The sequence below is a fragment of the Acinetobacter rongchengensis genome (assembly GCF_003611475.1).
Lineage (GTDB): Bacteria > Pseudomonadota > Gammaproteobacteria > Pseudomonadales > Moraxellaceae > Acinetobacter > Acinetobacter rongchengensis.
Window position 1 is genome coordinate 1 of sequence record NZ_RAXT01000003.1, and the last position, 115,343, is coordinate 115,343.

Consider the following 115,343-nt stretch of genomic DNA (forward strand, 5'->3'; position numbering starts at 1 on the left):
AACAACACCTGTAAGTTGATGGATTTGCTCATCATAGTGAAGGATTTGGGTACGCATAGCTGCCGTTATTTGTGGCTGATGATCTTCACTATACAATCCACCAAAGTGCAAACGTTGTAAATCAGGGAATGCTGCTTCAACGGCATTAATTAAAGGTAATGCGCCATAACTCCAGCCGCAGATAGGATCTAGAACCCAATGTAACATTGGAGTAGCCATAACTTTTTCTCATGTAATATCAGGATCGAAATATGTGCAAAATCACATTTTTCTTTGGATCATATCTATACTAAATGACAAGCTTACTTTTTGTAAGTACTTACCGAATAGTAAGTATGAAATTCAAATACAATCAAATTAAAAAACATTCAAAAGTAATCGAGGCATGTCTTTTATTTACTATAAATTTTAATATGTTATACATTTATCATTTTAAAAATTAACACGTGATCACAAATTAAATATTTTATTATTTTTATACATATTCTTGTTTATTCATACGCGGGATAGCCTACATACGACTCCCCTACGCACTCAAAGCCCATTTGAAGGTAAAGTGCGACCGCAGCTTGGTTATCAATATCTACAATTAAGTGAGCGATACGCCCAGTGGAAACGATTCGTTCAACGGCAAACGCAACGACGCTCTCAGCAAAACCTTGCCGACGATACGCTGGAAATGTGTAAACTCCACCAATGCTGACCAGTCGATCTGTTTCTATTCCCATCCGAACAATAGACACAATCTGACCTTCTACTTCATATACAGCAACTTTTTGTTGTGCGATGAGTACGCCCCAGTCTGATGCCTCCTCGACTGAACGCTCTTCATTATATTGATGCTGATACTCTACAAGACGGGTGATATCTGACAAATTTGCCATACGCCCATTCGCTTGAGGAAAACGACGGGTACAGAGCATAATCCATTGATCGTACTCTCGTAGCATGTGTACCCGAGGCACTACAACGCTACGCAATACATCACGACCAACGGACGTGGTTACAATCCGACGTGGTTGGAAATTCATTATTGTTGAGCAAAGTAATTCAGCAAAACAAGAGGTTTCTGGTAGCCAAAAGCACGTGCCTTTTGCAAGTACCACAGCAACACCTAACAGTTCATCTGACCTGTTTGGATCATACAACCGCAAAAGACGCCATTCGGCATCTACGGCTTTGGTCTGTTCAAGAAAAGCCGTGATACCTATGCAATGATAAAACCGTGAATCAAGCCATTGCGAAATAAGCTGATACTCATTATGTGTCACTAAAACTTGCATAATGACCACCTTAATCTTTTCCTGTCTTATTACAGAACTGCTTAAACGACGGCCTTTTTAGAGAACAATTTAAAATAAATGAAATCAATTATTTCAACAATTTATACAAATACACTTAGCTTGACTGCGCCATTAAAGTTTCTATATCTTCAATCGATTTCACAACATTTTTGGTCAAAACCAATGGACCATTTTTTGTTGCAACCACATCATCTTCAATACGAATACCAATACCACGCCACTTCACATCAACAGATTCATCGTCAGGTGCGATATATAAGCCCGGCTCTACGGTAACCACCATGCCGGCTTCATAGACACGCCATTCACCATTTTCATCTTTATATGAACCGACATCATGTACATCCATACCTAACCAATGCCCTGTGCCATGCATATAAAACTGGCGATAACCTTCGGACTCTATGATTTGTTCAATATCACCTTGTAAAATGCCTAAATCCAATAAACCTTGAACTAAAATACGAACCGCAACGTTATGTGGTTCTTTATAGGAATGACCAAGTTGAATCGCATCAATTGCTGCAATTTGTGCATCCAGCACAACTTGATATAAGGCTTTCTGCTCAGGACTAAATTTTCCATTTACAGGAAATGTACGGGTAATGTCTGAGGCATAATATTCGTACTCGCATGCCGCATCGATTAGAACCAGATCACCCTCTTTTAACGATTTATTATTTTCTACATAATGCAAAATACAGGCATTTTTGCCGCCACCGACAATACTGTTATATGCAGGAACACAACCATTCTGACCAAAGATATAATTTAATTCAGCTTCTAAAGCATATTCCATCATTTCAGGGCGAACTTTCTGCATTGCACGGCTATGCGCTTCTGCACTGATGTTGGAAGCGATTTGCATCAATTCAATTTCTTTCGAAGATTTGAATACACGCATTTCATCTAAGATTTGATCAAGCTGTATCAACTTAGCGGGAACACCAAAGCCACGTCCAGTTTGATCTGCCTTTCTGATCCAAGTACTTACTTTTGCATCAAAATCGGCACGTTGTCCGATGCGATAAAATAATTTTTCTTTATTTAAAATTTTGGTAGTGATTTCTTCATCAAGCAAATCGATTGCATAAGCCTCATCTGCTTCATACTCATCTATTGCGCCATCAATACCTGCACGATAACCATTCCAAATTTCCATCTCACGATTACGTTCACGACAAAATAAACTATAGGTATAGTCTTGCCCTGTTTGATCTGTTTCAATCACTGCGACGGCTTCAGGTTCAGCAAATCCTGTTAAATAGAAGAAACTGCTGTCTGTACGAAATTTATAATCTGCATCACGATTCCGCATCACTTCAGGGCTGGTTGCAATAATAGCGATACTATTTGGACCCATTTGCTCAGCGAGGCGGTCACGGCGTTCCTGAAAATCTGCTTGGCTTAATTTCATTGTATATTCAGCTTATATTTCAAATCATTGAATCGGATTCATTATGCTCCTAACTTACAATTACAAAAGGACGAATGCAAATATCCTTTACAGAATATTTGCATCATTTTTGAAAAATTTTGGAAAGAAATTTGAAAATAATTTAACGCATTAACTTGGACGATGCGGAGTAAACATTTCAACCAAATGACTTGTATCAGAGCCATCCGTTGCTTGTTTGATCTTGCTATGCAAATTTTGCAGCAAAGAACTTTCAGCAACAGCAACTTTTTTGCGTCCCATAGACAATGAAACGGGAATTAAACGTACAAACTCGTACAGTTCGAGATAGCTTGCTTCACCCTCTTCATCGTCATCAGACTCATCAAATTCAACTGAAGCTACATCTTGTAAGCTTTCAATCAGCTCTTGCTCATCTGAACGAATATGCCCAGATGCTAAGCCAAAGCCCAAAACGACACCTTCGCACCAATCAGCTAAAGCTTGAACACGCTCAGACAATGTATGTTCATCATCTGGAAGCATCGGTAAATAATCTAAATCGTCTTCAGATAATGCATGTGCAATATCTTCAGCCTCTTCTGTGAGGATGGCAATTGCAGCATCGTCTAATTTTGGTACATCTAGCGTTGATAAAATTTGTAACCATTCATCACGAGATGGTGCTTCAGTAACACAAACTATACCTGTAAGTAAGCCATGTAACTCACTCGGGCTTGAAATTTCTTCAATCTCATCAAAATTTTGGTTCCAATCTGACCAACCTGAAATATCGTCTTGCATTCGCTTATCCAATCTCTATACTTCTGTATATATTACCTTTGATTGCAAATCTGTGCGACCTCGATATGTTAGAACAATTACAGCGTCTACAGACGCATATTGGTGTTTTAAAAACACGAATTGAAAATGCTGAGAAAGAAAATGCATCGCTGTTAAAAGAAAAAGATAACAGCGAAGAACAGGCTCATTCTCAAATTAGCCATAAAAACAGTATCATCACTCAAAAACAGGATGAAATTGAATCACTTACCGACCAATTAAGCCAATTACAAGGTCAGTTCAAACAACTGGATAGCGACTCAACAGCTTTGGCTGAACGTTATAGTCGTTTAGAAAAAAGTTGTACGGATCTAAAAAATCGCTTTCAAGAAATTTTAGCAGAGCGAAATGAATTACGTATTGCAAAAGAGAAAATGGCCAACGAGCAACGTCATCATTTACAAGATATTAAAAATCTTAAAGATGAGCGAGAGCGTTTAATTCAAAAAAATGAACAAGCCAAAGCCAAAGTTGAAGCGATTATTCAACGTCTTTCAATTTTAGGTACTGAACAAGATCATCATGCGCAAGAAATTCAGCAACTTGCTCATCCATCTGAGGCGAATGAGGAAGTTTAAATATGTCTGAACATGTAACGGTCGAGTTACGCCTAATTGAACAAGTTTTTCGCTTGGCGACAACCTCGGATAAAAAAGCAGATTTAGAAAAAGCAGGTCAGCTTTTGAATGATAAATTTCAAGAGTTTCGCCGCAAAGCACCGAATGTTGAGCATAATAAATTGGTGATCATGGTTGCTTTAGAGCTGATGCAAGAAGTATTAACCATGAATAAATCGTTACAAGAATATGCTCAATGTGAACGACTATTAGGTGACATTTTGGAAGATTTTGAAAAAGCGGGATAATCCGCTTTTTTTTCATGCGATCGAAGGCTTTTCTCTGAGTTTTTTACTGAATTTTGATCAAGGGCGATTTGCCTGAGCCATCTAATTATGTATACTAAATACAACTCTAGGGTGTTCGCCAGTAAGTCTATTCCCCTGCCGATACTTAAACTTATGGATGTGTTCTGTATATTTTGAGTGTATGCCCACCTTGAGTGGGAAACCCATTAAGTGTACGTCGCGTCCACCTTGAACTCATCGGGTTCAGGGTAACGACGATGCAGCGGCATCTCTGGAGTGTTTTATTTTTAATAAGAATAATGATTCAACACAATTTAAAACCTAGAATACTTTCATGTAAATTTCCCGTTAAATGTTTAATTCTTGGTTATTCAAAAAATCCTTATCGCTAAAAATATTCTACTGTAATACGATTCAGAGTTCATTTTTAATCTGAGAATGATGATTCATCTGACAATCTGAAAAGTGAAGTATTTTATTCGCAAAAAAGCCTTTCAACGAACCACACTATGTGAAGCAATCATTTCCAAAGTAATACGTTTGACTTCATCACGACTTTTTGAAATATGCTGTTCAATTTCTTTACATGCTGTTTCGCTATCTTTCCGAAAAATACACGCTAAAATTTGTTGATGCTCTGCATAGGTTGCCTCAATTCTGAAATCTTTCGAAAAGTCTAAACGACGAATAATTCTAATTTTTTCACTAATATCTTGGTGAATCTTAGCCATTTCAAGATTACCGAGTGCTTTGACCAAGTTACAGTGGAAAGCCTCATCCAATTGCGCCAATTGCTTTAAATCATACAAATACTGCTCAGGTTCAATACACCATTGTTGCTTCAATGAGGTCATAATTGAGGATTGTGCTAAATCTAAATGACATAATTGTTGAATGGCGTATTTTTCTAATAAAATTCGTACATCATAAAGCTCTTCATAGGCTTTAAAGTCCAGTGGGCGGACTTGCCACCCACTGCGAAAATGCACTTCAACATAACCATCTTGCTGTAAACGATATAAAGCCTGACGAATAGGTGTGCGACTCACTTGATAAGCTTGCGCAATTTCTGACTCTGTAAAACGCTCTCCCGGCATTAATTTAAAGTCAAAAATATCATTTTTAATATTTTGGAAAACCAGCTCAGATAAACTATCTGAGCCTTTTTTTGAGCTTGATGTAATTTTCGTCATTCATTATTCCATATAAACCAATGGTTCACCACGATAAACCGTCTGACCTGCACGACAAAGAATAGCTTTCACAATACCATCATCATCGGCATATACAGGCAGCTCCATTTTCATTGCTTCAATAATGGCAATTGTTTCGCCTTTTTTAACAATTTGACCTGTTTCAACAAAGATCTTCCAAATATTGCCTGTCATTGACGCATTTAATGGTGAATAGGCACTATAATCAGTATCGTCTGTAAGAACTTCAATTTCAACAGGTGCATCAAACTCATCTTTCCAACGTTCCACTTCTGTCGTAAAGGCTTGTTGCTGTTGCGCTTTAAATGTAGCAATACTGTCTTTTTCATTTTCCAAGAATTGTGAATAGGCAGCAAAATCAAACTCCGTTTCTTCGATTTTAATTTCAGCAATACCATTGGCAAAATCTGCTCGGAATTGATCTAATTCAGCCTCAGATACTGGATAATATTTGATTTGATCAAAGAATCTCAAGAACCATTGTTGGTCACCAAACTGTTTATTTTTCTTAAACTTATTCCAAATTGGTACAGTTCGACCAATAAGCTGATAACCACCAGGAGAGTCCATTCCATAAATGCACATATACATTCCGCCGATACCCACCGTACCCTCCGCAGTATATGTCCGTGCAGGATTGTATTTTGAACTGAGTAAACGATGACGAGGGTCAATCGGGACGGCACAAGGTGCAGTTAAATATACATCACCAAGCCCTAAAATAAGATAATGCGCATTGAAAATAATGTCTTTGACCTGTTCACGGTTTTCTAAACCATTAATTCTTTGAATAAAATCTACATTATTTGGTAACCATGGAGCTTTTGCACAAACACTTTCTTGGTAGCGCTCCACAGCACCTAATGTTGCAGAGTCTTCAAATGCCATAGGTAAATGGATAATACGTGAAGCGACTTTGATTTGACTTAAATCTCCCATGCGCGCTTCAAGTCCTAACAAGAATGTCAGCAAATCTTGTTGTGGAAATTTTAAACCATCATATTTAATTTGCAGCGAACGAACTCCAGGAGATAATTCTAAAATCGCTTCATTTTTGGCTTCTTCAATCATTTGTATCAAACGATGCACACGCAGGCGTAATGCAAGGTCTAAAATATTATCGCCATATTCAAGTAAAATATAACTATCTCCTGCCTGACGATAAATTGCTTTTGGTGAAAGTATGGTTGCTTCACGAACAGCCAAAATACTCTCATATTGGGTTTCTAGCATTTCAGGTATTGGCAAATTTGGTGCTGTAGCAAAATTTTCAATGCGATCAATTTGTTGTCTTTCTAAAAGATTTGCCTGCTCGACATCTAGTGGGTAGAAGCTAATGGTATCGTCCGCTTTTAATTGTCCGACTTTCCATAACTCGGCTTTGGCAATGGTCACTGGGCAAACAAAGCCACCTAAACTCGGGCCATCTTTGCCTAAAATCACGGGGAAATCCCCAGTAAAATTGATTGCGCCGATAGCATATTCACAATCATGCACATTAGAAGGATGTAAACCTGCTTCACCACCATTTTCACGTGCCCAACTCGGTGTTGGACCACTCAAACGCACACCTAAACGATTCGAATTAAAATGTACTGTCCATGTTGAAGCAAAGAATTCTTCAATATATTCAGGCTTAAAGAAATCTGGAGCACCATGTGGCCCGTATAGAACACCAACTTTCCAATGCTTGGTATATGTTGGTCTTAGCGCTTCAGCCAAAGCTCTTGGTTCTGCGGTTGCTAAAGGGAGATCATCTGTTGCTAGATCTACATTTACCATTTTAATCATGTCACCAGCACGTAAAATTCGTCCCGCATGCCCACCGAAATTACCCAATGCAAAAGTAGAGCGACTACCTAAATATTCAGGGACATTTAAGCCATTTCGAACTGCTAGGTAAGTCCGACAACCTGATTCAACTTGTCCTAATTTTAAAGTTTGTCCAGCTTGAATATAAATCGGTTTCCAAAAATCAACTGGTATTTCATCTACACTTGCCTGACAAGGTGCACCCGTCAGTGCCACAATTGTTTCTTTATGGAATTTTAATACAGGGCCTTGTAACGTAAATTCAAACCCTGCCGCAGCGTGATCATTCCCCACAATTTTATTGGCCAATTGAAAAGCATAATCATCCATTGGCCCTGATGGAGGTACGCCAATACTCCAGTAACCAACCCGCCCTGGATAGTCCTGAATTGAACTCTGTGTTCCTGCCTGAATGACTTCAATCACATTGGGGATATAATAAAAATCATCCAGCATATGTGTCCAAATCTGCATATTTGCAAAGCGTTCATCTGCAACAACACTCAAGGCATAGTCTAAATTGGTACTGATTCCACTTAAGCGTGTTTCTACAAGTGCCTGTTTTAATTTGACAATAGCAGCTTCACGGTTTTCAGCATGCACAATAATTTTTGCAATCATCGGGTCAAAATATTGTGAAACTTCAGTACCCGTAGAAACCCATGTATCAACCCGAATATCTTCAGGAAAGTAAACATCGGTCAATATGCCCGGACTGGGTTGGAAGTTTTTCGCAGGATCTTCTGCATAAATCCGAACCTCAATAGCTGCACCTTGTGGTTGAATATTGTTTAATTTTTCCCAGTCTAGCGCATCACCGGCAGCTACTTTGAGCATGCATTCAATAAGATCTAGACCTGTCACCATTTCAGTGACAGGATGCTCGACTTGTAAGCGTGTATTGACTTCTAAAAAATAAAATTCATCACGTGCCGCATCGTAGATAAACTCCACTGTTCCTGCACTGCGATATTTTACCGATTGCCCAAGTTCAACAGCAGCCTGATGCAATCTTTGTCGTGTTGAATCGGGTAAATGAGCAGCTGGAGTTTCTTCTACAACCTTTTGGTTACGGCGTTGTAATGAACAATCACGTTCGCCGAATGCAACCACTTGACCTTTGCCATCACCAAAAATTTGTACTTCGACATGCCGTGCTTTATCAACGAATCGCTCTAGAAATACGCCTGCATCTTTGAAGAATTGCTCACCTAAACGTTTTACACTTTCATAGGCTTCTTTTAAGGCTTCGGCATCATCACAACGAGTTAAACCAATACCACCACCACCCGCGGTACTTTTTAACATAATGGGATAACCAATATGATCGGCTGCTTGCAAAGCTTCGTCTAAACTATTGAGTAATCCAGTCCCCGGTGTCATGGGTACATTGGCGATTGCTGCCAATTCACGTGCACGATGTTTTAAACCAAACTCTAAAATTTGCTCCGCTGTAGGCCCCATAAATGCAATTTGATTCTGTTCACATGCACGTGAAAAGTCGGCACTTTCTGAAAGGAAGCCATAGCCCGGAAAAATAGCTTCTGCACCCGAATCTTTGGCCGCTTGAATTAACTTTTCAATACTTAAATAAGTTTCAGCAGGTTTCACACCATCTAAAGCGATTGCGATATCTGCATCTTGCACATGTTGTGCATAACGGTCACTTTCGGAATAAACAGCAACACTGGTGATTCCCAATTTTTTTAAAGTACGAATAGCACGAACAGCAATTTCACCACGATTGGCAATTAACACAGTTTTAAACATGGGTTTTCCCCTAAATTTATCATTCTTGGTTTATGAGGTAGCTAAAAATTAAGTATTCTTTTCAGTTGCCGTGTTATTCAGCGATTGGATATAGGCGCGCCAACCACCAAAGCTGCTGATATCTTGGGCATCATTTAAGCCATAAGGTTCGCAAATAAAACCTTTGACCCAACGACCATCTTCTAATTCAACATTGCCCATTCCTAAAGGAGTTGGGATTTCAGCGACAAATTCACCAAAGCGAGCTTTGGGAACATCCCACAATTCCACAATGATTTTTTGTCCAGAAGCATCATCTTTACGTGCCAACCCGGGTTTAGGCGGAACTGTCCCATTCAGTGCATACAATGCATATTTTTCTGCGGTTAGCGTCGTTTCAATATGCACAGCATTACGTGTGGTCAATTGAAAGTTGAGTGGCATAGCGGTGAGATGTGCCCCAACGACAGCGACACGAATATGCTGCGCCGACACGCTTTGAGCTGAATTTTTTACTTGCATAACCTGTTGCAATGCACCCAAAGGCAGCTCAAGTTGTTGTTGCCATGTTTTACCAAAATGCGCCAAAGCAGCATCATGCCAAGCAGGGGCAATTAAGGTGATACCAAAAGGTAAGCCATCTGCTCTAAAGCCTGCAGGAACAGCTAAAGCACTTAAATCAGCTAGGTTAGTAAAGTTGGTATATGTTCCAAAGTGTGAATTATTTTCAATCGGCGCTTCTGCCATTTCCGCCAATGTATGAATCGTTGGCAAAGATGGAACAATTAAGGCATCAAATGTAGATAATTGTTTTTGAATCTGCCGTGCCAAATCTTGCTTTAAATACTCAGCTTGATAAGCATCTACAGCCGAATATTCAAAACCTTTTTGAATGATTGTAGAAACCGTGGGATCAAAAGCATCAGGATGTGTGGCTAATAAATTTCCAACAGCAGACGTTCGCTCTGCAACCCATGCCCCTTGATAGAGCTGTTCAGCTAGCACATAAAAAGCGGAGAAATCAATTTGGGTAATTTTGGCATTCATTAATTCAAGCTGAGTTAATGCTTGCTTAAATGCGGCTTCAGACTGCTGATCACCAAAGAACTCAAGCTGAGCTGGAATCGCAAAATAAAGCTGTTTTGAAAATTGAGCCGGTGCAGTACATGGATTTTCACGTGAATAACTGTCGTGTTCATCGTACTGTTCAAGAATATTCGCAGTAAATTCAGCATCATTTACAGTCAGTGCAAATATTGAAATACAGTCCAAACTTTTACAGGCGGGTAGTAAACCTGTATTGGAAAAACGTCCTTTGGTTGGTTTTAATCCGACAATATTATTAAATGCAGCAGGCACACGCCCAGAACCAGCGGTGTCTGTGCCTAATGAAATTGGCACTAAGCCACGTGCAACCACACTTGCAGAACCTGAACTAGAACCACCACTCACATAATCAGGATTAAAGGTATTCGGTACTGCACCATAGGGAGAACGTGTGCCCACTAGACCTGTCGCAAATTGATCTAAATTGGTTTTACCAACAATAATTGCACCCGCAGCTTTCAACAATTGAATGACAAATGCATCCTGTTGCTTCACTTCGGTGAGTATTTTACATGCCGCTGTCGTTGCAAAACCTGCAACATCAATATTGTCTTTAACCGCAACAGGTACACCAAACAAAGGCAGATCAATTCCCTGCTCATACTTTTGTTGTAAAGATTGAATCTGTTGATCGAGTATTTCATCCGTTGCAATTGATATCCATGCAGGATCAGTTGCATCAAAACTTTGAACGAGTGTGTAAAGGTTTTCTAACGTTATTTTTTGGTTTTGGTATGCATTTTTCCAATCTAAAATGCACCATCCAGATGTGTTAATTTTTTGCATTACTGTATCCAATCTTGTATCCAAGTTTAGATTTAATAATGCAGAAGTTATGCCAACCTCTCTAAACCACTCTAAATAAAGGAGTTACACAGAGGTCATAACGTTTATTTGGCTCACCTCGAACAGATAAATGAACCATTTTGAATCATGCTATTTAAATGCATGCAACAAAATGATCTCAAATCAATGCCGCTTTTTCATGCTGTAAGCACGTTTGCATATACTCAGAATATACCGACAGTTTTTCAACTATATGTTCTGAATAAAACATATCTTCAATTAAATGTTGAGCTTGATCAAAACGATACTGATCACAATGTTGTAAAAGTTGCGCATTGATGTGTGAGAATTGATGACATAGATCGCTATAAAACTCATGTTTATTTTTAAATAACAATTGGTTCATATTGATCAATGCACTATCTGGGATATTTTGTTCTGCATAGCTGCGAATTTGAATAATTCTCACATTAAAAAAGGATTCAATGTCCAAAACTTTGTTCAGATCTAAGTTTAAATCTGTAATCAGAAAAATAGTTGAGACATCTGCACGACACAATGCCTTGATCAAATTTGAATAAATAAAATCTGCATCACTCATCTCTAACTTTTGAATATCCAAGAAAATATTTAACGCATCTAAGACTTTACTCGGGTTTGATGCTTTCTTGTGTTCTGATGAATGCTTCTGATCAGCTTGATAATATTGATTTAGGATATTGAGTACAGTTGGTGATGAAGGTGTTGTATAAACAACTGTTTTATTTAAATTTGACAAAATAAAAGGCGCAAATAAATAAGCCAAACTCGCCTGTTGCGGTAATATTTTATTTTGAATAATCGAGTATGATTTTATTGTAGAAAACTCTCTCAAAACCTTGGCTCTTAGTAAGGTCGCTTCTAAATTTAAATAATACAATTGCAGAGCATTCTGTGCCTTTTCGGATAATGCATTGCCCTCAACAAACGCTGTAACTGGCTTCAATTGCGCGGTAACAAACATTATTTTCACCCTGACGAATAGAAATTTACATAGAACAAAGACATTGATGATTGTCGAATTTTCTTCAATAAAAAATGCATTAGGCTCAAGTTATGGGTCTTATTTTGACGTGTTGGAGAATGAAGATATAGCAACAAAAAGACAAAAAATATATATAACAGATTTATTGCAACACTACGGATCTGTTATATTTTCATTGTGAATCTTCAAGCTTTTGTTGAATGAATAAAACTTGATTTAGATTTGTACTGCAATTTTATTTAAGCATCTGTACTGAATTTTAATTTAAGTTTTCGGGTAACTTTTTATGTATAAATCTGAACAACTTGCACAACATTTAAAACAACTGATTGAAAATAAAACCTGGAAGGCACATGAAAAACTACCTTCTTTAAGGCAGCAAGTCGAACGATCTGGTTTTAGTTTGATCACAGTGATGAATGCGTATCAGGAACTTGAAGCGCAAGGCTTAATTTATTCAAAAGAAAAATCAGGTTATTTTGTTGCAGAAAATCAACATGATTCAGCGGAAAAGCATGTCGCTATCAACCATAAAATTGAAATAAACTCGATTGTATTCAAATATCTAAAATCAATTCAATCTGAACAAATTATCCCTTTGGGTTCTGCTTTCCCGAATAGCCAATTGCTCTATTCTGCCAAACTGATTCAAACACTTGGGCAACTTGCAAAACAAAGACGCAGTTATGAGCAAACGCCCAGTTTGCCACCTGGCAACTATGAGTTAAGAAAAATCATTGCGCAACGCTATGCCATGCAAGGCATTCCGACTGATCCTTCAGATATTGTGATTACCTCGGGCGGCTTAGATGCACTCAATTTGTCACTTCAAGCCATGACGCAATCGGGGGATTATATTTTATTGCAACAAACGTTATTTTACGGCGCTTGGCAAGCCGCAGAACGCTTGGGTTTAAAGGTGATTACCATCCCAGAACATCCTGTTGATGGAATTGATTTAGAAGCTTTTGAGCAAGCGATTTTGAACTATCCAATCAAAGTCTGTTTGATGATGTTAAACAGTCAAAATCCGATTGGATTCACCGTAAGTGACGAGATTAAATTAAGATTGGCGAAAATTTTACATCGACATCAGATTCACCTCATTGAAGATGATGTTTATGAAGAACTTTATTATGGAAATAAAAAACCCTTATCGATGAAGTACTTTGATCAACAAAATCTGATCTTACATTGTTCTTCATTTTCTAAAACCTTAGGCGCTGGTTTTCGGGTGGGTTGGGTCTATGCAGGAAAATATTCAGAAAATATTCAACATATTCAGCTGATGAGTACACTCTCAGTCAATTCATTTATTCAAAATGCTTTGGTTGAATATTTATCGCATCGTCATTATGAAAAACACCTGAAAACACTTCGTTCAACCTTACAAAGACTGAAAAAACAATATTTTAATTATTTGAATACCCACTTACCTACACAGTGTACAGTTGACTATTATCCTTCAGGTTATTTTTTATGGATTGAACTTCCTGAGTACTTAGACAGCACCTTGATTTATCAACGGTTACTTGAAAAAAAGATCAGTGTTGCACCCAATATTTTATTCAATGCAACCATGCAAAATAAAAATCATATTCGTATCAATTGTTCGTTTGAAATCAATACTCGAATTCAAACTGCACTAGAACACCTTATTGAGGATTTACAGCAACAAATTGACTTACATCTTGAGCAGCACGAATAATCCATCTCACTGAAAAGTCAATAAAATAGCGGTAGATCAATAGCCAGTTAAGTTTCAAAAACTGCTATTGATTAACTTTAAAATAGAAACATTTTTTTATAACAGATAAAGTTTTTCCCAACTCATCTGTTATATTTTTTTTCTTTAGTTTTGTATCTACCGAACAATCACGCTAGGTTACATAATTTGTTCAAGATAAGCATTCAGAGAATGATGTAATGAATAACGATCAAGACCCGAAAAAACCGCAAAAATATGCCGATAGCTCAATCTCAGACAAAGATTTTAAACGCATGATTATTTGGTTTTCTATCTTCTGCGGTTTATTTATGATTGGCGTGATTGTATCAATTGGCGCAGATTCCGCAAAAATTATTGGTTCATAACAGATTTACAGCAAGTAAGCATCATGCTTACTTGCTGAATCAATTTTATTTTCAAGAATTAACCTACCTCAGTTTGACAGGCCTTAATTAATCCACGAATTTCAGGTAAACATGAACCACAGTTACCGCCTGCTTTTAGACAAGCAGTCACTTGTTTTTCATCAGAAATATTCTTTTCTTTAATGGTTTGAATAATTCTGTTTTTACCGACCTTAAAGCAACTACACACCAAAGGCCCTTCACTGTTCCCCATCGACATCGCTTGACCCGCCAATAAAGCCTTACGATGCATTGCACTTAAACGCTCACGCTTAAAGAGACTTGCAACCCAATCACGATCTGGCAATAACGCTTTTGGTGCAATGTATAAACTGGCAATCAAATGTCCATCTTGTAACACCACGCTATGACTCATATGTGCAGTCTGATCTTCAAGATTGAGCCATTCAAAACTTTCATCTTCAAAAGGCAATAACGCTTTTAAGTTTTGCATGGTTTCAGTAAAACGACGACGATCTGCTAACTCATAACGCACTGCTTTCGCTGTTTGGATTTTTGTCCACCATACGGTGTTTTCAATGGTGCTTTTGACAATATTTTCAAAACCTTTGCGCACATAAAACACACCCTGCCATTGTGTATAAAAGGGTTGAATCATCACAGGTGTATGTTTAAATTCGGGTTCTCCAGAAATGGCATCTACAACAGGATTCACCACTTTGCCTATACGTGCATCTGAAGCAAATTGATCATTCCAGTGAATCGGAGCAAATATTTGTCCACGGCGAATATTATCACTCAACACTGCACGCAATATACAGTTTCCCCAAGCCGATTTAATCTCGACCAACTCACCTTCTTTCAAGCCATATTTCAATGCATCATTCGGATGAATTTCGCAAAAAGGTTCAGCTTTATGCGTACTTAAATTGGCTGACAATCCAGTCCGCGTCATGGTATGCCATTGATCACGAATCCGCCCAGTATTTAGAATTAAAGGATATTCACGATCAATTTGGTTTACAGGGTCAATGGCTTTGGTTGCTATAAACTTTGCCTTTCGATCTGCGTAACTAAATTGCCCGTTTGAAAACAACTGTGCAACTTCACCCTCTTTTTGATTGGGATTTAAAATTGGCCATTGTGTAGGTTCGAGTTGATTATATTCATTTATGGATAAATCGGTTAAACCTTGTAAATTAAAATAACGGAAAACGGCTGTTTCTGAAGATTGAGAAATTTCTGCATTTCGGTAAGCAGAAAGTTGAGCATGTTCTTTGAAAATATCATGGCTATTTTCAAAGTCAAAACCACTAAAACCTAATTTCTTAGCCACTTGTGATACAGACCACCAGTCTGCTTTGGCTTGCTCTGGACTGTCTAAAAAGGCACGTTGTCTTGAAATACGGCGCTCAGAGTTCGTAACCGTACCGTCTTTTTCACCCCAGCCTAGTGCAGGTAGTAATACATCAGCATATTGCGTGGTATCCGTGTCTTTACAGATATCAGAAACAACCACAAACTCACATTTGTCCAAAGCACGCTTAACTTGATCTGCATTGGGTAAACTCACCACAGGATTGGTTGCCATAATCCATATGGCTTTAATTTTGCCACTTTCAACCGCTTCAAAAAGGTCTACTGCTTTTAAACCGACTTGATTTGCAATGGTTGGACTTTGCCAAAATTGTTGAACCAACTGTTGATGTTGTTGATTGCCTAGATCCATATGTGCTGCAAGCATATTGGCAAGTCCACCCACTTCTCGTCCCCCCATGGCATTGGGTTGACCTGTCATTGAGAATGGTGCGGCACCTAAATGACCAATTTTTCCAGTCAAAAGATGACAATTGATAATGCTATTGGCTTTATCTACACCACGAGAAGATTGATTGACACCCATTGAAAACAGTGTCATCACTTTTTTAGTTTGTGCAAATTTCTCAAAAAATAACTGTAATTTTTCCAGCGAGATGCCAGTTTGAGCTGCAACCTCAGCAATATCCGCTTCCGATTGAGCAGCGTCGAGAGCAATCTTTAAATCTTGAGTATGCGCCTCTACAAACGCAGCATCGACATAATCATTTTGATGTAAATACTGCAATAGGCCATTGAATAACCGAACATCTTGACCAATCAAAATCGGGAGATGTAAATCAGCAGCTTCACAAGTTGCAGTAAAACGTGGATCAATCACCACCACGAATAAATCCCGCTTTTCTTTTGCTTGCATAATGCGTTGGTACAACACAGGATGGCACCAAGCTGTATTTGAGCCCACTAAAACCACCATTTCAGTATGTTCAAAGTCTTGGTAACTTGCAGGAACTAAATCCTCACCAAAAGCACGTTTATGTGCCGCCACTGCTGACGACATGCATAGCCTTGAATTGGTATCAATATTGGCTGTACCTAGGTAGCCTTTTACGAATTTATTGACGACATAATAATCTTCAGTGAGTAGTTGCCCTGATACGTAGAATGCAATACTGTCTCGACCATATTGATCTATAAAATGCTGAAATTTATTGGCAATTAAATCAGTCGCTGTATCCCAATCAGTTTGTGTCCTATGCGTGGTTAAGGCCTTTGTTTCTGAATGCGCTTTACGCCCTAACATAGGGTGCAAAACACGTGTTTCCAAACCAATTGTATCGGCTAAATTACTACCTTTAATGCAAAGCTTTCCATAATTTGATGGATGATTAACATCTCCAACCACAGATACTTTTTGCCCTGAAGCAGTTTCCTGAACTGTAGCAGTGACACCACACCCCACACCACAGTATGGGCATGTGGTTTGTGTCGTTTTAATCATTTGTTCGGTGGAGCTATGCAGTTCCATTACAGGGATACTATTCATTTCTGCTTCGCTCCTTATTCAACGCTTAATGGAAGTTCCCTCTTCTTTTAAAAGGAGAAGGTTAGGGAGAGGATTATTTTGCAAATTTATCCTCATCCTAACCGTTTCCCTGAACCATATATGGCGCAAGAGAAGGGACTTTCGATATAAATTTTATGACCAATGACTATTTTGACTTTTACAAAATTTCTAGTTAATCCTTCCTCATCCCTTCTTTTAAGAGCTTAAAGAATGATAAGTCTGTAAAAACCCCCTCCTTTCTGGAGGAGGTAGGGGAGGTTTTATATTAAAAATCCCCCTCATCCTAACCTTCTCCCTAAGGGAGAAGGGACTTCAATACCTAGATTGTTTAGGGTTAGAACATTCCACTCTTTTAAAAAGGAATTAGGGAGACAACTTCACCCAGCTTTCTTTAATGCAAAATCTTTACCAAATAACAACTTATTGCGAATCGAAGAAATCGACATTTGATCTGAAATGAGTTCTGCATACCATGCCCCATCCTCAGTATCACCAAACAACACTGCACCAACCACTTTATCTTTTTGAATAATAATGCGTTTATAAATCTGACGTTTTTCATCATTTAAAATAATGTCTTCAAAATCTTCTTTAGCTTCACTATTTTCCAAATCAATACGGCCTGCTGAGAACACATCACAACCACTGACTTTTAACTGTGTCGGAACAGTCGGTGCTTTAAAAGTTAAACTACCATGCTCAGCCAAATGCGATGCGCAAATGAATGCTTGCCCCCATAATGGCTCAACTAGACCAAAAGTCTGATTACGATGTTCAATGCATTCACCAACTGCATAAATACTTGGGTCATAAGTTTGCATGGTGTCATTCACCAATACACCGCGGTTACAACGTAAGCCTGCACTTTGCGCTAAAGCCATATTTGGACGAATACCCACAGCAAAAACCACTAAGTCTGCATCTAAAATGGTGCCATCTTTGAGTCTCACTTGAGTCACATGACCATTCACTCCAATCAGTTCCTCTGTATTGGCATCAGTGATAATGGAAATCCCTTTTTGCTCAATACTATGACGTAACATTTGACTGGCTTTACCATCCAACTGGCGTTCCATAATACGATCCATCAGATGTAAAACGGTCACATTCATGCCACGTTGCTTTAAACCATAGGCGGCTTCTAAACCCAATAATCCACCACCAATCACCACTGCATTTTTTTTGGATTTCGAATAATCCAGCATGGTGTTGACATCATAAATATCACGGAAACTGAGTACACCTTCTAAATCTGAACCTTTGACAGGGGGAATAAACGGTTTCGAACCTGTTGCTAAAATCAGGCGGTCATAATCAACCATTAAACCGTTTTCGGTATAAACTTGCTTACGCGGACGGTCGATACGCACCGCGGGATCGCCTGCGATAAAGCGAATATTTTTATCGCTATACCATGCATGTGGATGCAACATAATGTCATCAATGGTTTTATCTCCCGATAATACAGGTGACAACATGATACGGTTATAGTTACCCCATGGTTCTTCACCAATCACGGTAATTTCATAACGCTCAGGTGCCATATCTAACAAATCTTCCAAACAACGCATGCCTGCTAGACCATTTCCAATCAGAACTAACTTCATTTTTTCTTGAGAAGTTCCATTATTGGTAATGTAGGTTTTTTGCGGTGTTGGGCTAATGAGCACGCGCCCATTTTCAATTTTACTCGGAAAAACAAGCAGTTTTTGGTCTTTATCTTCCAAACAACGGCCTGTTGCCAAACTGAAATGCTGTTTATAAATTGGAGAAGCGACAACACGTTCACCTTGTAAATCTCCAATAATGCCACGTGACATCACAAAGGCTTTGCTGAATGGGTCTTGGTTGCTTAAAGCATAAACACGCTTTTCGCTGCCTACCCTAAAAATTGCAATTTGTTGACCATCTAACAATGCACCGACACCCGTATTCGGCGTAATATCATCCAATGCACAAATATCTAACCAATCTAGTTCATTCATATCTTTTAAAATTGTCATCATTTCTATCCTTCTGGCTTTTTTCATCTTTTTCCCTTATTTGTATTTCCCTCAGCGGAAAAAGAGTGGGTAGATGAAAAACATACCTGAGTGTATTAAGCTTCAACCACAGGAATACGGCTACGATCTCGTTCTGCTTCCGTTTTCGGGCGAATCTGACCACGAACTTCAGCAAATTGAATATGCGGATCTTGTTGTTGTTCTGCTTTCGCATTGATAAAAGTCACAAAGCGTTTACGCACTTCTGGATCTTCAACTGCTGTACGCCATTCATCTTGATAGGTACCCACCACATGACTCATACGACGTTCAAGTTCTGCTGCCACGCCAAGCGAATCATGGACTACAACATCTTTAAGGTAGTCCAACCCACCTTCCATATTGTCACGCCATACCGAGGTACGTTGTAAACGATCTGCTGTTTGGATATAGAACATAAAGAAACGATCGATGTACTTAATTAAAGTTTGCGTATCTAAGTCGGAAGCCAATAATTCTGCATGACGTGGTTTCATCCCGCCATTACCACAGACATATAAATTCCAACCCTTTTCAGTCGCAATCACACCGACATCCTTACTTTGCGCTTCGGCACATTCACGCGTACAACCTGAAACCGCCATTTTTAATTTGTGCGGTGAACGTAAGCCTTTGTAGCGATTTTCAAGAAAAATAGCCAAACCAACAGAATCGTCTACACCATAACGACACCATGTACTGCCTACACAAGATTTCACAGTACGCAATGATTTACCGTAAGCGTGACCAGACTCGAAACCAGCAGCGATGAGTTTTTCCCAAATTTCAGGGAGTTGATGAATTTGTGCGCCAAACATGTCGACACGTTGTCCACCTGTTAATTTGGTATACAAACCATACTCTTTGGCAATTTGCCCCACAGCGATTAAGCCATCGGGAGTGACTTCACCACCTGCCATACGTGGTACGACAGAATAAGACCCATCTTTTTGAATGTTGCCAAGGTAGTAATCATTGCTATCTTGAAGCCCTGCATGACTTGGTTTTAAAACAAAATCGTTCCAGCAAGAAGCAAGAATATTCGCTGCAGTAGGCTTACAAATATCACAACCCAAACCATGACCATGTTGTTGAATCAGGTCATCAAACGTTTTGATTTCATTGATACGTACCAAGTGATACAACTCTTGGCGTGAGTAAGCGAAATGCTCACAGATATGGTTATTAACCGTGACACCTTGGCGTTGTAATTCAGATTTTAAAACTTGAGTCACTAACGGTGCGCATCCACCACACGCTGTCGCTGCTTTGGTACATTTTTTCAAAGCACCGAGTGAGGTTGAACCATCAGCAATTGCACTACAAATATCGGCTTTAGAGACGTTGTTACATGAACAAATGGTTGCGCTATCGGGTAGTAAATCTACCCCGCTTCCACCTGATTTACTTGATGATTGTGCATAACCTGGCATGATTAGACTTTCAGGATTTTCTGGAATCTCCAATCCATTCAGCATCATTTGTAATAAATCGTTATATTCTTTAGCACAACCGACCAGTACCGCACCTAATAACTTATTTTTTTCAGCATTGACGACAATCTTTTTATAGATCATTGCATCTTCATCTGCATAAAAATAGCTCAGTGAATTTGCTGTCATCGCATGCGCATCACCCACAGATGCAACATCGACACCCATCAGTTTCAATTTGGTGCTCATATCTGCACCAGCAAACTCATTACAGCTTTGCTCCATCACGTGTTTTGCTGCAATACGTGCCATATCATAGCCCGGTGCAACTAAACCGTAGATTTTGTTATTCCATAATGCACATTCACCAATCGCATATATATCTGCATCAGAGGTTTGGCAATAATCATTGATGACAATCCCGCCACGTTCACCAATGGCTAATCCGCTTTGACGTGCCAATTCATCACGTGGACGAATCCCCGCTGAGAACAAAACAATATCTGTTTCAAGTTCAGAACCATCACCAAACTTCATCACATGCGTAGCATTTACACCCTCTTCAATGGATGATGTTGCCTTTTGCGTATGAACTTTTACTCCGAGATTCTCAATTTTTGAACGTAAAACTTTACCGCCTAAATCATCAATTTGAACCGCCATTAAACGTGGTGCAAACTCGACCACATGGGTTTCTAAGTCCAAATCACGTAATGCTTTGGCTGCTTCTAAACCCAATAGCCCGCCACCTATCACCACACCTGTTTTTGCTGTAAGACTGGCTGCACGAATTGCATCCAAATCTTCAATGGTACGGTAAACAAAACAGTTTTGACGATCATTACCCGGAATTGGAGGAACAAAAGCATATGAACCTGTAGCAAGAACCAGTTTGTCATAACTGATCACCTCGCCATGATTGGTGGTGATGAGTTTATTGGCAGTATCAATCGTTGTTGCTTGAGTACCTAAACGAAGATCTATTCCATAAGCATCTGCAAAATCTGCGCGGCAAAGAGTCAAATCTTTTGCTGATTTACCTGTAAAATACTCTGTTAAATGTACGCGGTCATACGCTAAACGAGGTTCTTCCGCCAAGATGGTGATTTCAACTTCATCACCTGCATTTTCTAACACAGATTCAATGAATTTGTGTCCAACCATGCCATGACCAATCATCACTAATTTCATATCAATTCTCCTCAATTCTTCTGGTTATTGTTTGGCTTAAACGCTTTGTTTAATACTTGCTGAAGCATTTTGTTCCATGCCATCACGTTCAAGTAACGCCGCTTCAAATAACTTTTGTTCTTTCTCTTTATGTTCAACTGAGAAGCGAATCATCAACACACAGCTTGCTGCAATCACCACCAAACCACCTAAAACCATCAATGTGGTTTGAATATCCAACATACCTTTAAGTAAAAAGCCTGCTGCCACAGCCCCCACATTACCGCCTGCACCAATAATGCCTGCAACACCGCCTAGAGCATCACGGTCAATGAATGGAACCAATGCGTAAGTCGCACCACACGCCATGTGTGTAAATAAGGCAAATATGGTCATCGCGAGGATGGCAAGCACTGCGGTATTCATTTGTGAGAATACGATCAGGAATAAACCTTCCATCAAAATCATCGCGAATAAAACTTTAGTACGACCGTCTAAACCTTTTTTCGTTGCCACTTTGTCTGAAACGATGCCACCCAGTGCACGAGCAAATAACGCCAGTAAACCGAAGATTCCCGCAGCCATACCCGCTTCTTTTAAACCAAATTTAAAATGATCTACGTAGTACATTGCGACAATGTTATGAATGAAGATTTCAATGCCAAAACATGCTGCGTAAGCACCAAATAAAATCCAAACACGGTAGTTTTTCGCAGCATGCATCAAGATTGCAACACCACCTTTTTTATCACTACCGACACTTACACCTTGTGCACGTAATGCTTTAAAGTCACCTTGTGGACAGTCTTGAGTAAATTTCCAATACATTGCACCTACGATGAGCATAAGTAGTCCAGGAACGATGAGTGCAATTCTCCACCCCATCGCTTGTTCAACACCGAACATAACCAAGGCACCGAGCATCAATGGCATGAGTACTTGTGTTGCCCCACCACCCGCATTGCCCCAACCTGCGGTTGCTGCATTTGCAGTGCCCACAACGTTTGGCGCAAACATAATACTGGTATGGTATTGCGTAATGACAAAGCTTGCTCCGATCGCCCCAATCAATAAACGGAAGAACAGGAAGGACTCATAGCTGTTGGCAGACGCCACACCAAATACGGGAATACTGCCGAGGATTAAAAGTGCGGTATAGGTTTTACGTGGTCCGTATTTATCACACAATGGTCCAACAATGAGACGCACCAGAATCGTAATTGCAACTGCTGCTATATTAATATTGGCGATCTGATCTTTAGTGAGATGAAACTCACCAGCGATCACTGGCATGAGTGGTGCGCAGGCAAACCATGCAAAGAAGCAGACAAAAAAGGCGAGCCAACTCATGTGGAAGGCTCTCATCGCTGCGCTGCTGAAACTGAAAAGACTTATTTTTGTTGCTTTTTTAGCATCTAAATTTGAAGACATAACCATCTCCTTCCTGAACTGAGCGTATTGTGTTTTCTGCTATGCGGATAGCTGCACACCAGAGTCGATCAGAACGGACATCGTTGGCCGCCTTACAAATTTTATTAGAGTCGTCTTTGACTCATGAGGAGTAAAGCAATGTATATGCCAACTTTTAAAATTATGATTCAAAGAATTGTTTTTATTAATAAAAAATACTCTATATTTAATTTTCATATTTTATTAATTGATCTTTTATTTTCAAATTTTATTGAGCGTCAAATTAACCAATGCGATCAATGAGCGCATTTTGCTACATTTCAGTGCGTTTTAAATTTATACCTACCCCAAACTCTGCTCTATAGTCCAATCTATTGCTATATAAGGCTTGGCATCTTTTTTGCTTTACGATAATGCATAACTATAGGTAGGCTTTTTCTGAAGCATCATGTCAAAACTAAAAATAGCTTTAATCGATGATGATTTTGATCGTGCAGAATTCGTTAAACTCACACTTATCGAACATCAATTTGAGGTCGTCGCTTGTTTGATGACTCACCAACTCGATTTACTTTATCTACAACACATTCAAGCTGATGTGATTTTATTAGACATGGATCATCCACAACGTGACATTATTGAAAGTTGCGTGAGTCAATTCGACTTGCCTACGGTATTATTTACTAAAAATAGTCATAAAGACACCATTAAAAGTGCCATTGAAGCAGGGATCACTGCCTATATTGTCGATGGTATACAACCTTCAAAATTAGACAGTATTTTAGAAATAGCCATTGAACAATATAAAAAACACAAGAAATTATTGAACGACCTACAAGACACTAAAAGTAAATTAGCGGATCGTAAAGACATTGAAAAAGCGAAGGTTTTACTCATGCAATTGCATCATATTGATGAAGAACATGCGTTTGCCCTACTCCGTAAAAATGCTATGAGTCATCGTATGACCATCGGAGAAATGGCTCGTCGTTTGTTAGATGCACAACTTCTTTTACAATCCCAAATTAAGGAGTAATAAAATGTCGAATTTAGAAAAAACTGAGATTCGATTAGGTTACGTTCCTTTACTGGATTGTATCGCCATCCTTTGGGCAAAACATCAAGGCTATTTTGCAGAAGTGGGTTTAAATGTAACACTCATCAAAGAAGCATCTTGGGCAAGTTTGCGTGATCGTTTGGCTTTTGGTTTTTTAGATGCAGCGCACTGTTTGTCTGCAATGCTCCCTGCTGCGACTTTGGGTGCAGATCAATTGGGTATTCCATTTCAAACGCCTTTAGTTTTAAGCAACGATCAGACTTCTATTAGTCTAAGTCAAAAATTATGCTTTGAACTGAATATTACAGCGCATGATGCACCTGAAAGCTCGGCGAAGAAAATTGCCACAATGCTTCACCAACAACAAAATATTCGTTTAGCCCATGTTTTTCAGCATTCCATTCACCATTATTGTTTAAAAGAATGGCTTGCATTGGCCGATGCACAAGCTGCCCACACATTGAAACTTCTCACACTTCCACCACCGTATATGGTGGAAGCAATTTCAAAACAATTGATTGATGGTTTTTGTGTGGGTGAACCATGGAATATTCAAGCTGAACTTGAGGGCTTAAGTACCACGATCTGCGCTAGTCAGCAATTTGCACCACAAATTGCCAATAAAGTTTTTGCTGTTACCCAAGAGTGGGCAATTCAACATCCAAATACATTAAATGCACTTTGCCAAGCGATCATAAAAGCACAAAATGATTTGAAAATGATTGAAGCAATTGATGATGTTTGGAAAATTTTAATTGATTACAATATTATTCGATTTAATTGTTCCCAATTTATTCATGTGCAATCTTTCCACAAAATCCAGAACATCATTCAAAACTTAGTTCCAGAAGATGTTTCACCTAAAGCTTCAGATTTCGAATGGATAATTCATCAAATGCAGAAATGGGACAAACTAGAGGTGAGTGATGAGAAAATTAAACAGATTGCCAAGCAATGTATTGTTACTCTTTAAAAAAGTCTAATTGGTAATCGACTGATCATCAAATCCAAAGCAATCAGCGTCCTCATTGCAGTGATTGCTTTAGCCTTTAAATCGTTGAACTCTATACGTCTTATCAAATAGCACTGTCTCATTAAGAAATAATTTTTATAATCAGATATTTAATAGAACACCCTATCCATTTAACATATAGTTTAACATATAGTTTAACGTATAGAAACACAATAAACTTAGGCCTAAATTCAACAAAATTTTCTTAGAAATCAGTGCAAAAACAACACATAAAATAGCGGTAAGAAAATAAGCATCCAGAGGTAAAGTACGTAACTGTTCGCCCTGAAAGAATACAATTGGAGCACAGATTGCAGTGAGTAAACAGGGTGCAGAATACTGCAACATATTTCCAATAAATACAGGCAACTTAAATGCAATTTTGGGTTCTAGAAAAAAATAGCGATTTATAAAAACAATCAAAGCTAAGCTGAGCAATAAAATCCAAGTCATTTTCTTTTCTCCATGATTGTTTGCGTGTTTTTTTGTATGCTTTTTTGCGTGGTTTTCCTCGTAGCTTTCTTCATCGTTTTAGCCATAGACATGGCGCCCAACATTCCAAGTAAACCTGACAAAACCAGCCCCCCTTCAAATTGGAAATATTTAAAAACACAAGCTGAAATTAAAGTGACGACTACCCCCACTAATGTTGCAATATTTTTAATCATTGGGACAATAATCAAAATAAATACGGCAACAATTGAGAAATCTAAATGCAGACTTTCTAAATTTGGAATAGATTGAGCAAGTAAAATCCCCAATAAACTAAACAAACACCACGCCAAATAAAAGCACAAACCAGCTCCAAATAAATAAGCAAATGTGCGCTGTTTATTTTCTCCAATTCCTACAGCAAAAAGTTCATCTGTGAGTAAAAACCCTATCAGCAGCCGTTGATGGAGTGGAAATTGCGAGACTTCTTTACGAAAATTTAAGGCATAAATTAAATGCTGACTGGTTAAAAAGAAAATCGTGATCATAATCGTGAATACAGAAGCATGCGACATGACCAAACCTAAACTGACGAGCTGAGCTGCCCCTGCAAAGACAATTGCTGACATAGAAAATGCTTGAGCAAAACTTAAACCTGCATTGATTGCCATCGACCCCGCCAGAATTCCCCATGGCAAAACAGCAATCGATAAAGGCAAAATATCCATAACACCCTGAAAAAAAGCTTTTTTATTTAAAGCCTTTGGTGCGATTACCTGATTTGGAATAGGTTCAAATTGATGACTCATCGGCATCATCCATAACAAAGAACAAAAAAGAATAGCATCAGTATCTTTGAATAGCGCAATAAAAGATTGGATAAAATTGCTATTTTAATACGACAAAGTACTCAGATATTGCGATGGTGTTACACCCATGGCTTTTTTAAAATGTCGATTAAAATGGCTTTGATCTGAAAAACCACTATTCTGTGCTGTAGTCGCAATACTGAAACCTTGTTTAAGCAGCTGACGTGCCTTTTGTAAACGAACTTGAACCAGCCAACTGTGTGGTGGCAGACCTGTATACTTTTTAAACTCACGTAAAAAATGCCAAGGACTAATACCGACCGAACTAGCAAGATCAGTAAGAGAATAATCATGCTCAGGAAAACTACTGAGCAGCTCTTTAACTATTTCTATTTTTCGTTGAGCTTCGGGCAATTCCGCAGGGGTTAATTTCGCACGTCCATATCGACTCATTAAACGTGCAAGTGTGGATAAATACATACTTTCTTTTAACAGCGCATTGTCTTTTTGTTCTAACAAATCAAATAGTAAGGAAAGTTGTTGTGCCAATCCAATATCATGTACCACAGCATTTGGAAACCAAGGCACACTGTTCTTTACTGTGAAAAAATCTTCACTGATCTCTAAAAGCATTTCAGGCGTTGGGTAAATTGCACGGTATTTCCATCCTGACTCTACAGCAGATGAACCTGTATGAATTTCATCTGCATTGACCAAAATAATATCGCCTTTGGGTGCTGTATGTAGTTGTCCTGTCCGAAAAAAACTTTGTGCGCCCTCTTCAATTACACCTATGCAATAACCTTCATGCACATGCTTTGAAAATTGTTTATGGTGATATTGTGCTTTTAACAACTCTAATCCACCCAATTCCTTAAGGTGAAAATAGCTTGCCCACTCCTGCATCTTTCTATTCAGACTTTATTGATTGGTTTAAAAATAACATGATTCAACAAAACGTATAGTACAAAATTGCTGTACTACACACTTTTGAGGCTTGATCTGTTTGACTTGATGATTGGTAGGATTATTGGTAAGTCTTACCCTCATGTTTTAGCCAACCATTTTCATGGCGATGCTGAGGATCACGATGTGTCCAGTGAATTACACCACCTTGCGCGCTATATTCATATTCACCAAAAAATTCTACATTATCGCCTTTCTGCAAATTGGCGACACGTGGCGCTAGATCAATATTATGTGCCACTAAAACCGTTAAACCATTCTCTAGTGTAAGAATAAACTTTTGATGGCGTGAACCCTCATTATCATCACGTAAAATTGCTTTAACTCTTCCAACGGATTGCACTTGCACATTACTTAATTTACGTTGATAGGATTTGGCAATAACTTCAAGACCGTGCTGGTTTTGGCTATTTGCATATTGGTTATTTTGGTCGTTACTCGTAACGGAAGAGTTCGGATTTTGAGTTGTATGATTGCTTTGTTGATTTGAATATTCAGTTTTAGATTGTTGAACTGATTCATTTTTTTGTTGATTTAGATCAATTCCAAAATAGGCAGCGACGAGCACTGCTATTGCAGCACCAATACCAAGTTGAGTTTTATTGGCCATATATTTAACAATTATGATAATAAGATATTGGTGAATTATAGAAGAATCAGAGAAATTTTATGTACTTAATCTTTTAAAATCAGCAATTTTATTAATTGAATTTTAAATATCTGTTTTAAATAAAAAACCCCTCAAAAATTTGAGAGGTTTTTTGTATTTTTACTGAATCAGTAAAAATTATTGAGCAGCGGCAGCAGCCTGAGCAGCAGCAACTTCATCAGCAAAGCTCATTTCAGCTTTCTTCTCAATACCTTCACCTACTTCGAAGCGAACGAATTGAGTAACAGTAGTGCCAGTCGCTTTTAATACATCAGCAACTTTCTTGTCGTTGTCGATGACGTACATTTGACGCTCAAGAACAACTTCGTTCAAGTATTTTTCAACTGAACCAGTCACCATTTTTTCTACGATATTCGCTGGTTTACCAGATTCAATCGCTTTAGCTTCTGCAATTTCTTTCTCTTTCGCGATAAGATCAGCAGAAACGTCTTCAGCTGTAACAGCAACTGGGTTGAATGCAGCAACGTGCATTGCAATACCTTTACCAGTTTCAGCAGAACCTGTGTAAGAAACAACAACACCGATTTTTAAACCGTGTTTGTAAACTGCAAGGTTTTCACCTTCAACAATTGCAGCACGACGTACTTGGATGTTTTCACCGATTTTTTGAACAAGTGCAATACGCGCTTCTTCAACAGTTGTACCATCTTCAAGTTTAAGTTCAGCAATTTGAGCAGCGTCAGTTACACCAGCAGCAAGAGCAGCAGCAGCAACTTTAGCAGAGAAACCAGCAAAGTTTTCGTCTTTCGCAACGAAGTCAGTTTGACAGTTAACTTCTAAAAGAATTGCTTTGTTACCTTCTTGGGCAATTGTGATTGCGCCATCAGCAGCGATGTTACCAGCTTTTTTAGCTGCTTTTGCTTGACCTGATTTACGAAGGTTATCAATCGCTAATTCGATGTCACCGTTTGCTTCTGTTAATGCTTTTTTGCATTCCATCATCGCAAGACCAGTACGGTCACGTAATTCTTTTACCATGCTCGCAGTAACTGCAGTCATGTTGTTCTCCTAAATACGGTAGAATATGAATCTGTTCAACAAAAACGGCCCAAAGTGTACTCTGGGCCGTTTTGCTTTATCGACGCTTATTTTGTCATCATTATAAATTGCAAAAATGACAAGCTTGCGTCAAAACGCATTAAGCCTCAGGAGCTTCTTTCGCAGCTTCTTCGCCTTTAGCTTGAGCATTCGCTTGAGTTTGAGCGTATTCTTTACCAGCAATAATCGCATCAGCCATAGCAGAAGCATAAAGTGTTACAGCACGGATCGCATCATCATTACCCGGAATAACGAAATCTACGTTATCTGGGTTAGAGTTTGTATCAACGATACCGATAACTGGAATACCAAGGTTCTTCGCTTCTTTAATAGCGATCGCTTCGTGATCAACGTCGATGATGAACAATGCGTCAGGTAAACCACCCATGTTCTTAACACCGCCTAAAGAGCGTTCAAGTTTTTCCATTTCACGCGTACGTTCTAAAGCTTCACGTTTAGTTAGTTTAGCAAAAGTACCGTCTTGTGATTGAGTTTGAAGATCTTTCAAACGGTTGATTGACTGACGAAGAGTTTTCCAGTTAGTCAACATACCACCCAACCAACGGTGATCTACATAAGGTTGACCAGCGCGTTGAGCTTGTTCACGGATGATGTTTGAAGCAGCACGTTTTGTACCAACAAACAATACTTTGTTCTTTTTGCTTGCAAGATTGTTAACAAAATTCAAAGCATCATTTAACGCAGGAACAGTGTGTTCAAGGTTGATGATGTGAATACGGTTACGCGCACCAAAAATGTATTGACGCATTTTTGGGTTCCAGAAGCGAGTTTGGTGACCAAAGTGCGCGCCAGCTTGAAGAAGGTCGCGCATGCTTACGTTGTAATCTGCCATTTTCTTTACCTTAAAAGTTTGGGTTAGGCCTCCATATGTCCGCATTCTCCACCTCAGGATTAAAAAACCTTCAGGCACCCAGAGTAATGTGACGACATATGTGCGGATTTTTAAATGCCCTTTATCAAAATTCTCGTTAACAGCTCATAAAGAAAGTAACGAAAAGCATTTGATAATTTGGGCGGCTATTTATACCATAGTCACATACAAATTTCCAAAAGTTTTTAAAGATCATGAACAGTACTTATGAAGCTCCCCGTCGATTAATCAAAACCGCAGATGATATTGAGAAAATGCGTGTAGCGGGTCGACTGGCTGCAGAAGTTTTGGATATGATCAAACCACATATCAAACCAGGTGTTTCGACACTTGAACTTGATACGATTTGTCATGATTATATCGTGAATAAACAAGATGCTATCCCAGCATGCTTAGGTTATGGCGCTGCACCAGGCCGTGCCGCATTCCAACATGTGATCTGTACTTCAGTGAATCATGTGGTTTGTCATGGTGTTCCTTCTGCAAGTAAAATTTTAAAGAAAGGCGATATTCTCAATATTGATGTCACTGTGATTAAAGATGGTTTCCACGGCGATACCAACATGATGTATATCGTTGGTGGCGAGACGTCTATTCTTGCAGATCGTTTATGTAAAGTTGCTCAAGAAGCGATGTACCGTGGTATCGCCACTGTAAAAGCAGGTTCTACCATTGGTGATATTGGTTATGCCATTCAACGTTATGTAGAATCAGAGCGTTTCAGTGTAGTCCGTGAATATTGCGGTCATGGTATTGGTACTGTTTTCCATGATGAACCACAGGTTCTACATTATGGCCAACCAAACACAGGTATGGTTTTAGAAGAAGGCATGACCTTTACCATTGAACCGATGGTCAATGCGGGTGTTTGGCAAACGCGTTTGATGGGCGATAAATGGACGGTTGTGACGAAAGATCATAGTCTATCTGCACAATATGAACATACCCTGCTCGTCACTAAAAATGGTGTAGAAGTATTAACAGCTCGCCCTGAAGAAGACTTGTCTCGTTTTACAAAATAAAAAGTCATTGACTTAATGACCCTTGTTTTAATTTTAAAAGGTCACCTATAGGTGGCCTTTTTTTATGATTCATTCAACAACCCAGTAACAAGTTATTGTTTTAAAAATAAATATAGATAAATTTTAGCCTTAAAAAAAATGTAATGACAAAGTAACAAGTTTACATGATCTAAGCACTTTTTAAACTTGATAATAAAACTTCAAGCGAAATAATACATTTGGGAAAAGAATATCCCTTCAAAAACAACAATATTTTTTTATCCAACTTATCAATAATGGGCACTTATAAAAATTAGTATCAATTTTCGGACATGGAGTCCTATTATGAATAAGTCATTACTTTGCCTTATCGCCTCGTGCTCATTTACACCGATCCTCAGTCATGCAAGTTCCCCTTACTTTAGCTTTAAAGATGGCGATGGCTTTAAACGTTTTTCAGTGTCTGTAGGCGCACTTTATGTCAAACCTACAGGGCAAGCTCAACCTTTTCAAATCAACACCGCTGTAGATGAAGGTCAAAAAGCAGCAGTAGGTGACGTCAAAGTTGACTCTGTACTCAATGCAATTGATGAAAGCCAAAGTGGCGCAACAGCCAAGAAGAATTTTTTGAAAACAGCCGTAGATTTAGATGTGATTGGTTTATTGTCTTATCAAGATGAAACTGGTACCAAATATTTAAAATCGAACGTTGCAGGTGAAGCGACCATCAATGGTCTTTCTCAATGGGAATCAGAAGGTACAGGACTTGAAGCAGATGATGTTACAACACTGGGAATTATGTCTAACTACTTCTTTACCGACAATATTTCTCTTGAAGTCAAAGCGGGAGTCCCACCCAAAGTCGATATTATGGGTAAAGGAAAAATTTATGCACCGCTCTCAGGAATTGCGACTCCAAGCGGTATAGGCTCTCTAGTAGGTGATTTACCTTTAAAGAAAGATATTTTTATTACAGACCTAGAGGCACATGAAAAAGCAGCTTCAGCACGCGCTTGGACGCCTGCTTTTGAGTTTCAGTATCACTTTGGAAAAACAGGTGTAAATAAATTCAGACCTTATATTGGTGTAGGAATGATGTACGCCTATTTCAATGAGTTGGAAATCAATAAAAATATTGAACAAGATTTAATTAATGCGGGCCACATGATTGTCAACCTAAAACAAAATCAAGCAGGTGCTGCTTTGGATGGCAAAAAAAGTAGTGGTAATCCTAAAGTGAAATTAGATGCTGAGGATGTTTTTGCACCAATAGCAACAGCAGGATTCACTTATGATTTTAATGATCGTTGGTTTGCTGTCGGTTCTATTTCCTACGCACAATTGAAAGGAACCACAAAAATTACGGTTGCAGATGATCAATATGGCGACTTGATCAATGCTGAAACAGATATCGAAATCAATCCAATTCTAGGTTATGCAGGTATTGGTTATCGTTTTTAAGTAAACGCTTGTTCACACTTGAAAATGAACGATCTTCGGGTCGTTCTTATTGAATTAAATTAATTTATATTTCATATGATTAAAACACAATCAAGCCTATAAAAAATATTTATCGATTGTTCAAACTTTATTTTATCGTCATTCAACATTCAATCATCTACAATGACTATTCAAAGGTTTTAGTACAATGAATTGGATGACTTATGTCTCAGATTACGGATGATACCCGCTTTTCAAAACCGCTGATTTTTATGCTAATTGGGAGTGCGTTTATTCTAGCGCTCTCCTTAGGTGTACGACATGGTTTTGGGCTTTATCTAGTACCCATGAGCAATGAGTTTCATTGGAGTCATCAGGTTTTCAGCCTTGCGATTGCAATACAAAACTTACTTTGGGGGGCAATGCAACCTTTTACAGGTGCATTAGCAGACAAATACGGCAGTAAAAAAGTCGTGATTGCAGGCGGTGTACTATATAGCCTCGGCCTGCTGCTGATGTCTATCAGCTCAAATGCGTTATTGCTTGATTTTAGTGTCGGCGTGATTATTGGCTTAGCATTATCCGCAACTTCATTTTCAATTCTTCTTTCAGCTGTAGGTCGAGCTGCGCATCCAAGTAAGCGTAGTATGGCAATGGGGATTGCCAGCGCCGCTGGCTCTTTTGGGCAATTTATTATGTTGCCAACCACGTTATTGCTGATAAAGAGTTTTGGCTGGTCATCAGCATTGGTCATTACAGCAATCTTGGTTGCGCTGATTATCCCGCTTGCATGGATGCTGAAAGCGCCAATGTATGTTGCACCCAATGCAATCACTCAAGTTGCAAAGCCAAGTTTATCATTCAAACAAATTTTGAAGATCGCATTTAATCACAAACCCTTTTTATGGTTGGCTTTTGGTTTTTTAGTCTGCGGCTTCCAAGTGGTGTTTTTAGGCATTCATTTGCCTGGCTATTTAATCGATCATGGTTTTGATGCTTCTACAGGAACCGTGTTTTTAGCATTGGTTGGATTATTTAATATTGTTGGCACTTATACAGCAGGATATTTAGGTGATAAATTTTCAAAACCACACTTGCTGATGGGACTTTATGGATTACGTGGTGTTGCCATTATTGCCTTTTTAACACTTCCTCTTAGCATTTGGACAATTTATGCTTTTGGTATCATCATGGGACTATTATGGTTATCTACCGTTCCATTAACCAATGGTATTGTCGCCAATATGTTTGGTGTTAAATACCTCACTACACTCACAGGTATCGTGTTTTTCACCCACCAAGTTGGATCATTTTTTGGGGGATGGCTTGGCGGTTTAAACCATGATCTCACAGGAAATTACAATGCAATTTGGATCTGTTCAATTGTATTGAGTGGTTTAGGCGTGATGGTGCATTTCTTTGTCAATGAGGAGGCAATTGTTCATGACTGATTCATTATCAACATTTTCATGGTTAAAAGCAGTACTGTGGATTGGTTTAATCATCATTTTCAGTTTTGCTATTTTCCTTTGGCTGAGTACCCCTGATTTATTTGAATATTTTAATATGGCGTTTTGTGCACATTAAGTTTTAAAAATAGAATGTCTTATTCGTGATAGGACATTCTCACCTCACTCAGCACCTCTTGTTTAAAACATAGTATCAAAGCATTTCGATATTTTAATACGCTTATTTTGGTGAATAAAAAATTTACATCAAACAACTGTTCTGCTATTTCTAATCATCTACTGTCTCGCTTAATCATTCAACGATGCATCTAACTTTATATCATTTAATACAATCACGATCGCAGCGAATTCTATGGCTACTGGAAGAATTAGGCTTAGACTATGATTTAAAAACCTATAATAAGCATCTTGATGAGAATCAACACGATGAATTAAAACAGTTCAATCCATTTGCACAATTTCCAACTTTACTGATTGCGGATCATGAGCAAGCTTCTCCAGTTGTCTTAACTGAAACTGCCGCGATTACTGATTATTTCAGTCATAAAACTCAACAACTGGGTATCCAAGCATTACAAGCTCAAGAAGTGATTGATTTTTATTTTTGGAAGAATTTTGCTGAAACTAATTTCATGCCGAACTTAGCACTTAAGCAGATATTTAGTAGAATTGTGCAACGAACACCTTTTCCATTGCATTACTTGGCTCGGCTTTTTAAACATGCTTTTGATCGTGGATTTTTGAATAAGACATTACATCAACAAATGCAACTGATTGATCAACAATTACAACTACATACATGGATAGCAGGTGAAACGTTTACTATTGCAGACATTCAACTTTGGTTCCCATTACAAGCGTGCTTTGAACTTGATTTAGACTTTCAACAATATTCAGCGATTCAACGCTATCTATTACAAATACAAAGCAGACCAGCCTTTCAAATTGCATTAATAAAAGGACAATGGTCTGCACAAGTATTTCAAAAATATTGGTCAAATGCTTATTGATGATTTAAAACCATCATTAATATCAATCATATTAAGCCGATTTACGAGAATTCACACGACCTTGAAGCACGGCTTTCACATTATTTTTTGCATAATTTAAAAACACTTTCAACGGTGAAAGTTTTGGATTTGGTTGTTTGCCTTGAGCAATGGTTTTAAATTGAGCAGCATACCAAAGCACTTCCATAATCGCCATTTTATCGATAAACGGAATACCTGTTTTAATTGCATCAATGGCATAACGCACATCACGCCCTGCGATCAAGCTATTGCTGACATCAGGTTCTACTGCCAAAGGACGTGCAATACCAATAAATTCACATGCACCACTATCCAGTGCAGCATTCATTCCTTTTACTGTACGGAATCCACCTGTCACCATAAGATGACATTTTACTTCTTTACGAATATTTTCAGCAAAATCGAGGAAATACGCTTCGCGTGCAATGGTACTTTGTTTGCGTTTATCTGCTTTTACCCCTGCCATTGCTGGCGCTTCATAAGTACCACCTGAGATTTCAATTAAATCGATACCTGCCGTATCTATCGCTTTAAAGACTGTTACCACTTCTTCTTCAGTAATCCCGCCACGTTGGAAATCTGCCGAATTCAGTTTTACCGATACAATAAAGTTTTCAGAAGTTTTTTCTCGTACCGCCTTATAAATTTCCAATAAAAAACGCATACGGTTTTCAATAGAACCGCCCCATTGGTCTTGGCGTTTATTGGTCAATGGTGAAAGGAACTGGCTAATCAAATAACCATGAGCACCATGTAATTGCACACCTTCAAAACCTGCTTTTTCACAAATACGTGCAGCTTCTGCAAAACGTTGAATAATATCCAAAATTTCATCTTCACGTAGCGCACGTGGTGTCCCGAAGGTTGTCGCTAACATTGGGCTAAATGGAACTGCTGATGGTGCAACAGTTTCACGATTTAGACCTTTAGGACATTGACGACCTGGATGCGACAATTGGATCAATTGCACCATGCCATATTGCTTACCGACATTTGCCCACTCTTTTAATTTTTCTAAATCGTGTTCAGTTTCGATGGCTACAACACCAGGTTCATTTTTTGCCTCGATATTGACCATGACATTGCCTGTAATCGCACAGCCAAGACCACCTTTTGCCCAAGCTTCATACAAACCTAGGTGTAAATTATTAGGTTGACCTTCACGATTCGCCAAAGCTTCACTCATTGCTCCTTTGATCAGGCGGTTCTTAAATATTGTATTTTTAATTTGAATCGGTTGTGCAAGATGGCTCATGATTAAGTCTCTTATAGGCTAGAGTATTTACTCTAAATAAAATGTACGATAGGTCAAGTGTAAATTTGACAATGGGTTTTGTCAAATTTATAAATGTCGCAAATTAATACTGACTGGCTGCTATTAATTTTTTGGTGTAATCATGCTGAGGCTTATCAAATAAGGCTTGCGTGTCTTGAAACTCTATCACTTTTGCATCTTTCAGAACCATGACCTGTTGGCAAAGTGCTTTGACGACTTGCAAGTCATGACTAATAAAGAGGTAACTCATTTGATAGTCAATTTGTAACTGGCGCAATAATTTTATAATCGCATGTTGAGTAGTACGATCCAAAGCTGATGTGGGTTCATCTAAAATCAATAATTTAGGACGTAAGACAATCGCACGTGCCAACGCTACTCTTTGTCGTTGTCCACCCGATAATTCATGTGGATAGCGTCGTCGACATTGAAATGGTAATTCGACACTTTGAAGTGCTTCATTGATACGAATATCAATTTCTACAGCCTTCAATTTTAGCATCGCTAGACCCTCACCAATGATTTGCTCCACAGTCATACGCGAGTTGAGACTACTCATTGGATCTTGAAAAACCATTTGAAAGTTTGTTCTAAATGGACGTAATTGGTGCTCATTCAGACGATTTAAATCTTTATTTAATAAAAAGATACTTCCTGAGCTGTCGATCAATCTTGAAATCGCCAAAGCCAAAGATGTTTTCCCTGAACCACTCTCGCCTACAATTCCAATCGATGCTGATCGGTTTAATCTTAAATCTAAGGGTGCAACCGCAACAAAATAATCTTTAACACGATTGAATAATCCCTTTTTTATTGGAAATTTTACTGCAACCCGATGTAAGGACAAGATCGAACTGCTTTGTTGCGGCAATGGATTGGCCTCACCGAAATCATTTTCTAACAAAAACTTGGTGTAATCAGCTTGAGGATGATTAAAAATTTGCTGAACCGTTCCCTGTTCTTCAACCACACCTTGATTCATCACAATCACTTGATTGGAATATTTTTTCACCAAATTTAAATCATGACTAATCAAAATCATGGCCATTTTATGATTCAGTATCAGCAGTTGTAAAAGGTTTAAAACTTGAGACTGTAAGGTGACATCTAATGCCGTCGTCGGTTCATCCGCAATAATAATTTCAGGTTCGAGTGCCAAAACAGCTGCGATTAAAACACGCTGCCTTTGCCCGCCTGACAGCTCATGCGGATAACGATTTAATAGATCCTCTGGTTCGGAAACACCGACATCGCTCAATAGATCATAGACCCGTTTACGTACTTTTTCTTTGGGGATTCCTTGGATCAATAAAGGTTCGCCAACAATTTTAACGACCGTATGTAAGGGATTCAGTGCCGAAGTAGGTTCCTGAAAAATCATCGCAATCTTTCGACCACGAATCGATTGCAGCTCAAGCTCCTGCATGGCCAATACATCTTGAGCATGATAATAAGCATGACCTGAAGCAGTTAAGTTTTCAGCTAATAAGCCCATCAGTGCCAAGCCACTTAGTGATTTACCTGAACCACTTTCGCCGACAATCGCCACGGTTTCACCGACATGCAAGTCAAAACTAAGCTTTTGAACCAATGGCTGTTGCGTATTTTTAATCTGCAAATTTTCTACAGAAAGTAATAGTTCTGGGCTATTTTTGGCGTCTTGGATCGAATGCATCTCGTGTCGCCTCCCCAATATAAATCAATAAAGACAAAACCAAAGCCAAGCTCAAAAAACCTGATAGCGCTAGCCACGGCGCATTTAAGTTGTTTTTCCCTTGCAATAACAATTCACCAAGTGAGGCTGTATCGGGTGGTAAACCATACCCTAGAAAATCTAAGGCGGTTAAAGCGGTAATATTGGCCGTTAATATAAAAGGAAATTGCGATAAACTTGAACTGATTACATTGGGTAAAATATGTCGGAACATGATTTTCCAATCATTTACCCCAAGCCCTCTTGCAGCTTTGACATAATCTAAATGACGTGCTCTGAGGAATTCTGCACGAACGATTCCCACCAAAGATATCCACCCAAATAACAACATGATAAGAAATAACCAATACACATTGGGTTTAAACATACTGACAAAAATCATGACGATAAATAACGTCGGTAAACCGCCCCACACTTCTATGATGCGTTGCCCGATCAGATCTACCCATCCACCATAATAACCTTGAATTGCACCGACTATAATGCCAATTAATGATGAAAATACAGTCAAAGCCAAACCAAAAACTAAAGAAATGCGTAAGCCATACAAAAGACGAGTCAGTACATCACGTCCTTGATCATCTGTCCCTAACCAATTTTCAGCAGTCGGTGGCGATGGTACTGGAACCGCTAAATCTAAATTGGGAGTTTGCGGGGAATAACGCAAAATTGGCCAAACAGCCCAACCCTTTTCATCAATCAAATGTTGAACGACAGGATCTCGATAATCTGCCTCTGTCTCAAATACCCCACCAAACGTCGTTTCTGGGTAAGTTTTGAACACAGGTAAATAATAGTGTTGCTCATATTTCACCAATAAAGGTCTTTCATTGGCAATCAGTTCAGCAGCTAAAGAAAAAATGAATAAAATAATAAATAAGATAAAACAAAAATAACCTAAACGATTCTGCTTAAACTTTTCAATTCGAGCCTGTGAGATTGGTGACATTACTCGACACCTCTCGAATCAAAATTAATCCGTGGATCAATGATCTGATAAAATAAATCACCGATCAATCGCAAGATCAGTCCAAATAAAGTTAGTAAAAATAATGTTCCAAAAATGACAGGATAATCACGCTGTTGTATCGCTTCAAAACCGAGTAATGCAATACCGTCTAAATTAAAAATAATTTCGATAAAAAGATTCCCGATAAAGAACGTGCTCACCAGCGCTTCGGGCAAACCTGCAACAATCACTAAAATTGCATTACGAAAGATATGCTTATACAAAACTCGATTTTCAGTAAAACCTTTGGCACGAGCAGCCAAAACATATTGTTTCCCTAACTCTTCCATAAAAGAAAATTTAGTCAGATAAGTTAAACGTGCAAAACCACCCAAAACGATCGCAGTGAGAGGCAAAGTCATGTGCCATAAATAATCTTTAATTTGTTCAAATAAACTTAAACTTTGAAAATGATCGGAAACTAAACCTTGTAAAGGAAACCATTGAAAATACGTACCACCAGCAAAAAAAACAACCAATACGATCGCGAATACAAAAGCAGGCACTGCATAGCCTACAGCCAATAATAACGATGTTGATTTATCGAAAAACATCCCATGTTGTTTGGCTTTTTTTATTCCCAGTGGAATTGAAATCAGATAAATAAGCAACATGCTCCACATGCCCAATGAAAGGGTAACGGGCATCTTTTCCCATAACAGTTCAGTGACAGGCTTATCTTTAAAAAAGCTATTTCCAAAATCAAAAGCCATGTAATTTTTAACCATCAAGCAAAAACGCTCATAAATGGGCAAATCAAAACCATATTGTGCTTTGATTTTATTGACCATTTCCTCACTTAGACCACGTGCACCTTGGTACTGACTCTCATTAATTGACGTTGATAATCCCGCAGTTCCACGATTCACACCTTGAAAGTTCTCTGCTTGTTGAATGGCTTGCTCAACAGGGCCACCCGGTGCAATTTGAATCACCACAAAGTTAATCAGGAGAATCAAAAACAATGTTGGAATTATCAGCAACAGTCTTTTGAGAATATATATGCCCATTGAAAATGAGGTTCCTTATGACCACATGCAGTATTAAAATATTAAATAATAATGATTAAACGATGTATAACGAAAAACAGCAATTCAGTAATCATTGAATGATCAGATTATCTATTTTTAAGATAATGCGCTACTTTGCTTTGCTGAATTGGATCAGACCACCAATATTCTAAACCTAAAGACAATTTAGGTTTAACCGCAGGTTGTCGATACATATTCCAATAAGCATACCAATTTTTATCATTACCGTAGGTTAGAATTTGATAATAACCTGCCCGCAATACCCGGTCCAAAGCTTGACTACGAAACACCAATTGCTGACGATTTGGTGCTTGAATCACTTGTTGAATCAACTGATCAACCACAGGATTTTGAATCCCTGAATAATTGTAGTTGCCTACTTCATTCGCCGCTTTACTGCCCCACATTTGTAACTGTTCTACACTTGGGGTCAAAGACTGTGGCATTTCCATAGGTGTCATTTGGAAGTCTGAACGGCGCATGCGTTCGGTATATTGCGGATAGTCAACTTGGCGAATATTGGCCTCTATTCCAAGCTTTTTTAGATTGCGAATATAAGCCAACACAGTTTTTAAATCACTCTCTTGATGAATTAAAAATTCAATGCGAATCACATTCCCTTGTCGATCAACCAGTTTTGCATTTCTAAACCGATAGCCTGCTTTTAACAAAATTGTTCGCGCTGTTAATAAGTTTTGTCGGTTAAAACCACTTGCATCTGAAACTGGATATTTCCAATCCGCCAAAACACCTTGCCGTTGCAAAGCATTAAGCTGAGTCAAATACGGTTTTAAAATTTGAAGTTCTTGCGAATTTGGTTTACCTGTTGCTGCCAATTCACTGTTTTGAAAATGACTTTGTAGGCGAATATTTTGCCCATACAATAATGCTTTATTGATCCATTCAAAATCATAAGCATAGCTTAATGCCTGACGAAAATAGATATCATTGAATGGCGCTTTTCGAGTATTAAAAACAAGACTTTGCGTGAGTGCAGGTGTTTGTACTTTGGAAATATATTGCTTAACCATAGCTGCTTTCACCGCAGGAAAATGATAAGCCGTGACCCAATTACGTGCTTTCTTTTCTTGGTGAAAGGTGTATTGTCCAGATTTAAAACCTTCAAAAGCAATATCAGGGTTTCGATAATAGACGTATTTTATTTGATTAAAATTATAACGCCCACGATTGATAGCGAGGTCTTTTCCCCAATAATTTGGATTACGTTTATAAGTAATACTCCGCCCTGCATCGATATGCTCAATTAAGTAAGGACCTGAACCTAAAATAGGTTGTAAGGTCACTTTACTATAGTCTTTATTTTTCCAGTCTGCTTTTGAATAGATTGCGATTTTTGCCAAAATCAGTGGCATATCTGCATTATGATTGGATTTGAAAGACATTTTAACGGCATGTTTCGACAAAACTTCTGTCTTCGCCAAATCAGACAAATACATTTGAAAGCCAAGATTTGCTTTACTTTGAATTGTATCAAAAGAAAATTTGACATCTTCTGCGGTAACAGGCGTGCCATTACTAAAACGTGCTTTGGGATTTAAATGAAAAATAACGAATTTGGTTCTTTGCGGATCATAACTGACTCTTTCAGCCAACAGCGGATACAACACACCGGGTTCATCAAGCGAGCTATCCATCAAGGTATCAAATAAATAATTGACCCCATCGGTTGCACTTCCCTTCCCATTCATACTGTTAAGATTATCAAAAGTCCCATTACTTGCCATGCTGATATAACCACCTTTCGGTGCATGGATGTTGGCATAAGGCATTGCCTGAGCATTGGCATATTGGGCGCTATTGTGTAAGGCAATGTAGGCTGTCGTCTGTACAGCGGCTTGTACATTAAAACCCATCACACACACACCCAATGCAGGTAGGATAAAACCTACAGCAATGCTCAAACGCATGAGCTGATTTCCTTTAATCTAAATGAATCTCAAAATTTTAAATTAAAGATTTGGGACTTTAATTATCGTACCAATACGTAAAGAAGCATTTGATTTCATATCATTCATTTCAGCAAGCTCATCGGTATCAATACCAAACTTACTTGCCAAACGGATGAGCGAATCACCACTTTTGACTTTGTATTCAGTTACTGTCTTAGGCACACGTAACGTTTGTCCACGTTGCAAACCTGCACGAGCACTCAAATCATTTAACTCAGCCAACTCTTGAACTGAAATACCAACACGACTTGCAATCGCATTCAGTGATTCACCAGACTTCACTGTATAACTTTCAGTATTCTTCGTAGATACTTTTGATGATGATTTCGCAGAAGCTTTTAACTCGTCCTTGTCTTTTTCTTTAGATAGCGAGGATTTACTGGGTAATTCCCCATCAACTTTTAGGCGTTGCCCGACTTGTAAAGCCTCATTACGGCTCAAACCGTTCAATTCACTTAAAAATGACAACTGCAATTTGTACTTTCTTGCAATACTTGCCATGGTTTCACCAGACTTAACAATATGAATATCTTTGCCTGATAGCTCTGATTTTTCATCATTTTTTGTGTTAGATCTTTCTTTCACTGTTGGTTCTGGCGTACCTGTTAATTTAAGTTTCTGACCGACCAATAACCCTGAGTTGCTTTGTAAATTATTCAAGTCTGCAATTTGACTCACTTGCAAATTGTATTTATTGGCTACAGCAATCAAGCTATCGCCAGATTGAACTGTATAAGTATCTGGTGTTGAACTACCCGCAGGAATCTTAATCACTTGCCCTGCCATCAAACCTTTAGCTTTGGATAAATTATTTAATTCAACTAACTCAGATAAAGTGATTTTTGACTGACTCGCAATACTAGATAAGGTATCACCACTTTGGACTTTGTAATTTTCAGTCTTATACGCAACATCCGCTTTTACATTCTTAAACTTACTTTGGTCAATCACTTTTGATTCAAGCTTCGAGTCTTGCTTAGCGTCTTCCTCTTTCATTTCATGTAAAGGCACATTAATTTTTTGCCCCACATATAAGCTACTTGCAATATCCAAACCTGGTGTTAAATCTGCCAACTCAGCTACAGACAAAGCATAACGATCTGCAATAACTTTGAGATATTCGCCACGTTTCACCACATAATTTTTGGTTTTAATTTTTGCGACAGGTTTAGATGTATCAGCACGAACAACCGTCTTGCTAATTTCAGACAATTTATTGTCTGCAACATCTTTTAATTTTAACTTCTGCCCAACAAATAAATTACTGCTGGTATTTAAATTGTTATAGCTTGCCAACTGTGAGATAGATAAATCAAACTGATCTGCCACACTGGTCAGGCTATCATTTGGCTTAACCACATAAGTCGTTGGTGAGTTATCTACTGTTTTCTTAGGACTAACAGGTGCATCAATCTGCGGTTTTGCGTCATACAGATATAATGTTGCGCCAACAAATAAAGTACCATTCGGATCAACTTGGTTCCATTTGGCAATGTCACGCCAATTAACACCGTTCTTCAATGCGATTGTCGCCAAAGTATCACCTGAAAGCACAGTATAAGTACTGCGTTTACCTTTTGGAGGTTCTACAACAACTTCACTATCTGTCTTTTTAAAGCTTTTACCTTGATTAAGTTTAGCTTCTTCAGAATTTGCAGGCGTAGTATCAGCAAGACCTTTTGGATAAGCAAAACCAACAATATTTTCTTTCCCTTGCACTTCCGCAACAGATTGACTGGTTTGAATTGCGGTGAGTTTAATCTTGCCATCATAAGGATCGACAATTTCAGTCCCTTGTGGAGCAATCGCCTTAATTTCTTGAACGACTTGTTCTTTTTCTGCCTGAGAAGCTTGTGGTTCTAAAACTTGCTTAACTGTTTCTTTTTCACCTTCTGCTTGAATTGCAGCGAGAATTCGAGCTTTTTCTTGCGCAGAAATTGGCGGTTCAACGGCAACGGGCTTCACATTGGCTGCTGTAGTGACAGCGACTGGAATACGAGGTGCACTCGGTATATCGGCATTGGCAGCAAATCTAGCCAAAGCCTCTGAACCTTGAGGCGTATTTTTTAAAGTACTTAATGGGCTAACAGCACTTGAGGACGTGGTACTTGCTGTTCTGTTATTACTTGCTGTTCTGTTATTACTTGCTGTTAAAGCTGGTGGTGCAGTTCTTGCTGGATTAATAGTTTGCGTAACTGTTGTCGTTACAGGTGTAGGTGTCAATGGGGTGGTTGCTGTGGTTGGCCCGTTATTACTTGCCCACAATCCACCATCATAACTTGGCTTTAAAGCTCTTAATTTAGCATCGACGGTTGGGCTAACATCTGCTGGGATCAAAATACGCAATGTACTTGATGCATCAATCGTTTCACCACGATGCCCTGGGTTAAGAGCATATAATTCTGCACGGCTGAGTCCAGTCATTGAAGCTATTTGATTGAGTTGAACCCCTGCAGGAACATTTACTTCTCTAAAATGGGCACGGTTTGCAATTGGCGGTAACGATACCCCATATTTTGATGGGTTTTTGATGATTTGCGCTACAGCTAAGAAACGCGGTACATAGTTCATGGTTTCTTGAGGCAATCTCAAAGACCAATAATCTGTAGGCAAGCCTGCTGCTTGGTTACGGTTAATCGCTTGTTGAATACGCCCCGGGCCAGCATTATAAGCCGCTAAAGCCAATTCCCACGATCCAAACTGATTATATAAACTACCTAAGAACTCATATGCTGCACGTGTCGACTCCACCACATCACGGCGGCCATCATACATACTGGTTTGTCTTAAACCGTAGATTTTTCCTGTACTTGGAATAAATTGCCACATACCTGCAGCTGCTGCACTACTGGTTGCAGCAGGGTCGTATGAACTTTCAATAATAGGCAATAAAGCCAATTCAGTGGGTAAACCACGGCGTTCAGCTTCTTTAACGGTATGATAAAGATAACGTGACGCACGTGCGCTCAAACGATCAATATAAGGCTGACGAGACACAAACCAGCTTCGTTGCGCATCGATACGAGGATCCCAATGATCTTCATTCATTTTAAAACCAACAGTCATACGTTTCCAAACGTCACCGTGCTTTAAAATTAGTAAGCGATCGCCCTCTACAGCACGCATATCTGTTGCGGACAATAGATCTTCGAGCGAATCTAAACTGCTCGCATCCAACATGCCTGTTTGTTTTGAGGTTTGAACCTTAGAATTGGATGGCGTTGAGGAACAACCTGTAGTCAAACCCACTGCGGCAAGTGCAGATGTTAATAACGATAATTTAAAGAAAACAGACGCAGTAGGTTGCCACACCATTGTGGTAGCTTTAGACATAAGGGTTCCGAACAACATTTAGTAAATTATTTTATCTCTGCCATTTTAGTAGAGCTATAGGCTCATACAAGGCAAAATTTGAATGCGAATTGCATACAAATGTTACAAGAAATTAAAAAAATCTCAGTTCATGCGCAGAAAACGCTGATTTGCGTATACAATAAATTCTTAAAACGCTATGTTCAACTCTTTCTTTACTTTCATTGGTTATTACTATGTCACAAACAATCACTCTTTATGTCGATGGGGCTTGTAAAGGCAATCCAGGTCCGGGTGGCTGGGGTGCATATATCATAACCCAAGCTGAAGAACATAAACTGTGTGGTGGTGAATTAGATACAACCAATAACCGCATGGAGTTAACCGCAGCGATTGAAGGGATTGCGTTCTGCCCTATGGATGCCAAATTGATTATTTGGACAGATTCCAACTATGTCAAACGTGGGATTACAGAGTGGATCTCTGGTTGGAAAAAGAAAAATTGGAAAGATGTGAAAAATCCTGATCTTTGGCAAAAGTTAGATCAAACCTGCCAAGGTCGTGAAATTGAATGGAACTGGATCAAAGGCCATGCAGGTCATGCAGGCAATGAAATGGCCGATCAATTGGCCAATTTAGGAACAGAGCAAACCTTAAAAGCAAAATCACCTAGTCGTTCTGTAACCACATCGCCGATTACGACTATACAAAATATTTCTGAAACCGATCATAAAGATCAAGATAAAAAAAAAGTAGAAAGTGATTGGTTATTCGATGATCCGTTTGGTTTTGACTTGATAGAAGATGAAGAAGTCATTGAAGAAATCATCGTTACCGAGTCAGTGCCGCTTGAACCTCAACACACCGATACCCAAAACCCAATTGAAGCAAATAAAGCAATGACTGAAGAAATAGCAAAACCTGATGATTTAAGTCCTGAGATGCCTAACTCAGAAGATGCTATTGATCAAATTGAAAATAATGAAGAGATTCAACATTCAAATCATCTAAAGACTGTTTCAAATGTGCATCCACATATTGTGATTACCCCTGCAACGCTTCATTTACAAGGGCCTAGACAATTTATCCTTGATACAGAAACCACAGGTTTTTATTATCAAGACAGTGACCGAATTATTGAAGTCGGTGCGATTGAAATGATCAATCGTAAACTGACTGGAAGTTCGATTCATATTTATATCAATCCTGAAAAACCTGTTGGTGACTCAGAAGCAATTCACGGTATTACAGACGAATTTTTAAAAGATAAACCTAAATACGCTGAAATTGCACAGGTGTTATTTGACTATTTAAAAGACAGTGAAATTATTGCCCATAATGCAAGCTTCGATATGAACTTCTTAGATATGGAGTTTAAACGTACGGGCTTACCTGCGTTATCGGAAGTCTGTCAAGTCACAGATACTTTGGCAATGGCCAAAAATAAGCATCCGGGACAAAAAAACTCATTGGATGCTTTAGTCCGTCGTTATGAAATTCCACAACGAGATCGTACCTTCCACGGTGCATTGCTCGATGCTGAGATTTTAGCTGACGTTTACTTAGCCATGACAGGCGGACAAGTATCTTTTGACATGGATGCGATTTCTGCACATACTGAGCATGGTCAAGGGAACGTTGCGCGACAAAGACTCGAACTTGATCTTCCAGTCATTGCTCCTTCTGATGAAGAATTAGATGCGCATGAGAACTGGGTCAAACAATACCAAGAGAAATACGGGGAAGCCTGCATTTTTGCAAAATAAAATTGGCATTAAATCGCTATTTTTTTCTGTAAAGATTTCATTCTTCAGCTATATTAAAACTTAGAAAAATTAGCCTTATTATGAGGCTAAAAATAGAACATTTAGATACCCTGGATAGGTGCAGATCAATGTCTTACCAAACCTCTATACATTTTGATCCGACGGCATTACTTATTATTAAAAAAGAAGTCGATAATTCAATTCTACAAGTAGAAGCAGCTGTGAGCAGCTTAGTTGAAGATCAAACTTTACCTTTCGGTATTGATGATGCTTTAAGTCAATTGGAACAATGTGCTCATGTACTCATGCTGATTGACATGCCTCAAGTTGCTAGAATTACGGAATTAGCTGCACAGCTAATGCGTAAAATCATGCAAAACCCACGTGATATCAATACACAAGAAGTGATTGCTTTGAGCGAAGGGACGACCATGCTCAAACGCTATATTGAGTTTAGTTGCTTGCGTGAAGTTAAAGTTCCACAGTTTTTACATGACACTTTAAATCATTTAGAACAAGTATTAGGACTTGAATTGACCCCTGAAGGTCAAGCGATTGTTCCGCTACTCGATTGTGTTACCCCAAACTTTAAACTTCCACAATCACCTGAATTAGAAAAATCAGTTTATGTGCATAAGTTGTATAAGCTATGTTTACATAAATTATTGAAACAACAAGAAACTGAGCTTGATCTACAAGGCTTGAAATTGGTCGGTGCTTATTTAGAAAACTTTTCTAAAGAGCAAGCAAGTGCACAATATTGGGCGTTGGTTGCAGTTGCTTTAAATCAAATTGACAATATTCTTTTGAATGATGCACGTCTAAGAACCCTAATCGGTATTGAAACCAATATTTCGCTGTTCCTCAAAGACCAACAAGGTTTTAAAGCCTCTATTTTAGACACTGCAAATATCTTGAGCATTTGTATTAGCCAAGAAGATGATGTTTCGCAACATATTCGTGAGCAAATCAATGTCGGTGAGGATATTTTAACAGATACCCAACTACAAATTTTTAGCCGTCATTTGTATGGTCCTGACTTAGATACGATTCATACTGTGAGCCAATTGATTACCGATGAAATGTCACAAATCCGTAATGATATTGAGTTTAACTATCAAAATATGAGTAGTGAAAAAGCGCAAGAACTCAAAGTGAAGCTGAATGATCTCGCTCATGTTTTTAAAGTTTTGAACTTAAATGAAGCCTATATAGAACTGAAACAACAGGCCGACCTTTTAGCTCAAGACAATATGCTCAAAGATGAAAGTTATGTTCAACAATTGATGAATAGTATTTTATCTGCAATGAATTCAATTGGTATTTTAGAGCGTAATTACACTTCGAATCGTCTACAGTTAAAAGTGAATAATCTACAGATTTCTTTGGATCGTCTAGATGAAGCACACGCTGCTTTACTGACTGAAACCAAAACAACTGCGGATTTAACGGCGAACACACTGATTCAATATCTACAAGATAATCAATTGAGTAACTTAGCAACAATCCCATCGCAACTGAGGGAAATTGCTGGAGCTATGTTATTTCTTTCTGCGAAAGATGGACAAAAAGCTTTATTAGCAGCAGCAGATTTTGTACAAGCCCAACTGACCAAAGAACAAGGCTTAGATGCTCAACAAATTAATCATTTGCTGGATGTCTTGGCGAGTGCAGATATGATGATTGAAAATCTGCAAAATAAACAACCTGTTTTACAGGCAATGTTTAATGTTGCATTAACCAGTAGTCAAAAATTGAAATCGGTTGCCTAATGTCTGAATTATCACTTGCTTATATTTTTCATCATCACCAACTTTTAGTGGATAAAAATCTTCAACTTCCCAAAGTTGAAAAACTAGCAAGTGATATTGGTTTTAGCTCGGGTGATCAAGTCATCGCCCGAGATCTTTTAGCAGATGATGCTATTCCTGAGGGATATCAACTCATCCCCATCCGTCAGCTTATTTCTCAGTGGACTAAACCACAATTTGAACAAGCCAGCCGTGCAGTACAACTCTTAGAATGGCGTAGAAACCATAAGTTTTGTAGTCATTGTGGGCATAAAACAGAAGTGCATCCTGTTGAATATGCAATGGTTTGTCCAGCTTGTCGTTATCATCAATACCCTCGTGTGCAACCCTGTGTGATTACCGTAATTACACGTGGTCAAGATGAAATTCTGTTGGCAAAAAATGCAAAAAATACCAGCAATATGTATGGCTTAATTGCTGGTTTTGTCGAAGTTGGCGAAACTTTGGAAGAAGCCGTGAAAAGAGAAACTTTGGAAGAAGTCGGTTTACATGTAAAAAATGTCACTTATTTATCCAGTCAGCCATGGCCATTTCCAAGTAACCTCATGTTGGCATTTAAAGCTGAATATGAATCGGGTGATATCGTGTTGCAAGAAGAAGAAATTAGCGATGCTCAATTCTTCAAATTTGATCAACTTCCAGAAACACCATTCTCAGGCAGTATCGCCCACGCCATGATTGAGCACGTGATTCACAATACCCCCATGCAGCTAGATTAAGCCTTGTAACATTCAGTATTCAACAAATAAAAAAATACCTAGCAATAGCTAGGTATTTTTATTTTTAGCTGTTTTTAAATATATTATCCAAAATATGAATGATTTCAGAACGTGTTTTAAAGAATCGACTAAATAAACTCGACACACTTCCCATAATTGTAATATGACCAGTTTTTGGAATCACACGTATTTCGCAATGATTCCCCTTTTGTTCAAGTTGCAATTTAAAGTCTAAAGAATTTGAATCTTCCACGATTTGATCATTTTCAGCTAAAAACAAATAATGCTTTACTGCATTGGTTTCTACAAAATAATAAGGCATTACTTGTTGAAACGGTACCGTTTGGTCAAATGCATCCTTAGCCAAAGGATCACCTTTATAATCAAAATGATAAGGCCCAGCAATACCAATCATTGCTTTGATGTTTTGCTTAATCTGTAAATCATAATGCTGTGGGTGATACAACAACGAGGCAATGTTAAATGCACCTGCAGAATGGCCCATGAGTGCAATATTGGCTGTTGAAATACCCAATTTAGTTTGTTGCTGTTGTAAATAATTCAAAGCAACAGCTAAATCTGTCATATAGCTTGGAAACTTATGTTCAGGAGCAAGATGATAATTCATCACCGCAACATCATAGCCAAAACGACTGAATGCTTCGCCTACAAATTTATAAGCACTTTTATCGCCATGACTCCACGCTCCACCATGCACAAAAATAATCAGTGGTTTGTGTTTATTTTGATCCGAAATATAAAGATCCAAACGTTGTCGAGCTTTCAAACCATAAGCGATATTCGGCTTAATGGAATAGCCCTTTTTCGGGGTCAATCCATTGAGGGTAATACTACCTAAATCATATAAGCGGAAATCTTTATACTGCGATTTAAGACTTTCCAATTGTTTAACGATTTGATCTTTTAAAGGACGCAACTTATTGTTGAATAACATTCTTGCTTGGCTCGGCAGCATCAGGATCAATCGCAACTGGCGTCTGAACATCAGGTTGCGTATTATTCATGACAGGTGCTGTAAATGATGATGATTGGATTGAATGATTCCCTTGCTCGATATTATCAATCAAGGTCACAATTTTAGTTACATTTCCAACCTTTTGTAAAACATCATTTAAGTCTGCAATTTCAGCATTATTTAAACGACCTAAAACATATAACACACCATCTTCGGTATGTATAAGCACTTTATTGTCTGAAACAACAGGTGCTTTCATAATCAAACCACGTGTGTTGGCCGTAACACTCGCATCTTGCATAATCGTGCTATAACCAATTTGATTGCCCACAGTAATATAATTATGTACTGCTTTTACATCACTCATTGCACGTAAATTGTCTTCAGCCAATTGCTTTAAATGCGCATCAGGCACCTGCCCTGTCAGCAATACGTTGCTATGAAAACTGCTGATATTGACACGAGATTGCTTAAAACGAGCATCGAGTTTATATAAATTTATTTTCGCAGTACGTTCAATAGAAGAGTCAATGAACACTTGACCTAAAGATCTAACACCACTTTCTGTTCCTACAGGTGCAGAACCTGTGCCACCTGAGATAAAACTTGCGCAACCAGACAAACTTGCTACACACATCATGGTTATGACAATACGCTTTAACACTCAGCAAAACTCCTGTTGAATTTAGCGCTAAAACCATCCAAATGGAAAGCCTACACACTAAAATATTCTATATTTTTTAAGTAACTATGAAATAACGATACTTGAATTTTCAATCACAGATTAATCAAGTCCGCATCTAAAGTAAATGCATTTTCAATCCATGCTTGATCATAAGAGATTTGAGTAAAGTCTTGCTGTACGTTTTTTGCAATTTTATGATGTAAATCAAAACTGATGACATCAAAACGACAATAATATTGTTCATAATCAGGATGATCTTGTAAAAACATTAAGGCAGTTTTTAATAATTTTTTTTGCTTAGATAAACTGACCACTTCAAATGCTTTGCCTAGCTGTGTCGGTGTTCTGGCTTTAACCTCAACAAAAACAAGATTTTTTTGATATTCAGCAATAATATCAATCTCCCCAAATCGGGAAAAATAATTTAATTTTAAAATTTGATAATGATGGCTGAGCAAGATATTGACCGCCTCCTGCTCCGCCCATTGACCTAAACAATTTTTTGCCATGATAAAGAATACTGTAATTTTGATCATCAATCAGAATCTATAATGCCACTAAATTATTCTTAGAGCGTTCAAAACATTGCGGAATACGTTCAACACGGTTACCTTCGATTTTAATTTTTCCAGTACGCCCTTTAAATGTTAAGTTTTTAACTTTTGGGTTCAGTACAAAATGCTCAGCAATATGCCATGCATCGCCACCAAATGCGTATAATCGCTGATACGGTAATGATGTCGGTTTATCTTTATAAGCTTGAATGACATCTCCCCATTCAGCGATATACAATGCAGGAACATCACAAAACTTCATTCCCTTCGGTAAAGCTGTTTTTTCATTGACTGCAATCGCTTGAGTATAAATATTTTTTTTCTGTAACTTCTTTAAACTAGACAACCATTCATTTGAACCCAACAATAAAATACCTTCACTTTTCCCTTTAACACTTGGCATCTCATCAACTGGGTCAACCTCGCCTCGATAATTCAAAAATAATGCATTGAGAAAGTTAATCGATTCCGCTTCAGCTCCTTTTTCCCTCACCACATATAATTTTGAAACCCGATCATGGTGAATATAATCCAGTAACGCTAAAGCATCATCATTTTTTGAAAGGCTATATTGCCAAACATTTTTATGGGTGGGATAAACCTCATTCAATGCCAAAACAGGTACTTTAGGTTTAAGCTTAATTAAAGCCTCCACATCAGGGCGAGCCAATGGCCCAATAATCATTTGGGTCTTTCTATTGACATTCTGCTTTAAAATTAATTTGAGCGATTTCTGTTCTGAATTGACAAATTTTAGTGGAATATTGTTATTACCAACTTGATATGCACTTAATATCCCCTGTTTGATACTTAAACCTGCTCGCGACATCGGGCCAGTTTCAGGTAAAATAACCAAAACCTCTGCATGAATTTGGATTGTAAATCCAATTATTCCGAGCAACGCCATTCTTTTTATACAATTCAAGACTATTTTATTCTTCATGGAGAACCTTATGAGTGCTCAATTATTTGTCGTAGCGACCCCAATTGGGCACTTTGATGATATGACTTTTCGTTCTATTGAAATTTTAAAGTCTGTTTCAGTGATTGCGGCAGAAGATACACGCCAATCTGCTCAATTATTAAAACACTATAATATATCAACTCCGCTCACAGCGTGCCACGATCACAATGAAAGTAACAAAATTGATATAATTATCGAAAAATTAAAAAATGGTGATGATGTTGCACTTGTTAGCGATGCAGGTACACCTTTAATTAGCGACCCAGGTTTTAAACTGGTTCGTGCTGCGCAGGAAAATAATATCCGTGTGATTCCTGTACCAGGAGCATGTGCTGCAATTGCTGCATTAAGTGCAGTAGGCTTACCAAGTGACCGCTTTAGTTTTGAAGGTTTTTTATCTTCAAAACAGTCACAACGTCTATTACAACTTGAAAAATTAAAACATGAAACTCAAACCATGATCATCTATGAGGCACCACATCGTATTTTAGACAGTGTTAAAGATATGGCTCAGGTTTTTGGCGAGGATCGCCCTGTTGGTTTCGCACGTGAAATTACCAAAACCTTTGAAACCATTAAAAAAATGACGTTGTCGGAATTGGTGAGTTTTATTGAAAATGATCGCAATCAGCAAAAAGGTGAAATTGTATTAGTGATTGGTGGTGCGCCTGCTGAAAAAGATCTAGATCAAGAAAAACTAGATAAGCTGTTACTACGCTTGCTCGAAGACCTTTCAGTCAAAGCCGCTTCACAATTGGCTGCGGATTTAACAGGTGTTAAGAAAAAAGTCGCTTATCAACGTGCTTTAGAATTGACGGATAAAGCTTAAACACATCACAAAAAAAATTTAGAAAATTTAAAATCCTCCCCAACCCTCCTTTTTCAAAGGAGGGGGTGTCAATTTGACAGATATCATGCACAGCCTGATTTCAACGATAGACAATCAAAACCATTAAGATTTATTCAATCTCAACGCATTAATCACCACAGACAATGAACTCAGTGACATCGCAACTGCTGCCAACATTGGGGTCAACAACAAACCGGTTAATGGATAGAAAATACCTGCTGCAACTGGTACACCTAAACCATTATAAACAAAGGAAAATACAAGATTTTGCTTCATGTTGCGCACACCTTGTTTTGCCATATGTAAAGCATCCGCAACACCACGAATATCACCTTTGACCAAAGTCACTTGCCCTGTTTGTTTGGCAATATCCGTTCCCGTACCCATTGCGATACCCACATCTGCCTGTGCCAAAGCTGGTGCATCATTGATACCATCTCCAGCCATTGCCACTACTTTACCTTGTGATTGATACTGTTTCACAATATTCAACTTTTCAGTCGGATCGCAATTTCCGTATACATGTTCAATACCTAGCTCTTTCGCTACCAATTGCGCATTTTTCTCATGATCACCTGTCGCCATAATCACTTCAATACCATCGGCATGTAATTGATCAATCACTTGTTTAGCATTGGCTTTAATTGCATCGTGTATCGCGATATAAGCTAAAACTGTTTGCTCATTGGCCAAGAAACTCAGCACATCACCCGTTTCGCGTATCTGCTCGATTTGCTGTAACGTATTTGCATCCATGTTTAAATTTAAGTTTTGCAAAAGCTTCTGACTTCCGATATATACCATTTCACCATCAATCGTGCCTTTAACGCCAAAACCAGTGACATCTTCAAAATCATTAATTTGAATTAAATCCTTAGCTTCAACTAATTTGGTTAAAGTCTGTGCAATCGGATGCGTTGAATATTGTTCTAAAGATGCAATCCAACGCTCTGCTTGCTGTTGATCTATTTGATTAGATAACAGCTTAATCGCTTTCAAGCTTGGTTTTCCTTCAGTTAAGGTTCCTGTTTTATCGACCACAACCACATTGACCTTACTCAAAGCTTCAATCGCTTCAGCATTTTTAAATAACACACCTTTTTGTGCAGCACGACCTGTGGTTGCCATCACAGACATTGGGGTCGCAAGTCCTAATGCACATGGGCATGCAATGATCAATACGGCAACAGCACACATCAAGGCTAAATCAAAATTTGCTCCGCCAAACACCATCCATGCAATAAAGGTAAATACACTAATCGCTAAAACAACCATCACAAAGTATTTAGCTACCACATCTGCCATCTTTTGTAACGGTGCTTTTGAACGCTGCGCATCAGCGACTGTTTGAATCATTTTAGCAAGTGTAGTCTGCGTTCCCACTGCTGTAGTTTCAATACGAATCGAACCTTGTTGATTGACGGTTCCACCAATCACATGATCTCCCTTTTCCTTTTTCACAGGAACAGGTTCGCCTGTCATCATCGACTCATCAATATAGGTTTTACCTTCAAGCACAACACCATCTAAAGGCACTTGGTCACCAGATGCAATCTGTAAAATATCACCTTGTTTTATCTGAGCAATCTCAACTTCGACAGCTTGACCATTTTCAATACGTTTGGCTTTATTGGGTTGTAACTTGAGCAAAGCACGTAACGAATCCGCAGTTTTAGAACGTGCTTTTAACTCCATGATTTGACCAAGTAAACTCAAAGACACAATCATACAAGCTGCTTCGAAATAAACTGCAACACCATGCCCTGTCTTAGCTTCCATCGGAATCAAGGATGGGAAAATGGTTGCCACCACACTGTACATAAATGCAGCAAGTATCCCAACACCAATCAAACTCCACATATTTAAATGCCAAGTTTTATATGAAATCCAGCAACGTTCTAAGAATGGCCAACCTGCCCAAAGCACCACAGGAATGGATAGAACCAATTCAATCCAAGGCTGAATATGCTGTGGAATAAAAGTGTGAATATGTGAACCCATTGCCAATACAAAAACAATCAGGGTGAGTGGTAAAGTTTTCCAAAAACGATTTGAAAAATCGACCAATTCAGGATTTGGTCCCTCATCCAAAGTCGGTTGCATTGGCTCTAAAGCCATACCACAAATTGGGCAAGTTCCTGGGCCTTTTTGCACAATTTCAGGATCCATTGGACAGGTGAATAACACATCATCCATACCTTCTGGCGCTGCACGTTGATCCATCGGAATCAGATAGGGTTCAGGATCATGTATAAACTTATCCAAACAAGATGGATGACAAAAATAATAAGTTTGACCCTGATAATCTGTTTTTAAAGCAGTATCTTGTTCTACCGACATTCCACAAACAGGGTCAATTGCAGTATTACTCTGATCCGCATGCTGACTATGCGAATGATGTTCATGCTTAACTCCTGAATGATTGTGTTGCGTATGGTTTCCACCACTGCAACAACTTGATGTTTTAACAGGCTCAGGCTTTTCATCACCACAACATGCAGCACTTTGTGGTTGAACTTCTTTAATTTGAGTTGCTTTTGAAGGCTGAGTTTTACCACTACAACCACAGCCTGACTTTGTTTTGACTTGTGAATCGAGATATTGTTCAGGATCTACCGTAAATTTATTCAAACAACAATTACAACAGAAATAATAAGTTTCACCCTGATAGTTTGTATGCGGCTTGCTTAGATCAGTCACGGTCATTTTACAGACAGGATCGATGTATTCAGTTTGAGCTTCAGCCTGATCAGTTCCACAGCAAGATGCTGTTGATTTCACTTCTGCTGCTTTAACTTCTGTAGTTTTGCCACCACAGCAAGTTGAAGGCTTAGATTGTTGATCTTTGGACTGAACATTTTGCACATCTTTCTGCAACTCTTTTTGTAAATAGCTTTGCGGATTTTGCATAAACTTCTGTTGACAACGATCACTACAGAACAGATATTTTTTATTTTCATATTCAAAAGAATGCGCTGAATCTTCAGACACACTCATCCCGCATACAGGATCAATTTTCACCAATTCCAATGTAGATTTATGTCCTGAACAGCAACTTGAATTTTCATGTCCACTCATCAGACTCACCTCTTTTCTTTTTTGATTGTGTTAAGATAAAGTCTGTACCTAGGTACAGAGTCAAGTCTTTTTTTGAGGTTTTTATGATCACGATCGGAAAACTTGCCAAACAATGTCATGTGAGTGTAGAAACAATTCGTTATTATCAACGGATTGGTTTATTACGTGTCCCTGAAACGACAACCAATTACCGTTATTATAATGATCAGGATATTGAAACATTAAGTTTCATTCAAAAAGCCAAAGATGCGGGTCTACAGTTGAGTGAAGTGCAAGAGCTATTAAATTTACAAATGAATGACCGTGAGCAAGTCCGTGATGTGATTCAACAACGCTTAGAAAAAATTGATCAACGTATTCATGAGTTAGAATCACTAAAAATACGTCTCAGTACTTGGATTGATGAATGTAAAACCACAACTGAAAATTGTTGTCCAATTTTAAAAGCACTAAAACAGTAATGTTTATGACTCAGCAAACTTCAACTTTACGACAACAATTAAGAAAACAACGCCGAAATCTCAATCGTTTTCAGCAAAGTATTTCTAGCACTCAATGTTTACAAAAAATTTTAAACTGCTCCCAATTCCACACTGCAGAAAAAATCGGATTATATTTAGATGCCTTTGGCGAAATACAGACAAAAAAAATAATCGAGCAATGTTTTGCTCAAAATAAAAGCGTTTACTTACCCATGATTTGCAACATGAACCATCACTTGGTCTGGGTAAAAATTTCACGAAATATTTATCGTAATAAACGATTTAACTTACACCGTTTAGGCATGCGAGAACCCATGGCAAGCCGTGGTATTCATGTTTCACATTTAGATCTATTAATCATGCCATTGCTCGCCTGTGACCGCTACGGCACACGTATGGGCATGGGTGGTGGATTTTATGATCGAACATTGGCTTCTGCGCCATACAAACCATTCCGCTTAGGTTTAGGTCATGATTTTCAGTATTTAAATATAAGTTTAGATCGTCATGCTTGGGATCAAACTTTAGATGCTTTTATTTGTCCATCAAAGAGCTTTTATTTTCGGCGTAAATAACAGGACAAATTACAGTGAATAATCATTTTTATTCACTGTAAAGAGCATGCTCAATAGCCTATTTCTAGGCAAAACGATTGTGATCTTAGTCGCTATACTTAGCATTATTTTTTATAAAAATAGTATAAAATAAGCAAAGGATGAAAACTCTTTCTCTGACAATTCAGCCAATTCAACCATAAAGCCCTCATATAAAATCAACAACTTGTAAATAATTTTACATTTTATTTGGCAATGCCCTTGTAATTTTCAAATTAGCAATCACTATAAAAACATGGCAACACCGTTGTCACTCATTAGGAGTGCCCATGTCTGAGATTATTATGAATCAAGAAAGCTTAGAGCTACAGGTTCCAAGTGTATTACCGCTTTTAGCGTTACGTGATGTTGTGGTTTATCCGCACATGCAAATCGCGCTATTTGTAGGTCGTGAAAAATCGATCAATGCAGTTGATGTGGCTCGTAACAGTGACAATTTAGTATTTGTGGTTGCACAAAAAGATTCGCTTACAGAAGAAATTGATCACGACAACTTATATCAATACGGTACTGTCGCGAAGATCGTGCAAGTTGTGAATCACGAAAACGATGAAAACTGCATAAAAGTATTAATTGAAGGCTTACATCGTTCTAAGCTGGTTGAAATCATTGATAATGGTGAATACCTTTCTGCTGAACATGCATTAAGCCCGATGACTGTTGATGTTAATGCATCAACGCAAGCAACACGTGTCGAAGAATTACGTGCACTATTCTCCCAATACGCAGAAGCAAAATTGCGTAATGCACGTGAGTTAATCGCTGCGGCAAATAAGATCGATGATTTATTGCAATTATTATTCTTCGTTGCTACGCGTGTTCCTTTGAATATTGATGTAAAACAAAAATTCCTAGAACACGATGCCTTTGAAGCACATTTACAAGAGTTGATGACTTATTTGTTACAACAATCTGAAGAACAACAGATTGAACAAACTTTACATGACTCTGTAAAACGCCAGATGGAGAAAAATCAACGCGAATACTTCCTCAATGAAAAGATGAAGGTCATTCAGCGTGAACTTTCTGACATGAATGGTGGTGCGGAAGATGATGTTGCAGAAATCGAAAAACGATTAGCTGAAGCTGATTTACCTGAACATGTGCGTAAAAAAGCTGAAAACGAATTCCGTAAACTGAAAGCAATGCAACCTGCTTCAAGTGAAGCTGCTGTCGTTCGTAACTATATTGAGGCGATTTTAGATACGCCTTGGAATAAAGCGAGCAAAGTGAGCATTAACTTACCGAAAGCTCAGGAAATTTTGGACACAGACCATTATGGTTTGGACGAAGTTAAAGAACGTATTGTTGAATACTTAGCGGTTCAATCACGTGTCAAAAAACTTCGTGGCCCAATTCTATGCTTAGTCGGCCCTCCAGGTGTAGGTAAAACATCACTTGGTGAATCGATTGCAAAAGCAACAGGTCGTGAATTTGTACGTATGGCTTTAGGTGGTGTACGTGACGAAGCAGAAATCCGTGGTCACCGTCGTACTTATATCGGTGCGATGCCGGGTAAAATTGTGCAATCGTTGACAAAAGTCGGCGTGAAGAACCCACTGTTCTTACTCGACGAAATTGACAAAATGGCGCAAGACTACCGTGGCGACCCTGCATCTGCGTTGCTTGAAGTCCTAGATCCATCACAAAACAGTAAATTCAATGATCATTATTTAGATCTTGATCTTGATTTGTCTGAAGTGATGTTTATCTGTACTGCAAACAGCATGAACATTCCAGAGGCGCTTTTAGACCGTATGGAAGTGATTCGTCTACCGGGTTATACCGAAGATGAGAAAGTCAATATTGCAGACCGTTACCTTGTTCCAAAAGCAATTAAGAACAATGGATTACGTGCTAAAGAATTGACTGTTCATGAAGAAGCAATTCGTGACATCGTACGTCGTTATACACGTGAAGCGGGTGTGCGTAACCTTGAACGTGAAGTATCAAAAATTGCGCGTAAAGTGGTTAAAGAGTCAGTAAGTAAGAAAGCGAAAAATTTACATATCGATGTAACCGCTGAAAACTTACCAGAATACTTGGGTGCGCATAAATTCGATTACGGTATGGCTGAAACTGAGGCACAAATCGGTCGTGTAAATGGCTTAGCATGGACTTCTGTTGGTGGTGAATTACTCACTATTGAAGTTGCGGCAGTCAAAGGTAAAGGTAAATTCATTACTACGGGTTCTCTCGGAGATGTCATGAAGGAATCAATTACCGCTGCAATGACCGTTGTTCGTACACGTGCTGATGAATTGGGTATTGAAGCTTCTCGTTTTGAGGAAACTGATGTACACGTGCATTTACCTGAAGGTGCGACACCGAAAGATGGACCATCTGCAGGTTTAGCATTAACCACTGCCCTAGTTTCTGCATTCACAGGCATTGCAATTCGTCCAGATATTGCAATGACAGGTGAAACCAGCTTAGGTGGTCGTGCGATGCGTATTGGTGGTTTAAAAGAGAAACTTTTAGCTGCTCATCGTGGTGGGGTTAAACTGGTCTTTATCCCACAAGATAACGTCCGTGATTTGGCTGAAATTCCACAAAACGTGAAAGATGGTTTAGAAATTAAAGCAGTGAAAAGCATCGATGAGATTCTTCCACTTGCATTGGTTGAACAACCTACGCCATTGGTCAAAGCGCCGATTGTGAAAGCCGTTGACGACAGCAAAAAAGCAGCACGTCATTAAGTACTTGTTAAAAGCTTGATACAAAATTAAAGAGCGCTACGGCGCTCTTTTTTTGTTTTACAAATCTGATGGATAGTCTCCATTTATACAGACAAAACAACGCAAAATACTGCCCTTTACAATATTCAAATTTTACTGTTTTCATATTGTCGCATAATCAATAGGCTTGAATAAAAATGCTGAATGATCAGCTGAATCTACAATAAAAGGAATACGCACATGTCAAATCCAGTCTGTTGGTTCGAAATCTATGTCAATGATATGAATAGAGCGAAACAATTTTATGAATCCTTATTCAATCTGCAACTTACCCAACTGAGTGATCCCAATGACACATCAATGGAAATGTGGACTTTTCCATCAGATATGCAACAATATGGTGCAACAGGCTCATTGGTAAAAATGCAAGGAATGTCTGCAGGTTCAAATAGCACCATCATTTATTTTAGTAGCGATGACTGTGCAATTGAGCAAGCAAAAATTGAAGCTGCAGGAGGCCAAATCCAACAAGCGAAAATGTCTATTGGTGAACATGGCTACATCCTATTAGGCGTCGACACTGAAGGGAATGTTTTTGGTGTACATTCTATGAAATAGTCAAATGAATACAATTGAATAAAAGAAATTCTTTTTTATAAATTGTGTCATTTAATCTTTCAAACCGCTTGAAAATGTGTTTAAATTTTAACCATAAAACTCATCAAAAACACTTGAATCATTAGGAAACACCCTCATCTTTATATGGAGCACATTTCTGTTTGTAGTTAATTAACTTCTAAACGATTCTCCAGACGATTAGAAGTTAAAACACAGTCTAACTTTTAAGACTGTGTTTTTTTATGCGCTAAAAAAGCGCATCTTCTATTCTCAGGAATTATTTTTTTTTTCTAAAAGCACATAGGCCAAACCATTGACCACTTCAGCCATTTTATTTAAATTCAGTTTTTCGACTGTATCACCCTTGGTGTGATAATGCTTATTTCTAAAAAAAGCGGTGTCCGTGATCATAATTGCAGGAATTTCAAAATTCCAATAATTCAAATGGTCTGAAAAATCCACACCATGTACAAAGGATGGCGCAATTAAACGCTGACAATCTAGCTGTCTAATGAATTTCATTGAATCACAATAATCTTCACTCAAATTCCGTGAACTAAAATTACTCACAGCGCCAATAAAATTACCATGCTTGGGATAAAATAAAGACAACCCTGAAGGATAATCTTGTACTGGTTTATGGTCAAAGTAACCGATCATTTCTAAAATATAAACAGCCTGAATCTGATCTTTCTGATTTAAAATGGATTTTGCATGTACATAGCTACCCATGTTTTGAGTTCGAAAATAAGGTGGCTCTTCCAAGGTATAAAATACAAAATCCACATTTTGTTTTAGACGTGTCTTGTTGATTGCTAGAATACGTGCCGTTTCAATTACTCCTGCTACACCCGAAGCATTATCATCTGCGCCTTTGAAATTTCCATAAACATCATAATGTGCACCAATAATGACTTTTTGAGCATTTCCTGTCTGCAAATGACAAATCACATTACGATATGTTTTAGTTGCAACTTGATAAGTTTGATATTCACAAGGTATCGCAAATTGCTCAACTTGTTGTTTGATATAGGCCGCAACACGATCTAACTCTTGCACATTTTGATGGTTTCTAAATGCATGCGGCGCAATAATATGATTTAAATAATTTTTTAATCGATAAGGATCGGCTTGACGATACATATTGTTATCAGCATAACTGTGTATTGAAATACAGCCTACTAAAAACAGCATAAACCGTTTGAAAATCGTATTGAAGACGTCTTGAAATTGCATCGATAAACCTAATTTTGAATGTTAATGCACTAATTGCTTGTTATTTAAACCTTGTTATTTAAACCTTGTTATTTAATAAACCATCCTGATTCTCATCCTGAGAAAGATCAATATAGCGTTATAATGCACTATTGCCACGTTAGAAATTGTTAATATGAAAATTCGTATTCTTACCATTGGTCAAAAAATGCCTGCTTGGGTACTTACAGGTTTTGAAGACTATTTCAAACGCATTCAACCTTTTGTACAGACACAAATCCTTGAATTACCCATGGCAAAACGTGGCAAAAATGATTCAGAAGCAGATATTTTGAAGTATCGTCAGATTGAAGGTGACAGCATATTAGCCGCGATAAAACAAAATGAAGTTTTAATCGCACTTGAAGTGGGCGGTCGTGAGTTTAGTACAGAGAAACTCGCTGAAACCATGAAAACATGGATGCTTGAAGGAAATGATGTCGTTTTAGCGATTGGCGGGCCAGATGGTCATTCGGACGCTGTACGTAAAGCAGCGGCTTGGCACTGGTCACTCTCCAAACTGACCTTACCGCATCCTATGGTTCGAGTTATGCTCATCGAACAGCTTTATCGTGCAATGACGATTAACCATAATCACCCATACCATCGGGCGGGTTAAAACTTGATTTGCATATTGTGTGATAGAGTCTAATAAACACGATGAGCGTTGCATAGATGCAACATACTGTTGAAATAAAAGGGCTTATATCATCGTTGAATTTTTGACATTATCGTTGTTAGAAATTAGACCGTTGTTAAACGATGTCAAATATGCATATATCTATTTTTTAATCCAAAAAATTAGCTATATCATAATGATATAAATTAGATGATTCATCCCCAATCTGTTCTTGATTATTTTAAATCAGCAACTGAATAGATTTAACCAAACTCAGTTAAATTTTTGAGTGCATACCAGTTTTAGGCTATCGATATGAATTTACAAACACTCCCTGGTTTATTTATTTCACACGGCTCACCTATGCTCGCGCTTGATCCTGAACAAGTGGGGCCTGCATTACATCGTTTAAGTTTAAACCTTCCAAAACCACATGCGATTATCGTTATGTCAGCCCACTGGGAAAGCGATGCACTCGAAGTAAATACAGGTGTGCGCCCTGAAACATGGCATGATTTTAGAGGGTTTCCTCCAGCACTTTATGAAATGCGATATCCTGCCCCAGGTCATCCTGAACTTGCAGAAGAAATCCTTCATTTATTGGCTGAAGCGCACATTCCTGCGCATGCGAACAGTACTCGACCACGTGATCACGGGGTTTGGATGCCGTTATTGCACATGTATCCAGAAGCAGATATTCCCGTGGTTGAAATTTCATTGCCAATGAATATGAATGCCGATGAAATCTATAAAATTGGTCAAACTTTAGCACCTTTACGTGAAAAACAAATTTTATTGATTGGTTCAGGCAGTATTACCCATAACTTGAGAGAACTTTCTTGGAATGGTCATAATGACAAGGTCCCTGAATGGGCATCGACCTTCCGTAATTATGTGGTCAATAAATTAACACATAGTCAATATGATGCTGTTTTAGACTGGCAAGATATTCCCTATGTTGCAAAAAATCACCCAACGATTGAGCACTTTGCACCACTGTTTTTTGCAATGGGGACAGGCCCGCGTTTCAGTGTTGTACACAGTAGTTTTTCTATGGGTGCATTAGGCATGGATATCTATCGTTTTGACTAATATAAACAATTTCATCACATTTTTTTAATTTTTGTTTAAGTTTTAGCTGAATGGATACATATTGAAACTGAATTCATAAAATGTATCCATATCTTTTAAGGACTGATGCCTTATCCTATAGCCATACTTCTTAAATGTGATTACAAAATGAAATTCAAATATTTAGCTTTGGCTGTTCTTCCATTCGCACTTGCAGCATGTCAATCTGGGGATATTCAAACTTTAGGTGATACTGCTGTGAAAGTATTACAACAACAAAGCAATGCCAATCAGACATTGAGTGCTTATCAATGGTCATACCAACCCGCTGGTTCGACAAAACCGATCGTTTTAAACTTTGATGAACAACGTCTAAGTATTGCGACAGGTTGTAATACACAAGGTTCTTCTTGGAAAATTGAAAATGGCCTACTTTCAGTGGGTAGTTTAATGAGTACTCAGATGATGTGTTCGCCTGAACTGATGAAACAAGAACAATTTTCAACGGCCCTATTCCAAGAGCGTAAAGTTCCATTTGTACTCGACACTGCGAATCCTGAAAAACCAACACTCACATTGATTGCTGCAACGGGTGAAAAAGTTGTATTTACAGGTCAAATGACTGCGGAAACTAAATATCAGTCTGAAGGACAAACCATTTTCTTGGAAATTAGCCCCGAAACCAAAGAATGTTCAGCGGGTGTAATGAAGAAACAATGTTTACTGGTCCGTGAAATTAAATATGCAGATAACGGCGTAAAAACCCAAGTCGATAAAGACTGGACTTTCTTCTATGACGATATCGAAGGCTTTACGCATCGTCCAAATGAGCGTCAGGTGGTTCGTATCAAACGTTATGAAATCAAAAATCCTGCTGCTGATCAGTCAAAATATGCGTATGTACAAGATATGATTATTGAACGTGAGTCTGTAAAAGGAACGCTTTAAGTTCTTCATACTTTAAACATGAGTAAAAAAACCGATGCTTTTGCATCGGTTTTTTTCAATACGAAAGAATATACTAAAAACTAAAAAACACCCTGAGCGAGCATGGCATCGGCAACTTTGACAAAGCCTGCGATATTAGCTCCATTGACATAATTGACTGTGCCATCTTCCTGAATACCATACTTCATACAATTACGATGAATTTCTTTCATAATCGCATGTAAGCGTTCATCAACTTCTTCAAAAGTCCATCCTAAACGGATCGCATTTTGAGACATTTCAAGACCTGATGTGGCAACACCACCTGCATTAGATGCTTTGCCAGGCGCATAAAGAATCTTCGCTTCAACAAATTTTTCAACAGCATCCAGTGTAGAAGGCATGTTTGCCCCTTCAGCAACACAAATCGTACCATTTGCCAGTAGCATTTCTGCATCTTTCTCATTTAATTCATTTTGAGTAGCACAGGGTAATGCGATATCACACTTGATTGACCAAGGACGTTGCCCTTCCAAATACTCAAAACCATGTTTAGATGCAAACTCAGAAATACGACCACGTTTTACATTCTTAAGTTCCATGACTTCTGCTAGCAACTCGTTGGTAAAGCCATCTTTTAGGTAAACCGTACCATTTGAGTCTGAAAGTGAAACCACTTTCGCCCCCAAATACATGGCTTTTTCTGCGGCAAATTGAGCTACATTGCCCGAACCTGAAATCGTCACAATTTTGTCTTTAAAGCTTTGACCACGTGTTTTTAGCATTTCCTCAGCAAAATATACCGTACCAAAACCCGTTGCTTCAGGGCGGGCTAAAGAGCCACCAAAAGATTGCCCCTTGCCTGTAAATACACAAGAAGTATCATTGCTTAATTTCTTCATCATCCCTGCCATATAACCGACTTCACGGCCGCCTACACCAATATCACCTGCAGGAATATCCGTATTTGAGCCTAAATGACGATACAGTTCTATGACCAAAGCTTGGCAGAAACGCATAATTTCACCTTCAGATTTCCCCTTAGGGTCAAAGTCTGAACCGCCTTTACCGCCCCCCATAGGTAAGGTCGTTAAAGCATTTTTAAAAGTCTGCTCAAAGCCTAAAAACTTTAAAATAGAAAGATTGACAGATGGGTGAAAACGCATTCCCCCTTTGAAAGGCCCAATTGCAGCATTAAATTGAACACGGAACGCACGGTTTACTTGGGTTTGTCCTTGATCATCTACCCATGCAACGCGGAATTGAATTACACGTTCAGGCTCAACCAATCGCTCTAATAAACCATGTTGAGCATATTCAGGATGCTTTTCAATAAATGGCCACAAACTGGTCATTACTTCTTCAACAGCTTGTAAGAACTCAGGTTGATTAGGATCACGTGCTTTAACGTAATTTAAGAAGTCATTTAGGCTAGTATATTTCAACGCACAATCCTCAGTAAAAATGAATCAAAGATGGGCAATATTTTTTTAAAAAGATACATTTTGGCGCAAATCATTTAATCCCTTTTATAGAAAAATCACAACAACTTTTCAATATTTTTAAAATATTATTTATTTTCAATGAAATAAATTTTAATTAATAAATTTTTGTTTATATATTCAGTCTATTTTTTAATGATTTATTACAGATAAAATGCATTATTTATGAACATATTTAGCCTTATTTTAGGTCAAAAAAATACGATAAAAATATGCTAAAATACCCAACTTATTTCTCTTGTTTTTACCTTTTCAGGCTAGCAAATTTTTATCAAATGAATTCGCAAATTTCTCTTATTCAGCAAGTGGACGCACTGCTTCCCCAAACTCAATGTGGTCTCTGTGGTCATCGTGATGGCTGCCTCCCTTATGCACAATCTATTGTCCAAGGTGAAGATGCCAATAAATGTGTTCCCGGTGGTCAGCCTGTTGCAGATGCATTGGCAGAACTGCTTAACCGAGAGAAACTCACTGCTGAAGAAAGTGTATGGCCTATACAAACAGATGGCCGACCACAACGTATGAAAGCGGTGATTCGTGAAGACGAATGTATTGGCTGTACCAAATGTATAAGTGCTTGCCCTGTAGATGCCATCATTGGATCAGGTAAATTGATGCATACTGTACTGACTGATTTATGTACGGGTTGTGAGCTTTGTATCCCTCCTTGTCCTGTCGACTGCATTGATCTGATTGAAGATATTCAACCATTACCTAATGAAGAACATCGCATTTTAGAACAGAATGATCTAAGAAATCGTTACTATGCACATATTCAACGTGAAGAAAAACAACGAATTCACCGTAAAGGTCCAGTCGTTCGTGCAGAAATTGATACACAATTATTTGCACAATTTTCTACGCAAGTCCAAGCCGTTCCATCTATAGAAATTAGTCAAAAACCAACTGAAACCACAACAGCAATTGATGCTAAAACCACAATTGAGTTAGCAAAACTTCGTACTCAAATTAAAAAACTGGAAAAGCAACTCTCTATACGAATGGATGATAAAAAATTAGTGCAGTTGAATGAACTACAACAACAATTAATCTCACTACAAAATCATCAATAAGGAGCATATTGTGACTGTTAAAAATATGACGAAAAAGCAGATCCAAACTTTTTTTGAAATTCTACGTGAACAACGTCCACATCCTGAAACTGAATTAAATTATTCTTCTCCATTCGAGCTATTGGTCGCAGTCACCCTTTCAGCTCAAGCAACAGATTTAAGTGTCAATAAAGCAACGGATAAGTTATTTCCAATTGCCAATACACCTGAAAAAATTTATGCACTGGGTGTCGATGGCTTGAAAGAATATATAAAAACCATTGGTTTATACAACTCTAAAGCTGAGAATGTGATCAAAGCGTGTAAAATCCTGATTGAAAAACATCAAAGCCAAGTTCCCAATAATCGTGCTGATTTAGAGGCGCTACCTGGGGTTGGACGCAAAACTGCCAATGTGGTACTCAATACAGCATTCGGTCAAGCAACTATGGCTGTCGATACACATATCTTTCGAGTAGGAAATCGTACAGGTTTGGCTGTAGGTAAAAATGTTTTAGAAGTAGAACATCGACTAATTAAAGTGATTCCTAAAGAATTTATTTTAGACTCACATCATTGGTTAATTCTGCATGGGCGTTATTGTTGTATAGCACGTAAACCCAAATGCGCTGAATGTGTAGTCTCGCATGTGTGCAATTGGCCAGATAAATATGAGTTTGGCGCGCATCGTCAAATTAAAACAAAGAATATTGAAGTTTAAAATAGACTTGGTTTTAACTTTTTCATGATGGTACCCATTCCATCCATGGAATCGTTAGATTAATCGAAGCGTAAATCCGTTAATTTTTAAGGTATAGAAATAAATAGTTAATTTCAAAATATTCAGTTCGTCGCTCATTGAGTGACTAAGCTGCTAAAACACCAATAACACCATAATTTCAAATTTTACTTTCAAATATTTGAATATACATATTATTTATTGTTTTGATCTTCAAAATTCTTTTTCATTTGCTCAAGACGCTTCCATTCTTCTGCGACTTGCGGATGAATTTGATAATCCCCTGTTTTTCTCAATTCACGACGCTGTTGTAGCTCTTCTTTTTGCGCTTTGCGTAACAGTTTAAAGCTCATAAAAACTAAGCCAAACAGAAATACAATACTTAAAATAACCAAGGCAATTAATGCAATTTTCATTGTCTGCGCTACTCTAGCAAAAAAAAGAGACCTAATATGAATCAGGTCTCTTTGATTGTCAAAGCTTTAAATCACGCTCTGAATATGATTTTATTTATCTAAGATTGCAAATAAATCTTTTTGAACTTCTTCGATTGCACGTAAACCATTCAACTTATCATAAGTTGGTGCATTTTCACCAGAAGCTGCGCGACCTTGATAGAAACCAACAAGTTGTTCAGTTTCAGTATGATAAGAACCTAAACGCTTACGAATCGTTGCTTCTTCATCATCTGGACGTTGAACAAGGTCTTCACCCGTTTCATCATCTTTACCTTCCACTTTCGGTGGATTATAAATTGTATGATAAACACGACCAGAAGCAGGATGCTGACGGCGACCTGAAAGACGTTTTACAATTTCTTCATCAGGTACATCAATTTCGATCACGTGATCAATCGTAATACCTTCTTTTTCTAAGGCATCAGCTTGAGGAATCGTACGTGGGAAACCGTCAAAGATACAACCGTTGACACAATCAGGTTGAGCAATACGTTCTTTCACTAAACCAATAATAAGTTCATCAGAGACTAAACCGCCTGACTCCATTACACTTTTAGCTTTAAGACCTAATTCAGTACCTTCACGAATCGCAGCACGGAGCATATCACCGGTTGAAATTTGTGGGATATTGTAGCGCTTACAGATCAACTGAGCTTGTGTACCTTTGCCTGCTCCAGGTGGTCCAAGTAATATAATGCGCATAAAAAAACATCCTCATTTAAAACAAAATGTATGATACCGTTTGCCATGACAAATTTATATTTGTCATTGGAATGGCATCTAAATTATATGAAAGCCACAAACAAATGTATTAAACCTGCAAAAAATCCAGTGACACCGCCCAATACAATCAAAATCCATTCGTCTTCCCTAAAAGCGGGACGTAATAAGTTCTGAAATTCTGTCGGTGTTAATTCACGAATACGTTCTTTAAACATCTGAAAAATTTTCTTTGCTCGGCTCGCATTAAACGCAGGGTCGCAAACAGGTACCATCGTAATTTCAATTGATCGATCAATCAAGTCTGTCTTGAGCTTTGCGTATTCACTCGGGCCTATTGACAATTGTAAAGCAGTACGAATTAAAGGCGATTCCATAATAACATTGACATGACGTTTGATAATACGTCGTGTTTTGTCTTTTTTGGGCCCATACATCATTTCGCTCATAATTGATTTTAACGTAATTAGGTCTTCTGTGACTACACTTGCAAAAACATCAGAAACTTCTTCTTGACGCTTCATAAAAGCACCTTGCACATTATACGTTCCGATGCGAGGAATGACAGGCTTAATCCATGGAAATTTGCGATTTTTAGTTAACTCGAAAAATTGCGGATAACGTACATAATGCGGTTCTACAGGGTTAAACACCATCCAAATAGCAATCCAGTTGGTCAAGAAGCCCCAAATTGCAGCGAAAAATGGCACAGTCCAGTGTTGTGGCACAAACACATAGACGAACATTTGGAAAATACCAAAGAATGCACCAATGGCTGCACTAATATGCCAAATGAAGTTAATTTCTTTTTGTCCCACTTTAAGGAACATGTGAACCATTAAACGACGATCGCCTTCCATTTGACGAACAATCATTTCTTTCATATCCACCAAAGATTCGACACTCATCGTGAGTTCTGTCACGAGGTCTTTGAGAATCCCTGGCATCTGTTTATGTGCTTGACTGTAAATTCTACGCTTAATCGAATAAGGCAGGTTTTCCCACAAAGTTGCATTACGATCGATCATCACCTCATCAATCAAATGTTCCAACTCAAAACCGACTTGCTCACCGATGATACGAGCCATGTCTTCAGGATCCATAGCCTCAAGAAACTCCTTGAGTGATCCTAATTTTGACAGGGTATTATCAGTAATAATACCAGAGATGCGTCCAGCTTTACGTGGCACAATACCCTGCCAACCTACGGGCAATGGACCAATATGAAAACCCCAGAATTGAATTGGATAAAAGACCATTTTCAAGGCCATCCACACGTGTGCCCATGTTACAAAGGCGGTCACGGGAATGATACTTAATATGGCAAGATGATCTGGTCGGGCTGTAAAAGCGTGCCACAAATCACTAACGTATTCCAACATGCATGACTCTCGTATTTATTTCAATATTTGCGGGCAAAAGGTATTCATAACATCATTATCAATTTTAAAAACCTACACTAAGTGTGTAAGAAAATTGTATTTGGGGTCTTGTTTCCACAATCATCTTGCCATTTTTATCATGTAATTCACTACCTGCGCCAATGCCTACACTGAAAGTACTGATACGCTCTTTATTTAATAAGACATAAGACAAATCGCCACCTGCACCATATTGAACTTCATCTTTTCCATCTACAGATTTACTTTGCAAAGATCCGCCATAAACACCCAGGTAAAAACCATTTTTATCCGTTCCATTCAAAGCAACGGGTATACGATAACCAATCTGCCCACCAAATGCATGATCATCATTATAAAAAGAACCTAGTTTAACGTAAGCAATACCATAAGGGTTTACCCACTCACCATTCACATGAATCATTTTCTGTGTAACACCAGCCCCTAGATTCCATTTAGATGCATCTTCTGGTTTAATTTTTGCTTCTGGTAAAAGCTTTTCCACATCTCTTGGCAAACTTTCTCTGCTGGTCGCATGTGCAAAATTTCCTATTGCTAATAGCAATAATAAGGGAAATATTTTTTTCATTATTTTCTCCATTACCCCTAATCTTTTACTTAGGTCGAATTTATTTATCCGTAATTTTTTGACTTTAACAGAATTATTTTATCACTCATATACAAATCACCATAAATTTACTGTCTGCAAAGTCAAAGTCATCTATATTTTTCATTTAGAATGTTAGGTTTTTTTATAATTACCCGCATTTTTGGGGTAAAATGTTTCGCCCCGCAATAATCTCTCTTTTGAGTACTTTAAGCCGACGACGTATGAAGCAGCAGTTTCCTCTCAAAAATGTTCAACAAGAAAAACGCATTTTTCGCAGCCGAGTGTTTTTTGCGATTGGAATCGTGTCTTTTTTTATGTGCCTTCTGGTTTCACGTTATGCTTATTTGCAGATTTTCCATCATCAAGAGTTTAGTGAGGCTTCGGACAAAAACCGTATTCGTTTACAACCGATTGCCCCTGCTCGTGGTTATATTTATGATCGCAACGGTATTCTACTTGCAGACAATTACCCAGTTTTTACAGCAACACTTAGCCGAGCAGATGTAGAAGATATTGACGAAACAGTTCAACGTCTGACCCCTATTTTAAATCTTAGTGAAGAAGATATTGATCGTTTTAAGAGTCGAATTAAAACGTCTAAGAAAACAGAACGTGTCACCTTAAAACTCAATCTCACTGAAACAGATATTGCACGTTTTAGTGAAATCAAGTTTCAGTTTCCTGGTGTCAATATTGAAACGCAGATGACACGCTACTACCCACATGGTGAATTATTTGCCCATGTGATTGGTTATGTCGGTCGTATTAACGATAAAGAATTAAAAACAATTGATAAAGACAGTTATGCGGGCACTAACCTGATCGGGAAAATTGGTGTTGAAAAATCCTATGAGGATTTATTGCATGGTATGCCAGGTTATGAGTCGATTGAAGCAGATGCACACGGAAATGTACTCCGTCATTTAGGTCGTAAAGAATCGACTCGCGGCAATGATTTATATCTATCACTAGATTATGGTTTACAAACCATTGCAGCAGAACAACTGAAAGATCGCCGTGGAGCAATCGTCGCGATTGACCCACGAACTGGAGAAATTCTTGCTTTAGTCTCAAGCCCTAGTTTTAACCCCAATTTATTTGTTACAGGAATTGGTACTGCTGACTATAGCGCCTTACGCGATAATTTAGATCAGCCTTTATATAACCGTGCTGTTCAAGGCTCTTACCCACCCGGCTCTACAATTAAACCGATGGAAGCTATGGGTGGAATTCATTACAAAACGGTAGACTGGAATACCGCTATTTCTGACCCAGGCTATTTCCATTTACCAGGTGATTCACACAAATTTCGTGACTGGAAAAAAACTGGTCATGGTAGCGTCAATATGCACAAATCCATTGTCGTGTCTTGCGATACTTATTTTTATATTCTTTCTTATCAAATGGGTATCGATAAGATGAATGAATGGATGCGTCAATTTGGTTTTGGTGAAAAAACTGGGGTAGATTTACCAAGTGAAAGTACAGGTTTATATCCAAGCCCTGAATGGAAAATGCGCACTCGAAAAAGCAAATGGCTAAAAGGTGAAACCATTTCAGTCAGTATCGGTCAGGGTGCATTTACAGCAACACCATTACAATTGGCCATGGCAACTGCAATTACAGCCAACCACGGCGCACATGTGATCCCACATGTATTACGTGAATCTAAAGGTGCTAAAAAGCATCCTGTACTCAATGCACCTACAGGTAAAATTAATTTCAGTGGGACAGATGCCGATTGGGTCAAAATGCGGGATGCTATGGTCGATGTCATCCAAACAGGTACAGGACGTGGTATTCGTACACCGATGTATCAAATTGCAGGTAAAACAGGTACAGCACAGGTTAAAAGTATTGCGCAAGGTAAACGCTATAACGAAGCACTTTTAACTGAACGTCAACTCGATCATGGTTTATTTGTCGGTTTCGCACCAGCTGAAAATCCTGAAATCGCTATAGCTGTCATTTGGGAAAATGGTAAACACGGTGGTTCAGCAGCTCAACTTGCACGTCCAGTATTTGATTATTGGTTATTAACACGCAAGAAAAAACCATTGGTACCACTGAGCCATCAAATGAGTGGCGGTTTGATGACTGCGGGAATTAAACCGGGTGAATTACCGAGTGGCGATGTAACATTATCAGCCAATCCGAATGCTATGCCTAAGCCCAAACCAAATACAGCACCTCAAAATACCGCAACACAGCATACAACTCGTACCAATACTGGCAATACCAGCAACTCAACAGCTTCGACACCTACACCGCAAACGACGGCTTCACCAGCAACTCAGGCAGATATTAGTGAATAATAAAGTAAAGAATCAACTACGTATTATTGGTGGAGAATGGAAACGTCGTGTTCTCCCCTTCGCCGATGTTGATGGCTTACGTCCAACACCTGATCGTGTGCGTGAAACCTTGTTTAATTGGTTAATGTGGGATATTCAAAATGCCAAGGTACTCGACCTCTGCGCAGGCTCAGGTGCACTCGGTTTTGAAGCATTATCTCGTGGCGCTCAGCAAGTGATCATGGTTGAACCGAATCCCAAACAAGCTAAAATATTAAAAGAGAACATTCAATTACTGAAAGCTGAAAATTGCCAATTAAAACAACAAACGGCTCAGCAGACTTTATTGAGTATGAATGAACAATTTGATCTGGTCTTTCTAGATCCACCATATAGCCTTAACTTATGGGAAGAACTCGCTCAAAAAGTTGATCAATATCTTAAAAATGATGCTTTGATTTATGTAGAAGCAGATCGTGCACTACATCAACTGACTTTACCTGCATCATGGCAACTACAAAAACAGACGAGAGCTGGTGTTGTACATGCTGGGCTATTTAAAAAAATAATTTAAATAATTGTTTGAAGAATCAATCTAAAAAATAAATATTTATGCAATAAAAATGGGCTGTGATAGCCCATTTTTCACATTAAAACATGCAAATATTGAGTAATATTTCAATCTTGTCTATCTCGACGATCTTTATTCCAATCACGATGGCCATGATCGTATCGATCATCATCATGCTGATGCTCCCAACGATGTCGATCACTTCGCCCCCAGCGACCATCAGAATCATGTCTATGCTCATGGCGTTGATCATAACGATCAGGATAATCATCATAAGGGGCAACGATGCATCCTGTGAGAGAAACACCCACTAAACTTAGCAGTAGTACTTTTTTGATCATGGCTGAACATCCTATTCGACGAATAGGTCTACTTTAATGAAAGAGGATGAATATCAATGCAAGCTTATGTTTCAAGTTGTAGAACATTCATCATTTTTTATCCATGATTGAAAAGTTATAAATATGATTATTTACAAATTAATAAGTTAAAGTTCGAACCCAATACAACCGTAATAGCTGACCACGATCATAAGGAAAACTCGAAATATATTCATAACCTAGCTTATTTAAAGCATTAATTTTAAATTCCATACCATACCCAAAGGAAATGGTTAATTCAGTGCCACTGCTATTTGTATTGGTTGGGTTTAACAACGTATTTTTCAGTTGTTGCATGTTATATGCGGTGTAATTGAAAATTCTCAGTCGATCATTTTCATAAAATTGATTGTTCAGAATTGAATAGTCCATTACTTGTTGATCATGTTCTTCAGCAAGTTTTTTCTGTTCAGTTGCTTGTTCAAAAAAATCATTTTTTTGTTGTTCATTTATATTATTGCTTAGGCTATTTTCATGTGTTTGGATATTAAATAGCGCTTCTTGTTCAAACTCAGGTAGTGCTTCAGTCACCTTGTTATTGATATAAATAAATTGTTGGTTGGGCTCTAAAGTCGATTCTTGATCTACAAACAACATATCAGCTGCATAACCCTGCCCGATCATAATAAAAGACAGGACTAAGCTATATGTGATACTTTTCATTTGAATTTCATCTTGTTAAAGACAAGTTTTTAAAATATAGCACAATTATAATTTTAAATAAGATGCAGTCATATAAATCGGTTTATTTTAGTGATCTATCTTTTAATCTTCATAGCGATGCTTGTTTTAACGCTTGTATCAATCAAAAAAATTCTCATATTGGTAATATAATAGAATTTCTTATATATCAGTATGATAAAAACAATAGATATATTCACAACAGGCTTTCAATCATGACAATACCTAGTCAAATTGTTATTGTCACTGGCCGTGCATGTGGTATGGACTCAGCATTACCCACACACTAATTCACAAAGGTGCTCGAGTTGTTGTGTACTATTTCAATTTTACTGATGCTGTATGAATGGTTTTCATGGTCACGTGTAGTGATGAGTCAAAACTGAATTGTTGATAGTTGAAAGTGGTTTAGTGAAAAGTTGATTTATTTAAATCTTTTCAACATTCATTTCAAAATCAAAAAATGGGAGTCAATTGACTCCCATTTCTGTATTGAATTTAAAACGCTATGTTTTAAACTAAACCTTTACTTTTCAATACTTCATGCATAGTTGAACCAAGTTCAGCAGGGCTACGAGTGTAAGCCATTCCCGCTCTTTCAAATGCAGCGAATTTCTCTTCAGCAGTACCTTGACCACCAGAAATAATCGCACCTGCGTGACCCATACGTTTGCCTTTAGGTGCAGTTACACCAGCGATGTAACCCACTACAGGCTTAGTCACGTTAGATTTGATATATTCAGCAGCTTCTTCTTCTGCTGTACCACCAATCTCACCGATCATGATGATCGCTTCAGTTTGTGGATCTTCTTGGAATAATTTTAAGCAGTCAATTTGGTTCATACCTGGAATTGGGTCACCACCGATACCGATACACGTTGACTGACCTAAACCAAGTTTAGTGGTTTGCGCAACAGCTTCATATGTCAATGTACCAGAACGAGAGATAATCCCGATTTTACCCGGTTGATGAATATGGCCTGGCATAATACCGATCTTACATTCACCCGGTGTGATAATTCCTGGGCAGTTAGGACCGATTAAACGTGCATTATTACCATACGTTTCAAGGTAACGTTTAGCTTTCAGCATATCTAAAGTAGGTACGCCTTCTGTAATCACAACAATCAGCTCAACACCTGCGTCAATTGCTTCAATTACAGAGTCTAAAACAAACGGTGCAGGTACATAAATTGATGTTGCATTCGCACCTGTTTCTTTTACTGCTTCACGCATAGTATTGAAAACGGGTAAACCAATATGGGTTTGACCACCTTTACCTGGTGTTACACCACCCACAACTTTTGTGCCGTATGCAATTGCTTGCTCAGAATGGAAAGTACCATTCTTACCAGTGAAACCTTGTACCAATACTTTTGTGTCTTTATTTACTAATACGCTCATGATTGATACTCCTTACGCTTTCACTGCAGCAACAATTTTTTCTGCGGCATCAGCCAAACCATTCGCAGAAATTAATTTTAAACCTGATTCATCAAGTAATTTTGCACCTAACTCAGCATTGTTCCCTTCTAAACGAACAACCACTGGTACAGTAACATTTACTTCTTGAACCGCTGCAATAATTGCTTCCGCAATCATGTCACAACGTACAATACCGCCAAAGATATTGATCAGAACGCCTTGTACTGAAGAGTCAGAAAGAATAATTTTGAACGCTTCAATTACGCGGTCTTTAGTTGCACCACCACCTACGTCAAGGAAGTTTGCAGGCTGTCCACCATACAGCTTGATGATGTCCATGGTTGCCATTGCAAGACCAGCACCATTCACCATACAACCAATGTTGCCTTCAAGTGCAACATAGTTCAGGTCAAATTCAGATGCTTTTAACTCACGCTCATTCTCTTGAGATTTATCACGCATTGCTGCGATCTCAGGTAAACGATACAACGCATTTGAGTCGATACCCACTTTGGCATCTACACACAGGATGTCGCCATTTTCACGAACTGAAAGTGGATTAATTTCAAATAAAGCAAAATCATTGTCGATAAATGCTTGATATGCAGCTGTCATGATTGTTACAAATTGGTTGATTTGCTTGTCTTTTAAGCCCAATTGGAATGCAACATCACGCGCTTGGAATGGAAGTAATCCAACCAATGGATCTACTTCAACTTTGATAATTTTTTCAGGTGTTTCTTCTGCAACTTTTTCAATTTCAACACCGCCTTCAGTCGATGCCATAAAAGTCACACGACGGCTTGAACGATCAACAACCGCACCGAGGTATAATTCACGTTCTACAGGATACACGTCTTCACAAACAAGAATGCTATTTACAGGTTGACCATTTGCGTCTGTTTGATAAGTAACTAAACGAGTACCTAGAAGATTTTTTGCATACTCAGCTGCTTCTTCTTTAGATTTAACAACTTTTACGCCACCAGCTTTACCACGTCCACCAGCATGAACTTGTGCCTTCATGACAGCGAATTTACCTTCAATTTGATCAAAGGCTGCTGCTGCTTCTTCTGGTGTTGTAATCAAAATGCCTTCTTGAACTGGCATACCATATTTTTTTAACAGCGCTTTCGCTTGATACTCATGTAAATTCATTTTTTACCTTTTACTACTTTTCACATTGTTATGACACACCAATAATTAGACATCCATCTCACTAACTATTAGCATTTATTAAAATTTGTTTTTCTACCTGTAGACAATGATTCAGCACTGAATCATTGTCTAAATCCAAAAGAGCGGTCGAAACCGCTCTTTTATTTTATTTACGTTTACGTTGAATCGCGTGAATTGCACGACCATCTACTGACAATGCAGCTTCATGGACAACTTCTGAATAAGTTGGATGACCAAAGGTCATCAACTGTAGATCTTCAACAGAAGATACAAACTCAAGTGCAATCATACCTTGGTGAACGATATCAGAAGCGCCTGGGCCAATAATGTGCATACCCAATAGACGATCAGTTTTTGCATCTGCAACAAACTTCACGAAACCAGCAGATTCATTTGCAGCCAAAGCACGACCATTTACAGCAAATGGGAATTGACCCGTTTTCACTTCGTGACCTTTTTCTTTCGCTTGCTCTTCAGTTAAACCAACCCATGCAGCTTCAGGGTGAGTATAAATCACTGAAATAATCGTGTCATAGTTGATTTGAGCAGCATGACCATGCATACGCTCAACAGCCATTACACCTTCTTCCATTGCTTTATGTGCAAGCATTGGACCACGAACTAAGTCACCAATTGCATATACGCCATCAACTGAAGTCGCACACCAATCGTTTACATCGATAAGACCACGTTCAGTCAATTTAATGCCTGAATCTTCTGCCAATAAGCCTTCTGCATAAGCCTTACGACCCACACAAACGATTAACTTATCGAAAGTCTCAGTTTTGTCTTCGCCAGCTTGGTTATACTGAACAGTCACTTCACGACCATTAATTTCAGTACCAGAAACTTTAGCGCCGATACGAATATCTAGACCTTGTTTCGTCAAAAGCTTTTGATAATCTTTTGCCAAAGCTTTGTCAGCCATTGGTAAGAATGTATCTAATGCTTCAAACACCACAACTTCTGAACCTAAGCGACGCCATACTGAACCAAGTTCAAGACCAATGACACCTGCACCAATCACACCAAGACGTTTAGGAACTTCTTGAAATTCTAATGCGCCAGTTGAATCAACAATTAAGTCTTCATCAACTTTAGCCACTGGAATATTTACTGGTACTGAACCTGTTGCAAGAATAACAAATTTAGGTTCAAGAACTTGAACATCACCACCATCCAATGGTGTGAATTCAACTTTTTTACCAGCAAGTAATTTACCAGTACCTTGTAACCATTCGATGCCATTACCCTTAAGTAATTGAGCAACACCGCTGGTCAAGTTATCTACAACTTTGTCTTTACGTGCTAAAAGTTTAGCCAAGTCAAGTTGTACATTTTCAACTGAGATACCGTGAACATCTAAGCCATGAAGTGTGTCTTCATAGTGATGAGAAGAATCAAGTAATGCTTTTGATGGGATACAACCGACGTTTAAGCAAGTACCACCTAAAGATGGTTTGCCTTTGTGTACACGTTTTTCAATACATGCAACTTTAAAACCAAGCTGAGCAGCACGAATCGCCGCTTCATAACCACCTGGACCACCGCCGATTACAACAAGATCAAACTGTTGAGACATTTTTATCTCCATTTTAATCGCCCCTAACCTTTCTACAAAAGGAAATATTCACAAGTCTTAAACTATCTATTTCAACTCGTGAAAGCCCCCCTCTGACAAAGGGGGATTTAGGGGGATTTTTAAGTATTAAATTATAGGTCAAGGATAAGTTTAGCAGGCTCTTCAAGTAACTCTTTAACGGTTACCAAGAAACCTACAGCTTCTTTACCATCAATCATACGATGGTCATAAGAAAGCGCTAAGTACATCATTGGAAGAATTTCAACTTGACCATTTACAGCCATAGGACGCTCTTGGATTTTGTGCATACCTAAAATTGCAGTTTGTGGTTGGTTCAAAATCGGTGTTGAAAGTAATGAACCAAAAGTACCACCATTGGTAATTGTGAATGTACCACCTGTCATATCTTCGATAGACAATTTACCTTCACGCGCTTTAGCAGCATATGCAGCAATACCAGATTCAACTTCAGCATAGTTCATACGATCTGTATCACGTAATACAGGAACCACTAAACCACGATCAGAAGAAACAGCAACACCAATGTCATAATAACCGTGATAAACGATATCATCACCATCAATTGAAGCATTTACAGCAGGATAGCGTTTAAGCGCTTCAGTCACTGCTTTAACGAAGAATGACATGAAGCCTAAACGAGCACCATGACGTTTTTCGAAAGCATCTTTATATTGCTTACGCATTTCCATGACTGGCTTCATGTTCACTTCGTTAAACGTCGTTAACATTGCAGTTTGCTGAGTAGCAGCAAGAAGACGCTCAGCAACACGCTTACGTAAACGTGTCATTGGAACGCGTTTTTCAATACGTTCACCTACAGCCACGCTCAATGGTGTTACATTTGCTGCTGGTTTCGCTTGATGATTTGCAACATCTTCTTTCGTGATGCGACCACCACGACCAGTACCATCTACATCAGCAGCAGAAATACCTGTTTCTGTTAATGCTTTACGCACTGCAGGAGCTTGATCTTGTACTTGAGCACGTTCTACGACTGGTGCAGCACCCGCTTCAGTTTGTGAAGAAGCTTGTTCAACTTTTTGTTCGCTTTGAACAGATTGAGTTTGAGCAGCACCTGAAACAGCACCCTCTTCAAACATCGCAATCACTTCAGAAGAAAGAACCGTATCACCTTCATTTTTGATGATTGCAGAAATTGAACCATCAGCAGGAGCAACAACCTCTAAAACAACTTTATCTGTTTCAATATCACAGATCACTTCATCACGTGAAACAGCTTCACCTGGTTGTTTGTGCCAAGTTGCAATTGTTCCGTCAGCAACTGACTCTGGAAATACCGGTGCTTTAATTTCGGTTGCCATTATTTAGTTTCTCCTGATTGATCAGCTACGATCGCAAGTGCGTCATTCACGAGCTGAGCTTGTTGTTTTGCATGTAAATATGGTGAACCACAAGCCGGTGCAGCAGAAGCATCACGACCTGCATAACTAATGCGAATTTGTTTACCAGAACTCATTACACCTTCATATAAACGAGGCGCGATGAATAACCAAGCACCTTGGTTCTTCGGCTCTTCTTGACACCAAACAAGCTCTTGAATGTTCGGATAAGTCGCAAGAACTTCAGCAATGCGTTTTTCTGGGAATGGATACAACTGTTCAACACGTACAATTGCAACGTTCAAATTCTCTTCACGACGTTTTTCAAGTAAATCGTAATAAACTTTACCGCCACAAAGCACCAAACGTGTTACATCAGCTTTGTTGATTTGATCCACTTCATCAATCACAGTCTGGAATGAACCAGTTGCGAGCTCTTCTAAAGTAGACGTTGCTAATTTATGACGAAGTAACGATTTCGGTGACATGACGATCATTGGTTTACGAATTGGGCGAATCGCCTGACGACGCATTGCATGGAAAATCTGTGCAGGCGTAGTCGGTGTGATCACTTGCATATTGTCTTCCGCACAAAGCTGTAAGAAACGCTCTAAACGTGCTGAAGAATGCTCAGGACCTTGCCCCTCATAACCATGCGGAAGAAGCAATGTTAAACCACAAACACGTTCCCACTTGGTCTCACCAGATGAAATAAATTGGTCAATTACCACTTGCGCACAGTTTGCGAAGTCACCAAATTGAGCTTCCCAAATGATCAAGCTTTTTGGCAATGTCGTTGCATAACCATATTCAAAAGCAAGCACCGCCATTTCTGACAATAATGAGTCATAAACTGCAGTACGAGGCTGGTTTTCTTTGATATGGCACAATGGAATATAAACAGAACCATCAACTTGGTTATGTAATTTTGCATGACGGTGTGAGAAAGTACCACGACCAACGTCTTCACCCGTCAAACGAACCAAATAACCATCATCAAGGATCGTTGCATACGCTAAAACTTCTGCAGCACCCCAGTTTAATGGCATTTCACCCGTTTGCATTTTCAAACGATCATCAATCACTTTTGCAACTTGACGTTGCATCACGAAGCCTTCAGGAAGCTCACGCATTTTTACGCCAAGCTCTTTCAAGCGCTCGATTGGGAATGTTGTATCCCAAACGTCTGTATATTCATGCCCTAAATAAGGCTTCCAATCTACAAACATTTTTTCATTTGGTTCAAGCACTAAAGCATTCGCAACATGGTTACCTGCTTCAAGATCTTCACGATATTTTTCAACCAAAGCATCTGCATCTGCACGATCTAATACTTTCTCTTGTACCAATTGATCTGCATACAAGGTACGTGTAGTCGCTTTTTTATTGATGACTTGATACATCATTGGTTGTGTTGCTGCTGGTTCGTCTGCTTCGTTATGACCACGACGACGATAACAGAACATATCAATCACAACATCTTTACGGAATGTATGACGGAAATCATGTGCCAATTGAGCAACAAATAAAACAGCTTCAGGATCATCACCATTTACATGGAAAATAGGCGCCTGAATCATTTTTGCAATATCGGTACAGTATTCTGTAGAACGCGCATCACGTGGATCAGATGTAGTAAAACCAACTTGGTTATTTACAACGATATGAACCGTACCACCTACGGTATAACCACGCGTTTGTGACATTTGGAAGGTTTCTTGGTTTACACCTTGACCTGCAAATGCAGCATCACCATGCACAATGATTGGTAATACATCATCACCACCAATATCTTTACGGCGTACTTGACGAGCACGTACAGAACCTTCAACCACAGGCCCTACGATTTCTAAGTGCGATGGGTTAAATGCCAATGCCAAGTGAACTTCACCACCTGGAGTCATCACATTTGAAGAAAAACCTTGATGGTATTTAACGTCACCTGAACCTTTTTTATTCAGTGATTTACCTTCAAACTCACCAAATAAGTCAGCAGGGTTTTTACCCATAATGTTGACAAGTAAGTTTAAACGACCACGGTGTGGCATACCAATCACGACTTCTTTACAACCTACAGCGCCTGCACGTTGAATAAGTTCGTTTACCATTGGAATAAAAGATTCACCACCTTCCACACCAAAACGTTTTGCACCAACGTATTTATTGCCAAGGAATTTTTCTAAACCTTCAGCAGCGGTTAAACGCTCAAGCACATGTTTCTTTTGATCAGCAGAGAAATTGAATTGACCGCGAGCGCTTTCAAGACGTTGTTGAATCCAGCGTTTTTCTTTGGTATCAACAATATGCATATACTCAGTACCAATAGAAGCACAATATGTTGCTTCCATTGCATTGACCATTTCGCCTAAAGTTGCTTCAGATTTGCCAATTGCAAGATTGCCTGCATTAAATACAGTGTCTAAGTCCGACTTGGTTAATCCATGTGCTGCAAGATCTAAATCAGGCACATCTTCACGCTTAGCCAAACCGAGTGGATCAAGTTTTGCTTTTTGATGACCACGGTTACGGTATGCAGCAATCAGTTGTAATACACCAATTTGACGACGTTCATGCTCAGTACTTACTTCACTTTGCACAACAGGCTGAATACGATTTGAATTACGACCTAGTAATAAGAATTGCTCACGAATATTTCCGTGCGGTTGATCACCTTTAGGGAATTTATCGAAATATTGACGCCAATCCTCACCTACTGAGGTTGGAGAAGAAAGGTACTGTTCGTAAAGCTCTTCAATATACGCTGCGCTATCAGCGGAAAGTTCAGTGTCAAGACGCAGTGCGTCAGCAACTTCTTGCATTTGTGGACCCATTTCCTATTGCAAAAAACATTACAGGATGCCTTTTAAGCACTCCCATGATTGATTATGCCAAATCGGTAAATTGACATTCACCCACTAGGTACTCGTGACCACGGGGCGCTATAAACATTAGTTTTGACTAATGTATACAATGAATCATAACGCCCTCAATGGCATCATTACTCACCTATACTCAACCGCAGTTGAGCAATTTTTTGCAAATCGACTTAGAAAAAACAAAAAAGGGATTTGCTTTTTCTAAAGCGACTTATCAGAAGAAGTTATATATTATTTATAAACTGTTCTGAATCAGACTTATGTAGATAAAATGTACCAAAATCCAGTACGTTTTTCACATATGTTCATTTGTTAAATGCTAACATGAACTGTAGCTTGAATTGATTTTTTTGACACATACCACTCATAAATTGGCGAAATACATACAAGAAATAATCAAATATCATTCATCCATTTATATAAAAAATTCACCTATCCGATCATTTTACCTATTTCACCATAAAATCAATAAAAAAAGAGCGCACATCAAATGATGCACGCTCTTTCATACACAGTATTAACCCGCTTGGTCGAGCAACATGCTACGGATGTGACCGATTGCTTTTGTTGGGTTCAAACCTTTTGGACATACAGATACACAGTTCATAATTCCTTTACAACGGAACAATGAGAATGGATCATCAAGACGTGATAAACGATCTTGAGTCGCTGTATCACGTGAATCAATAATGAAACGGTATGCATTCAACAATGCAGATGGACCCAAGAACTTATCAGGGTTCCACCAGAATGATGGGCATGAAGTTGAACAACATGCACATAAAATACATTCATACAAACCATTCAAATGATCACGCTCTTCAGGAGACTGTAAACGCTCCTTCGGTGGCGCTGGTTGATTATTGATTAGGAATGGCTGAATTTTGTCATACTGATCGTAGAACTGATTCATATCCACAACTAAATCTTTAACCACTGGCAAACCCGGTAATGGACGAATCACGATTTTTTCAGGTAAATCGTTCAAGTTCCATAAACAAGCAAGACCATTTTTACCATTGATGTTCACACCATCCGAACCACAAATACCTTCACGGCAAGAGCGGCGGAATGTTAATGATTCATCTTGTACTTTTAACGCAAGAAGTGCATCAAGCAACATACGGTGCTTATCAGTCAATTCAAGCTTAAAAGTTTGCATGTACGGTGCTTTATCCTTATCAGGATCATAGCGGTAGATTTCGAATGTACGAGTGCCTCTACTCATCTTTATTCTCCCAATTAGAATGTACGTGGCTTAGGTTCAATAGCTTCAACAGTCAATGGGCTGTAACGTACTGGTTTATATTCAAGATGGTTATCACTTGAATACCACAATGTATGTTTCATCCATTCATCATCACGACGACCATAAGAATAAGTCGGGTGATCCGCTGGTAACTCATAGTCAACAACTGTATGCGCACCACGGCACTCTTTACGAGCAGCAGCAGAAATCAAGGTTGCTTTTGCGACTTCGTATAAGTTCTCAACTTCCAAAGCTTCAATACGCGCCGTATTAAATACTTTAGATTTGTCTTTTAAGTAAATGTTGCGAACACGTGGTTCAATTGCAAGAATTTGCTTAACACCTTCATCAAGCAACGCTTGCGTACGGAATACACCCGCATGATCTTGTACGATGTCACGAATTGCATCAGCAACTTCTTGAGCATTTTCACCAGAAGTCGAATCGTCAAGTTGACGAATACGCTTCATTGTATTTTCCAATGCATTAGTAGGTACTGGCGTGTACTCATCACCATGATGCTTAGTTACATAATCAATGATATGTTCACCAGCAGCTTTACCAAATACCACCAAGTCAAGTAGTGAGTTTGTACCTAAACGGTTTGCACCATGTACAGATACGCAAGAACATTCACCAATTGCATAAAAACCTTTAATTGGTTTCGTATAGTTCATTTTGCCGTTGGTTGTATATTCTTTGGTATTTTGATCATAACCTGCATGGAAGCCTTCTTCATTTGCTTCAAACTCAGGAACAACCACTTGACCATGAATATTCGTTGGAATACCACCCATTTGATAATGGATTGTTGGTACAACTGGAATCGCTTCTTTGGTGATATCGACGTTTGCGAATTTTTTACCAATCTCAAATACAGATGGTAAACGCTTCATAATCGTATCAGCACCTAAGTGAGTCATATCTAGAAGGATATAATCACCTTTAGGACCACAACCACGACCTTCTTTGATCTCTTGGTCCATTGAACGTGATACGAAGTCACGCGGAGCCAAATCTTTCAAAGTTGGAGCATAACGCTCCATGAACGGTTCGCCGTCTTTGTTACGAAGGATTGCACCTTCACCACGACAACCTTCAGTTAACAATACGCCTGCGCCCGCAACACCTGTTGGGTGGAACTGCCAGAATTCCATATCTTGTAATGGAATACCTGCACGAGCTGCCATACCAAGACCATCACCAGTATTGATATATGCGTTTGTAGATGCACGGTAAACACGACCCGCACCACCAGTAGCGAACAATGTTGCTTTTGCTTGGAATACTGCAATTTTGCCTGTTTCTTGGTCAATTGCAGTTACACCAATAACTGCACCTTCATCATCACGGATCAAATCAAGTGCGATCCATTCAACGAAGAATTGTGTACCCATTTTCACGTTGCTTTGATAAAGCGTATGAAGAAGCGCATGACCTGTACGGTCAGCTGCAGCACATGCACGTGGAACAGCTTTTTCACCATAGTTTGCAGAGTGACCACCAAATGGACGTTGGTAAATCGTACCATCCGCATTACGGTCAAAAGGCATCCCCATGTGTTCTAATTCATAAACAACTTTAGGCGCTTCACGACACATAAATTCGATTGCATCCTGGTCACCTAACCAGTCAGAACCTTTTACTGTGTCATAGAAGTGATAGTGCCAGTTATCATCTTGCATATTACCAAGAGATGCACCGATACCACCTTGTGCCGCAACAGTATGAGAACGTGTTGGGAATACTTTAGTCAGAACAGCAACCTTCAAACCAGCTTGTGCAAGTTGATAAGAAGCACGCATACCTGAACCACCACCACCTACGATGACTGCATCGAAAGCTTGGCTTGGAATATTTGAATAATCTTCTTTAGGGGTTATAGCGCCCATGACATCTTCCTATCAATTCGCCCAAAAAATCTGGATTGCCCAGATCGCATATGCAATAACAGCAATAATCACTGCTGATGTTAATACAATGCGTAAACCTGAAGCTGAAGGACCCATTTGACGAGTAGTCACATAATCAGTGAATACCTGCCACATACCAATCCAAGCATGCGCAACAAGTGATAAGACTGCCAATAAAGATAAAACCTTCATTGGTAAAGTCATCATAAAGCCATTCCATTGTTCAAAGCTGAATCCACCATTACACAGAATCCAACCCAATACCACAACAGTATAAACAGCTAATACAACAGCACTAACGCGTTGGATATACCAATCACGAGAACCTGAACCCGTTAAACCTGTAGCACTTTTCATTAGAGAACAATCCATACAAATGATGCGATTACAGAAATCGCAGCCAAGATTAATGCGATAGTTGCTGCTACGCGGCCACTTTGAAGCTCTTCAGCAAAACCAAGATCTGCGAGTAAGTGTTTAATACCCATAATAAAATGGAATAATAAACCAGCGACAAATACCCATACGATGAAGCGAACAATGAAGCTATCAAAAATAGCTTGAACTTGAGCAAAACCTTCAGGCGAAGACAAAGACTTATCTAATAGCCACAAAAGTACCGGTACGAGTAAAAATACGATGACACCTGAAAGACGGTGTAGAATTGATGCAATAGCCACAGGGGATTTTAAGTTTACATCTAAAACTTGACCCATGGACAAATTGACAGGTCTGTTGCTTTTCACAGCGGGCATCCTGTAAGTAAAAACTCCATCCGGAGTTTGTTGGAATTAATTCGAAGGAAAGCTAGCATTGTCAGACAAAATGAATTGACTGAACTTTAAACGACATCGAATTATAAAACGTCAACTGTCAAAACACAAACAATCAAAATTAGCTTTTTCTTTAAAAATCACTCAAATAAGAATCATTTACATTAATCTTAAAATGAATCAATAACCAAACCCATATAAGTCACTTGTACCTTTATATGCTATCTCTTTATTTTTTATAGAGTTTGCATAAACCATTTTGATACATCATTACCACTTATATTTTTTTGATAAATTTAGACTAAAGCACAAGCTTACGGACAAAAGCGTCCTAATATTTTTTCATTCCTTTTTGTTTATTATTTATTTCCTTTTTGTTTGGAATCTATACCGATTATGTCGATTAAAAATAACCCTTTATTTCTTTTTTTAATATTCAACATTTTATTCAATGATTTAACGTGACTGATTTTAATAAGAAAGAACAACTTAGTGTGTGAATAATGAATAAATAACATATCGTTTTTCGCGCAATTTGATTAAAATAGAATCAATTTAATTATTAATTCTCGTTTGATCTGATTATTTTTTAAACTACCAAATGCATTATTTAAACTATTTTTTAATCAGTTAAGCATTAAAATGCAAATAAATATTTCAACAATCATATTGATCATTTTCCGAATCTTTTACAGCACAGAATGTATGTAAGCTATGATATTTATATGATTTTAATATTTTCATTTGATTTGTTTTAAATTACAAAAGTGCTGCAATAAGAGTGAAAAATATTGTTTATGACCCATGCATTCTAATTATTTTTCTGCACCTTCTTTGGAATTTCCCTTATTATACTGACCGACACTGAAATGCGATGTTCAATTTAGTTGCCTTTTCGCAACTAACTTACCGTTGAAACGTCATTTTTTCATCCATAAGTATAATTGACAAAATTTTAGTGCTCATTAAGCTTATTAGCTAATCTCGACTCGTCTAATTCGCACATTAAAATATGATTATGCGACATTAGATACAACATTCACCAGGACAGGAGATCTATTGAATGTCTGAAGCAACTGGCAAAAAAGCCGTATTACAGCTTGATGGCAAAGAAATTGAATTACCAATTTACAGCGGCACATTGGGCCCAGATGTAATCGACGTTAAAGATGTATTGGCCTCGGGTCACTTTACTTTTGATCCTGGTTTTATGGCTACTGCTGCTTGCGAGTCTAAAATTACATTTATCGATGGCAACGAAGGTGTTCTTTTACACCGTGGTTATCCTATCGCACAATTGGCGACTCAAGCAGACTACTTAGAAACTTGCTACTTATTATTAAATGGCGAGCTTCCAACTGCTGAACAAAAAACTGAATTTGATGCAAAAGTTCGCAACCACACTATGGTTCATGACCAAGTCAGCCGTTTCTTCAATGGTTTCCGTCGTGACGCTCACCCTATGGCGGTGATGTGTGGTGTTGTTGGTGCACTTTCTGCGTTCTATCACAACGGTTTTGATGTTGAAAACGTTGACCACCGTGAAATTACTGCTGTTCGTTTAGTTGCTAAAATTCCAACACTTGCTGCTTGGACTTATAAATATACAATCGGTCAACCATTTGTATATCCACGCAATGACTTGAACTACGCAGAAAACTTCTTGTACATGATGTTTGCTACTCCAGCAGACCGTGACTATAAAGTTAACCCTATTCTTGCAAAAGCAATGGATCGTATCTTTACGCTTCATGCAGACCATGAACAAAATGCATCTACGTCTACAGTACGTTTAGCAGGTTCTACGGGTGCTAACCCATACGCATGTATCGCTGCGGGTATTGCTGCACTTTGGGGCCCTGCTCATGGCGGCGCGAACGAAGCTGTTCTTAAGATGCTTGATGAAATCGGCTCTGTAGAAAACGTTGCTGACTTCATGGAAAAAGTGAAAACTAAAGAAGTTAAACTTATGGGCTTCGGTCACCGAGTTTATAAAAACTTCGATCCACGTGCGAAAGTGATGAAAGAGACTTGTGACGAAGTGCTTAGCGCACTTGGTATCAACGATCCACAACTTGAGCTTGCGATGGAACTTGAACGTATTGCGTTGTCTGACGAATACTTCATCAAACGTAACTTATACCCTAACGTAGACTTCTACTCAGGTATCATCCTTAAAGCGATTGGTATCCCGACTGAAATGTTTACTGTAATTTTTGCTCTTGCACGTACTGTTGGTTGGATCAGCCACTGGTTAGAAATGCACAGCGCACCTTACAAAATCGGTCGTCCTCGTCAGCTTTATACTGGCGAAGTTCAACGCGATATCAAACGTTAATTCGTTTTTCGCTGATCGAACAGAAAACCACCCTCTTGGGTGGTTTTTTTATGAGAAATTTAAATTAAAACATCACAAATTTAAAAGAACATGCATAGAATAACAACAGCATTAAAAAACCAATTCCAATCGGTACAAATGATAGAAGTTAAATCAAAATGAACAGCAAAGACTCACTCGAAAAACTTAAATTATTACGTGCAGAAATGCAAAAACATCAGATTGATGCTTTTGTTGCCATGAGCGCTGATCCACATATGTCAGAATATTTACCTGATTACTGGAAAGTCCGTTTGTGGCTGACTGGATTTACAGGTTCAGTAGGTACGATTGTAATTACTCAAGACTTTGCTGGTTTATGGGTCGACGGACGCTACTGGGTTCAGGCGGAACAGCAATTGCTCAATACGGGTTTTGTTTTGCAGAAACAAACAGCTGAAGAATCATCAACCCATCTTGCATGGTTGACAAAAAACTTAGAAAAAAATGCTAAGATTTCTGTGAATGGTCAAACAATTTCTGTACAGCAATTCGATGCACTCAAGCAAATTGCCAAACAAAATCATTTCCAAATTGAAACACAGCTCGACTTAATTGATCAAATTTGGGACGATCGCCCTACTCTACCTGTAGAAGCTATTTGGCAAATGCGCAGTGATCTTACTGCACAAACTCGTTTAGAAAAAATTTCACATATTCGTCAAGCTTTACATGAAAAAAATGCATCAGCTCATTTTATTTCTGCACTGGATGATATTGCATGGATCTTCAACTGCAGAGGAAGTGATGTTGAATATAACCCTGTGTTCTTAGCACATTTATTTATAGATCAACATCGTACTGTACTTTTTATTGATGCAGCAAAACTTTCAACTGAGCTAAAAACTCAATTCAATGATGAACACATTGAAATACAAGCCTATGAGCAAACTCAGAACTTTTTAACCCAACTCAAAGATCAACATGTTTTAATTGACCCTGCAAAAGTTTCAATTTTACATGCACAAACAATCATACAACATAATCAATTGATTCAAGATATTAACCCAAGTACTTTATTTAAATCACAAAAACATGACCTAGAAATTGCGCATGTAAGAAATGCTATGCAAAAAGATGGTGTTGCACTGTGTCATTTCTTTCATTGGTTAGAGACTGCATTAAAAACGCAACAGCCGATCAATGAACTCGATATTGATAAAAAAATCACAGCTTTTCGTGCGCAACAGTCTGGTTTTATTGGCTTAAGTTTCTCTACCATCGCAGGATTTAATGCCAATGGTGCACTTCCACATTATCGAGCAACTGAAGAAAATTATAGTGACATTCAAGGTGATGGGTTACTACTGATTGATTCAGGTGGCCAATATGAAGATGGCACCACAGACATTACTCGTGTCGTACCGATTGGTCAGCCAAGCGCGCAACAGAAGCGTGATTACACACTTGTTTTAAAATGCCATATCGCATTGGCGCAAACTGTTTTCCCTGAAGGTATTGCTGCACCGTTATTAGATGCAATTACTCGTCAGGCGCTTTGGAAGCAAGGTTTAGATTATCGACACGGTACTGGTCACGGCGTCGGCTATGCGCTCAATGTACATGAAGGACCACAAGTCATTTCTTATTATTCACCTGCGACCATCTATACAAAACTACATAAAGGTATGATTACTTCGAATGAACCCGGTTTATACCATGAAGGCAAATATGGTATTCGTATTGAAAATCTAGTCGTGAATCAGCCTAAAGTGTTTCAAGATCAAACTTATGGTCATTTCTTAGAATTTGAAACGCTTACACTTTGCCCGATTGACCAAAGCTGTATTGTTTTAGATTTATTATCCAATGATGAAAAGTCTTGGTTAAACCAGTATCATCAAATGGTTCGTGAGCGTTTATCCCCTGATCTAAAAGGTGAGGTTTTAACGTGGCTCATCAATAACACTCAACCAATCTAACACCCTACCGATAAAAAAGGATATAAATTAGCTCTTTATATCCTTTCAATATAATGCAACGAATCATCAAAACTCATGATTCAATAGGTCGTTAAACTTTAAAACGGTCTTTAATTGAGTCTTCTTTAATGGCGTATTTTAAAATCATGAACCGATCTAAAGGATAACTTTAAGACGCTATATCGTAATGTTTCAAATCTAGTGTTTTTAGCTGACTCTTCAATTGTTTCAACGACCAAGGCCATGCCGCAAAATTGCGACCATTCTCATCCAAATAATAAGACTTACAGCCGCCTACATTAAATACAGTGCTTTGTAGCTGTTTTTGGACTTTAATATTGTGTTTACGAATCACGTCTTTTTTAATTTCAAAACGAGTGAATTTCAAATCACGCATTTTCAATAAACCATCTACAATATAGTCAATTTGTGCTTCTGCAATTCCAATAAATGAATCATAAACAAGAATATTTGGCCCTAAAACAAGGAATGCATTTGGAACCTTTTCAATACTTGCACCTAAATATGCTTCAGGAGAGCTACCTTTCCAACGTTCAGCAAGTGTTTGACCTGTTGTATCATAAACTCGCTTACCGATAGGCGGATGAGAAACTTCAAAGCCTGTTCCCCAAATGATGACATCAACTTCATGTCGTTCACCATTTGCAGCAATCAGCGTATTTCCATCTATTTCAATTAGTCCGTGTGGAATCAAATGAACATTGTCTTGCTGTAGTGCTGGATAATAATTATTGGCGAATAATAAGCGCTTACAACCAATGGCAAAGTTTGGAGTGACATTCTTACGCAATTGATCATCATCAATTTGCAATTTCAGCAACTGTTTACTGAGAAAACTGATCGGTTCAAGTACTTTGGGATGACGCAATCCAAAATTAATACCATTTAAAATTTGAGCAATACTATTACGCCAAGTCTGTTGAATGATTGGAAATTGAGCAGCAATCTGCTTGGCTCTATCATTCAACTGCATATCCGCCTTCGGTAATACCCATGGTGCAGTCCGTTGAAATACAAATAATTGTTTAACTTTGGGTTGAACTTGTGGAATAAATTGGATCGCCGATGCACCTGTACCAATCACGGCAACACGCTTATTGGTCAAGTCATAATCATGATTCCAACGTGCTGAATGGAACATTTCACCTTTGAAGCCTTCAATCCCTTTCAATTTTGGCATAGACGGCTCCGTGATCGGCCCCGTGGTAAACAGTACCGTTCTCGCTTGATATTGCCCTTTAGAGGTTTCTAAATTCCAAATATGTTTGGCTTCATCCCATCGCGCACTGATTAACTCATTGTTAAATTCAATTTTTTCGCCCAAATCATATTTCTCAACCACTTCTTCTAAATAACTCAGAATCTCAGGCTGTTTTGCAAATAAATGGCTCCATTTATGACTTGGCGAAAATGAGAATGAATACAGTGCTGAAGGTACATCGCAGCCGCAACCCGGATAATTATTATCACGCCACGTCCCGCCTACACGGCTGGCTTTTTCCAGTACGATATAATCCTGATAGCCTGCTTGCTTCATTTTATAAGCCGCTGCAATTCCTGAAATACCCGCACCAATCACAATGCTGTCATAGGTATGCACTGGGATATCCGCTTGTGTTCCAGGTACTTGTTTATTGGCAGTTTTAGCAGCAGTTTGAGTCGTGTTTTTAGCCTTTACAGTCGTTTGGCGCTTGGTTTTCTGTGCAGATTCAGTTTGAGGTTCAATTTTAATTTCTGCTTTTACTACACGTGATTGAACGCTTTTAGTTTCATCATTTTGTGCTTCGGCTTTTTTTACTTCAATCCTTTTTGCTTCAAGCTTATTTTCCTCGAGGCTTTTCGGTTCTAAACTTTCAAGCTGAGTAACTTGTTTAATGTCTTCAACTGTTGTTTGAGTTGTTGATTGCTTCGACTTTTTTTCAGCCGTACTGTCGTCCAACAAAGTATCTAAAGTTGCTTGTGTATTCATATCGTTGTACTCAACTGTTATTTTACGTACTTATTAAATAACGGATAACCGATCCCCAACACTTTTGCATACAGCGTTGGCGAAGCACGTTTCATCATCCAAAATAATTTTGCGTCAGGTTGTGGAATGGTATACAACTGATTTGCATCCAAAGCATTCAGCGTTTTAATTGCCACTTTATCACTGGTGATAAATGCATGATTCATCAATAAATCATCAGCAAGTCCTGCATAATGCTGAGGTAAACGCCCATTTTTCATAATATTTGTAGGCACTAAAGTAGGACACAAGACATTGACACGAATCTGATCTTGGCGTAATTCAGCAGATAGCGTTTCCGAAAGAGCCAATACACTCGACTTCGTCACGTTATAAGCGGTCATTTCAGGTGCGGCAGTATAGCCTGCTGCTGATGCAACATTAATGATTGCGCCATAACCTTGCTGCTTAAATTTAGGTACAAAATAATGGCAACCATGGATCACGCCCCACAAATTAACATGCATACACCATTGCCAATCTTCTAATGAAACCTCATCAAACTTACCGCCTAAGCCCACACCGGCATTATTAATCAACAAAGTCACAGGATGATCCATCAACTTTTCAGCATTTTCAGCTAAAGCTTGTACTTGCTCTTTTGCTCCAACATCACATTGCACCGCAAACGCTTTGCGCTGAGTTTGTGAAGTAATTAGATTGACGGTTTCTTGTGCGGCATCCAAGTTAATGTCTGCGCAAACCACTGTCCCACCACGTTTTGCCAATTCCATAGCAAAACTGCGCCCTATACCACTTCCCGCACCCGTGACAACTGCATAAGCATTTTGGCTAGGTTTAGGTTTTTTAGAAAAAATTCCCATGATTTAAATCCATTTATGATTCATTTTGTAGGCTGAACCGAATAATTTTATGTACGTAACGCAGGTGTAAATTCCTTGGTTAAATATGGGGTAAGCAAGCCCGTTTCTGGGTGAAGCAATCTTTCTTTGTAATATTCTAAAAATGCTGTAGTGTCGTGGTCATTCGGATGAAAATCTGGACGTAAATAATCAAAAATATGTTTTAAACTACTGCCATACACCCCATCTTTTAAGCCAAAAATAAGCTGCAAGCTATACGGCATCTCTCTCCAATAACTGAGGCTAATCAAGTTTTTAGGATTTCGATAAAAAGGGACTAAAAATGAAGCCACAGAAATCAGCACGAGAATGGTGATGAGTGCAGGGAAAAATCCAGCGATACGCAAAGCATAACTATTTGACAATGATTGAAAAACATCAAAGGCAATATCTTTATGCTCTGATTCTTCGAGCATATGCCACATCCAAATTGCACGTTGCTTTTCATCTTGTGAACGGAAGAAAATCTCCTCGTGATTCATCATGTATTCGGCCAAAACAGCTGTGAAATGTTCAATACCCGCCATCAACGACAATTTCATCGGTTGTGGTAAACGGTTAAATCCATAATCAAAAGCCCAACCTGCCCACACTCGAAATAATTTGACAGGCAAATCTTTTTCAATAAAAGCATCATTCAACTCTTCATGCATTTTTGAATGAATCGCTTCCTGACCAATCAATGAAGTGACTCGTTGCTTTAGTAATGGATCTGTAATGAAATCACGATGGTAACGTGCTGTATCAATCACAAGATCTTCACCACGGGTCAAAAAAATAGACAATGACGCAAAATAAGCACTAGCCAATTCTGCATCCATATAAAATTTGTGATCTATCTTTGTAGCATCAAAATCAAATTTCATATGACGAATAGGAATGATTGGAGATTGTTTTTCCAAACTGAACGGGGCAGCTGCAAAGAATTTGGCAGCTGCTTTTTTAAGAGGTTTAGTTACAAGTTGCATGATAAATACTCTTTATTCGTTTATGGGAAATCCGTTTCCTAAATAAAACGCAACGTCAAATTCAGGATCTAGATCGCCTTTTGAGTAAAAAAACGACTGTGATATAAAGAAATTAAGGCATGCAGTGCCAATAATAATTAGCATTTAAGGTCAATCGGTTTGCAATTTATGACTATTTCACTGAACTGTCAGACAATTATTCGTACAGATTGCCCCTACTGATAAGGAATGACCCAAGAGGATAATTTTCAAATTTATCCTATGAAAAATCACATATGAAGAAATGACTCGTAGACGCCATTTATTCAATTTATTTCACTTAAAAAGTGATTTGAATACTCGTTATGTTGATCTTTAATTATGCTTCAACTCATAAGACCCTTTGATCGGCAAAAAATGCTGAAAAGCGCAATCGCTTTTAAATACGTGAACAGAAACATGATTATCTGTGAATCTGAAACATGGCAATAAGATGATTTAAAATAAGTACACTGCCCTCATTCGTGATTCACATTGCATTAGATCAATATGAATTTTGGCACAAGCACAGCGGTTTATTGATTACAGTTTAAGTTGTACTCAAAAGAACCTTATTGTAAGTGTGCGTCACATACCAGACGAAGAACAAGAACAGCCTGAATTCGTTTTAGAAATGACTCGAGACTTTGTTAAAACGAAAACATAAATTAAAGACAACTTCTATGTAACACTTTTACCATTGGACTGTTTCGATTAGACTGCCACTATAAAAGTGTTGCATTGAACATGACCATTTTTGACAATTTCTCGATTCAACATATCCATATAATTTGATGACAACTATGAATAATAAAGTACCATTTTCGAACAGCATCTTGATTTATAAACAAGTATTCTTTTGTTTTTAAGCGGTGAATTACATGTTGAACTTTTTAGCAAGCTTCGCCCGCCTCCTTAAATTAGATCAATTTAAAGTACGTGGACTGACCGATGGTGAAATTCAAATCAGTCAAACCGTGTTTGGTGATTTGATTGATTATGCAAAAGTAAAAGTTCTCAACCACCCTTATTTGCCTTGGCAACCTGTTGGGATTTTAATGGCGCCGAACGGTTATATTCATTTAAAAGATGCAGATTATTGTGAAGATTTTTCCTGCCAAAGTCTTAGTGATCAAGCAACTTTTATTCATGAAATGGCACATATCTATCAACATCAACGCCATGAAAATGTACTGCTCAAAGGCGCACTTTTACAAAGTGCTTTGTACTTGACTGGTGGAAAATACAATCCTTATCGCTATACCTTGGTCAAAGGTAAACCGTATTTTGATTACAACATTGAGCAACAAGGTGATATTGCACGAGATATTTATCTAAAACGTATAGAAAATATTATCTTGAATCACTCAAATCCAAGATAAAAGTTTTGTGTCTATTGGACGCATTAAGATAAACGTGAAGTGAATCACAAATTAAAAACCAGTTGTTTATATTCCGTTACAGAGCATCAAAATAATTGAAAAATAACTGGTTTATGTTGAAAAAATGCACTACATTCGTGCTGTCAATATCGGTGTTTTGAATAAACTGAAGGAATAACTAGCTTCTCACTTTTTTTTAGTTAAAATACCCAATATCTGAAATTTTTGCACTGCAAGAAAATAAAGATTTTTAATCATTGATGATGATTTTATAGTTTCGCCGTTTGGCAATTTTTTGTGTCTATATATGCACATGTTGAATAACTATATTTTAAAAATCAACTAAATGCATGTAATTACCCTATTGGAATAGGATTTGGTTTAAATGAAAAGTTTTAAAATTGCACTTGCGCAATTCTCTCCATTTGTTGGTGATATTGAATCTAATGTTCAAAAGATGATTGAACAGGCCAATCAAGCCAAAAAGCAAAATGTTGAAATTATTGTTTTTCCTGAACTTTCTACTATAGGTTATCCTGCAGAAGATTTACTTTTACGTCCAAGTTTAGCAAAACGCACTGTACACGCTTTTGAACAACTTGCTGCTGTTAAAGACATCGTTATGGTCTTTGGTTTTGTCAACCTTGCTGAAGATGGTCATCGCTACAATTCAGCAGCAGTCATGAAAGACGGACAAGTACTTGGGGTTTATAACAAACAGAACCTACCAAACTACAGTGTTTTTGATGAAAAACGTTATTTTAATGAAGGTCATCAACATCTTGTATTTGAATACTTAGGGCATAAATTTGGTGTATTGATTTGTGAAGACGTTTGGTCACTTACCACCGTACAACAACTTGCTCAACTGAATGTTGAAAGTATCTTGGTGCTCAATGCTTCACCTTATGAAGTGGGTAAACCGCAACACCGTATTACCACGTTAAAAGAATTAGCAAAACAATTGAATGTGCATGTGGTCTATGCAAACCAAGTCGGTGGACAAGATGACTTGATTTTTGATGGCACCAGCTTTGTCATCAATCATTCAGGTGATGTTGCATTCCAAGCGCCAAGCTTTAAAGAAGATCTGTATATTGTCGATTATCAAGCGGAAGAAAAGGCATATAAAGTCTTAGAATCGGCACCTGCTTTAGACACCATAGCTGAAATTTATCAATCTTTAGTTTTAGCAACACGTGACTATGTACAACGTTCAGGCTTCCCAGGGGTAATCTTGGGTTTATCTGGTGGTATTGACTCAGCACTGACACTTGCGATTGCAGTAGATGCAATTGGCGCGGATAAAGTACAAGCGGTGATGATGCCTTATACCTACACTTCACAAATTAGTGTAGAAGATGCAACGGAACAAGCTCAGCGTATGGGTGTAACCTTTGGTATTGCTGAAATTCATCCAATCGTGAACAGTTTCATGCAAACACTCTATCCATTCTTTGGTAATGCGCCTGCGGATACAACTGAAGAAAACCTTCAAGCACGTGCTCGCGGTACATTGCTGATGGGCTTGTCCAATAAGTTTGGGAATTTAGTCCTTGCAACAGGCAATAAATCTGAACTTTCAGTGGGTTATTGCACACTTTATGGTGACATGGTAGGTGGTTTTGCGGTATTAAAAGATGTTTATAAAACCATTGTTTTTGAATTGGCAAAATACCGTAATAGCATTGCTGAAACACCTGTGATTCCTGAACGTGTAATCACTCGTCCACCTTCAGCTGAGCTTCGTCCAGATCAAAAAGACCAAGATTCTTTACCTGCTTATGATGTACTTGATGCGATTCTTTATGCTTATATTGAAGAAGACCAAAGTCAAGAAGACATCATTGCCAAAGGTTTTGAACGTGAAGTGGTTGAAAAAGTCATTCGTCTCGTTGATCGCAATGAATATAAACGCCGCCAAGGTTCAATTGGTCCACGCATCAGCTCACGCGCATTTAGCCGTGAACGTCGTTATCCAATTGTAAATGGCTGGAAAGCAGGTATATAAATTTAGTGGACTTAAATCACTCGTCATCCCATTCGAGCATTGCTCAAGAACTTGCTCAAGCCTTGTTGCTTGAGCAAGTTGGCTTTATTAAAAAACAATTATTGGATGAAAATAATTCCAAATACTTAGAGAACTTTATTGCGCAGGTTTATCAACATTCGGATCAAATCCTACTCAAGGACATGATTCAACTTGAACAATTACAAAACGTTGTTCAAAAATATGCTTTTGAATTAAATTTAGGCGCAGAGATTCTTGAATTTATTGGTTTTTCTGCCCAAAAAGTCCATCATTATGCAGTCAATAGTGACACGAGTTTTAAAGATTTACTTAGCGATGATTCTTTTGACTTATGGTTGTCTAAAATCTTAGAACTACAACAATTTAGAGATTATATTCAGGAAAATTTACAACATAATCCGCAAATACAACAAGTCAGTCTACAACTTGCCAATCAGATTGTAGAAAGTAATACCCCTTGGTTAAATCAACTACGCCAATACAATATTAAACAAAATCGTTTCGGCGCAAAAGTTTTAAGTTTTATTCAAGATCAACAACAAAATATTGAGCTCAAGTTAGAGCAGCAACTGGGTTCCGCAATCCGCAAACAACTCAGCAAAATCATTTTATTACCCAATGAAGATCTTGCTAATATAGCTACACATTTATGGACAGATATTAAGCAACGCTCGCTTAAAGAAACTTTCTCACAATTTCAGCCCATTGATTTTGAGGAGTTTTTCATTCTGGTTTATGAATCATGGAAGCAACTCCGTCAAACAGATTATATGCAACAAGTTATTTTAAATGTCGTTGAAGCATATTATCAATATTTCGGTGAATATAACCTACAAGAGTTACTCCTTTCTGTGGGTATCAATGAAAATGATTTATTCATTGAAGCTCAACGCTTTGCACCACATAGCTTAGCGGCTTTAGAGCAACATGGTTTATTGGATGACTTAATCAAACCATTAATTGCTCCATTTTATTTAGATGAACATACACAGCGCTTTATTGAAAATTTTTTAAAAAACCGGCAAACACCATCACCTTAAAGCTGTTCAATAAAAACTAAATAATCGAATAAGCCATTATTGTAAATAACCTTTACTTTATTTTTGATTAAATAACTTTTCTAATTACTTTATATCGTTCTTTCATTCTTATTTAATCATAATGTTGAATTCACTTGCTGAATTACACCCTTTCACTCAAGAGCAAAACTAAAAATAGTGCTGATGTGGCTTATCATACATACTCGTGATTAACTTACTGTAAATATTCATACAATGTAAGGCGCACAACCTTATTACACCATCTCTGAAATACAATTTTAAAGCGTCTTACTGAGCCTATATTTGCATCAAGATAGTTTTATTAATAACAATAGTTTTCATATGAACATGAGCGATTGCATCAGCATGGCAACATGAAGCTAAATATTTTATTTGTTTAAATATTAAACAAATTATGGCTTGATTTTAAAGATGATTATCAAATAAACCTATTTATAGCGATCAAATAAGTATAAAATTTCGCGACCGATTTATTATAATTTTTCGTGATGAAAATCTCAATTTTACTCAGTATTATCTTTATTTTAACTGGATGTGTTATTGGCACATCCAGCGAGATTAAAACTGCTGAAAAACTATTAAAGCAATTTAAATGTAGCAATATTGAAACAACTCAACTTAGCCATAGCAGCATGACCAGCTACCATGAACATTCATTGGCTGTGAGTAAAGAAAAAGCGACGTCTTATATTGAAAGCTATAAATCTGGTAATGAATTATTTAAAATTCCTTTAGATGAAGTTGTTCAACAACAATACGATGTGTATAAGTCAGCGTGTGAATCCTTGGGCGGTGTGCAATCTCAGTCAGAGACCAATCCTCTAAACTAAATCCCCTTATTTGAATTACTTAGGCTATTTTGATGCCGATCATAGCACTCAAGCTTATATATTCTATGTGTTAAGTAAAAAAGGATCAGCACTCTATATGTACTGATCCTTGTTCAAATATTGATGTTTAATCATTATATTTTTCAAATTAGACTTTAAAAGACTTCTTTCTAAAGATTCATTCAGTCTTCATTGGTTTTATGAAAACGTGTATCTACACTAAATAATTCTGGGTATTTGGGATTAATCTGAGCATAAAATGCCATAATCTCTGCCATATCCTTTTCATAATCCCCCGTCGGATAAACAATTTTACCAATACCTGTTTTCTTTTTGGCATAGTCCATATAAGCCAATGCAATTGGAACACCTGCGCTCATCGCCACATGATAGAAACCCGTTTTCCAATTTTCTTGTTTAGAACGTGTACCTTCTGGTGTCACTAACATCACCAATTTAGGATGCGTCTTAAATAAATCACTCATCAACTGGACCATACTTGGTCGTGCTTCACCGTCTTGTTTCGGACGACGATCAATACCTATACCGCCCATTGCACGTACAAAAGGACCTAAAGGTAATTTCATATAACTGTCTTTGATCGTGATTCGAACATTAACACCCAAAGCTTTTAACGCCAAACGTGCATAAAGTGCATCCCAGTTACTTGTATGTGGTGCAGCAATCATGACACATTGGTCTATGGTTAAATCCCAATGATTGTCAATTTCCCACCCCATTAAACCTAAACTTTGTTCAGCTAACTTTTCAAACACAATACACACCAACACAGAAAATTTGCTGCGAATTGTACCAATGCACGTTGAATAAAAAAGCTTTTTTTGATGAATAATTAGTCAATTAATATATAAATGTATAAGGTATTATCAAACATACTAAGTGTTTATGAATCAATAAAATAGGTGAATTTTCACATGTTAATTATTTCTTCTTAAAAAATATTGAATCCAACGTTTTTCTCTACAATAATTATCAAAATGTATTTTTATGATTGAAACATAGCATTGGAATTATCAATCACTTAATACACGCCCCAACTTTCTGTATACATTTCAACTGGTATAAATGCATCATCCATTTCCACGCTGTGTCTAAAACAAGTCGCCCTGCTCATTCAAATTTTAACGGTTTTGTATGCTTATCAACCTTAAGTATGTTCTCACGGTCAATTCAATTGCATATCAAATCTAATTTCGATGGTTTTGTTTAAATCAACTTACTTTAAATCATAATCATATGGTTGATATATAAGAACAACATATTTAACGAAATGTATCATAAAAAGTCAGATCAAAATAAAGGGTACAATCCATACAAGTTCGCAATCTTAATCTGTGGAAAAAATCCACAAATACTACATATTATATCAATTCATTACATGATTCTTATGTTGCTAAAATCACGATATTTATATGCTTAAGTAAATACAACTCCCTGTTTTGCGTGATTTTTACGCTTAATCATATTGGTGCAAACAATGAAAAAAACCATCATAGCATTGTCTATTGTCACGCTGCTTCTTACAGCTTGTGCAAAACCAACACGAAATGCATCTGAAGATATTCAAACGACAGCTCAAACTCAAGCTGCCGCTAACTATGAAGCTGCAACGCCGACTATAGATTCTGAGCATAATGCTCAAACAAGTTTAGATTGGGCTGGGGAATATATCGGTTTATTACCATGTGCAGACTGTTCTGGTATCCAAACCAAGTTAGTATTGAATCAAGATAATACCTATGAATTAACAGAACAATATCAAGATAAAGGTGATGGTAAAGCATTTAAATCTCAAGGTATTTTCAACTTTGATACATCAGGCTCAATCATCACCTTGGATCAAAATGCAGAAAATCGTAAATTTTTTGTAGGTGAAAACTTTATTGAAGCTCGTGAATTTGAAACAGGTGCAAAAATCGATGGTCCGCTTGCTGACCATTACCAACTACACAAAGAATTAAAATAAGCTTAGACGATGGATTCAAATCTTAGAATATTTCAAAATCAAATTTTAGCGATTAGAAATTTGATTTAAAACGATAAATATCCACCCAATAAAAAACCCTGCTTAGGCAGGGTTTTTTTGAATCAATTCAGATCTTAGTGAGCTGAGAATTGGTTCATTGTGTTTTTAGCATCATCGTGCGCTTTAAGAGCGTTATCACCAGAGAAGATTTCTTTGTGATCATCACCGATATCAGAACCAGCCATTGCTTGGTGTTTAACACATGCGATACCACCGCGGATTTCTTTACGTTGTACGCCAGCAACATAAGCCAACATACCTTCAGAACCGAAGTAACCTTGTGCAAGCTCATGTGTAGAAAGCGCAGCAGTGTGGTAAGTCGGAAGTGTAATCAAGTGATGGAACACACCCGCTTCACGAGAAGCATCTGCTTGGAATGTACGTACTTTTTCATCAGCATCAGCAGCTAATTCAGTGTTGTCGTACTCAGCGCTCATTAATTTAGCACGGTCGTAAGCAGAAACGTCTTTACCTTCAGCAACCCAACGGTCGTAAGCTTGTTGACGGAAGTTTAAAGTCCAGTTGAATGATGGGCTGTTGTTATAAACAAGCTTAGCATTTGGAACTGTTTCACGTACACGGTTAACCATATGAGCGATTTCTTCAACGTTTGGCGTTGCAGTTTCGATCCAAAGAAGGTCTGCACCATTTTGTAAGCTAGATACGCAGTCAAGTACAACACGGTCAATTTGAGTGTCAGCACGGAACTGATATAAGCCAGAAGCCAAACGCTTAGGACGGTGTAATTTACCATTACGTTTGATCAAGATTTCATCTTCTTGAGCATCAGCAATGTCAATTTCAGTTGTATCTAAGTAGCTGATATATTGAGAAGCGATGTCGCCTGGCTCTTTAACCACTGGGATTTTTTGAGTCAAGTCTGCGCCTTCAGAGTCAGTACGCGCAACGATGATACCGTCATCAAGACCCATTTCTAAGAATGCATAACGTAATGCATGGATTTTAGCGATGAAGTCTTCATGTGGAACTGTTACTTTACCAGCTTGGTGACCACATTGTTTCGCATCAGATACTTGGTTTTCAATTTGAAGCGCACAAGCACCAGCTTCGATCATTTTACGAGCAAGTAAGTAAGTCGCTTCTTCGTTACCGAAACCAGCGTCGATGTCAGCAATAATTGGCACAACGTGAGTTTGGAAATTGTCGATTTGAGCAGTGATTTCAGCAGCTTTAGCAGTATCACCCGCTTCGTTTGCTTTTTTAAGCGCACGGAATAAATCGTTTAATTCTTTCGCATCAGCTTGACGTAAGAAAGTGTAGATTTCTTCGATCAATGCAGGTACTGAAGTTTTTTCGTGCATAGATTGGTCAGGAAGAGGACCGAATTCTGAACGAAGTGCAGCAACCATCCAACCTGAAAGGTAGATATAGCGACGTTCAGTAGTACCGAAATATTTTTTGTTCGCAATCATTTTTTGTTGTGCGATAAAACCGTGCCAGCAACCTAATGATTGAGTATATTTGCTAGAATCAGCATCATAAGCAGCCATATCACGACGCATAATCGCAGCTGTATATTTAGCAATATCTAAACCAGTTTTGAATTGGTTTTGCATTTGCATACGTGCAGCGTCTTCTGGGCTAATATCGCGCCATGTGCTGCCGAATTTTGCTTTTAATTCGCGGATTGCATCAATCGCTGTTTGATATGTACTCATGATATTTTCCTGTAATAATATTAGGATTTCATCAATCGAAGGGCCAAATCCACTCGGTATTTGATTGTTCAGACTTAGAACACTTCGTTGTTATGAACTAAGCTTAGTTTGACTACATCAATTAATCCAATATTCTCAGTTAATTTTCAGTATTTATTTAAAAAATACATAGATCAAAACCGTATTATAATTATATTTTAAAATTATAAACAATTGTTTAATATAACTTTTATATATTTTAACATTTTCATAATATGTCTAAAAATAGAACATTTCATTGTTTTTATATTGATTAGACTTAAGTCTGAACATGTAACAAAATCACTTGAATTACGACTTTTAAGCGATAATATGATGATGTTTCAAGTAACCACCTATTTTCAAACCATTCGAAATTACAAAGCTTCCGCGCAATTTTATAGATTCCTCATCCAACTACAATCAAGCAAGTTTCCTGAGAATGAATGTGCATCTTATTATGTTTATTTAGGCTGTAATGTGCTCTATTTGAATTTTTCGAATATATACTCAATGATGTAAATAAGATGATGTTTTTTTCATCTGCTTTTCACACAAGATCATTTCCTTATGGCATAATCTAAAACGATTTCAGAATTTTATTTTCGGTATTTATTTTATGAATCTGGAGCGGGTCGACCTTAACCTTCTAATCTATCTTGATGTTCTTCTACGTGAAAAAAATGTAACTCGTGCAGCTGAACAGTTAGGTGTTACCCAGCCTGCGATGAGTAATATTTTACGTCGTTTACGTAATTTATTTAATGATCCACTTTTAATTCGCTCATCTGAAGGTATGACTCCTACAGAACGTGCATTAGAGTTACAACCTCGTATTCGTGATGCGCTTTCTGATTTATCGATGATTTTAGAGCCTCGTACAGAGTTTCGACCTTATACATCAAATCGTGTATTCCGTATCATGACTTCTGATTATGCAGAAGCGACCTTAGTACCACGTTTAGTCAAAGCATTACGTTCTGAAGCACCGAATGTCGTTCTCGACTTTTTAACCCCAAGTGACGTGTCATACCGTGACATGGAACAAGGTAAAGTTGACTTGGCGATTAACCGATTCAATGAAATTCCACAAAGTTTTCACCAAGTTTTAGTTTGGCGTGATAGTTTTTCATGTTTATTGAATAGCAAACACCCTGCTGCAAGCAATTTGAACCTAAAAAGCTATTTAGATGCACAACATATTTGGGTATCTAAAACTGGGATGGGCGTCGGCTTTGGTGTCAACCCGGAAAAGCAAGCAGGTTTAGGTTGGATTGATCAAGCTTTAGAGCGTATCGGGCAAAAACGTAAAATTTCAGTCTTTACTCGTCACTATCAAATGCCTGCTTTATTGGCATCCAATGTAGACTTGATTGCGACTTTACCGACCCGTATTGCACGTTTACAAGCCAAAAGCCAAAATTTATTGATTAAAGACCCACCTTTTTATATTCCTGAATTTGAATTAAAAATGGCATGGTGTCCTTTACTTCATCATCACCCTGCACATCGTTGGTTAAGACAATTGATCCTTTATGTTGCACGTCAAATGATTGAAGAAGAAAATCGTGAATTTATGCAAAATAATTCTCATTTTTCTCAATATTAATAAAATTTTCTTAAATTCTGATTATTTCAAGATTATACTCATTTCAAATCGGTAGTAAGTCAGTGACTTACTACCACTTCCTTTTATGTGTTAACTTATTATGTATTCATAACTTCTCATAATAATGATGATCCGCAGGTGGATACGTGAGCCTCTTCCAGAATATCGTAATCATCGTCATTCTCATTGCAGGAGCAGGTTTTTTATCTTTAACTGAAATCGCACTTGCTGGTGCGCGTAAAGTTAAACTCAAAATTCTTGCAGAATCAGGCGATGAACGTGCTCAAAAAGTTTTAGATTTACAGCAAAATTCAGCTGACTTTTTTGCTGCCTCTCAAATTGGATTAAATGCTGTCGCTATTCTTGGTGGTATTTTAGGTGAAGGCGCATTTCGCCCCTATTTCTTTGAATTTGTTTCTCGTTTCTATGTCGGTGATTGGGCTGAAACCATTAGCTTTGTGCTTTCATTTACCTTAGTCACATCGTTGTTTATTCTTTTTGCAGATTTAATGCCTAAACGTTTGGCAATGATTGCACCTGAAAAAATCGCTGTATCAGTCATTGAGCCAATTCAGATTTTTATTGTGGTATGTAAGCCTTTAGCTTGGTTTATCAATGCGATTGCGAATTTGTTATTCCGCTTATTTAAAGTCAATACTACACGTGAAGATAACATCACATTTGATGATATTTCTGCGGTGATGGATGCAGGTGCGCAAGCTGGTGTTTTACAAAAGCAAGAACATCATTTTATTGAAAATGTATTTGAACTTGAAGAGCGTAACGTTCCTTCCAGCATGACTACCCGTGAAAACGTGGTGTATTTTACTTTGAAGGAATCAGAAGCCAGTATTCGTCAAAAATTGGCCGAATACCCGTATTCAAAATTTTTGGTATGTAGTGAAAATATTGACAATGTCATCGGTTATATTGATGCGAAAGATATTCTAGTACGTATTCTCAATAATCAATCCTTACTTCAGTTAAATGAAAATACCATTCGTACTGTTCTGACTATTCCAGATACATTAACCCTTTCTGAATTGCTAGACCGCTTTCGTTCAACCAAAGAAAAATTTGCAGTGGTGATCAATGAGTACGCACTGGTTGTAGGCGTAATTACTCTTTCAGATATCATGATCACTGTTATGGGAGATTGGGTCATACCAATTGAAGAAGAGCAGCAAATTATTAAGCGGGATAATAACTCATGGTTAATTGAAGGTAGCACTCCAATTGAAGACATGAAACATGCCTTAGCTATCGACGAAATGCCTGATGAAGAAAGTTATGAAACTCTGGCTGGTTTTATGATGTATCAGTTACGTAAGATTCCTAAGCCCGCAGATACTGTGATTTTCGGCGGTTATAAGTTTGAAGTGGTTGATGTCGATCATTTTAAAATAGACCAACTTTTGGTTACTCGTCTGCTTGAAAGACCTGAACTAGAATCAACTGATGAGCCTTAACCTTTCACTTAAATTTTACTTTTAAATCAGAGATTAAATATAAACCAAACAAATAGTTTTGTTTGGTTTTTTATTTTTATTAAAAAATCAGCACAAAAAATATGCAAAAGTATATTTCATCACATTTTAGAAAATAGCCTATTTTCAACACAAATCTGCTATAAAGCATGCCATACAAGGCTTTCACTGAGTAGCAAATCTCTATTTTTAACAACATTTATATATAAATTTTAGAAATATGAAAAATATCTAAAGTTTATGAATCAAAGAATAGATAAATAAAATTAAGAAAAAACAATTATTTAAAAATATGCACCATTTTGGATATAAAATTTCATAAACCCATAAACCATTGTTTAATAAATACTATTTATTTTAAAAATAATCATCATTTCAATATTTTTTTTTATATATTTTAATTCTTATCATAAATCTTTAGCATCCATCCATAAATACCCACAGTACCAAAACATCAAAAGACTTTCAAAAGTTAAAGTCTTACTCAAGGATTGAACCATGTTAACCGTATTAGGTTTAGGCATGATCTTGTGCTTTATGTACTTGATCATGTCCAGACGAATGACTGCTCTTGCTGCTTTAACGCTTATCCCTATTTTATTTGCTCTCATTGCTTACGGTTTAAGTTTTTACGTCGATAGTTTAGCGCATATTGAAATCAAAGAACTGGGCGAAATGATGCTTGAAGGTGTGAAAAAACTTGCACCAACTGGCGTTATGTTACTCTTCGCAATTCTTTACTTTGCCATCATGATTGATACGGGTTTATTCGACCCTTCTGTCAAATTTATTCTAAAACTGGTGAAAGGTGATCCTCTCAAAGTCGTGATTGGTACAATCACACTTACGCTGATTGTGTCATTAGATGGTGATGGTTCAACCACTTATATGATCTGTGTGGCTGCAATGCTTCCACTCTACAAGCGCTTAGGCATGAGTCCATTAATCATGGCATGTTTAATGATGCTCGCCAGTGGAATCATGAACCTCACGCCTTGGGGAGGCCCGACTGCACGTGCAGCGAGTGCATTGCATGTAGACCCAAGTGATGTATTTATCCCAATGATTTTACCAATGGTCTTTGCAATCATTTGGTTATACTTCCTCGGCTATATGTATGGACGCATGGAACGTAAACGTTTAGGTATTGTCGAACTCGATATTAGCCATGGCGACAATATTCAGATTTCAACCAACCCTGAAGCAAACCGTGCAAATCTAAGATGGTTCAATGCTTTATTAACATTGACATTAATGGTTTGTCTTGTAAAAGGTGTATTGCCAATGTCGATTCTCTTTATGGTCGCATTGTGTATTGCACTGGTGGTGAACTATAAAGATATCGACATGCAAAAAAGCTTGGTTGCTAACCATGCAGGTAGTGCCTTGAACGTTGTCGGTATCATTTTCGCAGCCGGTATTTTCACGGGTATTCTGTCTGGTACTGGTATGGTTGATGCGATGTCTAAGGAATTGGTTGCCATTATTCCTGAAAGTATGGGGCCTTATTTAGCACCTATTACAGCCATTGTGAGTATGCCTTTGACATTCTTTATGTCGAATGATGCATTCTACTATGGCGTTCTGCCTATTCTTTCTGAAGCAGCAAGTCATTATGGTATTACCCCTGTGGAAATGGCGCGTGCTTCAATCGTGGGACAGCCTGTACACTTACTTTCACCTCTCGTTCCATCGACTTATTTATTGTGTGGATTAGCAGGTATTGAATTTGGACAACATCAAAAATTCGCAATTAAGTGGGCGATCATTACGTGTTTGGTGATGTTAGTAACCGCTTTGATTTTTGGTATTTTCCCACTCTATTCAACACTCGGTTAATAGATTGAGAGAGCAATGATGATTCCTGCTCACTCCTGAAATAGAAAAAAGCACCATTCAATGGTGCTTTTTTTGACTCTATAACTTGTCCAAAATCAACTGAGTATTAGAAGTTTTCTTCCTAGTTCAACTTAAAATTTAATTGCCACCATAAAGATGAATCAATTGATCAAGTACAGCTTGATAATGAATTGAAATATCTTCTTCTAAGGTTTTATAAGCACTGTCGAATTGTACCATTGGCCAACCTTCCTTCCAAAAAGGAAAAATGTTGTGTAAATCACGTGTTACTGTCGCATCTTCACGCGTAATTGCTTGTGCAATTTGCGCAAGTACTTGTGCTGTTTCCGCACCATCAATTGCTAAATAATCGATACCACGTACTTTTAAAATTCGGATACGGTCTTTCTTATAACGGATTTTCTTGGCTTGGGCTTCATTTAAATCTAAAGCTAAAGTCACAGCTTCAACAAACTTCTCTTCGAAACTATCATTCAGTGCAACCAAAGCTTGTTTATGTGCTTCCTGACGCCCTGCTTTTCCACCATCACGAATGATTTTTTTTGCTTCAACATTCAATTCATCCGATTTCATCGATTGAAGAATGTCTAAAATTTCAATATCACTTAATGATGCAGAAGAGTCGGTCATGGGAGTCCTAAAAGATAAATAAATAGATTGAGTATTTTCGCATAATTTTGAAATTAAATCAGAGATAATCTTCATCCCACACGATCTAGATAGAAGGATTAACTCACGTTCTTCAAACTTAATCATTTATTTAAAATTAAGCTTTAATCGATACTGTACTCGATTTGTTGATAAAGTCTTATGGGTTGATAAATCCCTGTTTATTGATAGAACATAGAGATACACAATTCTGTACTTTCTAAGTCATGTGAATTTTGCTATTGATGGATCAGACGATAAAAATGGAGAAATCGAATGAAAGCAGTTGCCTATAAAAAACCTTTGCCTATTTCACAGCCTCATGTTTTTTCAGATATTGAAATAGAAAAACCAACTGCAACTGGACATGATCTGTTGGTTGAAGTGAAAGCCATTTCCATCAACCCTGTTGATATTAAAATGCGCCAACGCACTTCAAGTGAAAATGAAACATGGAAAATTCTAGGACATGATGCAGTCGGTATTGTCAGGGCTGTAGGTGAACACGTTCAGCACTTTAAAATCGGCGATGAGGTTTTTTATGCGGGTTCAAATCAGCGTCAAGGATCTTATGCAGAATTTCAATTGGTGGATGAAAGAATCGTCGGCTTAAAACCCAAGAATCTCAGTGATGCTGAAGCTGCTGCCCTGCCTTTAACCTCAATTACGGCGTGGGAAATGTTATTTGACCGTCTAAAAGTACAAGAAGCCCTTGATTTAAATGCAGTCATTTTAGTGATTGGCGCTGCGGGTGGCGTCGGTTCGATTGCGGTACAACTTTTAAAAACATTAACCAACCTTAAAGTCATTGCAACTGCCTCACGTCCTGAGTCAAAAGCATGGTTAGAGTCGATTGGTGCAGATTATATTATTGATCATCATCAGCCTTTGGAACAACAAGTGCTTGATTTGAATATTGGCTTACCTGATTATATTTTTTCAATTACAGGTACAGCGGGTTATACCCAGTCGATTGCTAATTTAATTGCACCACAAGGTCATTTTGGTTTAATTGATGATCCTGACAATTTTGTGATCAATCCTTTTAAAATCAAGTCTGTAGCAATTCATTGGGAATCTATGTTCACACGTTCAACATTCCAAACACATGATATGTCTCGACAAAGACAGATTTTAAATCATCTCGCTGAATTGGTTGAACAAGGTAAAATTAAAACCACACTTTCTGAGAACTTAGGTGTGATTAATGCTGAAAATATTGTGAAAGCACATACCCTCATCGAGAGTGGAAAGAGTATTGGCAAAATTGTATTAGAAGGGTTTTAGATTTGAATTAGGCTTTTATTTACGTTTTTTATCTCTAGCTTTTACCTATAGGTTTTTGGTTAAAAATAAACGCCTCATTTCAATAGAAAGAGGCGTTTATTCATCGTCATATCAACAAAATATAAATTGTATTTAAATCACTTCAACCACAACTTTACCAATATGTTCACCTGTATCCATAATTGCATGCGCATCTTGGATTTGATCAAATTTAAAGGTTTTATAAATCATCGGTAAACATTCACCTTTTGCCCACAATGGTGCAACCTGTTGTTGTATGCCTTGTGCAATTTCCGCTTTTTCCGTCGTCGTTCTTGCACGCATGGTCGAACCAGTAATGGTCAATCGTTTCATCATGATTTGACCGAGTGAAATCTCTTTGGCTTTTGCACCTGCCAAGAAAGCGATATAAACCAAACGTCCATCACGACGTAGTAAGCTTAAGTTCTTTTCTAAATACGGTGCGCCAACCATATCAAGAATGATGTCTACACCTTCATTATTGGTTTTTTCTTGGATGGCTTTTTCAAAATCTTGGGTTTTATAGTTAATCGCATCGGTTAAATCTGCGATAGCGTGTACTTTTTCATCTGACCCCACAGTCGCAAAGGTCTTGATGCCAAATGATTTACATAGCATCAGTACCGTTGTTCCGATCCCACTTGCGCCACCATGCACCAATAACGTCTCGCCTGCTTTGGCCTTAGCCATTTGGAATACATTTGCCCAAACAGTGAAGAATGTTTCTGGAATAGCTGCAGCTTGTACAAAGCTCACTCCTTCAGGGATGGTTAAGGTTTGGCTTCGCGGCACAACACAGTATTCTGCATAACCCCCACCGTTGGTTAAACCACAAACTTTATCACCAACTTTAAACTGGGTAACATCTGCACCAACTGCTTCTACAACTCCGGCAACTTCTAAGCCGGGTACTGGTGTTACGCCTTTAGGCATTGGGTATAAGCCTTGGCGTTGTAAAATATCAGGACGGTTAATACCAAATGCATGTACTTTTACCAAGACTTCATCTGCTTTTGCTTGTGGGATTGCAACCGTTTCATAAGCGAGTTTATCTACGCCACCAGGTTCTGTAATGATGACGTGTTGCATGGTTGCCTGAGACATGGTTCGCTCCTAAGTCTTTCAATACTTTTCAAGTTTTATGTATAGAAACATAAAACTTTGTGGCTTTGAAGAATAGTGGACTTATGTATGAAAGTTTAAATGTTTTGGGAGTGTGGATGATTGGATGAGATGATTGATTTGAGACGATCAGCGCAATTTCAGAAATCATTTGGTTTTAAGATCGGTATTTTTTTGAGTTTTAATAAGCTGAATAAGTCATGAATTTCTTAGATGGTTTGTTCTTCATACAGATAATAGGTCGTTAAATAAATTCTAGATCTCCCTCATTTTTAAAGATAAGGAGCATGCTCCGTAAGAAGGAAGGATGAAAAAATCGCCTTACGGCGCGTAATGTTGATCATTTAAGCCTTTTGAAATCCTCCTTATCCCTCCTTTTAAAAAGGAGGGATAAGGAGCACTGCTGTGCAAGGAATCTAAAATTATTCTAAATTCTCAACCGTTCCCCCTCTTTCTTAAAGAGGGGTTAGGGGAGATTCTTAGATGAATAGCTACTAAATTACTCTTAACTGACTGGCATTAGCCTCACAGCGGGTTCTTCAATCCATCCAATCTCTTACAGACGAACCAATTCCACAATTTTCTCAGCCAATTCTTCAACAGCATCTTGTGCAAATACTACATCCGCACCCTGTTCAGCATCGGTAATCACTACGATACCAGTCTGACGAAGTAACGCAACTTGCTCAGCAGAAAGACCAGCTTTTGCAATCGCAACGACACCCTGTTGAATCAACAGACTTTCAAGCGCTTGAGCATTTTCAAGTGCTTGAGTAGACACAGCCACTACAGCAGGTTTTTGACCTAAACGTGCAGCACGATCTTCAGCAGTGACAGGTTCATTGTGAGCAGTCCATTCAACTGCAGCTTCAACCATACCTGCGCCAACAGTGACATTGCTTAAACGGTCGATAAAGATAAACGAACCTGTATAACGACTATCTTGATAACGGTCAAATACTACAGGTGCATCAAATTCAACATCGATATCCGCAATCGCATTCAACTCAAGTTGATCAACCTGAGTATGCTCAAGCGTATTCACATTGGTGCGATAGTTAATTTTAGATACTTTCGCAGGAATAGTCTGAGTACCAATCTTGATATTATATAGCTTACCAATCACTAACGGTTGGTCAGTCATCCACACCACAGAAGCACGTACAGAACGAGATAATAATGGTTGTTCACCTGCTTTCACTAAAACATTACCACGTGAAATATCAATCTCATCGTTCAATGTTAAAGTCACCGCTTGACCTGCAATCGCATGTTCAAGATTGCCATCAAAAGTCACAATTTCTTTCACTGTCGATTTCTTGCCTGATGGTAAAGCCACGATTTCATCGCCAACTTTAACTTCACCTAAAGCAATTGTTCCACAGAAACCACGGAAATCAAGGTTTGGACGATTAACATACTGCACAGGGAAACGGAACTCATAGGCACTGGTATCACGCGTAATTTCAACCGTTTCTAAGGTATTCATCAACGTTTTGCCCGTGTACCACGGCGTATTTGGAGATGGATTCACCACGTTATCACCATTTAACGCTGAAATTGGCGTAAAGATGATATTGGCAGGCTTACGATCACCCAACTGATTGATGAAATGATTATATTCCGCTTGGATTTCATTAAAACGCGCTTCTGAAAACTCAACCAAATCCATTTTATTAATTGCAACAACAATATTGCGAATACCCAAAAGGCTTGCAATAAAGGTATGACGACGAGTCTGGGTTTGTACGCCATAACGTGCATCAATCAGGATAATTGCCAAATCAGCAGTCGACGCACCTGTTGCCATGTTACGGGTATATTGTTCATGCCCTGGTGTATCTGCAATGATGAACTTACGTTTTTCTGTTGAAAAATAACGATAAGCTACATCAATCGTAATACCCTGTTCACGCTCAGCTTGTAGGCCATCTACAAGTAATGCCAAGTCTGGCGCATCACCTGTCGTACCTACTTTTTTAGAGTCACGTGTAACTGCTTGCAACTGATCTTCATAAATTAGTTTTGAATCATAAAGCAAACGACCGATTAGTGTTGATTTACCATCATCCACGTTACCGCAGGTTAAAAAGCGTAAAAGGTCTTTATTTTCATGCTGTTTTAAATATGCCAAGATGTCTTGGCTAATTAATTCTGATTGATGAGACATTGCTCAAAACTCCACAAATTCTTTAGAAATCGGTTTAATCCCTCTCAATCTCCCTTTAAGAAAGGGAGACTTGACTCCGTTCTATTTCGGGAATTCCCCTTCTTTCATAAAGAAGGGGTTAGGGGAAGATTCTGAAATGTTTAGAAATAACCTTCTTGCTTTTTCTTTTCCATCGAGCCAGCTTCATCATGGTCAATCATACGACCTTGACGCTCTGAACTGGTAGCCAAAAGCATTTCTT

The 115,343-nt window shown here is 38.1% G+C and carries 90 protein-coding genes, 1 other RNA gene and 2 pseudogenes (1 of these 93 running past the window's edge); 38 read left to right on the forward strand and 55 right to left on the reverse strand.

The features are described from left to right. The 4 genes and pseudogenes from D7V20_RS02535 to D7V20_RS02550 form a co-directional block, all read right to left on the reverse strand. Nucleotides 1-219, reverse strand: a pseudogene (locus D7V20_RS02535) (DsbA family protein); the annotation flags it as partial. A gap of 272 nt (nucleotides 220-491) precedes the next feature. Beyond that, the gene (locus D7V20_RS02540; protein ID WP_407923917.1) at nucleotides 492-1,292 is read right to left on the reverse strand and encodes a GNAT family N-acetyltransferase; all 801 of its coding nucleotides are present in this window, start codon (nucleotides 1,290-1,292) and stop codon (nucleotides 492-494) included. A gap of 106 nt (nucleotides 1,293-1,398) precedes the next feature. After that, nucleotides 1,399-2,721: a Xaa-Pro aminopeptidase gene (gene pepP / locus D7V20_RS02545; RefSeq protein WP_120382774.1), complete on the reverse strand. Its 1,323-nt coding sequence runs from the start codon at nucleotides 2,719-2,721 to the stop codon at nucleotides 1,399-1,401. A 150-nt stretch (nucleotides 2,722-2,871) separates the two neighbouring features. Continuing rightward, nucleotides 2,872-3,504, reverse strand: coding sequence for a UPF0149 family protein (locus D7V20_RS02550; RefSeq protein ID WP_120382775.1), 633 nt, complete (start codon nucleotides 3,502-3,504; stop codon nucleotides 2,872-2,874). 65 nt (nucleotides 3,505-3,569) lie between these two features. Between D7V20_RS02550 and D7V20_RS02555 the strand changes: the two genes are divergently transcribed. From D7V20_RS02555 to ssrS, 3 genes are all read left to right on the forward strand, one after another. Beyond that, nucleotides 3,570-4,121: a hypothetical protein gene (locus tag D7V20_RS02555; RefSeq protein ID WP_120382776.1), complete on the forward strand. Its 552-nt coding sequence runs from the start codon at nucleotides 3,570-3,572 to the stop codon at nucleotides 4,119-4,121. A 2-nt stretch (nucleotides 4,122-4,123) separates the two neighbouring features. Continuing rightward, nucleotides 4,124-4,408 (forward strand): cell division protein ZapA, encoded by a 285-nt coding sequence (locus D7V20_RS02560; RefSeq protein ID WP_120382777.1) that lies wholly within the window; start codon nucleotides 4,124-4,126, stop codon nucleotides 4,406-4,408. 100 nt (nucleotides 4,409-4,508) lie between these two features. Further along, nucleotides 4,509-4,690, forward strand: a non-coding RNA gene (gene ssrS, locus D7V20_RS02565) — 6S RNA. A 212-nt stretch (nucleotides 4,691-4,902) separates the two neighbouring features. Here the strand turns inward: ssrS and D7V20_RS02570 are convergent. The 4 genes from D7V20_RS02570 to D7V20_RS02585 all read right to left on the reverse strand — a co-directional run bounded on the left by D7V20_RS02570 (nucleotide 4,903) and on the right by D7V20_RS02585 (nucleotide 12,079). Then, nucleotides 4,903-5,601, reverse strand: coding sequence for a GntR family transcriptional regulator (locus D7V20_RS02570; protein WP_120382778.1), 699 nt, complete (start codon nucleotides 5,599-5,601; stop codon nucleotides 4,903-4,905). Between the two features lie 3 nt (nucleotides 5,602-5,604). Next, nucleotides 5,605-9,204 carry an urea carboxylase gene (gene uca, locus D7V20_RS02575; RefSeq protein WP_120382779.1) on the reverse strand — a complete coding sequence of 1,200 codons (3,600 nt, stop codon included), beginning with the start codon at nucleotides 9,202-9,204 and terminating at the stop codon, nucleotides 5,605-5,607. Between the two features lie 48 nt (nucleotides 9,205-9,252). Continuing rightward, nucleotides 9,253-11,076, reverse strand: a complete 1,824-nt coding sequence (gene atzF, locus D7V20_RS02580; RefSeq protein ID WP_120382780.1) for an allophanate hydrolase — start codon at nucleotides 11,074-11,076, stop codon at nucleotides 9,253-9,255. Nucleotides 11,077-11,254: 178 nt separating this feature from the next. Continuing rightward, entirely contained in the window at nucleotides 11,255-12,079 is an 825-nt protein-coding gene (locus tag D7V20_RS02585; RefSeq protein ID WP_120382781.1) for a hypothetical protein, read from the reverse strand. Nucleotides 12,080-12,386: 307 nt separating this feature from the next. Between D7V20_RS02585 and D7V20_RS02590 the strand changes: the two genes are divergently transcribed. Continuing rightward, nucleotides 12,387-13,808, forward strand: coding sequence for an aminotransferase-like domain-containing protein (locus tag D7V20_RS02590; RefSeq protein ID WP_120382782.1), 1,422 nt, complete (start codon nucleotides 12,387-12,389; stop codon nucleotides 13,806-13,808). A gap of 218 nt (nucleotides 13,809-14,026) precedes the next feature. After that, nucleotides 14,027-14,194, forward strand: coding sequence for a hypothetical protein (locus D7V20_RS19815; protein ID WP_171407739.1), 168 nt, complete (start codon nucleotides 14,027-14,029; stop codon nucleotides 14,192-14,194). A 58-nt stretch (nucleotides 14,195-14,252) separates the two neighbouring features. Here the strand turns inward: D7V20_RS19815 and D7V20_RS02595 are convergent, their stop codons facing one another. The 4 genes from D7V20_RS02595 to D7V20_RS02610 all read right to left on the reverse strand — a co-directional run bounded on the left by D7V20_RS02595 (nucleotide 14,253) and on the right by D7V20_RS02610 (nucleotide 23,139). Next, complete coding sequence (locus D7V20_RS02595; protein WP_120382783.1) at nucleotides 14,253-17,057, reverse strand: nitrate reductase; 2,805 nt, start codon at nucleotides 17,055-17,057, stop codon at nucleotides 14,253-14,255. Between the two features lie 398 nt (nucleotides 17,058-17,455). Beyond that, nucleotides 17,456-19,081, reverse strand: coding sequence for a nitrite reductase small subunit NirD (nirD, locus tag D7V20_RS02600; RefSeq protein WP_120382784.1), 1,626 nt, complete (start codon nucleotides 19,079-19,081; stop codon nucleotides 17,456-17,458). Between the two features lie 95 nt (nucleotides 19,082-19,176). After that, the gene (gene nirB / locus D7V20_RS02605) at nucleotides 19,177-21,723 is read right to left on the reverse strand and encodes a nitrite reductase large subunit NirB (protein WP_120382785.1); all 2,547 of its coding nucleotides are present in this window, start codon (nucleotides 21,721-21,723) and stop codon (nucleotides 19,177-19,179) included. A gap of 36 nt (nucleotides 21,724-21,759) precedes the next feature. After that, on the reverse strand, nucleotides 21,760-23,139 hold the full coding sequence (locus tag D7V20_RS02610) for an MFS transporter (protein WP_171407740.1): 1,380 nt from the start codon (nucleotides 23,137-23,139) through the stop codon (nucleotides 21,760-21,762). Between the two features lie 421 nt (nucleotides 23,140-23,560). Between D7V20_RS02610 and D7V20_RS02615 the strand changes: the two genes are divergently transcribed. Together D7V20_RS02615 and D7V20_RS02620 are read left to right on the forward strand one after the other, a co-directional pair. Then, nucleotides 23,561-24,148 (forward strand): ANTAR domain-containing response regulator, encoded by a 588-nt coding sequence (locus tag D7V20_RS02615; RefSeq protein ID WP_120382787.1) that lies wholly within the window; start codon nucleotides 23,561-23,563, stop codon nucleotides 24,146-24,148. 4 nt (nucleotides 24,149-24,152) lie between these two features. Continuing rightward, nucleotides 24,153-25,142, forward strand: coding sequence for an ABC transporter substrate-binding protein (locus tag D7V20_RS02620; protein WP_120382788.1), 990 nt, complete (start codon nucleotides 24,153-24,155; stop codon nucleotides 25,140-25,142). A 162-nt stretch (nucleotides 25,143-25,304) separates the two neighbouring features. On the opposite strand, the gene D7V20_RS02625 is transcribed toward D7V20_RS02620, so the two are convergent. The 6 genes from D7V20_RS02625 to rpsB form a co-directional block, all read right to left on the reverse strand. Next, the gene (locus D7V20_RS02625) at nucleotides 25,305-25,634 is read right to left on the reverse strand and encodes an AzlD domain-containing protein (RefSeq protein WP_120382789.1); all 330 of its coding nucleotides are present in this window, start codon (nucleotides 25,632-25,634) and stop codon (nucleotides 25,305-25,307) included. Beyond that, entirely contained in the window at nucleotides 25,631-26,422 is a 792-nt protein-coding gene (locus D7V20_RS02630; protein WP_120382790.1) for an AzlC family ABC transporter permease, read from the reverse strand. Before D7V20_RS02630 ends, D7V20_RS02625 begins: the two co-directional genes overlap by 4 nt. Before the next feature lie 84 nt (nucleotides 26,423-26,506). After that, nucleotides 26,507-27,328, reverse strand: coding sequence for an AraC family transcriptional regulator (locus tag D7V20_RS02635; RefSeq protein WP_120382791.1), 822 nt, complete (start codon nucleotides 27,326-27,328; stop codon nucleotides 26,507-26,509). A 121-nt stretch (nucleotides 27,329-27,449) separates the two neighbouring features. Continuing rightward, nucleotides 27,450-27,998: a DUF3465 domain-containing protein gene (locus tag D7V20_RS02640; RefSeq protein ID WP_120382792.1), complete on the reverse strand. Its 549-nt coding sequence runs from the start codon at nucleotides 27,996-27,998 to the stop codon at nucleotides 27,450-27,452. A gap of 177 nt (nucleotides 27,999-28,175) precedes the next feature. Next, entirely contained in the window at nucleotides 28,176-29,057 is an 882-nt protein-coding gene (tsf, locus tag D7V20_RS02645) for a translation elongation factor Ts (protein ID WP_120382793.1), read from the reverse strand. Between the two features lie 139 nt (nucleotides 29,058-29,196). Further along, nucleotides 29,197-29,949 carry a 30S ribosomal protein S2 gene (gene rpsB, locus D7V20_RS02650; RefSeq protein ID WP_009586494.1) on the reverse strand — a complete coding sequence of 251 codons (753 nt, stop codon included), beginning with the start codon at nucleotides 29,947-29,949 and terminating at the stop codon, nucleotides 29,197-29,199. A 233-nt stretch (nucleotides 29,950-30,182) separates the two neighbouring features. Between rpsB and map the strand changes: the two genes are divergently transcribed. From map to D7V20_RS02670, 5 genes are all read left to right on the forward strand, one after another. Continuing rightward, a complete protein-coding gene (gene map, locus D7V20_RS02655) occupies nucleotides 30,183-31,010 on the forward strand; it encodes a type I methionyl aminopeptidase (protein ID WP_120382794.1) in 828 nt (275 codons plus the stop codon). A 321-nt stretch (nucleotides 31,011-31,331) separates the two neighbouring features. Further along, on the forward strand, nucleotides 31,332-32,450 hold the full coding sequence (locus D7V20_RS02660) for an OmpW/AlkL family protein (protein WP_235831587.1): 1,119 nt from the start codon (nucleotides 31,332-31,334) through the stop codon (nucleotides 32,448-32,450). 203 nt (nucleotides 32,451-32,653) lie between these two features. Next, nucleotides 32,654-33,880, forward strand: a complete 1,227-nt coding sequence (locus D7V20_RS02665; protein ID WP_120382796.1) for an MFS transporter — start codon at nucleotides 32,654-32,656, stop codon at nucleotides 33,878-33,880. After that, a complete protein-coding gene (locus tag D7V20_RS19820; RefSeq protein WP_171407741.1) occupies nucleotides 33,873-34,016 on the forward strand; it encodes a hypothetical protein in 144 nt (47 codons plus the stop codon). Before D7V20_RS02665 ends, D7V20_RS19820 begins: the two co-directional genes overlap by 8 nt. A gap of 184 nt (nucleotides 34,017-34,200) precedes the next feature. Further along, nucleotides 34,201-34,908: a glutathione S-transferase gene (locus D7V20_RS02670; RefSeq protein WP_120382797.1), complete on the forward strand. Its 708-nt coding sequence runs from the start codon at nucleotides 34,201-34,203 to the stop codon at nucleotides 34,906-34,908. Nucleotides 34,909-34,939: 31 nt separating this feature from the next. Here D7V20_RS02670 and D7V20_RS02675 read toward each other — a convergent pair whose 3' ends face one another. The 6 genes from D7V20_RS02675 to D7V20_RS02700 form a co-directional block, all read right to left on the reverse strand. Then, entirely contained in the window at nucleotides 34,940-36,184 is a 1,245-nt protein-coding gene (locus D7V20_RS02675; protein WP_120382798.1) for an NADH:flavin oxidoreductase/NADH oxidase family protein, read from the reverse strand. Nucleotides 36,185-36,287: 103 nt separating this feature from the next. Next, entirely contained in the window at nucleotides 36,288-37,880 is a 1,593-nt protein-coding gene (locus D7V20_RS02680) for a dipeptide ABC transporter ATP-binding protein (RefSeq protein ID WP_120382799.1), read from the reverse strand. Next, nucleotides 37,852-38,868 (reverse strand): ABC transporter permease, encoded by a 1,017-nt coding sequence (locus D7V20_RS02685; RefSeq protein ID WP_120382800.1) that lies wholly within the window; start codon nucleotides 38,866-38,868, stop codon nucleotides 37,852-37,854. The genes D7V20_RS02680 and D7V20_RS02685 overlap by 29 nt, the downstream gene beginning before the upstream one ends. Further along, nucleotides 38,868-39,938, reverse strand: a complete 1,071-nt coding sequence (yejB, locus tag D7V20_RS02690) for a microcin C ABC transporter permease YejB (protein ID WP_120382801.1) — start codon at nucleotides 39,936-39,938, stop codon at nucleotides 38,868-38,870. The genes D7V20_RS02685 and yejB overlap by 1 nt, the downstream gene beginning before the upstream one ends. Before the next feature lie 107 nt (nucleotides 39,939-40,045). Further along, nucleotides 40,046-41,887 (reverse strand): extracellular solute-binding protein, encoded by a 1,842-nt coding sequence (locus D7V20_RS02695; protein WP_120382802.1) that lies wholly within the window; start codon nucleotides 41,885-41,887, stop codon nucleotides 40,046-40,048. A 42-nt stretch (nucleotides 41,888-41,929) separates the two neighbouring features. Further along, entirely contained in the window at nucleotides 41,930-45,262 is a 3,333-nt protein-coding gene (locus D7V20_RS02700) for a LysM peptidoglycan-binding domain-containing protein (protein ID WP_120382803.1), read from the reverse strand. Nucleotides 45,263-45,477: 215 nt separating this feature from the next. On the opposite strand from D7V20_RS02700, the gene dnaQ reads away from it, so the two are divergent. The 3 genes from dnaQ to nudC all read left to right on the forward strand — a co-directional run bounded on the left by dnaQ (nucleotide 45,478) and on the right by nudC (nucleotide 49,537). Next, the gene (dnaQ, locus tag D7V20_RS02705) at nucleotides 45,478-47,007 is read left to right on the forward strand and encodes a DNA polymerase III subunit epsilon (RefSeq protein ID WP_120382804.1); all 1,530 of its coding nucleotides are present in this window, start codon (nucleotides 45,478-45,480) and stop codon (nucleotides 47,005-47,007) included. Between the two features lie 128 nt (nucleotides 47,008-47,135). After that, complete coding sequence (locus D7V20_RS02710) at nucleotides 47,136-48,779, forward strand: chemotaxis protein (RefSeq protein WP_120382805.1); 1,644 nt, start codon at nucleotides 47,136-47,138, stop codon at nucleotides 48,777-48,779. Further along, nucleotides 48,779-49,537 carry an NAD(+) diphosphatase gene (nudC, locus tag D7V20_RS02715; RefSeq protein ID WP_120382806.1) on the forward strand — a complete coding sequence of 253 codons (759 nt, stop codon included), beginning with the start codon at nucleotides 48,779-48,781 and terminating at the stop codon, nucleotides 49,535-49,537. The genes D7V20_RS02710 and nudC overlap by 1 nt, the downstream gene beginning before the upstream one ends. Nucleotides 49,538-49,601: 64 nt before the next feature. On the opposite strand, the gene D7V20_RS02720 is transcribed toward nudC, so the two are convergent. From D7V20_RS02720 to D7V20_RS02735, 4 genes are all read right to left on the reverse strand, one after another. Then, a complete protein-coding gene (locus tag D7V20_RS02720) occupies nucleotides 49,602-50,492 on the reverse strand; it encodes an alpha/beta hydrolase (protein ID WP_120382807.1) in 891 nt (296 codons plus the stop codon). Then, a complete protein-coding gene (locus D7V20_RS02725) occupies nucleotides 50,476-51,177 on the reverse strand; it encodes a BON domain-containing protein (RefSeq protein ID WP_120382808.1) in 702 nt (233 codons plus the stop codon). Before D7V20_RS02725 ends, D7V20_RS02720 begins: the two co-directional genes overlap by 17 nt. A 113-nt stretch (nucleotides 51,178-51,290) precedes the next feature. Continuing rightward, the gene (locus tag D7V20_RS02730; protein WP_120382937.1) at nucleotides 51,291-51,707 is read right to left on the reverse strand and encodes a YraN family protein; all 417 of its coding nucleotides are present in this window, start codon (nucleotides 51,705-51,707) and stop codon (nucleotides 51,291-51,293) included. Between the two features lie 37 nt (nucleotides 51,708-51,744). Next, on the reverse strand, nucleotides 51,745-52,695 hold the full coding sequence (locus D7V20_RS02735; RefSeq protein WP_120382809.1) for a penicillin-binding protein activator: 951 nt from the start codon (nucleotides 52,693-52,695) through the stop codon (nucleotides 51,745-51,747). A 10-nt stretch (nucleotides 52,696-52,705) separates the two neighbouring features. Here D7V20_RS02735 and rsmI point away from each other — a divergent pair, with 10 nt between their 5' ends. After that, nucleotides 52,706-53,545 carry a 16S rRNA (cytidine(1402)-2'-O)-methyltransferase gene (gene rsmI, locus D7V20_RS02740; RefSeq protein WP_120382810.1) on the forward strand — a complete coding sequence of 280 codons (840 nt, stop codon included), beginning with the start codon at nucleotides 52,706-52,708 and terminating at the stop codon, nucleotides 53,543-53,545. A gap of 123 nt (nucleotides 53,546-53,668) precedes the next feature. Here rsmI and D7V20_RS02745 read toward each other — a convergent pair whose 3' ends face one another. Further along, entirely contained in the window at nucleotides 53,669-56,644 is a 2,976-nt protein-coding gene (locus D7V20_RS02745) for a heavy metal translocating P-type ATPase (protein WP_120382811.1), read from the reverse strand. Between the two features lie 83 nt (nucleotides 56,645-56,727). On the opposite strand from D7V20_RS02745, the gene D7V20_RS02750 reads away from it, so the two are divergent. The 4 genes from D7V20_RS02750 (at nucleotide 56,728) to D7V20_RS02765 (ending at nucleotide 61,036) form a co-directional block, all read left to right on the forward strand. Further along, nucleotides 56,728-57,105 carry a MerR family transcriptional regulator gene (locus tag D7V20_RS02750; RefSeq protein WP_120382812.1) on the forward strand — a complete coding sequence of 126 codons (378 nt, stop codon included), beginning with the start codon at nucleotides 56,728-56,730 and terminating at the stop codon, nucleotides 57,103-57,105. A gap of 5 nt (nucleotides 57,106-57,110) precedes the next feature. Further along, the gene (locus tag D7V20_RS02755) at nucleotides 57,111-57,701 is read left to right on the forward strand and encodes a 5-formyltetrahydrofolate cyclo-ligase (protein WP_120382938.1); all 591 of its coding nucleotides are present in this window, start codon (nucleotides 57,111-57,113) and stop codon (nucleotides 57,699-57,701) included. 308 nt (nucleotides 57,702-58,009) lie between these two features. Next, nucleotides 58,010-60,439: an endopeptidase La gene (gene lon / locus D7V20_RS02760; protein ID WP_120382813.1), complete on the forward strand. Its 2,430-nt coding sequence runs from the start codon at nucleotides 58,010-58,012 to the stop codon at nucleotides 60,437-60,439. Nucleotides 60,440-60,658: 219 nt separating this feature from the next. After that, complete coding sequence (locus D7V20_RS02765; RefSeq protein ID WP_120382814.1) at nucleotides 60,659-61,036, forward strand: VOC family protein; 378 nt, start codon at nucleotides 60,659-60,661, stop codon at nucleotides 61,034-61,036. Between the two features lie 270 nt (nucleotides 61,037-61,306). Here the strand turns inward: D7V20_RS02765 and D7V20_RS02770 are convergent, their stop codons facing one another. Next, on the reverse strand, nucleotides 61,307-62,230 hold the full coding sequence (locus tag D7V20_RS02770) for a M28 family peptidase (RefSeq protein WP_235831589.1): 924 nt from the start codon (nucleotides 62,228-62,230) through the stop codon (nucleotides 61,307-61,309). A gap of 196 nt (nucleotides 62,231-62,426) precedes the next feature. Between D7V20_RS02770 and rlmH the strand changes: the two genes are divergently transcribed. From rlmH to D7V20_RS02785, 3 genes are all read left to right on the forward strand, one after another. After that, complete coding sequence (gene rlmH / locus D7V20_RS02775) at nucleotides 62,427-62,909, forward strand: 23S rRNA (pseudouridine(1915)-N(3))-methyltransferase RlmH (protein ID WP_120382816.1); 483 nt, start codon at nucleotides 62,427-62,429, stop codon at nucleotides 62,907-62,909. A 315-nt stretch (nucleotides 62,910-63,224) separates the two neighbouring features. Next, complete coding sequence (locus tag D7V20_RS02780) at nucleotides 63,225-64,001, forward strand: dioxygenase family protein (RefSeq protein WP_120382817.1); 777 nt, start codon at nucleotides 63,225-63,227, stop codon at nucleotides 63,999-64,001. A gap of 147 nt (nucleotides 64,002-64,148) precedes the next feature. Beyond that, entirely contained in the window at nucleotides 64,149-64,928 is a 780-nt protein-coding gene (locus D7V20_RS02785; protein ID WP_120382818.1) for an META and DUF4377 domain-containing protein, read from the forward strand. Between the two features lie 80 nt (nucleotides 64,929-65,008). Here the strand turns inward: D7V20_RS02785 and gdhA are convergent. Beyond that, nucleotides 65,009-66,407: pseudogene (gdhA, locus tag D7V20_RS02790) on the reverse strand (NADP-specific glutamate dehydrogenase). Between the two features lie 277 nt (nucleotides 66,408-66,684). On the opposite strand from gdhA, the gene D7V20_RS02795 reads away from it, so the two are divergent. Together D7V20_RS02795 and nth are read left to right on the forward strand one after the other, a co-directional pair. After that, entirely contained in the window at nucleotides 66,685-67,482 is a 798-nt protein-coding gene (locus D7V20_RS02795; RefSeq protein ID WP_120382820.1) for an RnfABCDGE type electron transport complex subunit B, read from the forward strand. Nucleotides 67,483-67,507: 25 nt separating this feature from the next. Further along, nucleotides 67,508-68,182 (forward strand): endonuclease III, encoded by a 675-nt coding sequence (gene nth / locus D7V20_RS02800; RefSeq protein ID WP_171407747.1) that lies wholly within the window; start codon nucleotides 67,508-67,510, stop codon nucleotides 68,180-68,182. 212 nt (nucleotides 68,183-68,394) lie between these two features. On the opposite strand, the gene D7V20_RS02805 is transcribed toward nth, so the two are convergent. From D7V20_RS02805 to D7V20_RS02820, 4 genes are all read right to left on the reverse strand, one after another. Next, nucleotides 68,395-68,616, reverse strand: a complete 222-nt coding sequence (locus D7V20_RS02805; RefSeq protein WP_120382822.1) for a hypothetical protein — start codon at nucleotides 68,614-68,616, stop codon at nucleotides 68,395-68,397. A 90-nt stretch (nucleotides 68,617-68,706) separates the two neighbouring features. Then, nucleotides 68,707-69,360, reverse strand: coding sequence for an adenylate kinase (gene adk, locus D7V20_RS02810; protein WP_120382823.1), 654 nt, complete (start codon nucleotides 69,358-69,360; stop codon nucleotides 68,707-68,709). Between the two features lie 83 nt (nucleotides 69,361-69,443). Then, nucleotides 69,444-70,760 (reverse strand): hypothetical protein, encoded by a 1,317-nt coding sequence (locus tag D7V20_RS02815; protein ID WP_120382824.1) that lies wholly within the window; start codon nucleotides 70,758-70,760, stop codon nucleotides 69,444-69,446. A gap of 64 nt (nucleotides 70,761-70,824) precedes the next feature. Continuing rightward, complete coding sequence (locus D7V20_RS02820) at nucleotides 70,825-71,367, reverse strand: hypothetical protein (protein WP_120382825.1); 543 nt, start codon at nucleotides 71,365-71,367, stop codon at nucleotides 70,825-70,827. A 242-nt stretch (nucleotides 71,368-71,609) separates the two neighbouring features. On the opposite strand from D7V20_RS02820, the gene mrdA reads away from it, so the two are divergent. Continuing rightward, entirely contained in the window at nucleotides 71,610-73,703 is a 2,094-nt protein-coding gene (mrdA, locus tag D7V20_RS02825; RefSeq protein WP_120382826.1) for a penicillin-binding protein 2, read from the forward strand. Next, nucleotides 73,696-74,256, forward strand: coding sequence for a 16S rRNA (guanine(966)-N(2))-methyltransferase RsmD (rsmD, locus tag D7V20_RS02830; protein ID WP_120382827.1), 561 nt, complete (start codon nucleotides 73,696-73,698; stop codon nucleotides 74,254-74,256). Before mrdA ends, rsmD begins: the two co-directional genes overlap by 8 nt. 104 nt (nucleotides 74,257-74,360) lie before the next feature. On the opposite strand, the gene D7V20_RS02835 is transcribed toward rsmD, so the two are convergent. The 11 genes from D7V20_RS02835 to sdhC form a co-directional block, all read right to left on the reverse strand. Continuing rightward, the gene (locus tag D7V20_RS02835; RefSeq protein ID WP_120382828.1) at nucleotides 74,361-74,594 is read right to left on the reverse strand and encodes a hypothetical protein; all 234 of its coding nucleotides are present in this window, start codon (nucleotides 74,592-74,594) and stop codon (nucleotides 74,361-74,363) included. Between the two features lie 138 nt (nucleotides 74,595-74,732). Beyond that, nucleotides 74,733-75,296, reverse strand: coding sequence for a hypothetical protein (locus D7V20_RS02840; protein ID WP_120382829.1), 564 nt, complete (start codon nucleotides 75,294-75,296; stop codon nucleotides 74,733-74,735). Between the two features lie 531 nt (nucleotides 75,297-75,827). Next, complete coding sequence (gene sucD, locus D7V20_RS02845) at nucleotides 75,828-76,718, reverse strand: succinate--CoA ligase subunit alpha (protein ID WP_120382830.1); 891 nt, start codon at nucleotides 76,716-76,718, stop codon at nucleotides 75,828-75,830. Between the two features lie 12 nt (nucleotides 76,719-76,730). Then, nucleotides 76,731-77,897, reverse strand: coding sequence for an ADP-forming succinate--CoA ligase subunit beta (gene sucC / locus D7V20_RS02850; protein WP_120382831.1), 1,167 nt, complete (start codon nucleotides 77,895-77,897; stop codon nucleotides 76,731-76,733). A gap of 166 nt (nucleotides 77,898-78,063) precedes the next feature. Beyond that, on the reverse strand, nucleotides 78,064-79,500 hold the full coding sequence (lpdA, locus tag D7V20_RS02855) for a dihydrolipoyl dehydrogenase (protein ID WP_120382832.1): 1,437 nt from the start codon (nucleotides 79,498-79,500) through the stop codon (nucleotides 78,064-78,066). Between the two features lie 131 nt (nucleotides 79,501-79,631). Then, nucleotides 79,632-80,843: a 2-oxoglutarate dehydrogenase complex dihydrolipoyllysine-residue succinyltransferase gene (odhB, locus tag D7V20_RS02860; protein ID WP_010112442.1), complete on the reverse strand. Its 1,212-nt coding sequence runs from the start codon at nucleotides 80,841-80,843 to the stop codon at nucleotides 79,632-79,634. Continuing rightward, a complete protein-coding gene (locus D7V20_RS02865; RefSeq protein WP_120382833.1) occupies nucleotides 80,843-83,680 on the reverse strand; it encodes a 2-oxoglutarate dehydrogenase E1 component in 2,838 nt (945 codons plus the stop codon). Before D7V20_RS02865 ends, odhB begins: the two co-directional genes overlap by 1 nt. A 574-nt stretch (nucleotides 83,681-84,254) precedes the next feature. Further along, entirely contained in the window at nucleotides 84,255-84,965 is a 711-nt protein-coding gene (locus D7V20_RS02870) for a succinate dehydrogenase iron-sulfur subunit (RefSeq protein WP_089604413.1), read from the reverse strand. A 14-nt stretch (nucleotides 84,966-84,979) separates the two neighbouring features. Continuing rightward, complete coding sequence (gene sdhA, locus D7V20_RS02875) at nucleotides 84,980-86,878, reverse strand: succinate dehydrogenase flavoprotein subunit (protein ID WP_120382834.1); 1,899 nt, start codon at nucleotides 86,876-86,878, stop codon at nucleotides 84,980-84,982. 12 nt (nucleotides 86,879-86,890) lie between these two features. Beyond that, the gene (gene sdhD / locus D7V20_RS02880) at nucleotides 86,891-87,256 is read right to left on the reverse strand and encodes a succinate dehydrogenase, hydrophobic membrane anchor protein (protein WP_120382835.1); all 366 of its coding nucleotides are present in this window, start codon (nucleotides 87,254-87,256) and stop codon (nucleotides 86,891-86,893) included. After that, nucleotides 87,256-87,654 carry a succinate dehydrogenase, cytochrome b556 subunit gene (gene sdhC / locus D7V20_RS02885; RefSeq protein ID WP_147395791.1) on the reverse strand — a complete coding sequence of 133 codons (399 nt, stop codon included), beginning with the start codon at nucleotides 87,652-87,654 and terminating at the stop codon, nucleotides 87,256-87,258. Before sdhC ends, sdhD begins: the two co-directional genes overlap by 1 nt. 1,081 nt (nucleotides 87,655-88,735) lie before the next feature. On the opposite strand from sdhC, the gene gltA reads away from it, so the two are divergent. Both gltA and D7V20_RS02895 read left to right on the forward strand, forming a co-directional pair. Beyond that, the gene (gene gltA, locus D7V20_RS02890) at nucleotides 88,736-90,010 is read left to right on the forward strand and encodes a citrate synthase (RefSeq protein ID WP_120382836.1); all 1,275 of its coding nucleotides are present in this window, start codon (nucleotides 88,736-88,738) and stop codon (nucleotides 90,008-90,010) included. A 158-nt stretch (nucleotides 90,011-90,168) separates the two neighbouring features. Continuing rightward, nucleotides 90,169-91,971, forward strand: coding sequence for an aminopeptidase P family protein (locus D7V20_RS02895; RefSeq protein ID WP_120382837.1), 1,803 nt, complete (start codon nucleotides 90,169-90,171; stop codon nucleotides 91,969-91,971). A 169-nt stretch (nucleotides 91,972-92,140) separates the two neighbouring features. Here D7V20_RS02895 and D7V20_RS02900 read toward each other — a convergent pair whose 3' ends face one another. Genes D7V20_RS02900 through D7V20_RS02910 form a run of 3 tightly spaced genes read right to left on the reverse strand, consistent with a single transcriptional unit; the run spans nucleotide 92,141 to nucleotide 95,831 of the window. Beyond that, nucleotides 92,141-93,961, reverse strand: a complete 1,821-nt coding sequence (locus tag D7V20_RS02900; RefSeq protein WP_120382838.1) for a flavin-containing monooxygenase — start codon at nucleotides 93,959-93,961, stop codon at nucleotides 92,141-92,143. A gap of 17 nt (nucleotides 93,962-93,978) precedes the next feature. Further along, on the reverse strand, nucleotides 93,979-94,824 hold the full coding sequence (locus D7V20_RS02905; RefSeq protein ID WP_120382839.1) for an SDR family NAD(P)-dependent oxidoreductase: 846 nt from the start codon (nucleotides 94,822-94,824) through the stop codon (nucleotides 93,979-93,981). A 47-nt stretch (nucleotides 94,825-94,871) separates the two neighbouring features. Then, the gene (locus D7V20_RS02910) at nucleotides 94,872-95,831 is read right to left on the reverse strand and encodes a metal-dependent hydrolase (RefSeq protein WP_120382840.1); all 960 of its coding nucleotides are present in this window, start codon (nucleotides 95,829-95,831) and stop codon (nucleotides 94,872-94,874) included. Nucleotides 95,832-96,730: 899 nt separating this feature from the next. On the opposite strand from D7V20_RS02910, the gene D7V20_RS02915 reads away from it, so the two are divergent. The 4 genes from D7V20_RS02915 (at nucleotide 96,731) to D7V20_RS02930 (ending at nucleotide 101,154) form a co-directional block, all read left to right on the forward strand. Next, entirely contained in the window at nucleotides 96,731-97,231 is a 501-nt protein-coding gene (locus tag D7V20_RS02915; RefSeq protein WP_120382841.1) for a hypothetical protein, read from the forward strand. A 385-nt stretch (nucleotides 97,232-97,616) separates the two neighbouring features. Further along, on the forward strand, nucleotides 97,617-99,242 hold the full coding sequence (locus D7V20_RS02920) for an NAD+ synthase (RefSeq protein WP_120382842.1): 1,626 nt from the start codon (nucleotides 97,617-97,619) through the stop codon (nucleotides 99,240-99,242). Nucleotides 99,243-99,247: 5 nt separating this feature from the next. After that, complete coding sequence (locus D7V20_RS02925; RefSeq protein ID WP_120382843.1) at nucleotides 99,248-100,303, forward strand: hypothetical protein; 1,056 nt, start codon at nucleotides 99,248-99,250, stop codon at nucleotides 100,301-100,303. A gap of 509 nt (nucleotides 100,304-100,812) precedes the next feature. Next, a complete protein-coding gene (locus tag D7V20_RS02930) occupies nucleotides 100,813-101,154 on the forward strand; it encodes a hypothetical protein (RefSeq protein ID WP_120382940.1) in 342 nt (113 codons plus the stop codon). Between the two features lie 182 nt (nucleotides 101,155-101,336). On the opposite strand, the gene D7V20_RS02935 is transcribed toward D7V20_RS02930, so the two are convergent. Beyond that, nucleotides 101,337-101,930: a 1-acyl-sn-glycerol-3-phosphate acyltransferase gene (locus D7V20_RS02935; RefSeq protein WP_120382844.1), complete on the reverse strand. Its 594-nt coding sequence runs from the start codon at nucleotides 101,928-101,930 to the stop codon at nucleotides 101,337-101,339. Nucleotides 101,931-102,652: 722 nt separating this feature from the next. Here D7V20_RS02935 and D7V20_RS02940 point away from each other — a divergent pair. After that, the gene (locus D7V20_RS02940; protein WP_120382845.1) at nucleotides 102,653-103,141 is read left to right on the forward strand and encodes a copper resistance protein NlpE; all 489 of its coding nucleotides are present in this window, start codon (nucleotides 102,653-102,655) and stop codon (nucleotides 103,139-103,141) included. A gap of 134 nt (nucleotides 103,142-103,275) precedes the next feature. Here D7V20_RS02940 and D7V20_RS02945 read toward each other — a convergent pair whose 3' ends face one another. After that, nucleotides 103,276-104,880 (reverse strand): isocitrate lyase, encoded by a 1,605-nt coding sequence (locus D7V20_RS02945; protein ID WP_120382846.1) that lies wholly within the window; start codon nucleotides 104,878-104,880, stop codon nucleotides 103,276-103,278. Between the two features lie 637 nt (nucleotides 104,881-105,517). Between D7V20_RS02945 and D7V20_RS02950 the strand changes: the two genes are divergently transcribed. The 3 genes from D7V20_RS02950 to D7V20_RS02960 all read left to right on the forward strand — a co-directional run bounded on the left by D7V20_RS02950 (nucleotide 105,518) and on the right by D7V20_RS02960 (nucleotide 109,833). Beyond that, on the forward strand, nucleotides 105,518-106,507 hold the full coding sequence (locus D7V20_RS02950; protein WP_120382847.1) for a LysR family transcriptional regulator: 990 nt from the start codon (nucleotides 105,518-105,520) through the stop codon (nucleotides 106,505-106,507). A gap of 146 nt (nucleotides 106,508-106,653) precedes the next feature. Next, nucleotides 106,654-107,976, forward strand: coding sequence for a hemolysin family protein (locus D7V20_RS02955; RefSeq protein ID WP_120382848.1), 1,323 nt, complete (start codon nucleotides 106,654-106,656; stop codon nucleotides 107,974-107,976). 516 nt (nucleotides 107,977-108,492) lie between these two features. Continuing rightward, complete coding sequence (locus D7V20_RS02960; protein ID WP_120382849.1) at nucleotides 108,493-109,833, forward strand: CitMHS family transporter; 1,341 nt, start codon at nucleotides 108,493-108,495, stop codon at nucleotides 109,831-109,833. A gap of 138 nt (nucleotides 109,834-109,971) precedes the next feature. On the opposite strand, the gene D7V20_RS02965 is transcribed toward D7V20_RS02960, so the two are convergent. After that, entirely contained in the window at nucleotides 109,972-110,484 is a 513-nt protein-coding gene (locus D7V20_RS02965) for a hypothetical protein (protein ID WP_120382850.1), read from the reverse strand. 294 nt (nucleotides 110,485-110,778) lie between these two features. Between D7V20_RS02965 and D7V20_RS02970 the strand changes: the two genes are divergently transcribed. Continuing rightward, nucleotides 110,779-111,789: a zinc-binding alcohol dehydrogenase family protein gene (locus D7V20_RS02970; RefSeq protein ID WP_120382851.1), complete on the forward strand. Its 1,011-nt coding sequence runs from the start codon at nucleotides 110,779-110,781 to the stop codon at nucleotides 111,787-111,789. Nucleotides 111,790-111,921: 132 nt separating this feature from the next. Here the strand turns inward: D7V20_RS02970 and D7V20_RS02975 are convergent, their stop codons facing one another. From D7V20_RS02975 to cysD, 3 genes are all read right to left on the reverse strand, one after another. Further along, complete coding sequence (locus D7V20_RS02975) at nucleotides 111,922-112,914, reverse strand: NAD(P)H-quinone oxidoreductase (RefSeq protein ID WP_120382852.1); 993 nt, start codon at nucleotides 112,912-112,914, stop codon at nucleotides 111,922-111,924. Nucleotides 112,915-113,488: 574 nt separating this feature from the next. After that, a complete protein-coding gene (gene cysN / locus D7V20_RS02980; protein ID WP_120382853.1) occupies nucleotides 113,489-115,102 on the reverse strand; it encodes a sulfate adenylyltransferase subunit CysN in 1,614 nt (537 codons plus the stop codon). A 140-nt stretch (nucleotides 115,103-115,242) separates the two neighbouring features. After that, nucleotides 115,243-115,343, reverse strand: partial view of a sulfate adenylyltransferase subunit CysD gene (cysD, locus tag D7V20_RS02985; protein ID WP_029574630.1) — the 3' portion only. 808 nt of this gene lie beyond the right edge of the window; 101 of the gene's 909 nt are visible here — the last part of the coding sequence; its start codon lies beyond the right edge, outside the window; its stop codon occupies nucleotides 115,243-115,245.

Excerpts from the sequence above, each read along its gene's own strand:
- pepP (WP_120382774.1), bottom strand. The coding sequence starts at position 2,721 with ATGAAATTAAGCCAAGCAGATTTTCAGGAACGCCGTGACCGCCTCGCT.
- D7V20_RS02550 (WP_120382775.1), bottom strand. The coding sequence starts at position 3,504 with ATGCAAGACGATATTTCAGGTTGGTCAGATTGGAACCAAAATTTTGAT.
- D7V20_RS02555 (WP_120382776.1), top strand. The coding sequence starts at position 3,570 with ATGTTAGAACAATTACAGCGTCTACAGACGCATATTGGTGTTTTAAAA.
- D7V20_RS02560 (WP_120382777.1), top strand. The coding sequence starts at position 4,124 with ATGTCTGAACATGTAACGGTCGAGTTACGCCTAATTGAACAAGTTTTT.
- D7V20_RS02570 (WP_120382778.1), bottom strand. The coding sequence starts at position 5,601 with ATGACGAAAATTACATCAAGCTCAAAAAAAGGCTCAGATAGTTTATCT.
- uca (WP_120382779.1), bottom strand. The coding sequence starts at position 9,204 with ATGTTTAAAACTGTGTTAATTGCCAATCGTGGTGAAATTGCTGTTCGT.
- atzF (WP_120382780.1), bottom strand. The coding sequence starts at position 11,076 with ATGCAAAAAATTAACACATCTGGATGGTGCATTTTAGATTGGAAAAAT.
- D7V20_RS02585 (WP_120382781.1), bottom strand. The coding sequence starts at position 12,079 with ATGTTTGTTACCGCGCAATTGAAGCCAGTTACAGCGTTTGTTGAGGGC.
- D7V20_RS02590 (WP_120382782.1), top strand. The coding sequence starts at position 12,387 with ATGTATAAATCTGAACAACTTGCACAACATTTAAAACAACTGATTGAA.
- D7V20_RS19815 (WP_171407739.1), top strand. The coding sequence starts at position 14,027 with ATGAATAACGATCAAGACCCGAAAAAACCGCAAAAATATGCCGATAGC.
- D7V20_RS02595 (WP_120382783.1), bottom strand. The coding sequence starts at position 17,057 with ATGAATAGTATCCCTGTAATGGAACTGCATAGCTCCACCGAACAAATG.
- nirD (WP_120382784.1), bottom strand. The coding sequence starts at position 19,081 with ATGACAATTTTAAAAGATATGAATGAACTAGATTGGTTAGATATTTGT.
- nirB (WP_120382785.1), bottom strand. The coding sequence starts at position 21,723 with ATGAAATTAGTGATGATTGGTCATGGCATGGTTGGACACAAATTCATT.
- D7V20_RS02610 (WP_171407740.1), bottom strand. The coding sequence starts at position 23,139 with ATGGTTATGTCTTCAAATTTAGATGCTAAAAAAGCAACAAAAATAAGT.
- D7V20_RS02615 (WP_120382787.1), top strand. The coding sequence starts at position 23,561 with ATGTCAAAACTAAAAATAGCTTTAATCGATGATGATTTTGATCGTGCA.
- D7V20_RS02620 (WP_120382788.1), top strand. The coding sequence starts at position 24,153 with ATGTCGAATTTAGAAAAAACTGAGATTCGATTAGGTTACGTTCCTTTA.
- D7V20_RS02625 (WP_120382789.1), bottom strand. The coding sequence starts at position 25,634 with ATGACTTGGATTTTATTGCTCAGCTTAGCTTTGATTGTTTTTATAAAT.
- D7V20_RS02630 (WP_120382790.1), bottom strand. The coding sequence starts at position 26,422 with ATGAGTCATCAATTTGAACCTATTCCAAATCAGGTAATCGCACCAAAG.
- D7V20_RS02635 (WP_120382791.1), bottom strand. The coding sequence starts at position 27,328 with ATGCAGGAGTGGGCAAGCTATTTTCACCTTAAGGAATTGGGTGGATTA.
- D7V20_RS02640 (WP_120382792.1), bottom strand. The coding sequence starts at position 27,998 with ATGGCCAATAAAACTCAACTTGGTATTGGTGCTGCAATAGCAGTGCTC.
- tsf (WP_120382793.1), bottom strand. The coding sequence starts at position 29,057 with ATGACTGCAGTTACTGCGAGCATGGTAAAAGAATTACGTGACCGTACT.
- rpsB (WP_009586494.1), bottom strand. The coding sequence starts at position 29,949 with ATGGCAGATTACAACGTAAGCATGCGCGACCTTCTTCAAGCTGGCGCG.
- map (WP_120382794.1), top strand. The coding sequence starts at position 30,183 with ATGAACAGTACTTATGAAGCTCCCCGTCGATTAATCAAAACCGCAGAT.
- D7V20_RS02665 (WP_120382796.1), top strand. The coding sequence starts at position 32,654 with ATGTCTCAGATTACGGATGATACCCGCTTTTCAAAACCGCTGATTTTT.
- D7V20_RS19820 (WP_171407741.1), top strand. The coding sequence starts at position 33,873 with ATGACTGATTCATTATCAACATTTTCATGGTTAAAAGCAGTACTGTGG.
- D7V20_RS02670 (WP_120382797.1), top strand. The coding sequence starts at position 34,201 with ATGCATCTAACTTTATATCATTTAATACAATCACGATCGCAGCGAATT.
- D7V20_RS02675 (WP_120382798.1), bottom strand. The coding sequence starts at position 36,184 with ATGAGCCATCTTGCACAACCGATTCAAATTAAAAATACAATATTTAAG.
- D7V20_RS02680 (WP_120382799.1), bottom strand. The coding sequence starts at position 37,880 with ATGCATTCGATCCAAGACGCCAAAAATAGCCCAGAACTATTACTTTCT.
- D7V20_RS02685 (WP_120382800.1), bottom strand. The coding sequence starts at position 38,868 with ATGTCACCAATCTCACAGGCTCGAATTGAAAAGTTTAAGCAGAATCGT.
- yejB (WP_120382801.1), bottom strand. The coding sequence starts at position 39,938 with ATGGGCATATATATTCTCAAAAGACTGTTGCTGATAATTCCAACATTG.
- D7V20_RS02695 (WP_120382802.1), bottom strand. The coding sequence starts at position 41,887 with ATGCGTTTGAGCATTGCTGTAGGTTTTATCCTACCTGCATTGGGTGTG.
- D7V20_RS02700 (WP_120382803.1), bottom strand. The coding sequence starts at position 45,262 with ATGTCTAAAGCTACCACAATGGTGTGGCAACCTACTGCGTCTGTTTTC.
- dnaQ (WP_120382804.1), top strand. The coding sequence starts at position 45,478 with ATGTCACAAACAATCACTCTTTATGTCGATGGGGCTTGTAAAGGCAAT.
- D7V20_RS02710 (WP_120382805.1), top strand. The coding sequence starts at position 47,136 with ATGTCTTACCAAACCTCTATACATTTTGATCCGACGGCATTACTTATT.
- nudC (WP_120382806.1), top strand. The coding sequence starts at position 48,779 with ATGTCTGAATTATCACTTGCTTATATTTTTCATCATCACCAACTTTTA.
- D7V20_RS02720 (WP_120382807.1), bottom strand. The coding sequence starts at position 50,492 with ATGTTATTCAACAATAAGTTGCGTCCTTTAAAAGATCAAATCGTTAAA.
- D7V20_RS02730 (WP_120382937.1), bottom strand. The coding sequence starts at position 51,707 with ATGGCAAAAAATTGTTTAGGTCAATGGGCGGAGCAGGAGGCGGTCAAT.
- D7V20_RS02735 (WP_120382809.1), bottom strand. The coding sequence starts at position 52,695 with ATGAAGAATAAAATAGTCTTGAATTGTATAAAAAGAATGGCGTTGCTC.
- rsmI (WP_120382810.1), top strand. The coding sequence starts at position 52,706 with ATGAGTGCTCAATTATTTGTCGTAGCGACCCCAATTGGGCACTTTGAT.
- D7V20_RS02745 (WP_120382811.1), bottom strand. The coding sequence starts at position 56,644 with ATGAGTGGACATGAAAATTCAAGTTGCTGTTCAGGACATAAATCTACA.
- D7V20_RS02750 (WP_120382812.1), top strand. The coding sequence starts at position 56,728 with ATGATCACGATCGGAAAACTTGCCAAACAATGTCATGTGAGTGTAGAA.
- D7V20_RS02755 (WP_120382938.1), top strand. The coding sequence starts at position 57,111 with ATGACTCAGCAAACTTCAACTTTACGACAACAATTAAGAAAACAACGC.
- lon (WP_120382813.1), top strand. The coding sequence starts at position 58,010 with ATGTCTGAGATTATTATGAATCAAGAAAGCTTAGAGCTACAGGTTCCA.
- D7V20_RS02765 (WP_120382814.1), top strand. The coding sequence starts at position 60,659 with ATGTCAAATCCAGTCTGTTGGTTCGAAATCTATGTCAATGATATGAAT.
- D7V20_RS02770 (WP_235831589.1), bottom strand. The coding sequence starts at position 62,230 with ATGCTGTTTTTAGTAGGCTGTATTTCAATACACAGTTATGCTGATAAC.
- rlmH (WP_120382816.1), top strand. The coding sequence starts at position 62,427 with ATGAAAATTCGTATTCTTACCATTGGTCAAAAAATGCCTGCTTGGGTA.
- D7V20_RS02780 (WP_120382817.1), top strand. The coding sequence starts at position 63,225 with ATGAATTTACAAACACTCCCTGGTTTATTTATTTCACACGGCTCACCT.
- D7V20_RS02785 (WP_120382818.1), top strand. The coding sequence starts at position 64,149 with ATGAAATTCAAATATTTAGCTTTGGCTGTTCTTCCATTCGCACTTGCA.
- D7V20_RS02795 (WP_120382820.1), top strand. The coding sequence starts at position 66,685 with ATGAATTCGCAAATTTCTCTTATTCAGCAAGTGGACGCACTGCTTCCC.
- nth (WP_171407747.1), top strand. The coding sequence starts at position 67,508 with ATGACGAAAAAGCAGATCCAAACTTTTTTTGAAATTCTACGTGAACAA.
- D7V20_RS02805 (WP_120382822.1), bottom strand. The coding sequence starts at position 68,616 with ATGAAAATTGCATTAATTGCCTTGGTTATTTTAAGTATTGTATTTCTG.
- adk (WP_120382823.1), bottom strand. The coding sequence starts at position 69,360 with ATGCGCATTATATTACTTGGACCACCTGGAGCAGGCAAAGGTACACAA.
- D7V20_RS02815 (WP_120382824.1), bottom strand. The coding sequence starts at position 70,760 with ATGTTGGAATACGTTAGTGATTTGTGGCACGCTTTTACAGCCCGACCA.
- D7V20_RS02820 (WP_120382825.1), bottom strand. The coding sequence starts at position 71,367 with ATGAAAAAAATATTTCCCTTATTATTGCTATTAGCAATAGGAAATTTT.
- mrdA (WP_120382826.1), top strand. The coding sequence starts at position 71,610 with ATGAAGCAGCAGTTTCCTCTCAAAAATGTTCAACAAGAAAAACGCATT.
- D7V20_RS02835 (WP_120382828.1), bottom strand. The coding sequence starts at position 74,594 with ATGATCAAAAAAGTACTACTGCTAAGTTTAGTGGGTGTTTCTCTCACA.
- D7V20_RS02840 (WP_120382829.1), bottom strand. The coding sequence starts at position 75,296 with ATGAAAAGTATCACATATAGCTTAGTCCTGTCTTTTATTATGATCGGG.
- sucD (WP_120382830.1), bottom strand. The coding sequence starts at position 76,718 with ATGAGCGTATTAGTAAATAAAGACACAAAAGTATTGGTACAAGGTTTC.
- sucC (WP_120382831.1), bottom strand. The coding sequence starts at position 77,897 with ATGAATTTACATGAGTATCAAGCGAAAGCGCTGTTAAAAAAATATGGT.
- lpdA (WP_120382832.1), bottom strand. The coding sequence starts at position 79,500 with ATGTCTCAACAGTTTGATCTTGTTGTAATCGGCGGTGGTCCAGGTGGT.
- odhB (WP_010112442.1), bottom strand. The coding sequence starts at position 80,843 with ATGGCAACCGAAATTAAAGCACCGGTATTTCCAGAGTCAGTTGCTGAC.
- D7V20_RS02865 (WP_120382833.1), bottom strand. The coding sequence starts at position 83,680 with ATGCAAGAAGTTGCTGACGCACTGCGTCTTGACACTGAACTTTCCGCT.
- D7V20_RS02870 (WP_089604413.1), bottom strand. The coding sequence starts at position 84,965 with ATGAGTAGAGGCACTCGTACATTCGAAATCTACCGCTATGATCCTGAT.
- sdhA (WP_120382834.1), bottom strand. The coding sequence starts at position 86,878 with ATGGGCGCTATAACCCCTAAAGAAGATTATTCAAATATTCCAAGCCAA.
- sdhD (WP_120382835.1), bottom strand. The coding sequence starts at position 87,256 with ATGAAAAGTGCTACAGGTTTAACGGGTTCAGGTTCTCGTGATTGGTAT.
- sdhC (WP_147395791.1), bottom strand. The coding sequence starts at position 87,654 with ATGCCCGCTGTGAAAAGCAACAGACCTGTCAATTTGTCCATGGGTCAA.
- gltA (WP_120382836.1), top strand. The coding sequence starts at position 88,736 with ATGTCTGAAGCAACTGGCAAAAAAGCCGTATTACAGCTTGATGGCAAA.
- D7V20_RS02895 (WP_120382837.1), top strand. The coding sequence starts at position 90,169 with ATGAACAGCAAAGACTCACTCGAAAAACTTAAATTATTACGTGCAGAA.
- D7V20_RS02900 (WP_120382838.1), bottom strand. The coding sequence starts at position 93,961 with ATGAATACACAAGCAACTTTAGATACTTTGTTGGACGACAGTACGGCT.
- D7V20_RS02905 (WP_120382839.1), bottom strand. The coding sequence starts at position 94,824 with ATGGGAATTTTTTCTAAAAAACCTAAACCTAGCCAAAATGCTTATGCA.
- D7V20_RS02910 (WP_120382840.1), bottom strand. The coding sequence starts at position 95,831 with ATGCAACTTGTAACTAAACCTCTTAAAAAAGCAGCTGCCAAATTCTTT.
- D7V20_RS02915 (WP_120382841.1), top strand. The coding sequence starts at position 96,731 with ATGTTGAACTTTTTAGCAAGCTTCGCCCGCCTCCTTAAATTAGATCAA.
- D7V20_RS02920 (WP_120382842.1), top strand. The coding sequence starts at position 97,617 with ATGAAAAGTTTTAAAATTGCACTTGCGCAATTCTCTCCATTTGTTGGT.
- D7V20_RS02930 (WP_120382940.1), top strand. The coding sequence starts at position 100,813 with ATGAAAATCTCAATTTTACTCAGTATTATCTTTATTTTAACTGGATGT.
- D7V20_RS02940 (WP_120382845.1), top strand. The coding sequence starts at position 102,653 with ATGAAAAAAACCATCATAGCATTGTCTATTGTCACGCTGCTTCTTACA.
- D7V20_RS02945 (WP_120382846.1), bottom strand. The coding sequence starts at position 104,880 with ATGAGTACATATCAAACAGCGATTGATGCAATCCGCGAATTAAAAGCA.
- D7V20_RS02950 (WP_120382847.1), top strand. The coding sequence starts at position 105,518 with ATGAATCTGGAGCGGGTCGACCTTAACCTTCTAATCTATCTTGATGTT.
- D7V20_RS02960 (WP_120382849.1), top strand. The coding sequence starts at position 108,493 with ATGTTAACCGTATTAGGTTTAGGCATGATCTTGTGCTTTATGTACTTG.
- D7V20_RS02965 (WP_120382850.1), bottom strand. The coding sequence starts at position 110,484 with ATGACCGACTCTTCTGCATCATTAAGTGATATTGAAATTTTAGACATT.
- D7V20_RS02970 (WP_120382851.1), top strand. The coding sequence starts at position 110,779 with ATGAAAGCAGTTGCCTATAAAAAACCTTTGCCTATTTCACAGCCTCAT.
- D7V20_RS02975 (WP_120382852.1), bottom strand. The coding sequence starts at position 112,914 with ATGTCTCAGGCAACCATGCAACACGTCATCATTACAGAACCTGGTGGC.
- cysN (WP_120382853.1), bottom strand. The coding sequence starts at position 115,102 with ATGTCTCATCAATCAGAATTAATTAGCCAAGACATCTTGGCATATTTA.